The sequence below is a fragment of the Burkholderia sp. FL-7-2-10-S1-D7 genome (genome assembly GCF_001524185.1).
Classification (GTDB): Bacteria; Pseudomonadota; Gammaproteobacteria; order Burkholderiales; family Burkholderiaceae; genus Burkholderia; species Burkholderia diffusa.
The window spans coordinates 114,541-205,931 of the sequence record NZ_LOWY01000008.1; the positions used below are offsets into that span (position 1 = coordinate 114,541).

81 protein-coding genes, 1 pseudogene and 1 riboswitch (1 of these 83 running past the window's edge) are annotated in these 91,391 nt (G+C 66.5%); of the genes and pseudogenes, 28 read left to right on the top strand and 54 right to left on the bottom strand.

Annotation, left to right across the window (positions count from 1 at the left end; all coding sequences use genetic code 11):
• Positions 1-797, bottom strand: partial view of a UDP-glucose dehydrogenase family protein gene (locus WS75_RS01550; RefSeq protein WP_059678849.1) — the 5' portion only. The gene continues 619 nt to the left of window position 1, outside the view; the window shows 797 of its 1,416 coding nt (coding positions 1-797); the start codon lies at positions 795-797; the stop codon falls past the left edge of the window.
• Positions 798-868: 71 nt separating this feature from the next.
• The gene (locus WS75_RS01555) at positions 869-2,242 is read right to left on the bottom strand and encodes an undecaprenyl-phosphate glucose phosphotransferase (RefSeq protein ID WP_059678923.1); all 1,374 of its coding nucleotides are present in this window, start codon (positions 2,240-2,242) and stop codon (positions 869-871) included.
• Positions 2,243-2,669: 427 nt separating this feature from the next.
• Here WS75_RS01555 and WS75_RS01560 point away from each other — a divergent pair, with 427 nt between their 5' ends.
• Positions 2,670-4,196: a mannose-1-phosphate guanylyltransferase/mannose-6-phosphate isomerase gene (locus WS75_RS01560; protein WP_059678850.1), complete on the top strand. Its 1,527-nt coding sequence runs from the start codon at positions 2,670-2,672 to the stop codon at positions 4,194-4,196.
• A gap of 123 nt (positions 4,197-4,319) precedes the next feature.
• Here the strand turns inward: WS75_RS01560 and WS75_RS01565 are convergent, their stop codons facing one another.
• The 8 genes from WS75_RS01565 to WS75_RS01600 form a co-directional block, all read right to left on the bottom strand.
• On the bottom strand, positions 4,320-5,261 hold the full coding sequence (locus WS75_RS01565; protein WP_059678851.1) for a transposase: 942 nt from the start codon (positions 5,259-5,261) through the stop codon (positions 4,320-4,322).
• A 731-nt stretch (positions 5,262-5,992) separates the two neighbouring features.
• Complete coding sequence (locus tag WS75_RS01570; protein ID WP_059678852.1) at positions 5,993-6,574, bottom strand: DUF3501 family protein; 582 nt, start codon at positions 6,572-6,574, stop codon at positions 5,993-5,995.
• 44 nt (positions 6,575-6,618) lie between these two features.
• On the bottom strand, positions 6,619-7,956 hold the full coding sequence (locus WS75_RS01575; RefSeq protein ID WP_059678924.1) for a heterodisulfide reductase-related iron-sulfur binding cluster: 1,338 nt from the start codon (positions 7,954-7,956) through the stop codon (positions 6,619-6,621).
• Between the two features lie 123 nt (positions 7,957-8,079).
• Complete coding sequence (locus tag WS75_RS01580; protein WP_059466550.1) at positions 8,080-8,502, bottom strand: rubrerythrin family protein; 423 nt, start codon at positions 8,500-8,502, stop codon at positions 8,080-8,082.
• A 291-nt stretch (positions 8,503-8,793) separates the two neighbouring features.
• Complete coding sequence (locus WS75_RS01585) at positions 8,794-10,062, bottom strand: RNA polymerase sigma factor (protein ID WP_059678853.1); 1,269 nt, start codon at positions 10,060-10,062, stop codon at positions 8,794-8,796.
• Positions 10,059-10,475, bottom strand: a complete 417-nt coding sequence (locus WS75_RS01590) for a VOC family protein (RefSeq protein ID WP_059678854.1) — start codon at positions 10,473-10,475, stop codon at positions 10,059-10,061. Before WS75_RS01590 ends, WS75_RS01585 begins: the two co-directional genes overlap by 4 nt.
• A 35-nt stretch (positions 10,476-10,510) precedes the next feature.
• Positions 10,511-10,930 (bottom strand): YciI family protein, encoded by a 420-nt coding sequence (locus tag WS75_RS01595; RefSeq protein WP_059466553.1) that lies wholly within the window; start codon positions 10,928-10,930, stop codon positions 10,511-10,513.
• Positions 10,931-11,054: 124 nt separating this feature from the next.
• Positions 11,055-11,408, bottom strand: coding sequence for a YciI family protein (locus WS75_RS01600; RefSeq protein WP_059678855.1), 354 nt, complete (start codon positions 11,406-11,408; stop codon positions 11,055-11,057).
• 253 nt (positions 11,409-11,661) lie between these two features.
• On the opposite strand from WS75_RS01600, the pseudogene WS75_RS31320 reads away from it, so the two are divergent.
• Positions 11,662-11,971 (top strand): annotated as a pseudogene (locus tag WS75_RS31320) (ExeM/NucH family extracellular endonuclease); the annotation flags it as partial.
• 142 nt (positions 11,972-12,113) lie between these two features.
• On the opposite strand, the gene WS75_RS33220 reads toward WS75_RS31320, so the two are convergent.
• The gene (locus tag WS75_RS33220; protein ID WP_156429685.1) at positions 12,114-12,323 is read right to left on the bottom strand and encodes a hypothetical protein; all 210 of its coding nucleotides are present in this window, start codon (positions 12,321-12,323) and stop codon (positions 12,114-12,116) included.
• On the opposite strand from WS75_RS33220, the gene WS75_RS01610 reads away from it, so the two are divergent.
• The 3 genes from WS75_RS01610 (at position 12,322) to WS75_RS01620 (ending at position 14,629) form a co-directional block, all read left to right on the top strand.
• Complete coding sequence (locus WS75_RS01610) at positions 12,322-12,708, top strand: DUF883 family protein (protein WP_059678857.1); 387 nt, start codon at positions 12,322-12,324, stop codon at positions 12,706-12,708. The two genes, WS75_RS33220 and WS75_RS01610, sit on opposite strands and share 2 nt — an antisense overlap.
• 52 nt (positions 12,709-12,760) lie before the next feature.
• A complete protein-coding gene (locus tag WS75_RS01615; protein WP_059678858.1) occupies positions 12,761-13,345 on the top strand; it encodes a BPSL1445 family SYLF domain-containing lipoprotein in 585 nt (194 codons plus the stop codon).
• A gap of 231 nt (positions 13,346-13,576) precedes the next feature.
• Positions 13,577-14,629 (top strand): AI-2E family transporter, encoded by a 1,053-nt coding sequence (locus WS75_RS01620; RefSeq protein ID WP_059678859.1) that lies wholly within the window; start codon positions 13,577-13,579, stop codon positions 14,627-14,629.
• 9 nt (positions 14,630-14,638) lie between these two features.
• Here the strand turns inward: WS75_RS01620 and WS75_RS01625 are convergent, their stop codons facing one another.
• The 7 genes from WS75_RS01625 to WS75_RS01650 form a co-directional block, all read right to left on the bottom strand.
• Positions 14,639-15,142, bottom strand: coding sequence for a thioesterase (locus WS75_RS01625; RefSeq protein WP_082729463.1), 504 nt, complete (start codon positions 15,140-15,142; stop codon positions 14,639-14,641).
• A 166-nt stretch (positions 15,143-15,308) separates the two neighbouring features.
• Positions 15,309-16,325: an NADP-dependent oxidoreductase gene (locus tag WS75_RS01630; protein ID WP_059678860.1), complete on the bottom strand. Its 1,017-nt coding sequence runs from the start codon at positions 16,323-16,325 to the stop codon at positions 15,309-15,311.
• A 34-nt stretch (positions 16,326-16,359) separates the two neighbouring features.
• On the bottom strand, positions 16,360-17,148 hold the full coding sequence (locus WS75_RS01635; RefSeq protein WP_059678861.1) for an SDR family oxidoreductase: 789 nt from the start codon (positions 17,146-17,148) through the stop codon (positions 16,360-16,362).
• An 11-nt stretch (positions 17,149-17,159) separates the two neighbouring features.
• On the bottom strand, positions 17,160-17,378 hold the full coding sequence (locus WS75_RS33225; protein WP_156429686.1) for a hypothetical protein: 219 nt from the start codon (positions 17,376-17,378) through the stop codon (positions 17,160-17,162).
• Between the two features lie 201 nt (positions 17,379-17,579).
• Positions 17,580-18,167, bottom strand: a complete 588-nt coding sequence (locus WS75_RS01640) for a phosphatase PAP2 family protein (RefSeq protein WP_059678862.1) — start codon at positions 18,165-18,167, stop codon at positions 17,580-17,582.
• 80 nt (positions 18,168-18,247) lie between these two features.
• Positions 18,248-19,564: an Nramp family divalent metal transporter gene (locus WS75_RS01645; RefSeq protein ID WP_059678863.1), complete on the bottom strand. Its 1,317-nt coding sequence runs from the start codon at positions 19,562-19,564 to the stop codon at positions 18,248-18,250.
• Positions 19,513-20,574: a helix-turn-helix domain-containing protein gene (locus WS75_RS01650; protein WP_059678864.1), complete on the bottom strand. Its 1,062-nt coding sequence runs from the start codon at positions 20,572-20,574 to the stop codon at positions 19,513-19,515. The genes WS75_RS01645 and WS75_RS01650 overlap by 52 nt, the downstream gene beginning before the upstream one ends.
• Before the next feature lie 469 nt (positions 20,575-21,043).
• On the opposite strand from WS75_RS01650, the gene WS75_RS01655 reads away from it, so the two are divergent.
• Positions 21,044-21,964, top strand: coding sequence for a LysR family transcriptional regulator (locus WS75_RS01655; RefSeq protein WP_059678865.1), 921 nt, complete (start codon positions 21,044-21,046; stop codon positions 21,962-21,964).
• Positions 21,965-22,081: 117 nt separating this feature from the next.
• Positions 22,082-22,483 (top strand): OsmC family protein, encoded by a 402-nt coding sequence (locus tag WS75_RS01660; protein ID WP_059466564.1) that lies wholly within the window; start codon positions 22,082-22,084, stop codon positions 22,481-22,483.
• Positions 22,484-22,584: 101 nt separating this feature from the next.
• Here the strand turns inward: WS75_RS01660 and WS75_RS01665 are convergent, their stop codons facing one another.
• Entirely contained in the window at positions 22,585-23,466 is an 882-nt protein-coding gene (locus WS75_RS01665) for a Dyp-type peroxidase (RefSeq protein WP_059678866.1), read from the bottom strand.
• A gap of 484 nt (positions 23,467-23,950) precedes the next feature.
• Between WS75_RS01665 and WS75_RS01670 the strand changes: the two genes are divergently transcribed.
• Both WS75_RS01670 and WS75_RS01675 read left to right on the top strand, forming a co-directional pair.
• Positions 23,951-25,813 (top strand): ABC transporter ATP-binding protein, encoded by a 1,863-nt coding sequence (locus tag WS75_RS01670; RefSeq protein ID WP_059678867.1) that lies wholly within the window; start codon positions 23,951-23,953, stop codon positions 25,811-25,813.
• 116 nt (positions 25,814-25,929) lie between these two features.
• The gene (locus WS75_RS01675; protein ID WP_059678868.1) at positions 25,930-26,643 is read left to right on the top strand and encodes a riboflavin synthase; all 714 of its coding nucleotides are present in this window, start codon (positions 25,930-25,932) and stop codon (positions 26,641-26,643) included.
• An 87-nt stretch (positions 26,644-26,730) separates the two neighbouring features.
• On the opposite strand, the gene WS75_RS01680 is transcribed toward WS75_RS01675, so the two are convergent.
• The 16 genes from WS75_RS01680 to andAc all read right to left on the bottom strand — a co-directional run bounded on the left by WS75_RS01680 (position 26,731) and on the right by andAc (position 47,780).
• Positions 26,731-27,972 (bottom strand): voltage-gated chloride channel family protein, encoded by a 1,242-nt coding sequence (locus WS75_RS01680; protein ID WP_059678869.1) that lies wholly within the window; start codon positions 27,970-27,972, stop codon positions 26,731-26,733.
• Positions 27,973-28,051: 79 nt separating this feature from the next.
• Positions 28,052-28,154, bottom strand: a riboswitch (Fluoride riboswitch).
• A gap of 60 nt (positions 28,155-28,214) precedes the next feature.
• Positions 28,215-29,234, bottom strand: a complete 1,020-nt coding sequence (locus WS75_RS01685; RefSeq protein WP_059678870.1) for a chemotaxis response regulator protein-glutamate methylesterase — start codon at positions 29,232-29,234, stop codon at positions 28,215-28,217.
• Entirely contained in the window at positions 29,231-31,552 is a 2,322-nt protein-coding gene (locus tag WS75_RS01690) for a hybrid sensor histidine kinase/response regulator (RefSeq protein WP_059678871.1), read from the bottom strand. Before WS75_RS01690 ends, WS75_RS01685 begins: the two co-directional genes overlap by 4 nt.
• Positions 31,549-32,253: a chemotaxis protein CheW gene (locus tag WS75_RS01695; RefSeq protein WP_059678872.1), complete on the bottom strand. Its 705-nt coding sequence runs from the start codon at positions 32,251-32,253 to the stop codon at positions 31,549-31,551. Before WS75_RS01695 ends, WS75_RS01690 begins: the two co-directional genes overlap by 4 nt.
• A gap of 45 nt (positions 32,254-32,298) precedes the next feature.
• Positions 32,299-33,714, bottom strand: a complete 1,416-nt coding sequence (locus WS75_RS01700) for a CheR family methyltransferase (protein WP_059678873.1) — start codon at positions 33,712-33,714, stop codon at positions 32,299-32,301.
• Positions 33,711-34,220, bottom strand: coding sequence for a chemotaxis protein CheW (locus tag WS75_RS01705; RefSeq protein WP_373558493.1), 510 nt, complete (start codon positions 34,218-34,220; stop codon positions 33,711-33,713). The genes WS75_RS01700 and WS75_RS01705 overlap by 4 nt, the downstream gene beginning before the upstream one ends.
• Entirely contained in the window at positions 34,220-35,896 is a 1,677-nt protein-coding gene (locus WS75_RS01710) for a methyl-accepting chemotaxis protein (protein ID WP_059678875.1), read from the bottom strand. Before WS75_RS01710 ends, WS75_RS01705 begins: the two co-directional genes overlap by 1 nt.
• Positions 35,897-36,020: 124 nt before the next feature.
• Positions 36,021-37,154 (bottom strand): hybrid sensor histidine kinase/response regulator, encoded by a 1,134-nt coding sequence (locus WS75_RS01715; protein ID WP_059678876.1) that lies wholly within the window; start codon positions 37,152-37,154, stop codon positions 36,021-36,023.
• A gap of 470 nt (positions 37,155-37,624) precedes the next feature.
• Entirely contained in the window at positions 37,625-39,208 is a 1,584-nt protein-coding gene (locus tag WS75_RS01720) for a Na+/H+ antiporter (RefSeq protein ID WP_059678877.1), read from the bottom strand.
• 245 nt (positions 39,209-39,453) lie between these two features.
• Positions 39,454-40,887 (bottom strand): aldehyde dehydrogenase family protein, encoded by a 1,434-nt coding sequence (locus tag WS75_RS01725; protein ID WP_059678878.1) that lies wholly within the window; start codon positions 40,885-40,887, stop codon positions 39,454-39,456.
• 29 nt (positions 40,888-40,916) lie between these two features.
• Positions 40,917-42,557, bottom strand: coding sequence for an acetolactate synthase large subunit (locus WS75_RS01730; RefSeq protein ID WP_059678879.1), 1,641 nt, complete (start codon positions 42,555-42,557; stop codon positions 40,917-40,919).
• A 441-nt stretch (positions 42,558-42,998) separates the two neighbouring features.
• Positions 42,999-44,285, bottom strand: coding sequence for a DUF445 domain-containing protein (locus tag WS75_RS01735; RefSeq protein WP_059678880.1), 1,287 nt, complete (start codon positions 44,283-44,285; stop codon positions 42,999-43,001).
• A gap of 167 nt (positions 44,286-44,452) precedes the next feature.
• Positions 44,453-45,673 carry an anthranilate 1,2-dioxygenase system ferredoxin--NAD(+) reductase gene (gene andAa, locus WS75_RS01740; protein WP_059678881.1) on the bottom strand — a complete coding sequence of 407 codons (1,221 nt, stop codon included), beginning with the start codon at positions 45,671-45,673 and terminating at the stop codon, positions 44,453-44,455.
• Positions 45,663-45,989, bottom strand: a complete 327-nt coding sequence (gene andAb / locus WS75_RS01745; protein ID WP_039344765.1) for an anthranilate 1,2-dioxygenase ferredoxin subunit AndAb — start codon at positions 45,987-45,989, stop codon at positions 45,663-45,665. The genes andAa and andAb overlap by 11 nt, the downstream gene beginning before the upstream one ends.
• 16 nt (positions 45,990-46,005) lie before the next feature.
• Positions 46,006-46,494 carry an anthranilate 1,2-dioxygenase small subunit AndAd gene (gene andAd, locus WS75_RS01750; protein WP_059601577.1) on the bottom strand — a complete coding sequence of 163 codons (489 nt, stop codon included), beginning with the start codon at positions 46,492-46,494 and terminating at the stop codon, positions 46,006-46,008.
• 14 nt (positions 46,495-46,508) lie between these two features.
• Positions 46,509-47,780 carry an anthranilate 1,2-dioxygenase large subunit AndAc gene (andAc, locus tag WS75_RS01755; RefSeq protein WP_059678882.1) on the bottom strand — a complete coding sequence of 424 codons (1,272 nt, stop codon included), beginning with the start codon at positions 47,778-47,780 and terminating at the stop codon, positions 46,509-46,511.
• Positions 47,781-47,992: 212 nt separating this feature from the next.
• Between andAc and andR the strand changes: the two genes are divergently transcribed.
• Positions 47,993-48,949 carry an anthranilate 1,2-dioxygenase regulatory protein AndR gene (andR, locus tag WS75_RS01760; RefSeq protein WP_059678926.1) on the top strand — a complete coding sequence of 319 codons (957 nt, stop codon included), beginning with the start codon at positions 47,993-47,995 and terminating at the stop codon, positions 48,947-48,949.
• Positions 48,950-49,122: 173 nt separating this feature from the next.
• On the opposite strand, the gene WS75_RS01765 is transcribed toward andR, so the two are convergent.
• A complete protein-coding gene (locus tag WS75_RS01765) occupies positions 49,123-50,013 on the bottom strand; it encodes a LysR family transcriptional regulator (RefSeq protein WP_059601570.1) in 891 nt (296 codons plus the stop codon).
• A gap of 91 nt (positions 50,014-50,104) precedes the next feature.
• On the opposite strand from WS75_RS01765, the gene WS75_RS01770 reads away from it, so the two are divergent.
• The 3 genes from WS75_RS01770 to catC are packed head-to-tail and all read left to right on the top strand — an operon-like array spanning position 50,105 to position 52,511.
• Entirely contained in the window at positions 50,105-51,238 is a 1,134-nt protein-coding gene (locus WS75_RS01770; protein ID WP_059678883.1) for a muconate/chloromuconate family cycloisomerase, read from the top strand.
• Between the two features lie 36 nt (positions 51,239-51,274).
• A complete protein-coding gene (gene catA / locus WS75_RS01775) occupies positions 51,275-52,177 on the top strand; it encodes a catechol 1,2-dioxygenase (protein ID WP_059678884.1) in 903 nt (300 codons plus the stop codon).
• 43 nt (positions 52,178-52,220) lie between these two features.
• Positions 52,221-52,511, top strand: coding sequence for a muconolactone Delta-isomerase (gene catC, locus WS75_RS01780; protein ID WP_059678885.1), 291 nt, complete (start codon positions 52,221-52,223; stop codon positions 52,509-52,511).
• Between the two features lie 288 nt (positions 52,512-52,799).
• Here catC and WS75_RS01785 read toward each other — a convergent pair whose 3' ends face one another.
• Entirely contained in the window at positions 52,800-53,585 is a 786-nt protein-coding gene (locus WS75_RS01785; RefSeq protein ID WP_059678886.1) for an NAD(P)H-dependent oxidoreductase, read from the bottom strand.
• A gap of 86 nt (positions 53,586-53,671) precedes the next feature.
• Here WS75_RS01785 and WS75_RS01790 point away from each other — a divergent pair, with 86 nt between their 5' ends.
• Together WS75_RS01790 and WS75_RS01795 are read left to right on the top strand one after the other, a co-directional pair.
• A complete protein-coding gene (locus WS75_RS01790; protein ID WP_059678887.1) occupies positions 53,672-54,565 on the top strand; it encodes a LysR family transcriptional regulator in 894 nt (297 codons plus the stop codon).
• A 187-nt stretch (positions 54,566-54,752) separates the two neighbouring features.
• On the top strand, positions 54,753-55,157 hold the full coding sequence (locus WS75_RS01795; RefSeq protein ID WP_059678888.1) for a DUF2471 family protein: 405 nt from the start codon (positions 54,753-54,755) through the stop codon (positions 55,155-55,157).
• A gap of 199 nt (positions 55,158-55,356) precedes the next feature.
• Here WS75_RS01795 and WS75_RS01800 read toward each other — a convergent pair whose 3' ends face one another.
• Positions 55,357-57,390, bottom strand: coding sequence for an NADPH-dependent 2,4-dienoyl-CoA reductase (locus WS75_RS01800; RefSeq protein ID WP_059678889.1), 2,034 nt, complete (start codon positions 57,388-57,390; stop codon positions 55,357-55,359).
• Positions 57,391-57,466: 76 nt separating this feature from the next.
• Between WS75_RS01800 and WS75_RS01805 the strand changes: the two genes are divergently transcribed.
• Positions 57,467-58,549 carry an AraC family transcriptional regulator gene (locus tag WS75_RS01805; RefSeq protein ID WP_059678890.1) on the top strand — a complete coding sequence of 361 codons (1,083 nt, stop codon included), beginning with the start codon at positions 57,467-57,469 and terminating at the stop codon, positions 58,547-58,549.
• A gap of 243 nt (positions 58,550-58,792) precedes the next feature.
• Here the strand turns inward: WS75_RS01805 and WS75_RS01810 are convergent, their stop codons facing one another.
• From WS75_RS01810 to WS75_RS01820, 3 genes are all read right to left on the bottom strand, one after another.
• Entirely contained in the window at positions 58,793-59,242 is a 450-nt protein-coding gene (locus tag WS75_RS01810) for an aconitase X swivel domain-containing protein (protein WP_059678891.1), read from the bottom strand.
• Positions 59,235-60,482: an aconitase X gene (locus tag WS75_RS01815; protein WP_059678892.1), complete on the bottom strand. Its 1,248-nt coding sequence runs from the start codon at positions 60,480-60,482 to the stop codon at positions 59,235-59,237. Before WS75_RS01815 ends, WS75_RS01810 begins: the two co-directional genes overlap by 8 nt.
• Positions 60,483-60,548: 66 nt before the next feature.
• On the bottom strand, positions 60,549-60,977 hold the full coding sequence (locus WS75_RS01820) for a MarR family winged helix-turn-helix transcriptional regulator (protein WP_059678893.1): 429 nt from the start codon (positions 60,975-60,977) through the stop codon (positions 60,549-60,551).
• Between the two features lie 110 nt (positions 60,978-61,087).
• On the opposite strand from WS75_RS01820, the gene WS75_RS01825 reads away from it, so the two are divergent.
• The 5 genes from WS75_RS01825 (at position 61,088) to WS75_RS01845 (ending at position 66,750) form a co-directional block, all read left to right on the top strand.
• Positions 61,088-62,008, top strand: a complete 921-nt coding sequence (locus WS75_RS01825; protein WP_059678894.1) for a LysR family transcriptional regulator — start codon at positions 61,088-61,090, stop codon at positions 62,006-62,008.
• Between the two features lie 107 nt (positions 62,009-62,115).
• Positions 62,116-62,547: a MarR family winged helix-turn-helix transcriptional regulator gene (locus tag WS75_RS01830; RefSeq protein ID WP_059678895.1), complete on the top strand. Its 432-nt coding sequence runs from the start codon at positions 62,116-62,118 to the stop codon at positions 62,545-62,547.
• A gap of 64 nt (positions 62,548-62,611) precedes the next feature.
• Positions 62,612-63,703 (top strand): HlyD family secretion protein, encoded by a 1,092-nt coding sequence (locus tag WS75_RS01835; protein ID WP_059678896.1) that lies wholly within the window; start codon positions 62,612-62,614, stop codon positions 63,701-63,703.
• Positions 63,704-63,716: 13 nt separating this feature from the next.
• Positions 63,717-65,291, top strand: coding sequence for a DHA2 family efflux MFS transporter permease subunit (locus tag WS75_RS01840; protein ID WP_059678897.1), 1,575 nt, complete (start codon positions 63,717-63,719; stop codon positions 65,289-65,291).
• Positions 65,292-65,307: 16 nt separating this feature from the next.
• Positions 65,308-66,750: an efflux transporter outer membrane subunit gene (locus WS75_RS01845; protein ID WP_059678898.1), complete on the top strand. Its 1,443-nt coding sequence runs from the start codon at positions 65,308-65,310 to the stop codon at positions 66,748-66,750.
• Between the two features lie 63 nt (positions 66,751-66,813).
• Here WS75_RS01845 and WS75_RS01850 read toward each other — a convergent pair whose 3' ends face one another.
• From WS75_RS01850 to WS75_RS01860, 3 genes are all read right to left on the bottom strand, one after another.
• Positions 66,814-67,224: a TIGR02594 family protein gene (locus tag WS75_RS01850; protein WP_059678927.1), complete on the bottom strand. Its 411-nt coding sequence runs from the start codon at positions 67,222-67,224 to the stop codon at positions 66,814-66,816.
• A 191-nt stretch (positions 67,225-67,415) separates the two neighbouring features.
• On the bottom strand, positions 67,416-69,233 hold the full coding sequence (gene glmS, locus WS75_RS01855; protein WP_059678899.1) for a glutamine--fructose-6-phosphate transaminase (isomerizing): 1,818 nt from the start codon (positions 69,231-69,233) through the stop codon (positions 67,416-67,418).
• A gap of 47 nt (positions 69,234-69,280) precedes the next feature.
• The gene (locus WS75_RS01860; RefSeq protein WP_059678900.1) at positions 69,281-70,369 is read right to left on the bottom strand and encodes a hypothetical protein; all 1,089 of its coding nucleotides are present in this window, start codon (positions 70,367-70,369) and stop codon (positions 69,281-69,283) included.
• 1,408 nt (positions 70,370-71,777) lie between these two features.
• On the opposite strand from WS75_RS01860, the gene wecB reads away from it, so the two are divergent.
• Positions 71,778-72,995 carry a non-hydrolyzing UDP-N-acetylglucosamine 2-epimerase gene (wecB, locus tag WS75_RS01870; protein ID WP_059678902.1) on the top strand — a complete coding sequence of 406 codons (1,218 nt, stop codon included), beginning with the start codon at positions 71,778-71,780 and terminating at the stop codon, positions 72,993-72,995.
• A gap of 126 nt (positions 72,996-73,121) precedes the next feature.
• Here the strand turns inward: wecB and WS75_RS01875 are convergent, their stop codons facing one another.
• From WS75_RS01875 to WS75_RS01895, 5 genes are all read right to left on the bottom strand, one after another.
• Entirely contained in the window at positions 73,122-73,910 is a 789-nt protein-coding gene (locus tag WS75_RS01875) for a hypothetical protein (protein ID WP_059678903.1), read from the bottom strand.
• A gap of 100 nt (positions 73,911-74,010) precedes the next feature.
• Entirely contained in the window at positions 74,011-75,873 is a 1,863-nt protein-coding gene (locus WS75_RS01880) for a methyl-accepting chemotaxis protein (RefSeq protein WP_059678904.1), read from the bottom strand.
• 147 nt (positions 75,874-76,020) lie between these two features.
• The gene (locus tag WS75_RS01885) at positions 76,021-76,698 is read right to left on the bottom strand and encodes an OmpA/MotB family protein (RefSeq protein ID WP_059678905.1); all 678 of its coding nucleotides are present in this window, start codon (positions 76,696-76,698) and stop codon (positions 76,021-76,023) included.
• 18 nt (positions 76,699-76,716) lie between these two features.
• Positions 76,717-77,481: a flagellar motor protein gene (locus WS75_RS01890; protein ID WP_059678906.1), complete on the bottom strand. Its 765-nt coding sequence runs from the start codon at positions 77,479-77,481 to the stop codon at positions 76,717-76,719.
• Between the two features lie 23 nt (positions 77,482-77,504).
• Entirely contained in the window at positions 77,505-78,743 is a 1,239-nt protein-coding gene (locus WS75_RS01895) for a Crp/Fnr family transcriptional regulator (RefSeq protein WP_059678928.1), read from the bottom strand.
• Positions 78,744-78,793: 50 nt separating this feature from the next.
• Here WS75_RS01895 and WS75_RS33235 point away from each other — a divergent pair, with 50 nt between their 5' ends.
• Entirely contained in the window at positions 78,794-79,165 is a 372-nt protein-coding gene (locus tag WS75_RS33235) for a hypothetical protein (protein ID WP_156429688.1), read from the top strand.
• A gap of 124 nt (positions 79,166-79,289) precedes the next feature.
• Entirely contained in the window at positions 79,290-80,192 is a 903-nt protein-coding gene (locus tag WS75_RS01900; protein WP_059678907.1) for a hypothetical protein, read from the top strand.
• Between the two features lie 41 nt (positions 80,193-80,233).
• Here WS75_RS01900 and WS75_RS01905 read toward each other — a convergent pair whose 3' ends face one another.
• Together WS75_RS01905 and WS75_RS01910 are read right to left on the bottom strand one after the other, a co-directional pair.
• Positions 80,234-81,928 carry an NfrA family protein gene (locus WS75_RS01905; RefSeq protein ID WP_059678908.1) on the bottom strand — a complete coding sequence of 565 codons (1,695 nt, stop codon included), beginning with the start codon at positions 81,926-81,928 and terminating at the stop codon, positions 80,234-80,236.
• Positions 81,925-83,883 (bottom strand): glycosyl transferase family protein, encoded by a 1,959-nt coding sequence (locus tag WS75_RS01910; RefSeq protein ID WP_059678909.1) that lies wholly within the window; start codon positions 83,881-83,883, stop codon positions 81,925-81,927. Before WS75_RS01910 ends, WS75_RS01905 begins: the two co-directional genes overlap by 4 nt.
• Positions 83,884-84,894: 1,011 nt before the next feature.
• On the opposite strand from WS75_RS01910, the gene WS75_RS01915 reads away from it, so the two are divergent.
• From WS75_RS01915 to WS75_RS01925, 3 genes are all read left to right on the top strand, one after another.
• Entirely contained in the window at positions 84,895-85,155 is a 261-nt protein-coding gene (locus WS75_RS01915; RefSeq protein ID WP_257129308.1) for a hypothetical protein, read from the top strand.
• Between the two features lie 12 nt (positions 85,156-85,167).
• The gene (locus WS75_RS01920; RefSeq protein WP_059678910.1) at positions 85,168-86,811 is read left to right on the top strand and encodes a DUF2334 domain-containing protein; all 1,644 of its coding nucleotides are present in this window, start codon (positions 85,168-85,170) and stop codon (positions 86,809-86,811) included.
• Positions 86,812-86,917: 106 nt separating this feature from the next.
• Positions 86,918-87,886 (top strand): hypothetical protein, encoded by a 969-nt coding sequence (locus tag WS75_RS01925; RefSeq protein ID WP_059678911.1) that lies wholly within the window; start codon positions 86,918-86,920, stop codon positions 87,884-87,886.
• Positions 87,887-87,930: 44 nt separating this feature from the next.
• Here the strand turns inward: WS75_RS01925 and WS75_RS01930 are convergent, their stop codons facing one another.
• On the bottom strand, positions 87,931-88,593 hold the full coding sequence (locus WS75_RS01930) for a glutathione S-transferase family protein (protein ID WP_059678930.1): 663 nt from the start codon (positions 88,591-88,593) through the stop codon (positions 87,931-87,933).
• Between the two features lie 300 nt (positions 88,594-88,893).
• On the opposite strand from WS75_RS01930, the gene WS75_RS01935 reads away from it, so the two are divergent.
• Complete coding sequence (locus WS75_RS01935; RefSeq protein ID WP_059678912.1) at positions 88,894-90,252, top strand: polyhydroxyalkanoate depolymerase; 1,359 nt, start codon at positions 88,894-88,896, stop codon at positions 90,250-90,252.
• 123 nt (positions 90,253-90,375) lie between these two features.
• Here WS75_RS01935 and WS75_RS01940 read toward each other — a convergent pair whose 3' ends face one another.
• Together WS75_RS01940 and WS75_RS34000 are read right to left on the bottom strand one after the other, a co-directional pair.
• Positions 90,376-90,843, bottom strand: a complete 468-nt coding sequence (locus tag WS75_RS01940) for a DUF3761 domain-containing protein (RefSeq protein WP_059678913.1) — start codon at positions 90,841-90,843, stop codon at positions 90,376-90,378.
• Between the two features lie 68 nt (positions 90,844-90,911).
• Positions 90,912-91,049 (bottom strand): HHHH-motif protein, encoded by a 138-nt coding sequence (locus WS75_RS34000; protein ID WP_167359252.1) that lies wholly within the window; start codon positions 91,047-91,049, stop codon positions 90,912-90,914.
• Positions 91,050-91,391: the final 342 nt, after the last annotated feature.

The following is a 91,391-nucleotide window of genomic DNA, read 5'->3' on the forward strand; positions in this document are numbered from 1 at the left end:
CCGCAGCCCGCATACAGGAAGTGATAGCCGATGCGCGGATCGGAACCGATCCCGCGACGCACGGCCTCGATGTCCGCGCCGAAGCGATCGGCCAGGTTCGCCAGTTCGTTCATGAACGAGATGCGCGTCGCGAGCATCGCGTTCGCCGCGTATTTCGTGAATTCCGCCGAGCGCACGTCCATGTACAGCGTGCGTTCGTGGTTGCGGTTGAACGGCGCGTAGAGCTTCTTCATCAGCTCGCGCGCACGCTCGCCCGGCACGTCGTCGTCGCAGCCGATCACGATGCGGTCCGGCCGCGTGAAATCGTCGACCGCCGCGCCTTCCTTCAGGAATTCCGGATTCGACACGACGGAGAACATCGGTGCGTCGCCGCCGCGCTTCGAAAGTTCTTCGGCCACCGCCGCGCGCACGCGCTCGGCCGTTCCGACCGGCACCGTCGACTTGTCGACGATCACCTTGAAGCCCTTCATGTAGCGGCCGATGTTGCGCGCCGCCGCGAGCACGTACTGCAGGTCGGCCGAGCCGTCCTCGTCGGGCGGGGTGCCGACCGCGATGAACTGCACGTCGCCGTGCGCGACCGCGGCCTCGATGTCGGTCGAGAAGCGCAGGCGGCCGGCCGAGCGGTTGCGCGCGATGACTTCCTTGAGGCCCGGCTCGTGGATCGGCACGCCGCCGTTGTTCAGGATGTCGATCTTTGCCTGATCGACGTCGAGACAGAACACGTCGTGCCCGATGTCGGCAAGACAGGCGCCGGTGACAAGACCTACGTAACCGCTGCCGATGATAGTCAGATTCATGATGTGTCGGACCTCGTGACCAATGATTCGAAATTCGTGAAACCGGAGTGTCTGCGCGGGACGAAACCGCGTCAGTAAGCGTTGCTGCCGGTGAAGCCTTTCCAGAGCGTCAGCACGACGATCTTGATGTCGAGCCAGAACGACCAGTTCTGCATGTAGTACAGATCGAGCTTCACGCGTCCCATCATCTTCTCGATCTGGTCGGTCTCGCCGCGAAAGCCGTTGATCTGCGCCCACCCGGTGATGCCCGGTTTGATCCGGTAGCGGAACATGTAGCCCTTCACCAGATCCTTGTAGATGTCGTCGTGGGCGAGCGCGTGAGGGCGCGGGCCGACGACCGACATCTCGCCCTTCAGCACGTTGATGAACTGCGGCAGTTCGTCGAGGCTCGTGCGGCGCAGGAAGCGGCCGACCGGCGTCACGCGCGTGTCGTTCTTGGTGGCCTGCGTCACCTGTCCCGCGACTTCCTGATGCACCTTCATCGAGCGGAACTTGTAGATCTCGAACTCGTGGCCGTCGATGCCCTTGCGCTTCTGGCGGAAGAACACCGGCCCGCGCGACGTGAGCTTGATCAGACATGCGATCAGCAGCATCACCGGCGCGAGCGCCGTGAGCGCCGCCAGCGCGAACAGCCGGTCGAACACGAACTTCGGCAGGATCCGCACGTCGGTGATCGGCGACGCCGCGAGGTTGATCGCCGGCACGCCGAGCACCTCGACCACTTCCTGGTTGAAGAACGACAGCGTGCGCACGTCCGGAATGAAGCGGATATTCACGAAGTCGTGGCGGAACACCGTCACGATCTGGTGAATCCGGCGCTCCTCCGTGATCGGCAGCGTGAGCCACAGCTCGCTGATCGCGCGGCTGCGCACCAGCCACACCAGCGATTCGAACTGCCGCTCGATGCGCACGTCGTCGAGCGCGACTTCGCCCGGCGCTTCGCTTTCGTCGTACACGCATACCGGGTTGAAGCCTGCTTCCGGACGCGCCCGCATCTGTGCAATCAGCCGCCGCGCCGCCGGCGTGCCGCCGACGATCGCCACCGCCTTCAGGTTGTAGCCGCCGCGGCGCAGTTGCCGGAGCACGACGTGCACGCAAGCCTTGGAGCCGACGAGCAGCGCCATCGTCACGAGCGCCCAGTAACCGAGCCACAGTCGCGACAGGTCGCCCGACTGGTGGAAGCTGAAGCTCATCAGGATGCCCGCGAGTTCGACCACCAGCCACGCGAACGCGACGCGCCCCACCAGACCGACGAGACGCTTGCCGCGCCACGACTGGTAAATGCCGATGGCCGGAAAGAACACGACGACCAGCAGGCAGTCGAACAGCACCGTCGTGCGCTGCAGGTCGTTGAGCCAGATGCTGCCGCCGTGCAGCGCGGCGGCGATCAACGCCCCCAACACGACCATCGCGATATCGATGACTCTCGCCAGCACGCTCAACATGTCCGCTTCCTCTTTGAACAGGCGTTTGCCGAACAGCGCCTCGTGCAGCCCGTGCCGCACCTTCGATTCAAACGTTGCATGACGCTATTGAAGCGACAAGAAAATCGCTCCTCAAGCGCTCAAGTATTTCGAAAAATAATCGGAAATTCTTGCCGCGACATTTCCGAATTAAATCGGCACGTTTTCCCGAATCGATCGCGAATCGGGATTTTTTCGAGAACTTTACGGTTCCCGCGAACCCTTTGCGGGACTTGGATCCAGCCCGATTCGTCGAATTATTTTTTATTTTTTTTATTTGCATCGCATGCTATCGACGAAAAATTTACCTGACACGTGCGCGCCGAATATCGCGCAAATCGCCCGGTTTTATTGTCGATTTACTTCATGCTACAAACAGGCACTGACTTCAATCGAGGAGAGTGTCATCATGAATGCTCCGGCCGTGGCAGCCGATACGCGCCCTTCTTCTTCCGCCGCAACCGACACCGCGACGCGGGTCGCGGTGCAGCCGGTGATCCTTGCAGGCGGTTCGGGCACGCGTCTGTGGCCGATGTCGCGCGAACACTATCCGAAACAACTGATCGGCCTGCTCGGCGATCATTCGCTGCTGCAATCCACCGCGCTGAGGCTCGACGGCCTCGCGACCGGTCATCCGCTGAACGACGACGTGCTGATCGTGTGCGGTGAGGATCACCGCTTCACGACCGCCGAGCAACTGCGCCTGACCGGCAAGCGTGCATCGATCATGCTCGAGCCGCTCGGCCGCGACACCGCGCCCGCGCTGACGCTCGCCGCGCTGCGGATCGTCGCCGGCGGCGGCGATGCCGTGATGACCGTGATGCCGGCCGACCACGCGGTGGCCGACCAGCCGCGCTTTCATGCGGCCGTCGCGGCCGGCGTGCACTGCGCCGCCCAGGGCAAGATCGCGACGATGGGCATCGTGCCGGGCCGTGCCGAAACGGGCTACGGCTACATCCGCGTCGGCGCGCCGCTCGGCGACGCCGCGACCGGCAACCTCGACGTGCGCCGTCTCGAGCGCTTCGTCGAGAAGCCGCATCTCGAACTCGCTCAGCAGTACGTCGCATCCGGTGAATACTGGTGGAACAGCGGGATCTTCATCGTGCGCGCGTCGGTGTGGCTGAACGCGATCCGCCAGCTCGAACCCGAGATCCTCGCGGCGTGCGAGCAGGCCGTCGCACGCGGCAAGGACGACGGCGACTTCTTCCGCGTCGACCGCGACGCGTTCGCCGCATCGCCGTCGAACTCGATCGACTACGCGGTGATGGAGCGGCTCGTGAACCTGCCGCAGCTGTGCGAAGGCGTCGTCGTGCCGCTCGACGCGGGTTGGTCGGACGTCGGTTCGTGGGACGCGATCTGGCAGATCCTGCCGAAGGACGAAGCCGAGAACGTCGGCCGCGGCCACGTGCTGTTCGAAAACGCCGAATCGACTTTCGCGCATTCGGAACACCGGCTCGTCGCGTGTGTCGGCACGCGCAATCTCGTCGTCGTCGAAACGCCCGACGCCGTGCTCGTCGCCGACAAATCCTGCGTGCAGGACGTGAAGAAGATCGTCGGGCGCATCAAGGCCGAACGCGGCGCGGAAGCGACCGATCACCGCAAGGTCCATCGCCCGTGGGGTCATTACGACTCGGTCGACATGGGCGAGCGCTTCCAGGTGAAACGCATCGTCGTGAAGCCGGGCGCACGACTGTCACTGCAGATGCACCATCACCGCGCCGAACACTGGATCGTCGTGCGCGGCACCGCGCGCATCACGCGCGGCGACGAAACCTTCCTGCTGTCGGAAAACGAATCGACGTACATCCCGCTCGGCGTGTCGCACCGTCTCGAGAACCCGGGCAAGATGCCGCTCGAGCTGATCGAAGTGCAGTCTGGCGCGTATCTCGGCGAGGACGACATCGTCCGCTTCGACGATACCTACGGCCGCCAGTGATGCCACGCCTGCCGGGCGCGCCGTCTCGACGGTGCGCCCGGCACCGCAGACATGCCGAAGACAAAAAAAAACGCGCGGGCGTCGTGACGGACGACGACCCGCGCGTTTTCGTTCGGACGACGATCAACCTACGCGATACGCGTATTCGCGGCGGTCCGCCTGCACGGGATCGTTGCGGCTCTCGGACAACGTGCCCGCACGACGCTCGGCGATGAAGCGCTGGATGTCCGACTCGGCACGTGCCAGCTCGGACAGGCCGGCCAGCACCTCGCTTTGCGGCGCACGCACCGGTTCGTCGCTCGCCCCGTGGCGATCGATCCACTGACGCGCCCAGTCGAGCGCGTACTGCTCCGCTTCCTCGGCATCGGTGAAGCGCGGGCCGATCAGGCCCGAGCGCTCGACGCGCCGGTCGTCCTGCGTGATCTCGGCCCACGCGCGGTACATCAGGTTCTGCACCGGTTGCGCGCTGCCGCAGATCGTATAGCCACGGTATTCGTCGACTTGCGGCTCGGCCGCGGCGAAGCTCGCGGCGGACGGACGCCCGTGACGCAGCCCTGCGGGCTGCGCGCCGGGCACCGCGAACGACGCACCGCGCGACGTGTCGGCGGCGGCGTTCGGCATCGCGGTCAGCGTCGCGCCCTCGCGCTCCCAAACGTTTGCCTGAGCGACCGGCAGTTGCCACGACTCGGGGTTCTGCCAGAACACGCCGCGCAGACGGTCGTTGTCGGGCACGGGCTCCGCGCGGCATGCCGGTGCGGCCGGCGCCGGCGGCGGCGGCACGTACGCGAACGTGCGCCCGCTGAACTGGGTCAGCACGTCGATCATCTGCAGCAGCGTGCCGTTCGCGAGCCACTCCTCGTAGCGGCGGCGGCACGTCGGCCCGGACGGATAGCGCCCGGGCAGTTTGGACCACGCTTCACCGGTCGTCAGGATCCAGAGAACCGCGTTGGCGACAACGCGCGGTTCGGCTCGCGGACGGCCTCGACGGTTCAGCCGAATGGGTTCATCGGCGATCAGCGTTGAAAGTCGAAACCACTCTTCATCGTTAAGCTCATCGAAGAACATAGTCGATTTCTCCACGCAGCCAGGCCGGGGCTGCGATTGTCGGCGCCGTCGTCACGCATCGCGTCACGGGGCGGCCCGGTTGCACATTATGGTTATCCGGTCGTTGTGCATGCCGGTGCGACACCGCACTTTCACGGTGCCGCCATTCACGGCAATGGCGCACAAACTACGGTCTCACTCCAATGTGGGAATTTTTGTGCACGAAGCATACCATCCTCAGGGTTTATCTCAATATGACAATGACTTAATGTTACGCACTGAAACAACCTGCCATGGATGCGCAATCAATTTACGCTTGAATTTTTTTACGCGATCGTTATGCGAGGCGCTGGGAAGCCCCGTCTGGCGGGGCTTTGCGGGGTGCGGATGCGGACGTCCGGCAGGCCACCAGACTTGTTCCGACCCTTGTCGGAAACCATTCCTGGAATTTCCCCGGAAAATCGGTAAATCAGGGAAAAATTCGTAACAAGATATTCACGGATCGGTAAATCGTTCAAAGTCCATTGAGCTTAATTTCCCCGTGCACAATCTTTTTATTGTTTCTCTGCGAGTGGTGAAAACGATCGCAGGCCGATGCACATTGTTTCCCGGCATGCAAGTGTCGACGCGTCTGTTACATCCTTGGCATAGCAGACAGCCGACAGCGGCGCGCGCAACGATCGGGCGCCGCGTTGCGGGTCGGGAGGATGGGGAATCCGCGCGATATGGAAAGCGGCGCACGGCCGCACGCATCAGCGCAGATCGCCGGCCAGCGACGCGGCGACGTCCGCGTCCACCCGTTGCGGCGGCACCGTGTAGGCCGGGTGATCGCAGCCGATCGACAGCGTCGCGCCGCCCTTGAGCGCCGCGCGCATCGCCTCGCCCAGTTCGAAGCGTACGAAATGCACGGCCGAGGTCTTCTCCGCGTTGTCGCGGTCGAGATCCTCGTCGGCGATCGCATAGACGTCGGGGTGCCCGTCGACCCGCAGGTACACGCGATCCTCGACGCCGATCAGCCGCGCGAGCGCCGCCCGCCGTTCGGCCTCGTGCTCGTATTCGATCTGCAGCGTTGCCTTCAGGTTGGTGCCGTCGGGCACGAGCGGCAGATAGGCTTCCAGTTCACCCTCGATGCCGGCCTCGTCGAAGATCTTCTCGATGTGCAGCATTTCCTGGATCTGGTAGCGGATCGTGGTCTCGTCCTCGAACAGCAGGCGCAGATGGTTGCCCAGCGCCACCGCGCGGCGGCGCTTGTACGCGACGAGCCGCGCGTGTTCGGTCTTGCGGATCTTCGCGTACGCTTCGAGCGTCAGCAGCGAGTCGCGGGTCAGCGTCATGGCGTGTCCTTGGATAGCGTCGATGTCTTCGTGGCGCGGCCGGTTCAGATACCGTACGCGCGGCGCAGAAGCGTCAGCGGATGCGCGAGCGGCGCGGCGGGCAACCCGTTCTCGTCGATGCCCTGCATGATGTGATGCCCGGCGAGCGCGCAGTCCGACGACACGACATCCGGCTTCGGCTCGGCCATCGCCTTGAACACCGGCGCACCGATCCGCATCGCGTCCGCATGGAAGGCCTTTTTCACGCCGAACGTGCCCGCATGCCCCGAGCAGCGCTCGACGACGTTCACGCGCGTATCGGGCACGAGCGACAGCGTGTCGGCCGTCTTGCGGCCGATGTTCTGCACACGCGCGTGGCACGGCACGTGATACGACACGGTGCCGAGGCCCTGCTTGAAGTCGGTCTTGAGCAAACCGTCGCGATGCCGCGCGATCACGTATTCGAACGGATCCCAGAATGCATCGGCCACCGCGCGCACGGCGTCGTCGCCGGGAAACATCAGCGGCAGTTCGCTTTTGTACATCAGCACGCAGCTCGGGATGGCGCCGATCAGCGCATAGCCTTCGCGCGCATAACGCTCCAGCACCGGAATGTTCACAGCCTTCTTCGCGGCGACGCCCGCCAGGTTGCCCTGCTCGAGGAGCGGCATCCCGCAGCACGCTTCGCGCGTGACGAGTTCGTACGGGATCTCGTTGTGCGCGAGGATCGCGAGCAGGTCGTGGCCGATTCCCGGCTCGTTGAAGTTCACGTAGCACGTCGCGTAGATCGCGACCTTGCCGGGCGTGCGCTCGCCGTCACGTACCGGCAGGCCGTCCGAGCGCTTCGCGGCACGCCGAAACTTGCGCGGCGCGAACTCCGGCAGCCATGCGTTGCGATCGACGCCGAGCGCCGCTTCGAGCGCGCGACGCGCGGGCGGCGTGCGATTCACCGCGTTCACCGTCTGCGTGACGATCGGAATACCCGCGAAATGGCCGAGCGCGTCGGTGTTCGACAGCACCTTGTCGCGCAGCGGCGCCTCCCCGCGCTTGTAGCGCGCTGCCTTGCCGCGCAGCATCAGGTGCGGGAAGTCGACGTTCCATGCGTGCGGCGGCACGTACGGGCATTTCGTCATGTAGCAGAGGTCGCACAGATAGCACTGATCGACGACCTTGCCGAACGCGTCCTTCGGCACTTCCTCGATGTCGCCCATCGGCGTTTCGTCGACGAGATCGAACAGCGTGGGAAACGCGCCGCACAACGACACGCAGCGCCGGCACCCGGCGCAGATGTCGAACACGCGCGTCATTTCCGCATCGATCGCGGCCTGGTCGTAGAACGCTTCGGACTGCCAGTCGAGCGGATGCCGCGTCGGGGCTTCGAGACTGCCTTCCTTGTGTGGCATGGGGCGCTCCAGCGTGGCGCGCATGCGCGCGGGCTCGCCGCCCGCGTGATGCGGGCAGCGATCGACGCACGGCCGGCCGCAGGATGTCCGGCCGGGCCGTGCTGCCTTGCTGCCGGACCCGCGTCAGTCGACGAGTGCGTCGAGCGCCTTCGTGTAGCGGTTGGCGTGGCTGCGTTCCGCCTTCGCGAGCGTCTCGAACCAGTTCGCGATTTCGTCGAAGCCTTCGTCGCGCGCCGTCTTCGCCATGCCCGGATACATGTCGGTGTATTCGTGCGTCTCGCCGGCGATCGCCGATTCGAGGTTCAGCCGCGACGAGCCGAACGGCAGCCCCGTCGCCGGATCGCCAACGGCCTCCAGATATTCGAGGTGGCCGTGCGCGTGGCCCGTTTCGCCTTCGGCAGTCGAGCGGAACAGCGCGGCGACGTCGTTCTGGCCTTCGACGTCGGCCTTCGAAGCGAAATACAGATAGCGCCGGTTCGCTTGCGATTCGCCCGCGAATGCGGCCTTCAGATTCTCTTCGGTCTTGCTGCCCTTGAGTTGAGCCATGTGTGCCTCCGTTCGAGCCGGCGCGGCCGCGTGCGAAGCCTGGCCGATGATGTATGTGGGGCACGAAGCGTATGCCGAACGCGCACGCTTCGTGCCTTTTAATCTAGGCGCTGGCGTTCGCATCCCCCAATAGGCTTTTTCAATCCGCGCGATAGCGGAGGGCGGGAATAAGGGACAAGTTGGCGGGCGCGTCGCCGGATGGGTCGGCGTTTCGCTCCAGATTCGGCTTGCGGGCTTCCGGGCTTCCGGCGCGACGCCCGGTGCACCCGCACCGGCGTCGCGCGTCATGCGTCACGCGTCCGTCGCACGCTTCAGCAGCAATTCCCTTTCGCGTTCGTTCCGGGTCAACTCCGCCGCACGACGGAACTCGACCTTCGCTTCGTCGGCGCGGCCGAGCTTCGCGAGCAGGTCGCCGCGCACGCTCGGCAGCCAGTGATAGCGGGCGAGCGCCGGATCGTCGCGCAGCACGTCGACGATTTCCAGTGCCGCGGCCGGCCCGAACGCCATCCCCACCGCCACCGCGCGGTTCAGCTCGACGACCGGCGACGGCGCGACTTCGGCAAGCGCGTCGTACAGCGCGACGATTTGCGCCCAGTCCGTTTCCGACGCGTGCCGCGCGCGCGCATGGCACGCCGCCAGCGCGGCCTGCAGCGCATACGGGCCACGCATGCCCCCGAGCTTCGTCGCCCGCTCGAGCGCGGCGAGGCCGCGCCGGATCAGCAGCGGATCCCAGCGGCTGCGGTCCTGGTCGAGCAGCAGCACGGGCCGCCCCTGCGCATCGGTCCGCGCGTGCATGCGCGACGCCTGCAGTTCCATCAGCGCGACGAGCCCGAGCACTTCACTTTCGTCCGGCACGAGCCCCGCCAGCACACGGCCGAGACGCAGCGCCTCGTCGCACAGCGCCGGGCGCGTCCAGTCGTCGCCCGCGGTCGCCGCATGGCCTTCGTTGAACACCAGATAGATCACTTCGAGCACCGACGCGAGCCGCGCGGGCCGCGCATCGGCGGCCGGTACCTCGAACGGCACGCGCGCCGCAGCGAGCGTGCGCTTCGCGCGCACGATGCGCTGCGCGATCGTCGGCTCGGGCGACAGGAACGCGCGCGCGATCTCGCTCGTGGTCAACCCGCCGAGCAGCCGCAACGTCAGCGCAACGCGCGCATCGGTCGACAGCACCGGATGGCACGACGTGAAGATCAGCCGCAGCAGGTCGTCGCCGATATCGTCGGCGCTCGCATCGGCGAGTGCGTCCGCGATGTCGGGGACGACATGCGCTTCGAGCGCGTCCATTTCGTGCCCGAGCTGGTCGCGCTTCGCCGCATGCAGCGACTCCTGCCGGACCCGGTCGAGCGCGCGCCGCTTCACGGCCGTCATCAGCCACGCGGCCGGGTTGTCGGGCACACCGTCGACGGGCCAGTGCTCGAGCGCCGCGACGAGCGTGTCCTGCGCGAGCTCCTCGGCCACGCCGACGTCGCGCACCACGCGCGCGGCGCGGGCAATGATCTTCGGCGCCTCGATCCGCCAGACCGCTTCGATCGCACGGTGAGTCGCCTCAAGCGTCACGACGCCTGCTCCTGGGCGGACGCATCCAGCGGCATGGCCATCAGCTCCCATGCGTGACCGTCCGGATCGTCGAATCCGTGGCCGTACATGTTCGGATACTCGCGCGGCGCCTGCGGCGCGGACCCGCCGGCCGCGAGCGCCTTCGCGACGATCGCGTCGACTTCGGCGCGGCTGTCGCACGACAGGCACGACAGCACCTGCACCTGCGTCGCCGGATCGACGATGGTCTTGCCGGTGAAGGTCTGGAAAAACGGCCGCACGAGCAGCATCGCGAAAATCGTGTCGCTGATCTTGATGCAGGCGGCCTGTTCGTTGGTATAGGCGGGCACGACCTCGAAGCCGAGTGCCTGGTAGAACGTCTTCGAGCGCGGCAGGTCGGCCACGGGCAAGTTGATGAAAACCATCTTGTGCATGACGGATGCTCCGGTGAGATTGGATTCGCGCAGAATCAGGCGTGGGTGCGGCCGACGTGGAGATCGCGAAACCGCTCGACCGCATCGCTCGGTGTGAGGTCGTCGAGCTCGAACAACGGCCGCACCTCGATCTCGCAGTCCATTTCAGCACCGAACGGCGCGGGAAACCGGCGCGTCCATTCGAGCGCCTCGTCGCGCGAGCGCACCTGGATCAACGTGTAGCCGGCAATCAATTCCTTCGTCTCCGCGAACGGGCCGTCGACTACCGTGCCCTTGCCGCCGGTGTACCGCACACGCCAGCCGCGCGCGCTCGGCCGCAAGCCGTTCGCATCGAGCAGCACGCCGGCCCTGGCCAGTTCCTCGTGGTAGACCGTCATCGCCTCGACCAGCCGGTTGTCCGGCAACGCATCGGATTCGCTGACGGCGTTCGCCCGGATCATGATCATGAATCGCATCGCTCACTCCTTGTCATCGGTGAAAAGGGCGTCCGCTCATCGGCGCCTTATACGGGCGACGGGCGGCAGACCGTCGGATCGACGTGCCGCGCGACGAATCAGGGTAAATACTGAGACGCAGCGGTCACAGGAAGCACGGGCCGACCGCGCGCACTTCGACCGTGCACCATTGCGCGGCCGGACACTGGCGCGCAATCTCGATCGCTTCGTCGCGCGTGTCGACGTCGACGATGAAGAAGCCGCCGACCATTTCCTTCGCCTCGGCAAACGGGCCGTCGACGAGGCGCGTCTCGCCTTCGCACACCTGCACGCGCGTCGCGCGTTCGGAGCGCTCCAGCGACTCGACGCCGCGCAGCACGCCACGCGCTTTCAGCGTCTCCGCGAAATCGACCATTCGCGCGTACAGCGCCTGCCCGTCTTCGAGCGTGCGTTCGGCGCGCTGGCCGGTCGGTTCGACGATCAACAGCATGTAGGACATGGAATTCTCCTGTGGGGGCCGTGCGCGGAAGCGTTTGGATCGCAGGCCGGAACGACGTGTCAGATGCGAAGCGTAGCAGCCTTGGCCGGCGCTGCCGTCATCGTTGGCCGTTCGGCACTGGCCTGATGGCCAATTCGATCACGACACGCGATGTTGCCGTCAGGATGCTTGCCGGAACCTTCGAATTTTCTTCCCGTGGAGCGCTCCTTGTCATGCCTGCCGCCGCTCATGCTCGCCGCCTCGCGCGTCCTTCCCGCTGCGCGCGCTCGAATCGCGCGGCTACACGAACCTCGTCGCCCGCTTCGCCGGCACCGCCGGATACAGCCATCGATTCCGCGGTGAAGCGGGCAACCTCGGCCACGCACTCGCCACGTCGCCGCTCGCCGCGCGGGAAGGCCGTGCATGCCTGGCACATCGACGCCGAGGCGCCGATCGCGCTGCAATCCGTGCCCGATTACAAAACCCCGGCGCAACGGGCCGCCTGTTACGCACCCGACGCCTGTCGCTCGTCGGACCACGATGCAGTCGTCATCGACCTGGCGCTGGACGACAGCGCCGCCTGAGCCGTCGCGGGCACAAACCCTGCTCCATGGAGAAACGGACGACTAGTGCAATTGCATGGGTTCGGCAGATGCAACGGCACTATTTACCTGACGCATCGCGCGACGCCATATTTACCGGACTTTCATGTCGCGCAGCGGCTCGCTACGGCGTTTCGCCCGATGCGCGAAATTTTTTCAACCGCCGCCGCGCCCCGTCGCGCGGGGCTTCCCGGGAAACTTGCCGACGAATTGAAAATTTGTCTCGAAACTCAATTGGCTGATGTGAATCACATTGGTTGCTGGGATTGGTCTTATCTTCAAATTGGCCTGCAAGTCCGGCCTGCAAATCAAATCCAAGGAGGATAAACATCATGGCGCTCACTGACTCGATCGAACACAAGCTGGACCGCGGCCTGTCCGATATCCGCCGTACCGGCCGGCGCGTGGGACGCTCGGCGCGCTCGGCCGCCCGCGATCTGCATGCGGACGTGTCGGACGATCTGCGCGGGCTGGTCGATGAACTCGAAGACCTGCTGAAGAACGACGGCGACGGCGATATCGCCGCGCTGCGCAAGCGCGTGCAGTCACGGCTCGACGAAGCGCGCAGCTCGCTCGACTACGCGTCGGGCACGGCGGCCGCCCGGCTGCGCGAATCCGCCGAGCGCGTGTCGCAAGCCGTGCACGAAAATCCATGGCAGACCGCGGGTGTCGTCGCGGGCCTCGCGTTCGTCGCGGGCCTGCTGCTTGCCCGCCGTTGAACGGGGCCGGCCGCCCCGTCCGCCCTCAACCCGACAACGAAGGAGAAACGCCATGCAGAAGTCTCTCGCCCTGAAAGCCGCCGCCGCCGTCATGCTCGGCAGTCTCGCCCTTGCCGGTTGCACCACCACGCCCGACAAACCCGACAACGCATCGGCCAGCGCGTCGAAACGCGAGTCGATCGACGCGAGCGTGAACGCGACGCTGTCGCGCCTCTATTCGACGGTGCCGGGCTCGCGTGAGCTCGTTGCGAAATCGCGCGGCGTGCTCGTGTTCCCGAACGTGCTGCAGGCCGGCTTCATCGTCGGCGGCCAGTCCGGCAACGGTGCGCTGCGTGTCGGCGGCAGCACCGTCGGCTACTACAACACGTCGTCGCTGTCGGTGGGCCTGCAGGCCGGCGCGCAATCGAAGGCCATCGTGTTCCTGTTCATGACGCAGGATGCGCTCGACTCGTTCCGCAAGTCCGAAGGCTGGTCGGCCGGCGCCGACGCCTCCGTCGCGGTCGTGAAGGTCGGCGCGAACGGTGCGGTCGACTCCAATACGGCCACCGCTCCAGTCGAGGTGCTTATCCTGACCAACGCGGGCCTGATGGGCGACCTGTCGGTCAACGGCACCAAGGTCACCCGGCTCCACATCTGACGCGTCGACACGGCCCCAGGGCCGATTTGCTTCCCGGCAACGCCGCGACTCCGGTCGCGGCGTTTTCGCGTACGCCGCGCACGGCGGCTATGATGGCGGCACCTTTGCGGGCATACTGCCGATCGGGCCGCCCTGCGCGCGCTTCACCGCGAACCCGTGACGTTCGCGAGCCGATCGCGCCCGGGGCAACGAGATTCAATCAAACGAGGCATCAATCTGCGCGAACCATCCATGGAAAGCGGACACGATCACCAAAAATTCTTCTATTTCCTGCTGTTCGCGGTCACCGTCGGACTGTGCTGGATACTCGCGCCGTTCTCCGGCGCCGTCTTCTGGGGCACCATTCTCGCGATCCTGTTCCAGCCGGTGCAGCGCTGGCTTGCCGCGCGCTTCGGCAAGCGGCGGAACCTCGCCGCGCTCGTGACGATGTCGCTGATCATCCTGATCGTGATCCTGCCGCTCGTGTTCGTCGCGGCGACGCTCGTGCAGGAAATCGCGTACGTGTACCAGGAGCTGAAGAGCGCGCAACCGAATTATTCGCAGTACTTCCATGACATCATTCACGCGCTGCCGACGTCGATTCAGAACCTGCTGCAGAAATACGGGCTGACCAACATCCCCGGCATCCAGAAGAAGCTGACCGACGGTGCCGCGCAGATCAGCCAGTTCGCGGCAACCCAGGCGCTCAGCATCGGCCAGAACACGTTCCAGTTCGTCGTCAGCTTCGGCGTGATGCTGTACATGGTGTTCTTCCTGCTGCGCGACGGCGGCGAGATCGGCCGCCGCGTGCGCCGCGCGATGCCGCTCGACGAAGAGCACAAGAACCTGTTGCTCGCGAAGTTCACGACGGTGGTACGCGCAACCGTGAAGGGCAACATCGCGGTCGCGCTCGTGCAGGGCGCGCTCGGCGGCCTGATTTTCTGGATCCTCGGGATCGAGGGCGTCGTGCTGTGGGGCGCGCTGATGGCGTTCCTGTCGCTGCTGCCGGCGATCGGCGCGAGCCTCGTGTGGGTGCCCGCCGCGCTCTACTTCCTCGCGATCGGCGCGATCTGGAAATGCGTGATCCTCGTCGCGTTCTGCGTCGGCGTGATCGGCCTCGTCGACAACCTGCTGCGCCCGATCCTCGTCGGCAAGGACACGAAGATGCCCGACTGGGTCGTGCTGATCTCGACGCTCGGCGGGATGGCGCTGTTCGGCATCAACGGCTTCGTGATCGGGCCGCTCGTCGCCGCGCTGTTCATGGCGAGCTGGGATATTTACGCGCGAGCCGAACAGGGCGAATGACGCAACGCGTCACGGATGTCGAATCCTGATCACGACGGGCGCCACGGCGCCCGTTTCCATGTCCGGCCCCGCGACCGTCAGCACGCCGCCATACGGGCCGACACGATGCGCGTGCCCGGAATCCAGCGGCACGATTCGATCGTCGCGCGCATCGCGCCATGTCGCGCGAACCTCCGCTCCCGCGGGCCGCGAAAGCGGCTGGCCATCGAGTTCCACGAGCGCCACATGCGCGCCGGGCAGGCGCCGGCCATGCGCATCGAACCGCAGTGTCGCCGTGGTCGCGCTGCTTGACGCCCCGATCGACGGCGCATCGAATCTCACGTCGTACAGATCGACGAGCGCACCGCTGAATCGCACGATGCCATTCGCGTGCACCTGCTCGGCCGCACCCGCGCCCGACATCGCGAACGCAATGGCGAACCCGGCTGCGACGATCCGCAGCCTGGCATCGATGCGCCGCTTCGTTCGAGCGCGCACCGCCGCCGGTGCGGCCTGCCCCGTCTTCGTTTGCATGTTTCGCCTCCCGTTTTGCCGTGCAAATGAAAAACGGCGGCGTGACGCGCATGTCACGCCGCCGTTTGCTGGCAATTACTTTAAGGAGAGCGGCCGGAACAATATATGGGATACGTCCTAAATTGATGCCGGACTGAGCGGACTCAACCCGCGCGAGCGCGGCAGCTCATGCGTCCGGATCGACGCGCAGCACGAGCTTGCCGCGATGGTCGCCGTCGAACAGGCGATTCAGCACGTCGGGCGCATTCTCGAGCCCGTCGGCGACGGTTTCCTCGGCCTTGAGCCGCCCGTCGCGCAGCCATCCGGCGAGCGTCTGCACGGCTTCGCGGCTCTTGCGGTAGTCGAGGATCAGGAAGCCGCGCATCGTGATCCGCTTCGAGATCAGCACGCCGACGTCGTCCGCTGCGCGGCCGCTGTTGTAGTTCGAAATCACGCCGCACAGCGCCACGCGCCCGCCGATCACCATCCGCGACAGCACCGCGCGCATCACCTCGCCGCCGACGTTCTCGAAGTTCACGTGCACGCCGTCCGGCGTCGCTGCCTTCAGCTGCTGACGAAAATCGTCGGCCTTGTAGTCGACGGCCACGTCGAAGCCGAGCGTCTCGGTCAGGTAGCGGCACTTGTCCGCGCCGCCGGCGATCCCCACCACGCGCGCGCCGTGGATCTTGCCGATCTGGCCGGCGATCGAACCGACCGAGCCGGCCGCCGCCGACACGACGAGCGTCTCGCCCGGCTGCACCGGCGCGATGTCGGTCAGCCCGTAATACGCGGTCAGGCCGCTCATCCCGCACGCGCCGAGCAGCGTCGGCAGCGGCAGACCCGACTGCGCGGGCAGCTTCACGAGCTGCGCGGCCTGGTCGGCCGGCACGACCGCATAGTCCTGCCAGCCGACCAGCCCCTGGACGAGATCGCCTTGCGCGAAACCCGCATGGCGCGACGCGACCACGCGCCCGATGCCGAGCGCGCGCATCACTTCGCCGATCGCGACGGGCGGCAGGTATTGCGGCACGTCGCTCATCCATACGCGGTTGGTCGGATCCATCGACAGATACAGCACACGCACGAGCACTTCGCCGTCGGCGAGCGCCGGCACCGGTGTTTCGACGAGCGAAAAGTGTTCGCGGCCGACCCGCCCTTCCGGGCGCGTCTTCAGAAGCAGCTGGCGGTTCACGGGTGTCGACATGATGTCCTCCTCCGGTTGTTGTCGTCGATGCGCGTCAGACCGCGCACATGCCGCCGTCGATCAAGAGTTCGGCGGCCGTCACGAAGCGGCTTTCGTCGGATGCCAGATAGACGGCCGCATGCGCGACGTCGTCCGGATCGCCGAGCCGGCGCAGTGGAATGCCGCGTGCGAGCTTGCGCGTCGCATCGCGTTCGCCGAGCGACTGGAACAGCGGCTCGACGATGCCCGTGCGAATGAATGCCGGGTGAATCGAGTTGCAGCGCACGTCGAGCTCGCGGCGCGCGCAGTCGATCGCGACCGACTTCGTCAGCGACGCGACCGCCGCTTTCGACGCGTTGTACGCGGTGAAATCCGGCTCGACCTTGAACGCGGCCACCGACGAGATGTTGATGATCGACGCCGGGTGGCTTGCGCCCAGGTACGGCAGCGCATGCTTGCAGCCGAGCACGATGCTCTCGACGTTGATCGCCATCACGCGCCGCCATTCGTCGAGCTGGATCTGCGCGGGCGCGCCGATCGACCCGACGCCGGCATTGTTGACGAGCACCGACACCCCGCCCATCGCCTCGTTCGCCTGCGCGAGCAGCGCCTGCCAGCGCGCCTCGTCGCGCACGTCCTGCGTGGCCGCGAACGCCACCGGCGCTGCGTGCCCCGCGTTGAGTTCATGCGCGAACGCGTCGAGCACCGCCGCGTCGGCGATGTCGGTCAGGAACACGCGCGCGCCCTGCTCGACCATCCGGCGCGCGATCGCGCGGCCAAGGCCACCGGCGGCGCCAGTGATGTACGCGCACTTGCCTGCGAGGCGCGGGGAAACGACTGTCATGGGACCTGCTCCTATCGTGAATCGTCGAGGCGGACCGGTGCAGCGACGGCGGTTGCCGTGCGCCGGCCGACCGCCGCATGGTTTGCGCGAGTATAGCGAGCCGGCCGCACCGCGCCGGACAAATCGGGCAAGCCGCCGCTGCGGCCACGATCGAACGAACGCCAGCGTACGCGATTGCCGGCGATCGATGAAATGAATATTCGTAATGCCCGGTCATAGACGTGGTTCATGACCTGCGTATCGCCGGGCGACGGGACGAGCCTGTCGAGCGCGCCGGATCACCGCGAATATCGATTCAATGACGGCAGAACGCCGGATTTTGACAATGACGAGGAAAGAACGGGATGAGCGTCGCAGGGGCCGCCACCGCGGGAGACCACCTCACCTGACACCGTGACACCGGGGCACTGACGCCCCGGAAAGAACGGCCATCAGGCCCCGTTGCCGGACGTGCGCATGAATGCGCAGAACTGCGGGGAATGCGTATCGATCATCTGCTGGAACGGTGCGCGATTCCCGTACGCGATGCCGGACACGAGGAGCAGGCAGACGGCTGCGATGCGCGGCGAGACCGAGCGCTTGTGCGCCCGGTCGTAGGTCCGCAGGAACACCAGCGCGACCAGCGCGCCGAGCAGCCAGCCGACGACGACTTCAGGAATCGTGTGCGAATGGTCGAACACGCGCGCGACGGCCGTCACCGCGCCGACTGCGAGGCCCGCCGCCACCCCCGGCACCTTGCCGGCACGGAAGGCCTGCCACAGCATCGACAACGCGACGGTCCACACGGACGTCGACAGCATCGTATGGCCGCTGATCACGCGGAAGTCGAACTGCGGGATTTCGACACCGCAGCCCGCGTAGAGAATCTTGGTCGCCCCGACCAGGCTCATGCCGGCCGCGAGCAGCACGATCCAGCGCACGGCGAGCCGCCAGTCGGACAGGGCGAGCCAGACCGCGCAGGTCAGCGCGACCGGCAGGGTCAGCGCGGCGTCGCCGATGTTGCTGATTTCACTCCACATAACGGACGTCGAACGGCTGGCAAAACGCGCAGTTTACCGCACGCGCGCCACGCGCCTGTTTCAGCCTGTGACAGGCTGTATCAACCCGCGACACCCGTAATCAGCAACAGGTTCGTGCCGGTGATGACGGCGAACAGCACCCACGCGGCGACCTGCATCCTGCGCCCGATCGCATGCTCGCCCATCATGTCGCGATCGCTCACCGAGCGGATCAGCGGCCACATCGCGAACGGCAACTGCAGGCTCAACAGCACCTGGCTCCACACGAGCAGTTGCCCGACCGAGTTCTCGCCGAGCCACAGCACGCCGATCAGCGCGGGCATCAGCGCGAGCCCGCGCGTGATCAGCCGGCGCTGGTAGCACGGGATTTTCGTGTGCAGGAAGCCGTCCATGATCACCTGGCCGGCAATCGTGCCGGTCAGCGTCGAGCTTTGCCCCGACGCGAGCAACGCGATGCCGAACAGCAGCGCGGCAGCGCCGCCCGCGATCGGCGTGATCAGCCGGTACGCCTGTTCGATGTCGGTCACGTCGTGCCGGCCGGCCGCATGGAACGCCGCGCCCGCGACGACCAGGATCGCCGCATTGACGAGCATCGCGACGAACAGCGACACGAAGGTGTCGATCCGCACCAGCGCGAGCGTGTCGCGGATCAGGCCGCGCGTGCCGCCGACGACATGGCGCGTCTGCACGACCGACGAATGCAGATACAGGTTGTGCGGCATGATCGTCGCGCCGACGATGCCGAGCGCGAGCACGATCGCGTCCTTGCGGTCATGGCCCGGATCGCCCGGCACGAGTCCCGCCGCGACCGCATGCCAGTCGGGAGGCGTGATCGCGACCTGCGCGACGAAGCAGAACGCCATCGTCGCGATCAGCCCGAGCACGATCGCCTCGATCTGCCGGACGCCCTTGCCCTGCAGCCCGAGGACGATCACCGTGTCGAGCGCGGTGAGCACGATTCCCCACGCGAGCGGCACGCCGAGCAGCAGCTTGAACGCGAGCGCGCAGCCGAGCACTTCGGCGATGTCGCACGCGATGATCGACACCTCGGCGGTCACCCACTGCACGATGCGGCCGAAGCGGCCATAGCGGTCGTAGCTGGCCTGCGCGAGATCCTTGCCCGCGACGAGGCCGAGCCGCGCGGCGAGCATCTGCAGAAAGATCGCGGCGAGGCTCGAGAACGCGACGACCCACAGCAGCGAATAGCCGAATTGCGAGCCGGCCTGAATGTCGGTGGCCCAGTTGCCGGGATCCATGTAGCCGATCGCGACCAGCAGGCCCGGGCCGAAGAAGCGCTTGAGCTTCATCCACCGCGACGCGCCGGCGTCGATCGTGATGCTGCCCTTTACTTCCGACGGGCAGAAGGGGGCGGTGGCGGTAGTGGGGAGCAAGGGCATGGAAACCGGGGATCGTGATCGCGACACGGTGATTTTACGGTCATCCGCACCGTTTTCTCCCGCGCATCGACGCGCGCGCCCCGGCTCGCCCGCTCGCCGCCTGCTTTCGCGGGCCGCGGCACGAGTTGCGGATCGGCCGCGCCGGCGCCGTCCGTCAGGATCCGCTCGCGCTCGGCGACGCGAAATTCGGTCGGCGACACCCGCAGGCGCTGGCGAAACAGCTTCGCCAGACGCTCGCCGCTGCCGAAGCCCGTGCGTCGCGCGACCTTGTCGGCCGGCAGCGTCGTGTGGATCAGCATGTGGCATGCGCGCTCGAGCCGCACATGCTGCACGAACTCGGTCGGCGTCACGCCGATTTCCTTCTTGAAGCGCCGCAGGAAATTGCGCTCGCTCATCGCGGCCGTCTCGGCGACTTCCGCGATCGAAATGCGGTTCGCGCTCTGCGCGCGCAGCCGTTGCACCGACATCCTGATCGACGGGCTCGCGCTCAGCTCGCGAAACGCCCACATCGACTGCGTGTAGCGCTGCTCGACCGGCCGCATCAGGTTGCTGGCGATCTCCTGCGCGGCGCTGTCGCCGAGATCGGCGCGGAACATGTCGAGCACGGCCGCGAACACGTCGGCCTCGCCTGCCTGCCGTTCGATCGTGGCCGCCGCGCAGCGCGCGCGACCGCTTCGCGCGTGACCGGCATCCGTCTGCCGGTGCGACGCCGCGAGCGTCGACAGGTCCATCGCATCGACGATCCATCGCGCATGCCGGTGGATATCGCTCAGGCGACGCCGCAATGCATCGCTCCAGTTGACCGACGCGCGGTCGCCATGAAGATGAATGAACGCGAGTGCACGAGGGCCGTGCTCATCGCCGAGCGGATCGGCGGCGATCTGCACGCCCGACGACGACTGCAGCAGCCCCCCGCTTTCCGATACGTACTTCAACTCGTAATCCGCACTGAACGCGTGCAGGCGATTCGCCAGGTTGAAGGCCTCGCCAAGGCGCGCGGCCTGCGCCAAGGAAAACCCCGTACTCAAATAGATTACGACCCACCTCTGATCTGCTGCTTCCAATGCCAAGCCCCCGGACTGTTTCGACTTCTTGTAATACCGTCGAACTGTCAGGCTTATATTTGGTTTGAACGCGTGCGACAGGGACGGCTATCTCGAAATATGAAGCGACGGCATCTTAGCCGAACGGGTCGTGTCTTTGGCATGAAATGGCAGACCGGGACAGTATGATGGCGGATTTCAACAGGCTGTCGCCGACCGCTGGTGCGGCCGTGCGGAAATGCGCATGCCGATGGGCAGGCTCGCATCGTTCGCATGATTCGCGTCGCGCATCGGCTGCGCACACGCTCGCGTATCGGCTCGATCGTCATCGACACGCATCGAACGGCATCGATCGTCTCTCCGATGCACGCACCCGCATTCCGTGGTTCGCGCATCCCTTAGAATCGCTCCACCGTCCACCCCGCCGACTTCGTCCGTGCCCGCCGATCATCGTCTCGACCTGAACCTGTTCCGCGTGCTCGATGCCGTCTACGTGCACGGCGGCATCGGCGCGGCCGCCCGTGCGCTGCATCTGACGCAGCCGGCAGTCACGCATGCGCTCAACCGTCTGCGCGCGCATTTCGACGATCCGCTGTTCGTCCGCCAGGGCAACCGCGTCGTGCCGACCGAGCGCACGCGCACGATCATCGCGGACGTGCAGCTTCACCTCGCCGGCCTGCAGCGCGCCGCGCGCGACCCGTCGGCATTCGACCCGGCAACGCTCGACCTGAGCATCGCGGTCGGTATTCGCGACGTGCTCGAATCGATCGCGCTGCCGCAGATCGTCGCCGCGTTCGCCGACGAAGCGCCGGGCCTGCGATTCGTGAGCCGCCGCATCGCGGTGCACGACATCGAACGCGAACTCGCGTCAGGCAATCTCGATCTGGTCGTCGATCGACGCGTGCAGACCGGTCCGCGCATCGCGACCGAACACCTGCTCGACGATTCGCTCGTCGTCGCGATGCGGCACGATCATCCGTTGACCGGCGGTCCGCTGCGGCGCGGCGACTATTTCGCCGCAGGGCATGTCGCGGTGTCGTCGCTCGGCGAACCGCAATCGCTCGACGTGCTGCTCGGCAACGACGGGCGCTTCCGTCACATCCAGCTCGTTTGCCAGCATTACTTCGCTGCCTGCCAGATCGCCGCGACGGGCGACCTGCTGCTGACGCTGCCGCGCACGTATGCGCTGCGCATGGCGGCGATGCTGCCGATCGCCGTGCAGCCGCTGCCGCTGCGGCTCAAGCCGTTTCCGCTGCTCGCTTACTGGCACGAGTCGCGCGAAACCGACCGCGCGCACCAGTGGGTGCGCGAACGCATCGCCACGCTCGTGCGCCGGAGTGCCGGCGTCGCCGGCTGATCCTGGCGAGCCCCGCCGACGCGCGCAGCGCCCACGATTTTCCGCGAGACGGTATGCTGGCGGCTCGTACGCCGCATCGTCGCGGCCGCCTCTTTCCTCGCTTGCCGGAGTCTTGCCATGCCGCTCATCCATGCTGCCGCCACCCTCGCCGCCGACGCACCCGACTACGTCGTCCAGCTGCAGGCCGGCACGCACGCACTGACCGGCGACGAAGCGCCGCGCGAAGGCGGACAGGGCCTCGGGCCGGCGCCGTTCGAGTTCGTGCTGGCCGGCCTCGCGCAATGCACGGCCGCGACGCTGCGCATGTACATGCAGCGCAAGACGTGGCCGGCCGTCCGCATCGACGTGCGCACCGAACTGCACGCCGATCGCGAAGGGCAGCAATACGTGCGCCGCGTCGTGACGCTCGATGGCCCGCTCGACGATGCGCAGCGCCAGCGGCTCGCGGAAATCTGCGAGAAGACGCCGGTGACGCTGTTCATCAAGCGCGGGACGCGCATCGAAACGACGCTGAACTGACGGGACGACGCACCGCGCCGCACACGATCGATACGCAACAAGTAAAACGGGCGGGCCGCGCACGATGCGCGGCCCGCCCGTTTGCGGATGTCGCCCGGCGTTTACAGTCCGAGCGCGGACAGATCCAGCTTGCCGTCCTTCACCGGCGGGCACCAGAAATACGCGCCCGTCAGCGGTCGCGTGAAACGGAACAGGCCGTCGACGATGCCGTCGTCCGCGCCGCTCATCCGGCGCATCTGCACGTCGAACGCGCGGAACGAACAGCCGAACGCGACGAAGTAGAGCCCCGCGCGGCGCGCGTCGGACCACGGCGACGAACGGCGCAGCATGAACGCCTCCGGCTCGAAGCTCTCCTGCGCGGTGCGCTTCACGTGCGCGAACTCGGGCGCGTCGTCGAGTTCCTCGTTGTCCGAGCGGCGGCGACCGACGATGTGATCCATGTCCCCGGACGCAATGCGCTCCATCCGGTCGAAGTCGTGCAGCCATTGCTGAACCGCGACGAAGCTCGAACCGTCGAGACCCGCGCCCTGCCCCGTGACGATCGCCGCGGCCAGCGCGTCATCGCCGGTCGGGTTCTCGGTGCCGTCCTCGTAACCCGACAGGTCGCGATCGTTCGAATAGCGGAACCCGTCGACCGCGTCCTGCAACGCGAACGCCGGCGCAAGCGCCCGCTCGATCGTCCGCGCACGCAGCACCAGTTCGCCGCGATCGTCGCCGCGCAGCCAGACCCAGACGTCGGCCGGCGTGATCGGCAGCGTGCGGTCGTTGACCGCGAACGCCGGATAGTCGGTGAGGCCCGGGACCGGACGCCCGAGATGTGCGGCCAGCGCCTGTCCGAAGCCCACGACCGTGTCGCGCCCGTCGACGAGCTCGCGCAAAGCCGTCAGCGCCGCTGCCACGTTGCCGTTGTTCGAAATCGTGAAAGTGAGGTATCGGGCCGCCGTGTCGATCGGAGCCAGGATGCCTTGCTGAACGTCGCTCATCGTTTCCTCAGGAATGTATCGGGGTGAATCCGCGGGGCCGCAGCGGCCGGCGCGCAACGGCAAAGTGTAATCGATGCGGCCCGCCGGCCCGTGCGGCACCGCACCACGGAACCCGCACGCAAAAGGGCCGAAACCCCGAATACTAACCGTATCGACGCTGCAACGCCGCATTCGTCAGACGTTGCGGCGACGCCGGCACTGCTGATAAAATCCCTTCACGTCTTTTCGGCGTCCTTTCAACCGTTCACTTCAGGGAGGTGCAGATGTTCCGAATGCCAGCAGCCTTCCCGAACGTGGTCCCACGGCGCGGCTGATCCAGCCCGTCGTCCGCGCCGGCTCCCGAGTGCTCCGCTAACTCGCCGCCCGCGCATTTTCCCGACAGTCCGTTTCGTTTCGCCCGCGTCGTCCGCGCGGCCGGACTGTTGCGTTTTCGACGTTCTCCGAACCGGAAAGTCCCGTCGCGCGATGCGCCGGGCAACGATACATGACCAGAAAAACCACCCATCTGGGCGGCCAGGCATTCCAGGCCGTCTTCGGCTTCACGTTCCGCTACTGGCGCAAGCAGCCGGTGCGCATCGCGACGATCACGACCCTGGCGCTGCTCGGCGCGCTTGCCGACGTGCTCACACCGCTGTTCGCCGGGCGCCTCGTCGACGCGCTGTCGATCGGCCTGACCGACCGCGCCGCCGCGTGGCATTCGGCCGTCGTCGCGTTCGGCACGCTCGCCGCGCTCGGCATCGGCGCGACGCTGCTGCGGCAGGGCGTCTATCTGAACATCATTACCCTTACGCTGAAGATGATGAGCGAGATCGCCGCCGCGTCATTCCATCGCGTGCAGCGTTTCTCGACCGACTGGCACGCGAACAGCTTCGCGGGGTCGACCGTGCGCAAGATCACGCGCGGGATCTGGGCGCTCGACCTGTTGAACGACACCGTGCTGATCGCACTGCTGCCGTCGGTCACAATGCTCGTCGGGGCGACGGTGCTGCTCGGCACGCACTGGCCGGTGATGGGGTTCGTCGTCGGCGTGGGTTCGCTGCTGTACATCTCGGTGACGGTCACCGTGTCGCTCGCCATCGTCGCGCCGGCCGCGCGGCTCGGCAACATGTGGGACACGCGCATGGGCGGCGCACTCGCGGACGCGGTGAGCTGCAACGCGGTCGTCAAGGCGTTCGGCGCGGAAACGCGCGAGGAAGCGCGGCTCGCACGCGTGATCGGCAAGTGGCGCCAGCGCACGCGCCGCACGTGGGTGCGCGGCACGCTCAACGGCGGGCTGCAGGGTGCGATGCTCGTCGCGATGCAGGCGGCGATGATCGGCGTCGCGCTGCGGCTGTGGGCGAACGACGAAGCGAGCGTCGGCGACATCGCGTTCTCGCTGACGATGTTCTTCATGCTTCAGGGCTACCTGCGCGACGTCGGCATGCACATCCGCAACCTGCAGCGCTCGGTCAACGACATGGAAGAGCTCGTCGCGCTCGAGCGCCAGCCGCTCGGCATCGACGATCGTCCCGGCGCGCCGGCGATCCGGATCGGGCAAGGCGAGATCCGCTTCGAGCACGTGACGTTCCGTTATGGCAACCATCCCGTGCCGCTGTACGACGACTTCTCGATGCGCATCGCGCCCGGCGAGCGGGTCGGCCTCGTCGGCCATTCCGGGTCGGGCAAGACGACGTTCATCAAGCTGATCCAGCGTCTGTACGACGTGTCGGGCGGCCGCATCACGATCGACGGCCAGGATATCGCGCAGGTGCGGCAGGATTCGCTGCGCAGCCAGATCGCGATCGTCCAGCAGGAACCCGTGCTGTTCCACCGCACGCTGGCGGAGAACATCGCGTATGCGCGCCCCGACGCGAGCCGTGCGGAGATCGAGCGCGCCGCGCGTCTCGCCAGCGCGCACGACTTCATCGCCGCGCTGCCGGACGGCTATGACACGCTCGTCGGCGAGCGCGGCATCAAGCTGTCCGGCGGCGAACGCCAGCGCGTCGCGATCGCGCGCGCGTTCCTCGCGGATGCACCGATCCTGATCCTCGACGAAGCGACGTCGAGCCTCGACAGCGAAAGCGAGGTGCTGATCCAGCAGGCGATGGAGCGGCTGATGGTCGGCCGCACGACGCTCGTCGTCGCGCACCGGCTGTCGACGGTGCGCTCGCTCGACCGCCTGCTCGTGCTCGATCGCGGCAAGGTGATCGAGGAAGGCAACCACGACGCGCTGATCCGCATCGACGGCGGCATGTATCGCCGGCTGTTCGAGCGGCAGGCGCTGGAGCTGGCGAAGGGCCTGATCGATTCGCCGCCGCGCGCGGTCAACGGCGATGCCGGCCCGCGGGGGCAGCCGGCGGAGGCGTGATGGCAACCCGGTTGCGGCCGGACGCGCGGCGCACTGCCACTGCGCGTCCGGCCCCGACGCCACCCTCCGCGATCACTTATCATACCGGCCAGGCAATTTGCGACGAAAGGCGGATCATGTTTACAGGCATTGTTCAGGGTGTTGGCGTCATCAAGGCCATCAAGGATCACGGCGAACTGAGAACGTTCAGCATCGAATTCCCCGAGCGGTTCACCACCGACATCGAGATCGGCGCGAGCGTCTCGGTCGACGGCGTCTGCCTGACGGTGACGACCATCCACTCGCCGCTGCTGATCGACTTCGACGTGATGTTGCCGAGCCTGAGAATCACCACGCTGGCCGACCTGACGACCGGCGCCCGGGTCAACGTGGAACGGGCCGCGAAGGACGGCGCGGAAATCGGCGGGCATCCGCTGTCCGGTCACGTCGACTTCATGGGGACGATCCTGCATATCGCGTCGTCCGAACACAACCGGATGATCCGCATCGGCGTGCCGGCCGATTTCAAGCGCTATGTGTTCGCGAAGGGTTATATCGCGATCAACGGCTGCAGCCTCACCGTGTCGGACGTCGATCGCGACGAAGGCTGGTTCGACGTCTGGCTGATTCCCGAAACGCGACGCGCGACCACCTTCGACGCCAAAGGCGTCAACGACAAGGTCAATATCGAGATCGAGCGCAGCACCCAGGTCGTCGTGGATACGATCCGGGAGTCGGTCAAGGAAACGCTCGGGGAACTGACCGGTGTCGTGACGACCTTGCTCGCAGAGAAAGGCATCGACATCGAGGAACTGCTCGCGCGCAACGTCGCGAAACTGCCGAAGGCGTGACGGACGCCCCCCGCTCCCGGTGATCGGCGCGATCACCGGGTGCCGGTTTCCGTCGACACCCCGCGGTCGGGCGCCCCGCCCGCGGCGTCAGTCCGCCTCCACCCGCGCCCCCTTCCCCACCGCCACCCGCTGCGATCGATAAATCCCCGCGTGTCCGGAAAACAGATAGGCGACCACGCAGGCGACGATCGCATAGACGCCGATATCCGCGCCGAACAGTTCGATCGCCATGATCGTCGACGCGACCGGCGTGTTGGCCGCGCCCGCGAACACCGCGACGAAGCCGAGCCCCGCGAGCACCGGCACCGGCAGCGCGAGCACCTGGCCGAGCGCGTTGCCGAGCGTCGCGCCGATATAGAACAGCGGCGTCACCTCGCCGCCCTTGAATCCCGACGCGAGCGTGACGACGGTAAACGCGAACTTGCCCGCGAAATCGTAGGCCGGCAGCGGCCCGTGAAACGCGGCCTCGATCGTCGGGATCCCGAGCCCGAGATACTGCGGCACCGTCAGCACGGTGGCGGCCACCGCCACCAGCGCGCCGCCGAGCACCGGCTGCAGCGGCGCGTAGCGCACGACGCGGCGAAACCATGCGGTCAGCGCATGCGTCGCGAACGCGAACAGCCGGCCGACGACGCCGAACGCGACACCCGCGACGACCGTCGCGATCAACCCCGAGGCCGACACGGCCGGCACGAACGGAATCGCATAAACGGTGTGATGCACGCCCCACGCGCGGCACACGATGTCCGCGACGATCGCCGACGCGACGCAGGTCAGCAGCGCGTCGTACCGCACGCGGCCGATCGCGAGCACCTCGAGCCCGAACACGGCGCCCGCGAGCGGCGTGCCGAAGACCGACGAGAACCCGGCCGCGATGCCGCCCATCAGCAGCACGCGCCGATGCTCGCGATCGAGCCGGAACAGGTGCGTGACGCGATCGGCGAGCGCGCCGCCCATCTGCACGGCCGTGCCCTCGCGGCCCGCCGACCCGCCGAACAGGTGCGTGACGACGGTCGCGACGAGCACGAGCGGCGCCATCCGCTTCGGCACGAGCGCCTTCGGGTCGTGAATTTCGTCGATCAGCAGATTGTTGCCGCGCGCGACCGACTGGCCGAACCGGTGGTAGACCCAGCCGGTCGCGAAACCGGCTGCCGGCAGTCCCCACAACAGCCCCGGATGCGCGACACGCGTGCCGGTCGCCCACTCGAGCGCGATCAGGAACAACGCGGAAGCCGTGCCGGCCAGCGCACCAAGCAGGGCGGAGAGCGCGAGCCAGCGGCACACGTAGCGCACGGTCGCGAAAAAATCGGCAGAAGTCGAGAAAAACATGATTTCCAGATTCGACGGGACATCGAAACCTGGGTGGCAGAACACCGCATGGACGGCCTGCGACCTCCTGACGACCCAGGAACACGCAGGCATCATCAGCCGGGTAACCGGCGGTTGAGGGCCGAGCCGCGCGCGACGCGCCGGGATCGACCGCAGGGAGGCATGCCATCTCCGCAGGCGGCAATTGTACGCGACGCCGCGCGGCGCGCGCAATGCAGCCCCGCCGGGGCCGCCGCGCGCCGTCAGTCGAGCGCCAAGCGCGTCACGCGCGAGATCAGCTGCGGCGCGATTCGCTCGAGCGGCAGGATCGCCGACGCGGCGCCGATCGCCGCGGCCGCCTTCGGCATCCCGTAGACGGCGCTCGTCGCCTCGTCCTGCGCGATCGTGTAGCAACCCTTCGCGCGCATCGCCTTCAGCCCCAGCGCCCCGTCGCGCCCCATTCCGGTCAGCAGCACGCCGAGCGCATCGCCCTGCCAGCCGTCGGCGACGCTGTTGAAAAACACGTCGATCGACGGCCGGTACGGCGTCTCGGCCGGATGCCGCGTATAGCCGAGCACGCCGCGCGGCGACATGTACAGGTGATCGTTGGTCGCCGCGAGCAGCACCTCGCCCGCCTGCGGCACAGTGCCCTCCGCCGCGACACGCACGGGCAGCTGCGTATAGCCGTCGAGCCATTCCGCCATGCCGACCGCGAACGCCTGGTCGACGTGCTGCACGATCACGAGTGCAGCCGGAAAATCCGCCGGCAGCGCGCGCAGCAGCGCGGTGAGCGCGGTCGGCCCGCCCGCCGACGCGCCGATCGCGACGAGCGTCGGCAGGCCGCGCGCGGGGGCCGGGCCGGGCGGCACGAGCGTCAGGGTCCGGCTTTCGAGCAGCCGGCCGATCTGGTCGATCTTCGCGAGCAGCGCCTGCGGCGACGCGTCGGTCGACAGCCCGAGCGCGAGCGTCGGCGTGTCGACCGCATCGAGCGCGCCGGCACCCATCGCCTCGTAGACCGACGACGTGTTCGCGCTGACGCTGACCGTCACGATCAGGATCGCGCACGGCGCGCGCGCCATGATCTGCCGCGTCGCCTCCACGCCGTCGACCTTCGGCATCACGAGATCCATCAGCACGAGGTCGGGCGGATGGGCGATGCAGAAATCCACGGCCTCGTCGCCGTCGGTCGCGACCCACAGCACGCGGTGGTCCGTGCGCAGCGCGAGCACGCGGCGCAGCGCCTCGACGGCCAGTGGCAGATCGTTGACGATGCCGATGTTCATCCGCGTGCGTCCCCGATCAGGTCGTGCACCGCATCGAGCAGCGCCTCGTCGTGAAAACTGCTCTTCGCGAGGTAGTAGTCGGCGCCGGCATCGAGCCCGCGCCGTCGATCCTCGTCGCGGTCCTTGTACGACACGATCATCACCGGCACACGCTTGAGCATCGGGTCGTTCTTGATCAGCGTGACGAGTTCGATGCCATCCATGCGCGGCATGTCGACGTCGGTGACGACGAGATCGAACGCGTCGCTGCGCACCGCGTTCCAGCCCTCCATCCCGTCGACCGCGACCGTCACATCGTAGCCGCGCTTTTCCAGCAGCTTGCGCTCGAGCTCGCGCACCGTCAGCGAATCGTCGACGACGAGCACGCGGCGGCGGCGATCGACGAGCGCGAGTTGCGGATCACGCGTGAGCCGCGCGAGCTGCCCGCCACGCACGAGCTTGTCGACCGAGCGGATCAGGTCCTCGACGTCGACGATCAGCACCGGGTCGCCGTTCTCGAGCAGCGCGCCGGCCGCGATGTTCTGGATCTTGTGCAGGCGGCTGTCGAGCGGCTGCACGACGAGCATCCGCTCCCCGAGGAAGCGGTCGACCGCGACGCCATACAGCTCGGGTTCCCCGCCGACGACCACGACCGCCGTGCTCGTGCGCGCGACGTCGGGCTCGCCCGCGTCGAGCAACTGGTGTGCGGCGACGAGGCCTGCGCGCCGGCCGTCGAACGGGAAATGCGGCTGCCCTTCGAGCACGTCGATATCGTCGTGCGCGAGCTCGAGCGTGCGGCGCACGTGCGCGAGCGGAAACGCGTACGGCTCGCCGCCGACCTCGACCAGCAGGCTGCGGATCACCGACAGCGTGAGCGGCAGCTGCAGCACGAAGCGCATGCCCGCGCCGGGCTCGTTGAAGATGCGCACCGCGCCGCGCACGCCGCGCACCATTTCCTGCACGGCGTCGAGGCCGACGCCGCGCCCCGACACGTCGGTCACCGCATCGCGCATCGAGAAGCCCGGCAGCAGCAGGAATTCGAGCAGTTCGGGATCGGACAGCCGCGCGGCCGTCTCGTCGTCGGTCAGGCGCTGGCGCACGACCGACGCGCGCAACGCATCCATGTCCACGCCCGGCCCGTCGTCGATCACGCTGACGAGCAGCGAGCCGGCGCTGTGGCGCGCCTCCAGGGTGACGCTCGCCTCGGCCGCCTTGCCGCGCGCCCGACGCACGTCGGGCGATTCGACGCCGTGATCGATCGCGTTGCGCAGCAGATGGCCGAGCGGCGCGTCGAGCAGGTCGAGGATGTCGCGGTCGACCTGCGTGCCTTCGCCGACGATCGAGAAGCGTACCTGCTTGCCGAGCGAGCGCGCGAGATCGCGGACGATGCGCGGATACGCGCGCGTCGCGTCGCCGAACGGCCGCATCCGGCACTGCAGCGCCTCGTCGTACAGCTGCTCGGCGATGTGCGTGCTGCGCCGCTCGAAGCGATCGAATTCGTCCATGCGCTCGGCGAGCGAGCGCTGCAGGTCGTTGAGCATGTGCCGCACTTCGTTCACCGACGCGAGCACGCCCGCGTCGAGATCGTCGGCAAACTGTTCGTACAACAGATCGAGCGACCGGGCCGCATCGCGCTGCGCACGCTTCACGCGCAGCATCGACTCCGCGAACGGCTTGAGCCAGCGCGATTCGACGAGCGACTCGCCGGACAGGCTCAGCAGCCGGTTCAGCGTATCGGCCCGCACGCGGCGCATCGCGCCCGCGCCGGCCGCGCGGCCCGCCTGGACCGGATCGGGCACGGCCGCCGACACGGCGAGCGGCGGCACCGCGGCGCCGGCCCCCACGGATTCGTTCGCGGCGCCGTCGTGCTCGCGAAGCGGCACGACGAACGGCGGTGCCGGCGGCGGCGCGAACGCCGGGGCCGAGGCCGCGACCGGCATCGCGTGCGCGCCGTCGGCACCTGTCAGCGCCAGCGCGAACGCCTCGATCTCGGTCGGCGACACCTGCGCCGCCTCCGGATCGGCGACGCGCACCAGCAGGTCGACGCCGGCCAGCAGCACATCGACGTGCGTGGCCGTCAGCGCGATCGTGCCGGCCTGCGCGGCGACGAAGCATTCTTCCATGCGCCCCGCGATGTCGACACCCTGCGGCACGCCGACGATGCGTGCGGCGCCCTTCAGCGAATGCGCGGCACGCATGCACGCCTCTAGCGCGACAGAGTCGGGCTCGCCCGATTCGAGCGCGAGCAGGCATTCCGACAGCGCCTGGGTCTGCGTGCGCGTCTCCTCGCGATACAGCTCGAGCAACGACAGGTGGCTCAGATCGTCATCGCCGCTCATCGCATGCTCCGTGTCACGGCGTCGAACAGCCGATCGTCGTCGAGCAGGCCGACCGACTTGCCACGCCACGACAGCACACCGCGCGACAGGCCGGCGCTCGCGCGCCCGACCGTCGCCGGCACCGGCACCCATTCGGATGCGCCGAAGCGCAGCACGCCCTCGACTTCGTCGACCGGAAACACGACCGGCTCGCCCTGATGCGCGGCGACCAGCAGCCGCGTGAAACGGCCGTCGCCACCGCCGTTGCCCCCGTTGCCCGCGTCGAGGCCGAGCAGCGCGCCGATCGAGATCGCGATGCGCAGCGTGCCGCGAATGTTGACCACGCCGCGCACGGCCGAATGCCGGCGATACGGCAGCGAATGGATCGGGCGCGTGCCGGCGATCTCGCGCAGCACACCGATCGGCAGCGCGAGCCATTCGTCGGCGACGCGAAACACCAGCGCCGCCTGGCATGTATCGTCTTTGCCGTGCGCGCGGGTCGCGTCGAACGCGCTGATCCGCTGCGTGGCGTCGGCCATCTCGGCGATGGCGAGCGGGCGTTCGAGCAGCTTCGCCGCGTGATACGCGTAGACCGGACAGTTCAGGCAGCGCAGGCAGCCCGCCAGCCGCTCGCACGAGCGATCGCCGCGTGTGCCAATCCGGTTCCAGCAATCGTCGACGCCGATCGTCGTGTCGTCAGTGGCAACGGCGTCGCGGTTCATTCTTTCCTCGGTCATCCCGATGTCGGCTCCCAACCCGTATTCTCATTATCCGGCCGAGCGCCGCGCACGCTCGAGCAGCCATCGCGCGCCGGCGCCGTCGCCGCCGACGTCGAGCAAGGTCGCGAGATGCGTCAGCGCTTCGTGATGCGTCGGCCGCAGATACAGCGCCTTCCGATAGAAGTCGCCCGCTTCCGCGACGCGCCCGCGCGCATCCGCGATCAGCCCGTTCAGGTAGAACGCGTCGGCGTGCGGCCCGGCGTGCGCGGAGAACTGCGCGAGCACGCGCTCGGCCTCGTCGAATGCGCCCGCATTGGCCAGCGCCTGCGCTTCCTCGAGCGTCGGCGCGGCGCTGTCGGCGACCGGCGCCCCCATCGCGGGCATGTCGGCCACGTTGGCCACGTGCGCCGGCGAGTCGACGCGCAAGTCGGCCCGCGGCTCGAGCGCCGTCGGGCGCTCGGCCGGCGCGAACGCGGCGTGCGTCGGCGCGGCATTGCTCCACGTCGGCGGCACGACGGCCAGCAGCGGGCGCGTCGCGGCCGGCGGCGCCACCGCGACGCGCTCGGCGCGCCGGTACGAAGCGATCGCGGGCATCGGTGTCGCATAGCCGTCCGCCGCGGCGCCGCCGCGCGCGCGATGAAACGCGAACGCCAGCGGCACGCGCGCCGAGCGCATCCCGTGCCGCATCGCGACACCTGTTTCGGCAGGGCCGACGAACAGCATCCCGTCGTCGGTGAGCGAGCTTTCGAGCGAATCGATCACGCGATCCTGCGCGTCGCGGTCGAAATAGATCAGCACGTTGCGACAGAACACGAAGTCGTAGCGGATGCCCGCGTCGATGCCCGGCTCGACCAGGTTCGCCTGGCGAAACTGCACGCACGCGCGCACGCGCTCGTCGAGCAGCCAGCCGTCGGCGACCGGCGTGAAGTAGCGGCTGCGGAACTCGGTCGTCGTGCCGCGAAACGCATTGCGCCCGTAGCAGCCGAGCCGCGCCTGTTCGATCGCGCGCGCGCTCAGGTCGATCGCGTCGATCGCGAAGCTGGCCGGATCGAGCCCGGCGTCGAGCAGCGCCATCGCCGCCGAATACGGCTCCTCGCCGGTCGAGCACGGCGCGCTCAGCACGCGGATCACGCGCCCTGGCATCGCGGCAAGCCGCTCGGCCGCGAACCGCGCGAGCGTCGCGAATGCCTCGCGATCGCGGAAGAACCACGTCTCCGGCACGATGAACAGTTCGATCAGCGCGCGCCGTTCGTCGGCCGACGCGTTGAGCTGCTGCCAGTAGGCGTCGAGCGCTTCCGGCGTGACGGGCGGCCGCGCCGCCGACGGCAGCCGCTCGCCGTCGCCCTGCAGCGCCTGCACGCGCTCCGTCAGCGCGCGGCTCAGGAAATCGTTGCCGAGCGAATCGGGGTCGATGCCGGTCTCGCGCAGCAGCCAGCCGCGAAATCGCGAATCGGACTCTTTCATGCGGATTCCCCCCCGTGGCCCGGCAGGTCGTCGAACAGATACAGGCGCGCAACGTCGTCGATCAGCTCGGACACCGAGACCTGCTGCACGATCCCGTCGGGCGTGTTCGCGACGCGCCCGAGCCAGCGCGTGCGCGCGGTCGATACGCCGCTGGCGCGGAACGCAGTGCGGTCGATCCGCAGCGTCTGCGTCGCGCGCTCGACGATCAGGCCGATCACGCGATCGCGGTCGAGCTGCCCGGCGCGATAGCGCGCCATCACCAGCCGCGTCGAACGCAGCGCATGCGCGTGCCGTCCGAGCGCCAGCATCGGCACATCGATCACGGGCACGGGCTGACCGCCGCGCATCAGCAACCCGGCAATCCAGTCCGGCGCGCCGGGTACGGCCTTGGTGGTCGCCAGCGGCAGCACCTCGTCGATGTCGGCCGCATCGAGTGCATAGCGCTCGCCGTCGAGCTCGAACATCAGGAACAGCGCGTGCGCGCCGCCGTGCGCCTCGGCGCGCATCACGCGTCGACCTTGAAGCGCGACACGCTGGTGCGCAACTGGTTCGCGACGAGCGTCAGGTCGTCGATCGCCTGCGACGACTGGCGCAGCGATTCGGCCGTCTGCTGCGCGGCTTCCGACAGTTGCGACAGCGCCTGCGTGATCTGCTCGGCACCGTTCGCCTGGGTCTGCATCCCTTCGTTGACCATCTGGAAGCGCGGTGCGAGCGTCTGCACCTCGGCGATGATCTGCGACAGCTGCCCGCCGACCTGCTGCACGTCGAGCATCCCGCGGCGCACTTCCTCCGAGAACTTGTCCATCCCCATCACGCCCGCCGACACGGCCGACTGGATCTCCTTCACCGTCTGCTCGATGTCGTACGTCGCCACCGCCGTCTGGTCGGCGAGGCGGCGGATCTCGGTCGCGACGACCGCGAAGCCGCGGCCGTACTCGCCGGCCTTCTCGGCCTCGATCGCCGCGTTCAGCGACAGCAGGTTGGTCTGGTCGGCCACCTTGGTGATCGTCGCGACGACCTGGTTGATGTTCAGCGCCTTCTCGTTGAGGATCGCGAGCTTCGCGTTCACCGAACCGGCCGCGTCCATCACGCTGCGCATCGTCTCGCCCATCCGCGTGAGGCCGCTCTGGCTCACGCCCGCGAGCGTCGCCGACTGCTCGGCCACGCCGGCCACCTCGTTCATCGTGCGCAGCAGGTCGCGCGACGTCGCGAAGATCTCGCGCGAGGTCGCACCGATCTCGGTCGTCGTCGCCGCGGTTTCGTTCGCGGTCGCCTGCTGCTCGCGCGACGTCGCCGCGATTTCGGCAACCGACGTCGTCACCTGAAGCGACGACTGCTGCGCGCGCGAGACCAGCTCGGTCAGCTCGTCGGCCATCCGGTTGAAGCCCGACTCGAGCGTACCGAACTCATCGCGGCGACGCAGGTCGAGGCGGCGCGTCAGGTTGCCGGTGCGCATCACGTCGTGCACCTCGACGAGCCGCGCCATCGGCACGGTGACGGAACGGTACAGCCCGTAGCCCAGCCCCAGCGCGGACAGCAGCACGATCGCCAGCGCGGTCGCGAGCACGATCTCGGTGTCCTGCCCGGATTCGCGGATCAATTTTGCGGACTGGTCGGCGAACTTGCGGTTTTCCTGCACCAGGATGTTCGCGTTGCGCACGACCTCGGCCCACGCAGGCTGCGCCTTCGCATAAGCGGCGACGGCCTCCTCGTGCGACACGCGGCTCTTCTGCACCGCGTCGTTCAGCAGCGGCAGATAGCGGTCGAAGGCGCCGCGAAACGCCGCGAAGCGCTGGCGGTCGTCATCGCGGAATATCGCGTTCTGGTAATCGACCGACAACGACTCGACCTCCTTGAGCGTCTCGCCGATTCTCGCGAAGTCACGCTGCACGAGTTCGGGGTCGGTATCGACGAACGTCGCCTGCTGCAGCATCGCGAACGATTCATTGACCGTCCCGCGCAGCGACGCCGCCAGATACACGCCCGGCAGCGAGTCGCGTTCGATGCTGACGGCCTCGGCGTTGATCGCGCGCAGGCGCTCGTAGGACACGCCGGCCATCACCAGCATCAGCACGAACAGCACGCCGAAGCTGAACAGGATACGGTTGCCGAGCGTCAGCCGGGTGGCGCCGATCGTCGGGTGCAGGCTTTCATTGGTCGCGCGGGGCGTCACGGTGGCCATGTTCGTTATGGGCTTTCTAAAATCAGCGTTGAAAAAAACCGCGCCCGCCGGCGCGCCGGACGGCGCGCCACGAGCGCATCGGGGTCTCTCGGGCGGCACGGCACAGGCCGGCCGCGCCGCGAAATCATCGGTCCGCTTGCGCCGGCAGCCGAAGCGCGACCATGAAGCCGCGCACCGTATTGCGCATCAGGATCTGGCCGCGATGCCGCGCGGCCGTCGCGCGGACGAACGCAAGCCCGAGGCCGAAGCCGCCGCGCGCCGCGCCATGCACGGATTCGAGCCGCACGAACGACTCGGTCGCGGCAGTGTGCTGCTCGGGCGCGATGCCGGAGCCTGCGTCCTCGACGCCGATCAGCCACGCACCGTCGTCGTCGCTCAGCGTGCAGTGCACGTCCGTGCCGGCCGGGCCGTACTTCAGCGCGTTGTCGATCAGGTTTGCGACCGCGCGCGTGAGCATCATGCGGTCGCCCATCGTCACGCACTCGGTGTCGGGCACGTGGGCAACGACCCGGCTGCCGAATCCGGCCGCCTTCTCCCACAGCTGGTCGACGGCGTCGAGCACGATCTCGTTGAGACTCAGGACCTCGTGCGCGCGGCGTTCCGACTGCGCGCGGGTCAGGTGGATGAAGCCGTCGGCGAGCGCGAGCGCGCGCCGGGCGTGGCCGGCAATGCGCTCCATGATCGGCGGCATGTCGCCGTGCTCGGTCCGGTAGACCTCGAGCAGCGCGAGGATCGACGTCTGCGGCGAACGCATGTCGTGCGACAGGAAATCCAGCGCTTCGTCGCGCTGGCGCGACATCAGGTACGAATTCGAGTGATAGCGGATGCGCGCGGTCAGCTCCATCGCGTCCGGGAGCTTCACGAGGTAGTCGTTCGCGCCGGCGATGAAAGCCTCGCGCTTGACGATCGGCTCCTCCTTCGCCGACAGCACGATGATCGGCACGCGTGCGGTATCGGTGTCCGCGCGCCATGCGCGAACGAGATCGAGGCCGTCGATTTCCGGCATCACGAGATCCTGCAGGATGACCGTCGGCTTCACGTCGCGCGCGACCGCCATCGCCCGATGTGCGTCGGTACACACATGCAGGTCGATATCGTGCTCGCTGCGCAGCGCGCGGCGGATCACCTCGCCGACGAACGGCTGATCGTCGACGAGCAGAACCGATAGCCCGGATTCGAGACAATCCAGCGCATTTTCACCGCCGGATTCTTTCATAAATACCGTTTCAAACGCCAAATCTCCAATTGATTCTTTCATAGGAGTTGTTTATCCGACTTGGACGCCATCTTAAATATGGCGGCAGAGAAATCCGCCTATTGCTGCCGATCTGGCCTGTCGGCATTGCCTCGCGGGGATCCGACCGCCGATTTCACCCCGACGACGGTCGCATTACCTCCGCGCGCTTTCTCTCAATAAAGATAACCGGCTGATTCTAAATGAAATTAGAACACAGCATCTATCTCCTTCCGGTTTAGTTTTGCCAAATATGGTGAAAGAGCGGGATTCAGTTAAATCAGATCATTTCCGGACGCGAAAGACGATAACGTTTGCGCAGCCGGCGCCGCGAGGCTTGCATGCGCTGCAAGCCGTCGTGTCGAACGTTTTGGGGCCGGATTCGGATGCGATGGAATCGGCAGAGATGGGCGGGAACAATCGCGCGCCGCGACCGGAACGGCGCGACGCGAAGGCGCGCGGCACCGCGCGCCGAACCCGATTTGCGCGGCGAGTTACCCGCGCGCGTGCTGCGCGGACACTTCCTGCAGGTCGAGATCGCGCTCGAGCAGGTGCAGCATCTCGTCGTGGATATGGCCAGAACGATGCAGGCGCAACAATTCCGCACGCCCAGCCTTGATCGCGGCCAGCACGACGTCGTAGTGCGCGACGCGCACCTCCGCCGGATAAGCAGGCTCGTTCTTCGCCCGCTCGGTCAGTTCCGCGCGATACGTGTATTGCTCCAGCAGGCGCGGGTGAATCACCTTGCCGCTCTCGTCGCGCACCAGCGGCTGGATCGCCGCGAGCTGCGCAGCCTCGATATGCGCCCACGCCTGCGGCTCGGTCAGGTGATGCGCGGCGCGCGCTTCGCGCTGCGGCAGGCGCAGCAGCCGGATCAGCGGCCCGATGGTCGTGCCCTGCATAAGCACGGTGACGAGGATCACCGCGAACGACGCGACCAGGATCACGTCGCGGCCCGGCATCGCTTCCGGCAATGACAGCGCGATCGCCAGCGTCACGACCCCGCGCATCCCGGCCCAGCTCATGATCGTCGCGGCCTTCCAGTCGGGTGCGACACCACGCCGAATGATCCCGCGCACCGGCATCTTCAGCGCCTCGACCGCATAGATCCACACGAAGCGCGACACGACCACCGCCACCAGCACCGCGAGCACCGGCGGAACCATCGTCGCGAGCACCTGCTCGAAACCGCCGAGCCGGTGGATCGCACCGCGCAGCGACAACCCGATCAGCACGAACACCAGCGCTTCGAGCAGGAACACGATGACCTGCCAGAACGCGGTGCCGCGCGTGCGCACGGCCGCCGAGAACACCTCGTGCTGATGCCAGCCGACGATCATGCCGGTCGTGACCGTCGCGATCACGCCCGACACCTCGACCATCTCGCCCGCGATGTACGCGATCCAGCCGGCGATCGCCGCGACGGTGATCACCAGATAGTCGTCATCGAGCAGCTTCAGGAACCACACGACGAGCTTTCCGACCAGGAAGCCGACCACGACGCCGCCGAGCCCGAGTTCCGCGAAGCGCACGACCGCGTGCTCGAGGCTGAACGCACCCGTCAGCGCGGCGGCGACCGCGAAGCGGAACAGCACCAGGCCCGCCGCGTCGTTCAACAGGCTTTCCCCTTCGAGCAGCACCATGAGCCTGCGCGGCAGCGCGACGCGTTCGAGCACCGCCTTCGCGGCCACCGCGTCGGGCGGCGACACGATCGCGCCGAGCGCGAAGCACGCGGCCCACGGCAGCGACGGCACGACCCAGTGCACGGCGAAACCGACCGCGAACGTCGTGAACACCACGGCGCCGATCGCGAGCATCAGGATGCCGCCGACGTTCTGCTTGAACTCCTCCCACACCGAGAAATACGCGCCGTCCATCAGCAGCGGAGGCAGGAACACGAGCAGCACGAGTTCCGGATCGAGGTTGATCGGCGGCAGGCCGGGAATGAACGCGATGCCGATGCCGCCGATTAGCAGCGCGGCCGCGGGCGGCAATCGCAACCGCTTGGCGATGCATTCGAGCGCGACGATCGCGAGGAATGACAACAGAACCAGTTTGAATGCCGAGACGGGGGACATGAATCGACCTCGTGAAGAATGAATGCGCACGCCAGCCGATGCCATACCCCGGTTGGCCAATTCGCGCGATTACATCACGATGCGATGCGCGCAGTCGAGCGCGTTCGCCATGCACGGCACGCGGTGCCGCCACGATGGTGCAACGCGCGGGCGGCGCCGCGCCCGTCGGGGTGCGCCGAAACGAAAACGGCACGCGGGCCTGCGTGATCGCGTGCCCGCGTGCCGTCATGCCGCGCCTCTTCGCGCTAGCGGCGCCTCACGACCATCAGGCGCGGCTCGGTCATGTCCTCGATCGCGTAGCGGATCCCTTCGCGGCCGAGCCCCGAATCCTTCACGCCGCCATACGGCATGTTGTCGACACGGAACGACGGCACGTCGTTGATCACGACGCCGCCCACCTCCAGCTCGTCCCACGCGCGCTGCGCATGCGTGAGCGAATCGGTGAACACGCCGGCCTGCAGCCCGAAGTCGCTGTCGTTGACGCGCGCGAGCGCATCGTCGAAGCGCTCGAACTTCTCGAGGATCGCGACGGGACCGAATGCCTCCTTGCGGTACAGGTCCTGTTCGCGACCGACGTTTTCGAGCAGCGTCGCCTCGAACATCGCGCCGTCGACCTTGCCGCCCGCGACGATCTTCGCGCCCGCCGCAACGGCCGCGTCCATCCAGCCGGACAGCCGGCGCGATTCGGATTCGGAGATCATCGGGCCGACGAACGTCGACGGATCCTTCGGATCGCCCATCTTCAGCGAACGCGTCTTCGCGATCAGCTTGTCGCGCAGCGCATCGTACAGATCCGCATGCACGAGGATCCGCTGCACGCCGATACAGCTCTGGCCCGACTGGTAATACGCGCCGAACGCGAGACGCTCGACCACGTAGTCGAGCTGCTCGCGCTGGTCCGCGTCGACGATCGCCGCCGCGTTGCCGCCGAGCTCCAGCACGACCTTCTTCTTCCCGGCCTTCTCCTTCAGCGCCCAGCCCACGGCCGGCGAACCCGTGAACGACAGCAGCTTGAAGCGCTCGTCGGTCGTAAACAGGTCAGCGCCGTCGCGATGGGCGGGCAGCACCGAGAATGCCCCCTTCGGCAGGTCGGTTTCGGCGAGCACCTCGCCGATGATCAGCGCGCCGATCGGCGTGCGGCTCGCGGGTTTCAGCACGAACGGACAGCCTGCGGCCAGCGCGGGTGCGACCTTGTGCGCGGCGAGGTTCAGCGGGAAGTTGAACGGCGAGATGAACGAGCACGGGCCGATCGGCACGCGTCGAATATAGCCGGTGTAGCCTTGCGCGCGTGCCGAGATCTCGAGGTTGATGACCTCGCCGTCGATGCGCACGGACTCCTCGGACGCGACGCGGAATGTATCGATCAGCCGCGTCACCTCGCCCTTCGAATCGTTGATCGGCTTGCCGGCTTCGATGCACAGCGCCTCCGCCAGCTCGTCGAAGCGCTCGCGAAAGCGCGCGACGCAGTGGTCGAGCACCGCCTGACGTTTATAGGCCGGCAACTCGCGCATCGGCTTCGCGGCGCTGACTGCCGCACCGATGGCCGCATCGATCGCCTTCGCGTCGGCCAACGCGACGCGCGTCGCGACCTTGCCGCTGAACTTGTCGGTCACCTCCAGATCGGTGTTCGCGTAGACGGCTTCGTTGGCCAGATAGTACGGATAGGTATCCTTCAGCATGGAACGACTCCTTCCTGTGAACGGGGAATTCAGAGTTGCGCGGACAGCCGCTTGATCTCGCGGTTCAGCACGCGCTCGTTGTCCGAATAGTCGATCGGCACGTCGATCACGTGCACGCCCGGCGACGAGAAGCACTCGCGCAGCAGCGGCTCGAGATCGTCGGCCGCTTCGACGCGATGCCCGTGCGCGCCGTAGCTTTGCGCATACGACACGAAATCGGGGTTCTGCAGCGTCATCGCGAAATCGGGGAAGTTCATGTTCTCCTGCTTCCAGCGGATCATCCCGAAAGCATCGTCGCGCAGAATCATCACGACGATGTCGAGCTTCAGCCGCACGGCGGTTTCGAGTTCCTGCGAATTCATCATGAAGCCGCCGTCGCCGCACACGGCGATCACCTTGCGCTGCGGATGCACGATCTTCGTTGCGATCGCCGAAGGCAGGCCCGCGCCCATCGACGCGAGCGCGTTGTCGAGCAGCAGCGAGTTCGGCTCGTGCGCACGCCAGTAGCGCGCGAACCAGATCTTGTACATCCCGTTGTCGAGACAGACGATCCCGTCGGCCGGCAGCGCGTTGTACAAGTCGTTCACGATCCGCACCGGGTACATCGGGAAGCGCGGGTCGTGCTGGCCCTTCGCCAGATGCGCGTCGAAATGCTCCTTGATCATCGCGAAGCGGGCGAAATCCCAATGCGGCTGCGGCGCGATCGCCTCCTTCATCTGCCACACCGCGTTCGCGATGTCGCCGACCACCTCGATCTGCGGGAAGTAGACGGGATCGACCTGCGCACCGAGGAAGTTCACGTGGATCACGGTCTTGTCGTCCGTGCGCATGAAGAACGGCGGCTTCTCGATCACGTCGTGGCCGACGTTGATGATGCAGTCCGCATGCTCGATCGCGCGGTGCACGAAGTCGCCGTCGGACAGCGTCGCGTTGCCGAGCCACAGCGGATGCGTTTCGTCGATCACGCCCTTGCCCATCTGGGTCGTGAAGAACGGGATGCCCGTCTTGTCGACGAATTCGAGCAGCATCTTGCAGGTGGTCTTGCGATTGCCGCCCGCGCCGATCATCAACAGCGGGTGGCGCGCGGCCTGGATCGCGTCGATCGCGTGCGCGACCGCCTTCTCCTCGGCCACCGGCCGCCGGCTGAAGCTGCGCGGAATCGGCTTGCCGTCGCCCTCCTCGTGCGCGATGTCCTCCGGGAGTTCGAGGTGCGCGGCGCCCGGGCGCTCCTCCTCCGCGCGACGGAACGCCTCGCGCACCGCCGACGGAATGTTGCCGATCGACACGATCTGCCGCGTGAACTTCGTGAGCGGCTGCATCATGCCGACGACGTCGACGATCTGGAAGTGACCCTGCTTGCTGGACTTGATCGGCTTCTGCCCGGTGATCATCAGCATCGGCATGCCGCCGAGCTGCGCATAGGCGGCAGCCGTCACGAAGTTGGTCGCGCCCGGCCCGAGCGTCGCGAGACACACGCCGGTGCGGCCCGTCAGGCGGCCGTAGGTGGCGGCCATGAACCCGGCCGCCTGCTCGTGCCGGGTCAGCACGAGCTTGATCTTCGATCGTCGCAGCGATTCGAGCAGATCGAGGTTTTCCTCGCCGGGGATGCCGAACACGTACTCGACACCTTCGGCTTCCAGCGCCTTCACGAACAGATCCGATGCTTTCATGGGGGACTCTCGGTTGATGCCGCCTGCCCGGCTTACGGGCGCGCGACGTTCAGAACGCGCGCCGGCCTACGGCACGCGGACGCTTTACCTACTGGACACTGACCACGGCACTGCCCGCCGCGCAACGCACGGCGGCGCCTCCCTGTGCAGGAGGACAAACGGATTCGCCCGCGCGCGGCAAGCACGCACGGGCGGCAAGGACGTTTTTGATTGTAGACGGATTCGCGGAATTCCGACTTCGGCCGAATGGCCGGGTCCGGCCGCGCGAGAGGATCGGCCTGACGGCCAATTCGGCGTCAAACGGCGCGCGCGGCCGTACCGTATTGCCGGAGGCACCCCGATTTCATTCACCCGACATGTAAACCATGGCTTACATACTGCGATCCATGCCCTGCCGTGCGCCACGTTCAGTATCCGGACAACCGACTGGCCGCGCCCGCATCAATGCAGCCACGCCGCCGCCCAGCGCGGCACCAGCGAGACCAGATACAGCCCGAGCCCGATCAGCCCGCCGACCAGCGTGCCGTTGATGCGGATGTACTGCAGGTCCTTGCCGATGTTCAACTCGATCTGCCGCGACATCTCGCGCGCATCCCAGTTGCGCACCGTATCGCGGATGTGACGCATCAGGAAATCCGCGAAATCCGGCGCCATCTCGTGCACGGCCTTCTCGATGTGCTCGTTCAGCGACGCACGCAGCGCCGGGCTTTGCGCGAGCCGCGCGCCGAGCCAGCCGCCGAGCGTCGCGGCCTGCCGGTGCAGCGTCGAATCGGGCCGCGCGAGATCGGCCTTCAGCCATGCGCGCAACTGGTCCCACAGATCGCGCACATAGTCATTGAACGCGTCGCCATCGCGAATGTAGCGCTTGATCTCGTCACCTTTCGCGATGAACGCAGGGTCATGCTTCAGCCGCTCGGTGAGCCGCACGACCGTGCGGTCGAAGCGTTGCCGCAACTCGTGCTCCGGATCGGCCGCCACGCCCTCGAGCACGCGGCTCACCGCGCTCGCCAGCATGCGCGCGCCGTTCTCGCCGAACCACTGCGTCGGCATGATCTTCTCGACCTTCGGGTATTGCGTCTTCAGCCATTCGACGATGAAGCCCGCAATCACCTCACGGTTCTCCTCCTTGTCGAGCACGTCGACCACCTGCTCGATCGCATCGTCGAGCAACGCCTGGTGGCGGCCGTCCTTCGTCAGCGTGTCGAGGATCGCGCCCAGCGATTGCGACAGGTCGATCCGGTCGATCACCGCGCGGAACGCGTCGTGGACGAACGACTGGATCCGCGCATCGTCGGTCATGTCGAGCGCGAAGCTCATCAGCTTCGTCACGTAGCCGCCGAGCGCGTCGGTATTCGCGGGCTCGCCGAGCCATGCGCCGAGTCTCCGCGCGGGATCGTGCTGGCGGATCTGCGCGACGAGTGCGTCGGGACCGAGGAATTTCTCGCGCACGAACACCGCGAGGTTGTCGGCGATCTTGTCCTTGTTCTTCGGGATGATTTCGGTGTGGCGCGACACGAACGGAATCGGCACGCGGCGAAACAGCGCGACGACCGCGAACCAGTCGGCGAGCGCGCCAACCATCGCGGCCTCGGCCACCGCCTTGAAACCGTCGACCCACGGGCCGCGCGGCAGCAGGATCGTCGTGACGAATACCGCGACTGCGGCCAGCAGCAGCCATAGCGCGCGGCGCTTGCTGCGTTTCAGTTCGAGGGCTTTGTCTGGCGTCATGGGCGACCGGTGAAACGGCAATGCCCCTAATATGCACCGATCGCCGGCCCGCGACAAACCCGCGCGCGTTGCTCGAGCCAGAAAGGTTGTCCGGAACAGGTTGCGCTCGACGTTTCAGCTACCCGGCGCGAACACGGCCGCGCGGGCCGCGTTCGCGCGCTGCTGCGTCAGAGAAAGGTCTTCAGGTTCACCGCCGGATCGGCGAGCTTCACCGGATCGGGCACGGCGCCCGCCGCGATCAGGCGTCGCGATGCACCGATGTCGCGCCCCAGGTTCGCCGCCGCCACCGCAGCGATCTTCCCGTTTTCGTCGAGCCCGAACACCGTGAACGGCCCGCTCGCGGGATCGCCACGCACGACGATCGTTCGCTCGCCGCCGAACAGCCCGAGCATCTGCAGGTTGCAATCGTACTGATCGGACCACAGCCAGGGCAGCTCGGCATACGTTTCGTCCGCCCCCAGCAGGTTCGCGGCCGCGACCGCCGGCTGATTCTCCGCGACCTGCCACGACTCGATCCGCACGTGACGCCCGAGCAGCGGATTGAAGTGCATCGTCACCTCGCCCGCCGCGAAGATCGCGGGATCGGCCGTCCGGCATCCCGCGTCGACACGGATACCATTGTCGACCTCGAGGCCGGCCGCCTGCGCGAGTTCGACGTTGGGCACGACGCCGATGCCGACCACGACGATATCGGCCTGCACGTCGCCGCGATCGGTCTCGACGATCGCGCCGCCGCCCGGTGCGCGGCGAATCGCGCGCGGCAGCGTCGCCATCTGGAAGATCACGCCGCGCGCGTCATGCAGTTGCCGCGCATACGCGCCGACGACTTCCGGCAACGCACGCTGCAGCAAGCGCGCAGCCGGGTCGATCACCGTCACGTCGCACCCGAGCTGGCGTGCCGCGGCCGCCACTTCGAGGCCGATGAAGCCGCCGCCGAGCACCGCCACGCGACGCCCCGGCGCGAGCTGCGCGCGCAACGCACGCGCGTCGGCAACGGTGCGCACGTAATGCGGGACGATGCCTTCGTCGACCGGCCCGCCGAACGCACGCACGCGCGAACCCGTCGCGAGCACGAGGCGGGCGAACGGCAACGTCGCGCCGTCGTCGAGCCGCACACGCTGCGCATCGCGCTCGATCTCATCGACGCGCGTGCCGAGCCGCAGCTCGATGCGCTGCGCGTCGTACCATGCCGCATCGCGGATGAACGCACGCTGCTCGCCGCCGTCGCCCAGCAGCGCGTCCTTCGACAGCGCGGGCCGGTCGTACGGCAGTTCGCGCTCCGCGCCGATCATCACGATGCGTGCGTCGGCGTCGCGCGCGCGCAGCGCCTCGGCCGTGCGCCGCGCCGCATGGCCGGCACCGACGATCACGAACGGGTCAGCCGACATTGACTTCCACCTGACCGTCGACGATCCGGATCGGATAAGTCCGTACCGGCTCGGTGATCGGCGCGCATTTCGGCGCACCCGTGCGAATGTCGATCAGCCCCTGGTGCAGCGGGCATTCGACGCAACCGTCTTCCACATAGCCTTCGGACAGCCGCGCGTGGCCATGCGAACAGAGGTCGTGCATCGCGAACAGTTCGTCGCCGATCCGGAACACCGCGATCGGCTTCTGGCCGGCGACGCGCGCCGCCGGTTCGTCTTCGGAGAATTCGTCGAATGCGCCCAGCGGATGCCATTCGGCGAGCGTTGCTTCGGTCATGTCGTTTCCTTGGCTGTCAGATCGGGGTGGCGAGCAGCGTCTGCACGCGCGACGTGTCGTAGATCACGCGCTTGGTCTTGTAGCGCAGCCCGTCGGGCGTGCGCACGACCGTGTCGTAGTACTTGCCGGCCTGGTACACGTTCGATTCGCCGTTGCTGCGCGTCTGCACGACCACGTAGTTGCTTTCCGTGTCGATCTCGCCGTCGCGCTCCGCAACGATCGTGAGCCCCGACGTCATGTGCCGGTACGTGTGCTCTTCAAAGATGTTCGCGTGCCGCAGCGACACCACGCGGTCGCGCAGCATCCGCTGGTTCGTGCAGTGGACGATCCCGACCGGCAGCCCGAGATCCGCGTTCTCCTTCGGCACGATCTCGTACGTGCAGTCCTCGGTGAACATTTCCGGCCAGTGTTCGAGCCGGTCGTTGTCGAGGTGGCCGATGTAGCGGTTCTGGAGCATGTAAATCTCGAACCACGTCTTCATGTCTTCCGTCAGGTTTTCCATCATTGCACGCTCCCGCTTCAATAGCCCATCAGCTTCTGGTACCCGACCCAGAACTTGCGGATCAGGCTTTCGGTGATCACCGTGTCCTGCTGATCCGGGTTGCCGCGCGACATCTCGATCACCGACGTCGCGTCGGCGTCGCGCACCGTGCCGCGCTGCACGAGCTCGGTCGCTTCCGTGTCTTCCATCGAGATGTAGCCGGCCGGCCCGACCAGGTTCGCCTGCTTGATGCGCAGCGCGCGCAGTTCGGGCGTGTCGTCCGCGTAGCCGAAGAAGTGGAAGATCAGCTCGAAGTTGTCCGGCCCCTTCGGCAGGATCTGGCGCGCGACCAGCGTGTTGTGGATCTGCTGGATCACGAGCTGCGGAAAGATCGGCTGGATATGGTTCGTGCAGTCCTCGTCGTATTCCGACACGAGATCGAGGATCGATTCGTCTTCCAGATGGAAGCCTTCGTCGAACGAGCGGATGTTCTGCTGCTTGTACGCGGCGGACGTGTCGTCGCCCGTCTTCGTCACCGTGATGATGCTGTGCAGCCCGTGGTTCGCATCCGGAATCGAGCGCGCCTTCATCCCGACGCGGAAGATGTTGAAGGTCGTATGGAACAGGTGCAGCATGCTCGCGTGATACGGATCCTTCACGTTCTCCATGTACAGCTTCCAGTTCGACTTCGAATACTGGCGCGTGCAGCCGAGATACTCGATCGGCTTGTGGAAGATCCGGTCGATCCACGGACGCATCTGCTCGCCGAGGTAGTCGGGCAGCGGCGCCACGTCATCGCTGAACGTCGCGAACACGAGCCCGCGATAGCTGTCGACGCGCAGCTTGCGCAGCCCGTGCTGCTTCGGGTCGAAGTCGGCCGGCATCCCGGTCATCCCCTTCTGGCCGCGCCGGAACGGCACGCCGAGCAGGTTGCCCTGGTTGTCGAAGCTCCACTGGTGATAGACGCACGTGTGCGAGCTCGCGTTGCCGCGCGACTTGCGGCACACCTGCGCGCCGCGGTGCGCGCAGCGGTTCACCCATGCGGACAGCGTGCCGTCCTCGGTGCGCGTGACGACGACCGGCGTGTCGCCGACGAACGTGCTCTTGAAGTCGCCGGCGTTCGGGATTTCCGCTTCCAGCGCGACGAAGTTCCATGTCGGCCCGCGGTAGATGCGTTCCTGCTCACGTTCGTAGACGGCCTGCGAGCTGAACACCTTGTACGGCACGCGCGAGCCGTCGTCGTGCGGAAAGCGCACATCGGACGCGTCGTCGCGCGCGGCGAATACGACGGGCGATTCTGTCTGCTCCATGTCGGACTCCTTCTGGTTCCGTTTCGTTGATTGCATGGAGCCGATTTTTGAAAAGCTAAAATTCGGCGTCTATCCGGAAAGTGCGATTGCGGCGGCGCAATATCCACTTTCGGCGGATTTCTGCGCTAGCATGGCGACACACGCGACCCGAGCATGATCCCGACCCATTCGTCGGATCGAAGCGCCCGTCGTTCATACCAAGGCCGATGCCCATGTCCCCAACGTCGTTCGAGCCGCTTGCGCTGCGTGCGCACCGGCTGTTCGAATCCCGCGATCTCGACGAGACGCGCGAGCGGATCTCGCGCGTGATGCAGCCGCACGCGCTGCTGCCGAGCGGCCGCGTGCAAGGCGCATCGCATATGGATTTCGTGCGGCTCGGCGGGCTCGGCATCGGCACCATCGCGTTCGGCGACGCGATGCGCGTGCAGGTCGACGCCGTCGACGGTTATTACCTGCTGATGTTCTGCCTGTCCGGGCAGGCGGAAGTCCACGCGATGGGGCGCCGGCTCGGCGTCGACGGGCAGACCGGCGTGCTGTGCGCGCCCGGCGAGCGCTTCGACGCGGTACTGTCCGCCGATTGCGAGCAGTTCGTGCTGCGCATCGATGCGGCGACCGTCGGTTCGCTGACCGGCGACCCGCGCGCGATGCTCGACCCCGTGCTGCACATCAGCGATGCCGCGCTCACCGCGTGGCGCCAGCAGCTGATGCTCGTCGCCCGCTCGCCGGCGCTGCTCGAACGGGCGAACGCGAACCCGCGCGTCGCGTCGCAGCTCGAGCATCTGCTGATCGATTTGCTGATCGAAGGCCACCCGCCGTCGGTACCGAGCGCGCGCCAGGATCCCGCGCCGGGCTTCGTGCGGCGCGCGCAGGAGTTCGTGAACGCACACTACGCGCAGCCGCTGCAGCTCAACGATATCGTCCAGGCCGCCAACGTGCCGGAGCGGACGCTGCGCGACGCCTTCCTGCAGTTCCGCGGAATGAGCCCGATGCAATACCTGCGCGCGACGCGACTCGAGCATGCGCGGGAGTTGCTGCGCGGATCGATGTCCGAGCGACGGATCGCCGACATCGCGCTCGATTGCGGGTTCACGCACCTCGGGCGATTCGCGATCGCGTACCGGGAGAAGTTCGGCGAATCGCCTTCGGAGACGCTCGACGCGAAGCGGTAAGTGGTGAGTGGTCGCGGGAACGCTGGCTTGCCGGTTGCCGGCCGGGTCGGCTTGCCGGCTCGCTGTCCGCCGGCATCAGCGGCCGATGTCATCGCATCGCGACGCCCGGTCCGCATTCGGCCCGGCACGCCGAATTTGACCGTTAGTTGCAGTCAATGCGGAAACGACCGTCCCTACGCTGCCGGCGCGATCATCTCCCGCGCGATCGCGCAGAACGCGGTCGTCGCGGCGCTTTCGCCGTGCAGCCGGCGGCTCATGATGATCGGCGACGTCGCCGTGGGTTCCGGCAGCCGCCGATAGACGACACCCTTCACGCGCACGCCTTCCACGCTTTCCGGCACCAGCGACACGCCCACCTGCGCGGCGACGAGCCCGAGCGCCGTCTGCAGTTCGCGCACCTCGTGCACGGCCGCCGGCACGAGCGCGCCGTCGCGCAGCGCGGACAGCTGCTGGTCCGCGAAGCTCGGCCGCGGCGTGCTCGGATAGACGATCAGCGTCTCGTTCGCGATGTCCGCGAGCGTCAGCGGCCGGCCCGGATCGGCGAGCGGATGCCCGACCGGCAGCGCCGCGATCAGCTTTTCCTCGATCAGCGCCTCGCGCACGAGCTGGTCGTCGTCGAAGCGCAGGCGGCCGAACCCGACGTCGATCCGCCCGCCCTTCAGTGCCCCGAGCTGCTCGAGCGTGAACATTTCGATCAGCGACAGCTCGACGCCCGGGTGCGCCTCGCGAAACGCGCGGATCACGTCCGGCAGCGCGCCGTAAAGCGTCGACGGCACGAAGCCGATCACGATCCGCTCCGACAACTGCGCGAGCCGCCGCGTCAGCGGGCCGAGCTCGTCGGCCTGTTCGACGACGCGCGTCGCCTGCGCATAGAACACGCGGCCCGCGTCGGTCAGCTTCAGCGGCCGCGCGCCGCGCTCGAACAGCGGCAGCCCGACCTCGTCCTCGATCGCCTGGAGCTGGCGGCTCAGCGGCGGCTGCGTCATGTGCAGGCGCTCCGCCGCCCGCGTGATGTTCATTTCCTCCGCGACGGCGATGAAATACCGGAGCTGGCGCAATTCCATTTCATGCCTCAAAGGTATGGAAGTAGTCGGAAAGAGTGTTGGACGCCGCGTGGCGGACATTCCTACCATGTGCACCAACAGGAGGAATCGCATGATAGCAACTACCGCCACCATCGAGCGCATCGAGACGCTGCTCGTCGACGTGCCGACGATCAGGCCCCACAAACTGTCGGTCGCCACGATGAATTGCCAGACCCTCGTGCTGGTCCGCGTTCGATGCACGGACGGTATCGAAGGCGTTGGCGAGGCGACCACGATCGGCGGTCTCGCGTATGGCGAGGAAAGCCCCGAGAGCATCAAGGTCAACATCGACACCTACTTCGCGCCGCTGCTGCAAGGCATGGACGCGACTCGCCCGGGCGCCGCGATGGCACGTGCGCGCAAGCTGTTCCAGGGCAACCGGTTCGCGAAATGCGCGCTCGAGACCGCGCTGTTCGACGCGCAGGCGCGCCGCCTCGGCGTGCCGCTGTCCGAGCTGTTCGGCGGCCGCACGACCGATGCGGTCGACGTTGCGTGGACGCTCGCGAGCGGCGACACGCAGCGCGACATCGCGGAAGCCGAGGCGATGCTCGACGCGCGCCGCCATCGCGCGTTCAAGCTGAAGATCGGCTCGAACGTGGTCGACGACGACGTCGCGCACGTGATCGCGATCAAGCGTGCGCTCGGCGAGCGCGGCGACGTGCGCGTCGACGTGAACCAGGCATGGACCGAAACCGACGCGATCCGCGCGGGCGCCCGACTCGCGGAGGCCGGCGTGAGCCTCGTCGAACAACCGATCGCGGCGACCAACCGTGCGGGGCTGAAACGCCTCACGCAGCTCGCGCAGATTCCGATCATGGCCGACGAGGCGCTGCACGGCCCCGTCGATGCATTCGCGCTCGCGCAGGACCGCGCGGCCGACGTGTTCGCGGTGAAGATCGCGCAGTCGGGCGGCCTGCTCGGTGCGGCGAGCGTCGCATCGATCGCGTCGGCCGCCGGCATCGACCTGTACGGCGGCACGATGCTCGAAGGCGCGGCCGGCACGATGGCGTCCGCGCAACTGTTCAGCACGTTCGGCTCGCTGAAATGGGGCACCGAGCTGTTCGGCCCGCTGCTGCTCACCGAGGAAATCCTCGTCGAGCCGCTGCGCTACCAGGATTTCAAGCTGCACCTGCCGGCGACGCCCGGCCTCGGCATCACCTTCGACTGGGCCCGCATCGAACGGATGCGACGCGGCGCCCGCTGATCCCGCATGACACGACAACCGAAACCGGAGACACAGATGAACAAGCAAGCCATCGACGCCCTGCTGAAAACCTTCGACGACGCCGCGGAAAAGCCCGGCAACCCGCGCGTGCGCGCGATCGTCAACCGGATGGTGAGGGACATCTGCTACACGATCGAGGACTTCGACGTGCAGCCGAGCGAGTTCTGGACCGCGCTCAACTTCCTGAACGAAGCCGGCCGTGAATTCGGGCTGATCGCCGCGGGCCTCGGCCTCGAGCGCTTCCTCGACGTGCGCATGGACGAGGCCGAGGAGAAGGCCGGCTTCCAGGGCGGCACGCCGCGCACGATCGAAGGGCCGCTGTACGTCGCGGGCGCGCCGGAATCGGTCGGCCATGCGCGTCTCGACGACGGCACCGATCCGGGCCAGACGCTGATCATGCGCGGTCAGGTACTCGGTCAGGACGGCGCGCCGATCGCGAATGCGCTCGTCGAGGTGTGGCACGCGAACCATCTGGGCAACTATTCGTACTTCGATCAGTCGCAGCCGGCGTTCAACCTGCGCCGCTCGATCCGCACCGATGCCGAGGGCCGCTACAGCTTCCGCAGCGTGCTGCCGGTCGGCTACAGCGTGCCGCCGGGCAGCAAGACCGAACAGTTGCTCGACCAGCTCGGCCGCCACGGCCATCGTCCGGCGCACATCCACTTCTTCGTTTCCGCGGACGGATATCGTAAGCTGACGACGCAGATCAACATCGAAGGCGATCCGCACATCTGGGACGACTTCGCATTCGCGACCCGCGAAGGTTTGATTCCGAAGGTCAAGCAGGCCGAGGGCGCGGAAGGCAAGCCGTATGGCATCGACGGGCCGTTCGCGCTGATCGATTTCGATTTCTCGCTGCTCAAGGACAAGCAGGACGTGCCGGCGAGCGAAGTCGCGCGGGCACGGGCGCAGGCCTGAGCGGCCGTCCCGTTCGACGAATCGACAACGCAAGGAGCACAGGATGCTGTTTCATGTGGAAATGACCGTCCGTCTGCCGACGGACATGGATCCGGTCAAGGCGGCCACGCTGAAGGCCGAAGAGAAGGCGATGTGCCAGCGGCTCATGAACGAAGGGACCTGGCGGCATCTGTGGCGTATCGCGGGGCAGTATGCGAACGTGAGTATTTTCGATGTGGAAAGCGCGCAGCAGCTGCATGACCTGTTGAGCCAGCTGCCGTTGTTTCCGTATATGGAGATGGAGGTGCGGGCGCTGTGCCGGCATCCTTCTTCAGTGCGGGAGGATGATCGGTAACCCGGCGGTCGAGCACGGAAAAAACGGGCGGCCTGCGATCGCATTGCGGGCCGCCCGTTTCATTTCGACATCCGCAGCGTCGGATCAGGTTGCCGCACGGCTACTTCTGCGCCCCCATCTTGTCGGCGACATCGTCGCCATACATCCTCCGTCGCGATGGATTCGCTGCGCGGTCCGTGCGGGCCTATTGTGCAGACGCGCTGCGTCGATCTCCGGAAACGACTCGATTTGACTGCAGGTGTCGATATGCCCACACCGCACGTTCCCGCGACGGCCGCACACGCGCAATCAATACGCGTGCGCAAGATGAGCAGCAAATCCCTCTTTGCCCGGCGCGATCTCCGCCTTCAGCGTCAGCGCCGGAATCTCGTAATCGCCCGCATTCTGGCGCCGGAACGGAATCGGCTGCGCGGTCCACAGTTCGTCCAGCCGCTTGCCGAGCGCAGCACGCGTTTCGTCGAAGCGCACGTCGTTCATCCGCCCCGTCCGGTAGATCACGAACGGCGGCAACACGTCGAACCCCGGGTAATACAGGATCCCGTGCTGGATCGGAAACAGCACGTCGTCGATCGGCCCGTTGATGCCGCGTGCGCTGTAGTGCGACTCCCAGCCGCCCGTCGTGACGATCACCATCGCCCGCTTGCCCGCCAGCGAGCCCTCGCCGTAACGGTCGCCCCAATGCTGGTCGGAGTGTTCGCCGACGCCGTACGCGAAGCCATACGCATACACGCGCTCGACCCAGCCCTTCATGATCGCCGGCATCGAGAACCACCACAGCGGAAACTGCAGGATCACCGCGTCGGCCCACTTCAGCTTGGCCTGTTCGCGCGCGATGTCGTCGCGCTGCGTGCCCGTTTCGAACGCGCGCTTCGAATCGAGCGCGGGATCGAAGCGTGCGTCGGGCGCACGGTCGGTCACGTCATGCGCATCGAACGCAGCCTTCCAGTTCATCGCGTACAGATCGGTCACCTGCACGGCATGGCCCGCGGCTTCGAGATGCTCGACCGCGAAGTCGCGCAACGCGCCGTTCAGCGAACGCGGTTCCGGATGGGCATAAACGATCAGCACATTCATGTTTGTCACTCCGTTGATTGAATGACTGCAGGATGCCGTCGCCGACGGTATATTGGAAATGAATTCCCGATATTCCAGGTATAGCCATGAACAATCTCAGACGACTGGATCTGAACCTGCTGGTCACGCTCGACGTGCTGCTCGCCGAGCACAACGTCACGCGGGCGGCCGAGAAACTGAACATGTCGCAGCCGTCGGTGAGCGTGCAATTGCAGAAACTGCGCGATCTGTTCGGCGATCCGCTGCTGCTGCCGGGGCCGCGCGGGATGCGGCCGACCGCGCGTGCGGAAACGCTGCGCGAGCCGCTGCGGGATGCACTCGAAGCAGTCGAGCGCGCGGTGCTGACGGCCACGCCGTTCGATCCGGCAACCGCGACGAACACATGGCGTGTGGCCGCGACCGACTATGGCGAATCGACGATCGTCCTGCCCGCGCTGAACACGCTGCGATCGGCCGCCCCCGCGACGCGACTCGCCGTCGTCGAGCTCGTGCCGCCGCGCATCGAGCAGGACGCAGAGCGAAACGGCATCGACCTGGCTTTCCACACGACAGAAGGTTCGCCGGAGGGGATGCGGCGCCTGCCGCTGTTCGTCGAGCGCTACGTGCTCGTCGGCCGCGCCGGTCATCCGAAGCTGAAGCGGCGCCCCACGCTCGCGCAGTTCGGCGCGCTGGAACACGTGATCGTGTCGCCCGACGGCGGCGGCTTCTTCGGCGTGACCGACGAAGCGCTCGCGAAAGCGGGCGCCGCACGGCGTGTCGTGCTGTCGGTTCCGCATTTCCTGTTCGTGATGTCGGCCGTCGCCAGCACGGATCTCGTCGCGATGCTGCCCGAGCGGCTGGTGCGCGACGTGCCCGCGCTGCGCGTGGTGGAAGCGCCGGTCGAGGTGCCCGGCTACGAAATGTCGATGTTGTGGCACGAGCGCGTGCATCGCGATCCCGCGCATCGGTGGTTGCGGGAAACGATCGCGGCGTCGGTGTAAATCGTTCGCGAAAGCCGCGCGGTGCGCGCGTCGGCCATCGTCGCCGCCGCGCTCGCTCCCCGTGCCGGCAAACAGACATGCATTCAGGACTTGAAACCGCCCCGAACACTGTATATATTCACAGTGCTTTTGCACCATTTGACCCGAATTCCGTCATCCATGACGGACGGACTTTTGTGAGGCGACCATGTTCCAGTCATCCGCATTCGATCCCGAGCAACCCGGCTTCAACCCCGCGCACTTCGAGCGTGCCGCGCAGCGGGCAGTCGTCGACCTGCAGCGTGTCGTCGGCGGCCCCGCGCAACGCGCGCTCGGCCTGCGACGCCGCACTCATCCGGCCGCCGTCCGCACGATGAGCTGGCAGGCGCTGCTGAACGTCGAGGAACTCGCGTTCTCGAATGCCGGTTTCCTGAGCCGCAACGATCCGGCCGTCGTCGATGCGTTCATCCGCCTGCGCGATAGCCGGCTGGTCGCGGCGGATGTCGAGGAACCGGTCGACTGGCGTCGCGACGACGACGACCTGCCGGCCGTCTACCTGATCGTCAAGGCGATGCTGGAAGCGGAAGAGGAAGAGCGGGCCGAAGCGGCCTGACGTCCGGCGGCCGGTGGCGAATGGCGTTTTGCCAGAATCGCGTCGCCACGTTGCATGGCGACGCGGTGCATCCCTTCCAGGTTGTCCGCATGCCCCGGCACGTCGAATGAGTCACCGCGCGGGAAGTCGCGAGGCGTCGCGCAGGCAGGCCATCGCCGCGTGACGCACTCCGCCGCTTCGCAACCCGGAACGACGCCCGTTACAACCGCGCCGCGAGCCGCGATCCCTGATCGATCGCACGCTTCGCATCGAGCTCGGCCGCCAGTTCCGCGCCACCGATCAGATGCACCGAGCGTCCGGCCGCCTGCAACGGCGCGAGCAGCGCGCGCTGCGGTTCCTGCCCCGTGCACAGCACGATCGTGTCGGCTTCGATCAGTTCATGATCGGTGCGCTGCTCGCCGTACGATACGTGCAACCCGCGCGCATCGATCAGTTCGTAGTTCACGCCGCCGATCATCTTCACCTGCTTCATCTTCAGCGTCGCGCGGTGAATCCAGCCGGTCGTCTTGCCGAGCCCCTTGCCGAGCGGCGCGGCCTTGCGCTGCAGCAGCGTCACTTCGCGAGCCGGCGCCGCGACCTGCGCGCGCGTCACGCCACCGCGCGTCGCCGCCGGATCGGTCACGCCCCACTCCGCTTTCCACTCTTCCAGATCGAGCGTCGGCGACTCGCCGCCCTGCACCAGATATTCGGCGACGTCGAAGCCGATGCCGCCGGCACCGACCACCGCGACACGCCGGCCGACCGGCTGCCCGCCGGCCAGCACGTCGATGTAGCTGAGCACGTTCGGCCCATCCTGGCCGGGAATCTTCGGGTCGCGCGGCGCCACGCCGGTCGCGAGCACGATCTCGTCGTAGCCGCCGGCGATCAGGTCGCTCGCGTCGACGCGACGATTCAGGTGCAGGTTCACGCCGGTCAGCTCGACCTGACGACCAAAATAACGCAGCGCTTCATCGAACTCCTCCTTGCCCGGAATCCGCTTCGCCATGTTGAACTGGCCGCCGATCTCCGGCGCCGCGTCGAACAGGTCGACGTGGTGGCCGCGCTGCGCGAGCACGGTCGAGCACGCGAGCCCGGCCGGCCCGGCGCCGACCACCGCGATACGCTTGGGCTGCTGCACGCGCGTATAAACCAGCTCGGTCTCGTGGCACGCGCGCGGGTTCAGCAGGCATGACGCGATCTTGTTCTTGAACGCGTGATCGAGACACGCCTGGTTGCAGCCGATGCAGGTGTTGATCTCGTCTGCCCGGCCTTGCGCGGCCTTGACGACGAACTCGGCATCGGCGAGCAGCGGGCGTGCCATCGACACCATGTCCGCGCAACCGTCCGCGAGAATCTGCTCGGCCACCTCGGGCCGGTTGATCCGGTTGGTCGTCACGAGCGGAATGCCGACCTCGCCCTTCATCTTCTTCGTCACCCACGCGAATGCGCCGCGCGGCACGGAGGTCGCGATCGTCGGCACGCGCGCCTCGTGCCAGCCGATCCCCGTATTGATGATGGTCGCGCCCGCGCGCTCGACGGCCTTCGCGAGCTGCACGGTCTCGCTCCAGTCGCTGCCGTCCGGAATCAGGTCGAGCATCGACAGCCGGTAGATCAGGATGAAGTCGCGGCCGACCGCCTCGCGCGTGCGCTCGATGATCTCGATCGGCAGCCGGATCCGGTTCTCGTACGAACCGCCCCACTGGTCGCTGCGCTTGTTCGTATGCATCGAGATGAACTGGTTGATCAGGTAGCCCTCGGAGCCCATGATCTCGACGCCGTCGTAGCCGGCCTCGCGCGCAAGCTGCGCGCAGCGGACGAACGCGCGGATCTGCCGCTCGACGCCGCGCGCGCTGAGTTCGTGCGGCGCGAACGGCGAGATCGGCGACTTGATCTTCGACGGCGCGACCGCGAACGGGTGGTAGCCGTAGCGGCCGGTATGCAGGATCTGCAGCGCGATCTTGCCGTCGTCCGCATGCACGGCATCGGTGATCACGCGATGGCGCCGCGCGCCGGCCGACGTCATCAGCGTGCCGCCGAACGGCTTGGTCCAGCCGGCCACGTTCGGTGCGAAGCCGCCGGTCACGATCAGGCCGACGCCGCCGCGCGCGCGTTCCGCGAAATAGTCGGCGAGCCGCGGCAGCGTCTTGCGGCTGTCCTCGAGGCCCGTGTGCATCGAGCCCATCAGCACCCGATTCTTCAGCGTGGTGAAGCCGAGGTCGAGCGGCGCGAGCAGGTGGGGAAAGGAAGTCGTCATGGTGGGTCTGCCGATAATCGATACGTGCCATCGTAGGCCGCGCGCCGCCTTGAACGTGAGGGGGCAAACAGCCATAATGCTTGTCATTTCCGGCCAAATCGACATGACCTCCCCGTCACGCAAGGACCACCTCGGGCTACGCCGGCCGACGATTCCGGTCGCCTATACGCGCCTGCTGCTGCAGGCGCTCGCCGAGCGCGGCGTCGATCCGGCCGCCGTGCGCGCGGGAACCGGGCTGCGCGACGCCGTGCTGGCCGAGCCGGACGCGCGCGTCGCGCCGTCGCAATGGGGCCGGCTCGTGCTCAACGCGATCGAGATCGGCGGCGATCCGGGCATCGGGCTCGCGTTCGGGCTGCTGCTGAAGCCGACCGTGCACGGCTTCCTCGGTTATGCGACGCTGACCGCGCGGGACATCCGCGAAGCACTGGTCGTCACGCAGCGCTACTTCCGGATGCGCAACCGCCAGTATCGGCTGACCTATGCGGAGGACGAACACGGCGCGACGCTCGAACTGCACGGCGTGCAGGCAAGCCCCGTGCTGCAACATCACGTGATGTTCGAGTTCGTGCTGACGGGGCTCGCGCAGAACATCTCGCAGTGGTCCGGGCGCGCATCGCCGCCGATCGCGCTGCGCTTCGCATGGCCGCAGCCCGATTACTTCGCACGCTATCGCGACCAGCTGCCGCCGGTCGAATTCGGCTGTGCGGCGAACGCGCTGTGGATCGCCCGCGACGTACTCGACTGGCCGCTGCCGCTCGCCGACGAAGTCGCGCACCGGCAAGCGCTCGTGCAGGTCGAACGCGAGTATGCGCAGGTGCGTCAGGAGGAAGGCGATCTCGTCGAGCGCGTGCGCGCGGAACTGGCGCGAACGGCCGGCAACTATTCAAGTCCGGAGGCGCTCGCCGACGCGCTGCTCGTGTCGACGCGCACATTGCGGCGCCGGCTCGAGGAAGCCGGGTCGAGCTACCGGCAACTGCTCGACGAAGCGCGGTTTCGCGACGCGAAGCAGTTGTTGTCCGCGTCGGATCTCGACCTGAAGACGATCGCCGAGCGGTTGCAGTTCACCGATCCGGCGAATTTCACGCGCGCATTCCGGCGCTGGGCCGGGCAGACGCCGAGAGCCTATCGGGAAGCGGCCGCCGCAACCACGCGCGAATGACCGGCGAACGCAGGCGGCACCACGCGCCCCGTCGGGATTTCATCGGTCGGTCGAACGGCAATCGGCCGCTGCGTGCCGAGCACGATCCTGCGTTCGGCGTTCGGCCTGATTGCGTGGTCCGACATCCGGCGGGCCGCACGACCGGGCCGCAAGCGCGAGATGGCCGGCAAGAAATGCGCGGTCGTTCGTGCGGGAAGATCCGCCGCACACCGGCTTCCTCCAAGCCGGCGAGCGCGTGACGCGTCAGCCGCGGACGTCGATCCGCGCACAGCCGTCGCCCTCGCCTGCCTCGATCCGCACGTCGCCCGTCGCGGCGACGATCGCGTCGTACACCGCATCGTTCACGCACACCACCGGCACCGCGATCGCATACAGTTCGGCGGCGACGATCGCGCCGATCGAGATGATCAGGTCGCGCTCCTTCAGCACGATCCCGACCGGCCCCGTGCCGTTGCGCACCGCTTCCGCGAGCACGCTGCTGCTCGAACTCGATCCCTTCGCGTGCGGCATCACCATGATCCGGCCGGCCAGGCTGGCGCCCGCCTGCGGATGCCCGCGATCGACGATCCGCCCCGCGCCCGAGTCGTAGCCGCCCCAGAAGCTGAGCGGCTTGTCGAGCACGATCGTCTTCGCGCATGCGCTGCCCGGCACGAGCGTATCGCCCGTCAGTTTCCGAACGATTGCCTCAGTCATCGAATCGCACCTTTCCCTCGAACGCGGAGCGCACGCACTCGCGCATGCTGCCGTACGCCACCGTGACGCCAATGTTCGCGGGCGCGTACGACGCCCACTTCCCCGAGTTCGTCATCACCAGGCCCGACAGCTGTTTCATCACCGGCGTGATGTACGTGCAGGTGTCGACGACGATCTGGATGCCGCGCGCGTCGAACTTGGGGGCAAGCCCGAGCTCGTCCAGTTCCCACAGGATGAAGCGGCTCGTGTTCACGTAGAAATCGCACTTCGGCTTGCCGTCGAACGAGTCGAGCAGCGCGTCGAGCGTGCGGAATTCGGCCAGCGAGAAGTGCGGCGTGCCGAGCGCGACCGCGACGAGCGCATCGCCGGCCGCACCATGGTTCAGCGTGCGGCGGATCTCGTCGAGATCGGCCATCGCGACATCGACGGTTCGCTGCGGCGCCTGCCCGTGCAGCGCGGCGTCGAGCGTCGGCGCCTCGGGCGTGACGCCCACCGCATGGAACAGCGCGACCGCGCCGCTCGATGCGGCGGCCGCGCCGAGCGCCTTGAGTTCGTCTTCGGTGGTGTCGGCCGGCAGCCCGACGATCGCCGGCACGGTTGCGCCGGCGATCCGGCCGATCAGCAATCCGAGCGCCGCGAAGTAGATGTCGCGCGACGGCCGGTTGCCGAAGTCCGGCGCGTTGAACACGATCCGTGCCGCGCGATTCGATTCGACGTGCAATCCCGCATACGGCGCGCGCCCGGTGATCGCGGCGGCCAGATCGAGAAAGTCGCCGTAGCGGCTGGTGCGCGCGCCGAGCACCGAGTTGGCGAACACGATCGCATTGGATTCGGCCCACGCGATCTGCTCGCCCAGGCGCGGACGATTCTTCAGTTGATACGGCGCGCACGTGAAGCTGGACTCGCAGCCGAGCTGGAGATGCGCGTCCATCAGGCGTTGCGCGTCGCGCTGGATCGTGCGGTCGCCGTGATACAGCTCGGGATGGATCAGGTCGAGCGACCCGACGTTCAGCGTGGTCGGCACCGCGACCTGCGCGCCGGTGTCGACGAAATATTCGACGAAGTCGAGGCTGGTCTGGCCATGGTAAAGACAGCCGTCGATATGCGCGGACGTGATGTCGATCAGGTGCGGCGCCGACATGACTTCGGCCGTGCGCGCGACGATCCGCATCGCGCGCGCGACGCCGTCGCCGAATGCACCGCGCAACATCGCGTCGTCGCGCTCGCTTAACTGCAGCATGGGGAGGCTCCTCGTGTCTCGTCCGGTGGATCCGGATCGCTTTTGTCATACTACCGCGCGTTGCGCCTATCGCTGCGCGGTCAGGCTGAACAGCTCGTCGCGCAGCGCCTTGGCGCGGCCGTGGCCGAACTGCGCCTCGAACTCGTCCTGCGCGGCCTGCCACGCGACTTTCGCCTGCGCGAAGGTGCGCTCGCCGAGCTTCGTCAGGCTGAGCGCATGCGCGCGCGCGTCATGCTCGGATGCGGCCGCGGCGACGAAGCCGTCGCGCTGCAGCGGCTTCAGCGCGCGCAACAGCGTCGTGCGATCCATCACCAGCGTGTCGGCGAGTTCGCTCATCACCAGGCCGGGCCGGTGCGACAGATTCGCCATGATCGAGAACTGCGCGGGCGTGACGCCGACCGGGGCCAGATGTCGCTCGTAAAGTTGCGTGACGAAGCGCGCCGCCTGACGCAGCGCGAGGCAATTGCAAGCCTGGGCGATCTGGATATCGTTCATGAACGGCAATTTATATGTGCATATGCATAAAGTCAATGTACACTCCGCCGTAACATGGCCGGGCCGGCCGCGTGCATCAGGCGCCCCGCCATCACCTCGAGGAGACGGACATGGACTACATCGACAAGCTGCGGATCTTCCGGTCGGTGGTGGAAATGCGCAGCTTCACGCGCGCCGCCGACATGCACGGCCTCGCGCGGCCGGTCGTGTCGCGGGCGGTCGCGGATCTGGAGGCGCGCTTCGGCAGTCGTCTGCTGCACCGGACCACACGCCAGGTCTCGCTGACCGAGACCGCCGAGCGCATCTACGAACGCTGCGCGGCCGTGCTCGACGAACTCGATTCGCTGGAAGCGCAGGCGCAGTCGCACACGCGCGAGCCCGAGGGGCTGCTGCGCCTCGTCGCGCACACGACGGCCGCGCTCAACCGGCTCGTGCCGCTGATCGCCGGCTTCAAGGCCGCGCATCCGAAGGTGCGCCTCGACGTCACGCTGACCGAGCGCCCGGTCGACCTCGTCGGCGAAGGCTACGACATAGGCATCGTCGTGCCGTACATGCTGACGAGCGAGACGACCGTCGTGCGGCTGGTCGAACGCATCCCCGTCGTGATCGTCGCGACGCCCGCGTATCTGCGCACGCATCCGCGTCCCGAAACGCCGACCGACCTCGCCGGTCATGCGTTCGTCCCGATGTCGCCGTCGCTGCGCCGGCCCGCGCTGTCGTTCCGCGTCGACGGTGACACGCTGATCGTGCCGTTGAGCTTCGACATCTCGTCGAACAGCCCCGTCTTCAACCGCGAAATGGTGATGCACGACTTCGGTATCGGCGCCGTGCCGAGAACGCTCGTCGAAGCAGAGCTCGCGTCGGGCGCGCTCGTGCAGTTGCTCGACGATGCCGACCTCGTCGACGCGTTCGTCGACATCAAGCTCGCTTACGCGAACCGCGCGCTGCTGCCGGCGAAGGTCAAGGCGTTCATCGACTACACGGCCGCGTACTGCGACCGCGAAGGCGGGATTGTTCCGGCCGCCGCCTGATCCGGCGCGAAAACGCGCCGTTCCATCGTCGATTGGTACAGCCACGGCACCAATCTGATCCCGCACCGCCACTCGCTTCAGGCCGGTCCGCGACCTAACATGTGCACATGCACAAGACCACGCTTACCGATGATGATTGCTTCGCGGTCCGTCAAGCCGCCCGGCGGATCTCGCAGTTCTACGAGCGCTACCTGTCGCGGGCGGGCGTCACGCCGTCGCAGTACAGCATTCTCGCGCTGCTGCGGGAGCGCCCGGGTGTGACGATGGCGATGCTGTCGGCAGCGCTGGTGATCGAGCGCACCGCGCTGTTGCGCGCGCTCAAGCCGCTGGTCGGCGCGGCGCTGGTCATGGGCAGGATCGAGCCACGTTGCCGCCGCCAGACGTTCGCGCTGACCGCGCAAGGCGAAACGAAGATCGCCGAAGCGCAGGTGCACTGGCTCGCCGCGCAGGAGGCGTTCGAGCAGCGGTTCGGGTCGGCGCAGGCCGCCCGCCTCAGAGACGAATTGTTCCGGATCACGCACAACCTCCCGGAACGCTAACCCCCTCCCCGATCGGCGACGCGTCGTCGGTCGCTTCAGTAAGTGCATATACATAGGTGATTCGATGGAAACGACCCAAGCCGCCGCCTCCCGCGAGGCAGCCACAACCGACCGGCCGGCAAGGCAGCAACGCCGCGTACCGTGGATGCGTATCGCGGTGGCCGCCGTCGTCGTCGCGGTCGCGGCCGCGGCGCTCGACTGGCTGTTCGTGCTGCGCTTCCAGGAAAGCACCGACGACGCATACGTCGGCGGCGACGTCACGGTGCTCGCGCCGAAGGTAAACGGCTTCGTCGACAAGATTCTCGTGACCGACAACCAGCGCGTGAAGGCCGGCGACGTGCTCGTGCAGCTCGATGCGCGCGACTACGATGCAAAGCTCGCGCAGGCGAGCGCCGAAGTCGACAGCGCGCGCGCCGCGGTGGCCGAACTCGAAGCGAAGCAGCAACTTCAATACGCGGTGATCGGCCAGCATGCCGCGGACAAGAATGCGTCGTCCGCCGAGCTCACGCGCGCGTCGTCCGACCGTGTGCGCTACCGCGAGCTCGTGAAATCCGATGCGGTGTCGAACCAGATCGTCGAACGCGCGGACGCCGATTATTCGAAAGCGGATGCGGCCGTCGCGCGCAGCGACGCCGCGCTGCTCGCATCGAAGCGGCAGCTGGACGTGCTCGGTGCGCAGCTCGTCGATGCGCGGGCCCGCGTGAACACGGCACTCGCCGCGCAACGCGTCGCGGCGCTCAACGTCGAGTACACGACGATCCGCTCGCCCGTCGACGGTTACGTCGGCAACCGCACGGGCCGCGTCGGGATGCTCGCGAACGTCGGCGTGCCGCTGCTGACGGTGGTGCCCGTGTCCGGGCTGTGGATCGACGCGAACTTCAAGGAAGACCAGCTGCGCAAGATGCGCGCCGGCGATCGCGTCGACGTCGCGCTCGACGCGTCGAGCACGCGCCTGCACGGCCGCGTCGACAGCCTGGCGCCCGCGACCGGTGCGACCTTCAGCGTGCTGCCGCCCGAGAACGCGACCGGCAACTTCACGAAGATCGTCCAGCGCGTGCCGGTGCGCGTGCATCTCGATCCGCAGCCGGGCATCGAGCACGTGCTGCGTCCAGGCCTCTCCGCGGTCGTGACCGTGCATACCGACCACGCGAACTGAACGGGAGCCTGCGATGACCACCGCCTTTTCCGGCGACCCCGCGTCGCAACCGACGAAGCAGCGCGTCTTCGCGTTCGCGCTGATGTGCGTCGGCTTCTTCATGGCGACGCTCGACATCCAGATCGTCGCGTCGTCGCTGCGCGACATCGGCGGCGGCCTGTCCGCGAGCCAGGACGAGTTGTCCTGGGTGCAGACGGCCTACCTGATCGCCGAGATCATCGTGATCCCGATGTCGGGCTGGCTGTCGAAAGTGATGTCGACGCGCTGGCTGTTCGTCGCGTCGGCCGTCGGCTTCACGATCACGAGCATGCTGTGCGGACTCGCGTGGGACATCAACTCGATGATCCTGTTCCGCGGGCTGCAGGGCGCGCTCGGCGCCGCGATGATCCCGACCGTGTTCACGACCGCGTTCGTGCTGTTTCCGGGCAAGCAGCGGCTGATCGCGTCGACGACGATCGGTGCGCTCGCGTCGCTCGCGCCGGCGATCGGGCCGGTGATCGGCGGCTGGATCACCGATCAATGGTCGTGGCACTGGCTGTTCTACCTGAATCTCGTGCCGGGCATCGCAGTGGCCGCGCTCGTGCCGCGCTACGTGCACATCGACGAACCCGATCTCAGCCTCATCAAGCGCGGCGACTATCTCGGCATCGCGCTGATGTCGGGCTTCCTCGGCTGCCTCGAGTACGTGCTGGAAGAAGGCCCGCGCAAGAACTGGTTCAGCGACGATGCGATCGTCATCTGCGCGTGGATCTCCGGCATCTGCGGCTTCCTCTTCATCGTGCACGCACTGACCGCGGAAGACCCGGTCGTCGACCTGCGCGCGCTCGCCGTGCGCAACTTCGGGATCGGCAGCCTGCTGTCGTTCGTGACGGGCATCGGGATCTTCGTCACGGTGTTCCTGACACCGCTGTTTCTCGCGCAGGTGCGCGCGTTCAGTTCGTTGCAGATCGGCATCGCGCTGCTGTCGGTCGGTGCGTTCCAGCTGATCGCGCTCTGCGCGTATGCGTTCGCCGCACGCTACCTCAGCTTGCGCGTGCTGCTCGTGTTCGGGCTGATCTGCTTCGGCCTCGGCTGCTATCTCTACACGCCGATCACGCATGACTGGGGCTGGCGGGAGCTGCTGCTGCCGCAGGCGCTGCGCGGCATCGGTCAGCAATTCAGCGTGCCGCCGATCGTCACGATGGCACTGGGCTCGCTGCCGCAGTCGCGGCTGAAGTCGGCGAGCGGCCTGTTCAACCTGATGCGCAACCTCGGCGGTGCGATCGGCATCGCGGTGAGCGCGACGATGCTCAACGACCGGCTCAACTTCCACTACCTGCGCCTGAACGAACACGTGAGCGCCGGCGAGCCGCAGGTCGCGTCGCTGCTCGACCGCCAGGCCGCGTACTGGACCTCGGTGGCCGGCAACACGCTCGATACCGCGCAGGCCGGCCTCGCGAACCTGCATCGCCTGATCTATCGCGAAGCGCTGACGCTCACCTACGCGGATGCGTACTACGCGCTGTCGCTGTGCTTCGTGGTCGCGCTGGTTGCCGTCGCGTTTTCCCGTCCCATCACCCTGAACGCGCCGCCGCCGGACGCGCACTGAAGCCAAGGTCGTCATCATGAAAAAGCTACTCGTCGCGCTGGCCGTCAGCGCATTCGCCGCCGGGTGTGCGGTGCAGCCCGCGCAGCACCCGGCGCTGCACGATTCCGTGCAATCGCTCGCGCCCGCCGCGTGGGACACCGACGTGCCGCGTGCGGACATCGACGCCGCCGCATGGTGGGCGCAGTTCAACGATCCCGTGCTCGACCGGCTGATCGCGACCGTGCTCGACGGCAACCTCGATCTGCAGGCCGCGGCCGAACGCGTGAAGCAGGCGCAGGCGCTGACCGTGCAGAAGCGCGCGGTGCTGCTGCCCGAACTCGACGCGACCGCGCATGCGGCCGACGCGCGCCAGAATACGCCGCCGCCGCTCGGCTACGTGCGGCAGGCCGGCGCGGGACTCGCGCTGAGCTGGTCGCCGGACGTGTTCGGCGGCGAGCGGCTCGACCTGCTGGCCGCGCAGGCCGAGCTGGTCGGGCAAAAGCACGCGGAAGACGCGATGCGGCTCGCGCTCGCGGCCGATACGGCCTCGGCCTATGTCGACCTGCGCTGGGCGCAGCAGGAGCTGCAGATTCTCCTGGACAACGCGGCGATCCGCCGGCATGCGCTCGAACTCACGCGCAAGCGGCAGGCGTTCGGGCTGTCGACGGAACTCGACGTCACGCGCGCGCAGAACCAGCTCGATGCGCTCGAAGCGCGGATTCCGCCGACGCGCGCGCAGATCGCGCATCAGCTCAACCTGATCGCCGTGTATTCGGGCCGCACGCCCGAGTCGAACGACCGGATCATGCTCGCGCAGGCCGGCGCGATTCCGGCGCCGCCTGCCGGGTCGCCCGCCACGCTGCCATCGCAGGCGCTGCTGCGCCGGCCGGACGTGCTCACCGCCTACGCCCAGGTCGAGCGGCGCGCGGCGCAGGTCGGTGTCGCGAAGGCCGAGCGGTATCCGAAGTTCTCGCTGAACCTGACGGACGGGATTCTGGCCGCGTCGTACCTCGGGTTGCCGACGCTGACCGACAACCTGTTCAGCGCGGCGTTGAGCGCGACGAGCCCGATCTTCAACGCGGGGCGAATCACCGCCGACATCACGCAAAGCGAAAGCCGGATGCGCGAGTCCGAGCTCGGGTTGCGGCAGACGATGCTGCAGGCGCTGCGGGAAGTCGAGGATGCGCGTGCGAACCTCGTCAGCAGCGATGAAGCGACGCGGCGCCTCGACAGCGCGCTCTCGGCCTCGGACAAGGCGCTCGGGCTGGCGAACCAGCTCTACAAGGGCGGCGCGACGGATTTTCTGGACGTGCTGTCGGCGCAGGAAGTCTATCTGCGGGATTCGGATGCGCTCAATCAGGTCCGGCGAGAGCATGCGCTGGCGGCGGTCGCGTTGTATCGATCGCTCGGCGGCGGGTGGAGCAGGAACGAGGCGGCGGGTGAAGCGCAGGCCGTGGCCGCCACCGCCGCGCACGATTGACCGCGGCCGCCGTGCGAGGCCGGCGCCGTCGTCCGTGCGCGGAAGGCCGGGCGTGCGGCGCGATCAGCCCACGTCCGGCCACCGGTATCCGATCACCTCGCTCACCGGATACGCAAGTTCGCGCACCTCTTCCAGCTGATTGCCGCCGAACAGGTGTACACGCTCGTCGTCGTGACGCAGATAGAACCCGACGTGCCCCTTCCAGCTCACGGGGTCGTCGCGCGTCAGAATCGCGATGCAACCGTACACCGGGCGCTCCAGCGGCCGCCCCCATTCGAGCCACGAACGCGCGAGCGCCGACCCCGTACCGCGGATGCCGGCATGCGTCATGCACCAGTTGACGAACGACGAGCACCACGAAATCTTGTCGTCGTAGCCGACGAGGTTCGTGTGGTTGTTGTACTCGACGATGCGCGGATTGATGCTGCCGGGCGGGAAGCGGCGAATGCCCAGCTCGGCCAGTGCGATGGCCATCCACGGCGGATGGCCGGCTTGCGGGTTGCCCTCGGGGTTCGATCGGATCACGACGGCCTCGGATTCGGTTGTCGGAACGGATCGTGAATCTTCTCACGAATGCGTCGGTATGACAGCGTCGGCTCGGGCCGCCCCGGTTGCGAGGTCGGACGGAATTCGTGATTGCTACACGCGTTTTCGATATCCTTGCGCTACTCCACCGTCACCGATTTCGCCAGGTTCCTCGGCTTGTCGATATCCGCGCCGCGCAGGCAAGCGGCGTGATACGCGAGCAGTTGAAGCGGCACGACGTGCAGGATTGGCGACAGCAGCCCGTAGTAATCCGGCATTCGCAGCACCGACACGCCTTCGCTGTTGTCGATCCGCGTATCGGCATCGGCGAATACGTAAAGCTGCCCGCCCCGCGCCCGCACTTCCTGCATGTTCGACTTGAGTTTCTCGAGCAGCGTGTCGTTCGGCGCAATCGTCGCGACCGGCATTGCGTGCGTCACGAGCGCGAGCGGCCCGTGCTTCAGTTCGCCGGCCGGATACGCTTCCGCGTGGATGTACGAAATCTCCTTCAGCTTCAGCGCCCCTTCGAGCGCGATCGGGTAATGCAGCCCGCGCCCGAGGAACAGCGCGTTCTCGTGCATCGAGAATTCCGCGGCCCAGCGCTCGATCTGCTGTTCGAGCGCGAGGACGTCCTCGAGCGCGCTCGGCAGCCGTCGCAACTGCGTCGTATAACGCGCGAGCTGCGCATCGTCGACGTAGCCGCGCAGCCGGCCGAGCGTCACCGCGAGTATGAACAGCGCGACGAGCTGCGTCGTGAACGCCTTGGTCGACGCGACGCCGATTTCCGGGCCCGCGCGCGTCAGGAACCGCAGGCCGGTCTGACGCATCATCGCGCTGGTCGGCACGTTGCAGATCGCCAGCGTATCGATGTGGCCGAGCGCCTGCGCATACTTGAGCGCGGCGAGCGTGTCGGCAGTCTCGCCGGATTGCGACACGCTGACCACCAGCGTATTCGGCAGCGCGAGCGCGTCGCTGTAACGGTATTCGCTCGCGATCTCGACCTGCGCGGGCAGGCGCGCGATCGTCTCGAGCCAGCGGCGCGCGGTCAGGCCGGAATAGTGACTCGTGCCGCACGCGAGAATCAGCACGTTGTCGATCTGTTCGAACGCGCGCGCGGCATCCGGGCCGAATATCGCCGGATCGAACAGCCCCGCATCGGGAATCGTCGCGGCCACGGCCTGAGGTTGCTCGAAAATTTCCTTCTGCATGAAATGCCGGTACGGCCCGAGCTCGACCGCGGCCTGCGCCGACGAGACGGTCTGGATCGGGCGATCGACCGGCGTGCCGCCGCGTTCGAGGATTCTCACACCGCCCGGCGTCAGTTCGACGATGTCGCCTTCCTCGAGAAAGATGAAGCGATCGGTGATGCCCGCGAGCGCGAGCGCGTCGGACGCGAGAAAGCATTCGTCATCCTTCAGGCCGACGACGAGCGGCGAACCCACCCGCGCGCCGATCAGCCGTTGCGGCTCATGCTTGCTGAACACCGCGATCGCATAGGCGCCGTGCAGCTGCGACGTCGCATCGCGCACGGCGGCGAGCAGATCGCCGCGATACTTGCTGTGGATCAGATGGGCGACGACCTCCGTATCGGTCTGGCCATCGAACTGGTAGTTTTCGTCAGACAGTTGCCTGCGCAACGTTTCGTGATTCTCGATGATGCCGTTGTGCACGAGCGCGATTTCGTCGCGCGAGAAGATCGGATGCGCATTGCAGGTCGCAGGCGCGCCATGCGTCGCCCACCGCGTATGCGCGATGCCGGTGCTGCCGGACAGCCCGGCGCTGCGCACGTGTGCGTCGAGATCGGCGACGCGCGACACACTGCGTTCTCGGCGCGCCTGCCCGTCGACGACGGTCGCCACGCCGCATGAATCGTAGCCGCGATATTCGAGGCGGCGCAAACCTTCAATCAGAATCGGAACGATGTTCCGTTGCGCGACCGCGCCGACGATGCCACACATGACACGTCTCCTTCCCGTTGTTCAATCATGAACCGTGCGCCATTGCGTCAGCGCGATCCGGTCACCGTTGCCGACGCCGTCGTGAAACCGCATTGAGCGTGTGCGAGCGGCTCGGCCGTCCGGCCTTCGAATGCCAGGTAAAGCGCTTCCTCCATTACATTCCAGTGCGTGCCGTGTCGATACGGGCCCGATCGCGCATACCAGCAGGCGACTGTGCTCCAGTCGTTCATCTTGAATGCGACCAGCGCGATCAGCCCCCACGGAAAATCGGAGCCGGCGAGTTGCGTCCAGGTCTTGCCGTACTTCTGCATCCATTGCGCGTAGATCGTCTCGCTCGACTGGTCGGGCACCTGGATGCCGGACAGGATAGGAACGATCTGCGCGACTTTCGCCGGATAGAAGCGCGTGTCGCCGATCTTCTGCGTGCTCGCGCGAAAGCCGGATTGCGTACCGCGCCAGAACACCTTGAGGATCGCCGCCGAAAGCCGGTCGGCGCGCTGGCTCCAAGGGGCCGCGTGCGCGTACTCGGCACGGCGCACGTAATACGCGGCAAGTGCCTGGAACGCGCTGTGCACCTCGACGTTGTCCATCAGCAGCGCGACGTGCAGCGACGACGAGATCTCGTAGACGCCGCTCGTCTTGTCGAGCAGCGTATCGAGATGCACGCCGGCCCGGCTCAGGCTGAGCTCCCACGCGGCCGGCATCCCGTCGGGAGGCGCAAAGCGCGCGAGCAGCTCGATCCATGTCGCCATCATCGCGTCGTCCGCGTCGGCTTCCGCGCACCGGCTGACCTGTCCGGCCTTCACGCAATAGCGATCGAAGCCGCCGTCCAGACGCTGGCGCGGCAACACCCATGCGATCCATGCGAGCGCCGCCTGACGGGCATCCATGCGGGTGTCGGCAGCGGCAAGCAGTGCCTTGGCCGCGAAATAAGGATCGATGCCGGCGCCGTTCAGGCGCACGGTGATCGCGCCGTCCGGGCGTTGATACAGCCCGTCGAGCTGGAGTTCGGCAGCGCCCGCGTGCAGCACGGCGCAACACGCGGCGACGCAACAGGCAACGTGCCACGCGCGGCACAGCCTGACGGCGGCCGCCAGGCACACGCGTGCAGCCGGAAAAAGCGCGGGCCATTTCATGATCGGGGGCTCCTGCGCGGCAGTCCTGCGCAATCGTCGCCGAACGCGACGTTGGCCGCGTCGCGCCCGGCGAATGTGTCGACGGTGTGGCTCCGCTCACCCTGGCGCCGGTGAACCCGAGTCAGAATCGGAACGATGTCCCGTTGCGCGGCCGCGCCGACGATCCCACACATGACACGCCTTCCTCCCTTTTCCCGTTCAAGGACCGTGCGCCGTGGTGTCAGTGCGATCCGGTCACCGCAATGCCCGCCGTCGCGAACCCTCGTTCGGCAGACCCGAGCGCGTCGGCTACCGGCCGCGATGTGCGATCAAGCGCGACATGCACGCCGACCAGCTCGGCGCATGCCGCCTTGCCCGCAGAATTCGTCGTATTGATCTTCCCGTCCTTTCGTCGCCGCTCGAACGCGTTGGGGGCACGCCCGTCCTCTTGAAACAAGCAAGCGGTGAGCCATGAATCGCCCCGCCGCGTGGTGCAAGGGCCTGCGCATACTCGATCGACACACACCAGACACGGATCGTGAGTTTTTGATTCACCGGCGAATCAGCGTTCGCGTCCTTCGCAAGCGGGAATCTTCCGCCTGCCGAACACGAATGCCTTGCGCGACACCATTTCGGTAAACCCACCGCTGCGGGAAGTCGTTGCATGGCCTCTGTTCGGCAAGTACCTGCTCGTCGATCTGTCATCGTGCGGGTCGAGACGACCCGTCCCGGGCTTGCGTTACAGATGCGCAACGTTTCTCGCCGGCCGGGTCGGGCGATGCGCGCGACCCGATGCGCCGGGAGAAGCATTCGCACAGAGACAGTGCCGGAAATCCGCAGACGTCCCGCATATTTTCCATACAAGATTCGCATATCGAAATGATTCAAGGCGCCTGGAACGGCGCGTGCGGTTCTATCGGCAGCTGCTGCGCGACGCAAGTCGCCATGCTTCGAATCGCATGACCGGAGCGATGCAGCGAACGGTCAGATGTTTGTCCGCGTCGTGGCAGAGCGCCGCGACTGCTCGCGTAGCAATTGTGAAACGTTCCGCGGCGATCCACGTGTGCGAAGCGACTCTGGCCCGCTCACCGGGCCGCTGGTTTGAATATTGCTCTATCGGTAGCAGCAACAGGTACAAGTGCGCCGCGACGCGATGATGTGCGCAACCTGACGGACAGACGTGGCGATCTGCGCAGCGAGGAACACACATGACGTGATTGACCGAACAACGGACGGCCGTAGTCCGACGATTGCGTGGCGGAGACCGCGCGGACAAAAAGCGGCGCGCTCGTCCGGCAACACCGCTGCATGTCGCGCGGCCGGCGCCGGCCGGTGCGGCCGCATGCGGGGGGCGGGACGGGTCGCCTGCATCGATGCTTGGTGCCATGTGCCGGGACTTCCGGCGCGAAGAAGCTCAACGAGGACAACGATGAAAAAGATCTTGCTTGTGTTCGGGACTCGACCGGAAGCCATCAAGATGGCGCCGCTCGTCCGCGCGCTGAAGGCGCGAAGGGATGTAGACGCCAGGGTATGCGTCACCGCCCAGCATCGGGAAATGCTGGATCAGGTGCTCACCTTGTTCGACATCAAGCCAGACTACGATCTCAATCTGATGCGCCAGAGCCAGACGCTGACCGACGTGACGACGGGCATTCTTCAGGCGATCGGAATCGTCTTCGACGACTCGCGCCCCGACGTTGTCCTGGTGCATGGCGACACGACCACGACCCTGGCCGTCAGTCTCGCGGCGTTCTACCGTTATCTGCCGATCGGACACGTGGAAGCGGGCCTGCGCAGCGGCGACATCTGGTCGCCGTGGCCGGAGGAATTGAATCGCCGCGTGACCGATGCGGTGTCGTCATGGCATTTCGCGCCGACCGGCCGGGCGCGCGACAACCTGTTCAGCGAAGGTGTGCCGGTCGGCGCGGTCGTAATGACGGGCAACACCGTGATCGATGCGCTGCACGACGTCAAACGCATGCTCGACCACGACACGGTGCTCAACGACAAGGTCGCCGCGCACTTTCCCTTTCTCGATCCGTCCCGCCGCGTCGTGCTGATCACCGGCCATCGCCGCGAGAGCTTCGGCGAGCCGTTCCGGCATTTCTGCGAGGCACTCTGCACGCTCGCGAACCGCTATCGCGATGCGCAGTTCGTCTATCCGATGCACCTGAATCCGCACGTGCGCGAGCCGGCGCGTGCGCTGCTCGGCAGCGTGCCGAACATTTACCTGATCGAGCCGCAGGAATATCTTTCGTTCGTATTCCTGATGTCGCGCTCGCATTTCATCATCACCGATTCAGGCGGCATCCAGGAGGAAGGGCCCGCGCTCGGCAAGCCGGTGCTCGTCACGCGCGAGACGACCGAGCGGCCCGAAGCGATCCAGGCCGGTACCGCGCGGCTCGTCGGCACGGACCAGGACCGAATCGTCTGGGAGGCGTCGCGGCTGTTCGACAGCGAAAGCGCATACGAGGAAATGGCGCGCGCGAGCAATCCGTATGGCGACGGCCATGCGAGCGAGCGGATCGTTCACGCGCTGATGCATTCGCCGGGGGCGAGTGCGAATGCGACGAGCTTTTCGCTGGGGGCCGCCGAGATGCCGTTCAACGCGCTCGCGCTGGGGTTGCAGGCGTTGCGGTCGCCTTGAATGCGGTCATCGGGCGATATGCCGACGGGCGGCGACGCGCGATGTCGCCGCCCGTCGTTGGTCGGATGCGAACCGCCGTCCCTCGTCGTCGAATCGCGCCGTGCGAACACAGACCGCCGGCGTCCGCTACCGGACCACGGCATCGGCCATCGATTGCGCCTGCGCGACGAGCCGCAGGTAGATCCGCTGTGACACCACCTGCCTGGCGAAACATGCCTGCCGCGCGTCCTCGGGCACGCGCCCCGCGCTGCACGCCACGATCGGGCGCAGCGTCACGCTCTTCCACTGGATATAAACCCGTTCGCCCTGCCGGACCGACACGGCCAGCGTGTTCGGCCCGTCCGGCACGCCGTCCTGGCTTTCACCCAGCAGCCACGCCTTCACCACGCCGTCGGCCGGCTGCCGCTTGACGGGCAACTCGGCGAAGCGAAACGCAGCGGCGTCGTCGCTGAATATGTCCGTGTAAAGCGTTTCATTGTCGAGAATCGCGGCCACGTCGTCCGTCGGCTTGATGCCCGCATCCGCCGTGCTCGCCCACGCCTTCAGCAACGGAACCGTCGTCACGACGAGATTCGTCTTGCCGTCGGCCGACTTGAAGGCCAGCCCGTCCGGCCCCGGCGGCACCCCGTCGACGGGGCCGACGCTCTGCACCGTGCCCGCCGCCGTCGCGGCAAACCCTTTCGCCCGGACCGTGCCGATGAGCCGGGCGAGCCGTGCATTCACGTCGGCCGTGTACTGCCGGTCGACACTCGGCCGATCTTCCGTTCGTGCCGCCACCACGGCCGCCGCAGCCTTCTTCCGATAAGCAAGATACGAATCCGCCGGCGACGCAATCACCTTCGCCCCGACTGCGGCGAGCGCCGCCGCGACCACCACCGCCCCTACCCCGACCTTCAGTCTTGAAATGCGCTTCATTTTTATGACGTACCGAATCCCGCGCCAACAGCGAAAACGTCCGCCGAGATCCCGCGGCCGACGTCCCTGAGAAGCGCATCATTCTAACGTCGCGCGCGCTTCATTCATCAACCTTGAATGCCGATACCAGCCGCGTCAGTTCCGCCGCCTGCTGCTTCAGGCTTTCCGCCGCCGCGGCGCTTTGCTCCACCAGCGCCGCATTCTGCTGCGTCATCTGATCGAGCGACTGCACCGCGTCGCCGATCTGGTCGATGCCGGCGCTCTGTTCAAGGCTCGCCTCGGCGATCTCGCGCATCATCGCGCTGACGCCCTGCACCTGCGATACGACGTCGCTCATCACCTTCCCGGCCTCGCTGACGAGCCGCGACCCGGTGTTCACGGTCCCCGCGCTGTGCTCGATCAGCGCCTTGATCTCCTTCGCCGCCTGCGCGCTGCGCTGCGCGAGGTTGCGCACTTCCGACGCAACGACCGCGAACCCGCGTCCCTGCTCGCCGGCGCGCGCGGCCTCGACCGCCGCATTCAGCGCGAGGATGTTCGTCTGGAACGAGATACTGTCGATCATCACGATGATCTCGGAGATGCGCTGCGACGCATCGCTGATCTGCTCCATCGTCGTCACGACTTCACCCACGACGTGCCCGCCGCGCGTCGCCGTATCGGATGCGCCGGTGATCAGCTTCGCGGCCGTCGTCGCGGTTTCGGTGTTGTTGCGCACGACCGCCGTGATTTCCTCCATCGACGAAGCCGTCCGCTCGAGGTTGCTCGACTGCCCTTCGGTCCGCTCGCTGAGGTCCGCATTGCCCGACGCGATCTGCGCGGATCCGGTCGCGATCGACGCGGACGCAGCGCGAATCCGGTGAACGAGCGTCGACAACGACGACACGAAGCGGTTGAACGCGTCCGACAGCTGGCCGATCTCGTCCTCGCTCTCGACCGTCATCCGGCGCGTCAGGTCGCCCTGGCCGCTCGCGATCTCCGACAGCAGCGTCGCCGCGCGGCGGATCGGCGCGGCGATCGCGCGTCCGACCAGCCAGATCACGACCAGCGCGACGCCGAGGCCCGCGACCGCGGCGACCAGCGCCGCGCTGCGAATCGCACGCGTCACCGGGCCGAGCAGTTCGGCCTGCGGCACTTCGACGACCACATACGCATTCAGCTCCGGAATGAACGACGTCGCGATGAAGCGCGCACCGCTGTCGCCGTCGTAGCTCAGGTACGCATACGGCTTGCCGGCCAGCAGCGTCGACGACGCATCACCGGGCAGCCCCGGTTCGTCCTTCAGGAAGTGCTTGCCGTCGATCAGCGACGTATCGCGATGCATCATGATCGCGCCGTCGGGGCGCACGAGGAACGCGAACCCGGTATCGCCGATCCGGTACGCGGCGATCCCCTTCGCGAGCGCATCGACGGACAGGCTCATGCCGGTCGCGCCGACGGGCGTGCCGCCGAGTTCCACACGGCTGTTGATGAACAGCATGTAGCCGCCGGCCGTGACCTCGCGATCCAGGTTCACTTCGTAGGGCTTGCCCGACGCGAGGAAGGTCGCGAGCCAACGATCCTCGTCGGTGACCTTCCGCTGCAGGCCGGCCTCGTTGTAGTAGTTGCCGCTCTTCTTCGACGCCCACTGCACGGACGCCGCCTTCTGCTCGTCCTTCACGTTCCTCGCCAGCTCGGTCCAGCTGCGCGTGCCGGCGTCGGGCTCGCCGTCGGCTTCCCATTGCAGCAGGAACGCATCGCGCGCGAGGACACGCGATGCGGCGATCGGCCCGGCCATCTGACGCTGCACGTCGGCGCGGATGCCGCTCACGGCCGTCGGCAGCGCTTCGCGGACGACGCGATCGCGCACGGCGTTGCCGATCAGGCGGACACTCAACCCGCTCGAGATCGCGACGAACACGAGCAGGCAGCTCGTCATGCTGAGAATCAGCTTGTTCTGAATGGACAGCGTGCGCCAGAAATGCATGGGGAACCCTCGATAACCGCTCGGTCTGAGCCAGCTTGGGTTATCGGCAGGCGCGCGCGGAATCGCATCGCCGGGTTCAGATGTTTGCCATGCGGGATCCGATATGTCGTTGACGGATGACCGTCGCGCCGGTCGAGGCTCGCACGCTCAATACGCGACGAAGATCGTCACGCGCCGGTTGCGCGCCCGCGCGGCCGCATCGTCGCCCGCGACGAGCGGCTGCGTATCGGCCCGCCCGATTGCGGCGAGCCGGTGAGGTGCAACGCCGCGATCGGCCAGATAGCGCACCACGCTGCCTGCCCGTGCGGAGGACAGCTCCCAGTTCGATTCGTATTTCGCATTCGCGATCGGCACGCTGTCGGTGTGCCCCTCGACGAGAATGTCGCCGGTCGCATGCTCGGTCAGCGCCTGCGCGATCTGGCTCAGCACCGGCGTCGCATCGGGCAGCAAACGTGCATCGCCGACGTTGAACAGGACCTTCGCGTCGATGCCGATCTCGATGCCGTGCGGCGCGCGCAGAAGCGAGATGCGGCCGTTCGACTTCAGCGCGTCGAGCGATGTCAGCCATGCGGGGGCACGCCCGGGCGTCGCTGCGTCCGGCGCGCTCGCGGTCCCGCTGTCCTGCCGCGCGAGCGTCTGATAGCGCGCGTCGAGCGCGTTGTATTTCGCGAGCTGCAGCACGTACAGCGCGAGAAACAGCACCATCAGCGTCGTGATGAGATCCGCGTAGGAAAGCAGCCAGCGTCCGGACTGCGTGCCTTCGGCTTCGTCGTCGCGATCGGCGGCGGCCGAGGCCGCCCGTGCGCCGTCAGTTCGAGCGGTCATGTCGAAACTCCCGGAGCGTCATGCGAGGGACTCAGCCGCGCGGCCGCGCACGTCGCCGGTCAGCCGCGTCTCGATCGTATGCGGCGACTCCTTGCGCGAGATCGCAAGCAGCCCGTCGAGATAGAGCTTGCGGAAACGCAACTCGCTGTCGATCTGCGCGCGCAGCTTGCCGTAGAGCGGCAGAAACACGAGGTTCGCAAACGCGAGGCCGTAGAGCGTCGCGATGAACGCGACCGCGATGCCCGGCCCGAGCTGCGCCGGTTCGAGAATGTGGCTTGTCACCTGGACCAGCCCGAGCACCGAGCCGAGAATGCCGAATGTCGGCGCATAGCCGCCGGCCTGCTGCCACACGCGCGCGGCCGCGAGCCGGCTGCGCTCGTATGCGTCGAGTTCGCGGTGCAGCGCGTCCTCGAGCACGGCGGTCGACACGCCGTTCGCGAGCAGTTCAAGCCCGCGCCGCGCGAACGGATGGATGCCGCTCACGTCCATCGATTCGAAGGCGAGCAACCCGTCGAGCTTCGCGCGATCGCCCCACTCCAGCAGGTCGGTCAGGTGCTTGCGGTCGACTTCCTGCGCACGCACGAACGCGAGTCGCAACTGTTTCACCGCATCGAAAAACCGCGCCCACGTGTTCTGGATCATCACCGCGCCGAGCGTACCGCCGAGCACGATCACGAGCGCCTCGAACTGGAACAGCGTCGAAAAATGTCCGCCTTCCTGTGCGAAGCCGAATACGATCGCCGCGCCGCCGAGCAGCACGCCGGCCAGGGTCAACAAGTCCATAGATGTCTCCGTCGGGTTGCGCGTCACGCGTCGGATGAAGCCAGCGGCACCGGTGCCGCAGGCGCCTTGGCCGCGCGCACGGCATCGAGCACGCGTCGTTCGATCTCCTCGACCTCGATCGGGTCGAGCTTCAGCTCACGGCGCATCACCCACGACACCTCGTTGCGCCGCGCTTCCGTCATCACGGAGAACAACTTGTCGGCCACCGCGCGATCGTCGAGGCTCGCGATCAGCTTTGCGAGATCGTACGTATCGAATGCGCTGATCACGTCGAACAGCGTTCGCTGATCGACCCACACGACATCCTCGAGCGCACGCACGTCGCCGCCGGCGCGCGGGCTGCGCCGCGAGAAATACGCGACGCCTTTCTGCTCGACGTAACCGAGCACTTTCGACTTGCGGAACGCGAACACCTCGTCGGCGATCTCGCCGTGCGACAGCTTGTTGAGCAGCAACTTCCGGTCGACGCCGATCAGCGCTTCGAGATCGGCCAGTTCGATCAGTTCAAGCTCGCTGTTGATGGACAGGTCGAGATCGTGATCGGCGACCTGCTGCGCGCGATCGACCACGCGCGCGGCATCGAACGTGACGACCTGGCGCGCATCCGACGACGCCGAGTAATCGACCGCGCCGCCGGCATGGTCGGGCTGCGCGGCTTCGATCGTGACGAGATTGAGCTTCTCCATGCGGCGCAGCATCGCAAGCACGTGCGGGCGCGAATGGCCGGCGATCGCGCGACAGCGGCGAATCACGTCCGCGAGCGGCACCGATGCCTCGGCCGCTTGCGCCTGCATCGGCCGCCGCGACCACGCGTCGTCCGATCCGCGCGTGTCGGCACTCGCCATCAGCGACAGCACATGCGCATACGACAGCACGCCCGGCATGAAGTCCGCGTGCGTATAGGTCGCGAGCTGGTCGTCCTTGCGCTTCACGCGCCGGATCATCGTGCGCACGACATGACGGAGCAGCGCGGACACGTGCTCGATTTCCTCGTCGAGCAGCGCGGCCGGCACGACCGTGAGCTGACAGAACGACAGCGCCTTCGCCGTATGCGCGCGCGGCTCGGATGAGAGCAGCGCGGATTCGCCGAAGAACTCGCCGCGCCCGAGCGTCGCGACGACGACACGCTTGTCCTCGCAGCGCGTCGACAGCTCGACCTTGCCGTCGGCGATCAGAAAGATGACGGGCTCGCCGGCGAAGCCCTCCGAGTAGATGATCTCGCCGGGCGCGGCCGTACGCGTCCAAGATTGCTGACGGTTCAAGTTGGTTCCCCTGCTGCGCTGGTTGTTGCGGACTGCGCGTCGCATCTCGCATGCATGCGATCGACAGTCATCCCCGTGCCCGCTTAACGTCATCGGCATCGCCATCCTTTAGGGAATTCGTGCGCGTTTTCATCGAAAATCACGGTGAAACGTTTGCGAGCGGACACGCGTCGTCGCAAGTATCCATTCGATGCTTCCGCAAGCGTGCGCCGCCGATCGACAGCTCGACGATGGGCGTGCGGCGCGCGAGGCGCGCAAAGCGCAACAGCGCAGCGACGGCGTTTCCCGTTCAGTCGGCCAAACCGGCCGGACCGATGTCGCCGGCATTCGTTTCGGGATGCTGTCTTTATCTTGCGGAAGCGCCGCGGGCGCGACTTTCCCTGCGCATTATCCGGCCCCTTTACACCTATATCGTCCGATAATTACCTTTTATTTTCGTCTAAAATCACGCTTCTTCTTACTTTAGGATGGAATGAAGTTTTGATTAAACTGACGAAAACTATCTCGCGCACGGCCATTGCCGCATGCGTTGCTTATGCCGGGCTGATGCCCCTGTCCCAATCCGCCAGCGCCCAGGTCGAACCGCTGAAGAATCCGGTCTACGGCGTTACGCTCGACGACCTGACGAAGCTGGATGCGATCGTCGCGTCGCTGCAGAACCTGCCGTACCGGCCAACCGTGCGCGTCGTGTTCGATCCGGGCACGTCGGCCGCCGACTACTACGCGCCGCTGCTACGTCTGCACGCCGTCGCGTACGTGATGGGCGAGGTCTACGATTCTTACTATTTCCCGACGAATCTCGCGACGTACAAGGCGCGAACGCAGGAACTCGTGTCGCAGTTGAAGAACACGGTCGACGTGTGGGAGATCGCAAACGAAATCAACGGCGAATGGCTGCGCCCCGATCCGAGCGGCACGAATACCACGGTCAATTCGGAGGAGCAGCAGATCGGCCAGATGGTCGCCGCGGCCAACACGATCGTCAAATCGAACGGCGGCAAGACCGCGATCACGCTGTACTACAACGACGACAGCAAGGGCAACAACTGCTGGGAGAAGCCGCAGGATTACTGGAAGACCTGGCCGACGGCTTTCCTGCCGGCCACGGTGCGCCAGCAGGCCGACTACGCGCTGTTCAGCTACTACCCGTATCAGGATTGCCCGGGGCTCAATCCGTCGTGGAATAGCGATTTCGCGGCACTGGAAAGCATCTTCCCGAACGCGAAGGTCGGTTTCGGCGAAATTGGCACATCGGAAACTTCCGCGCCGGCGTCCGTGCAGCAGAATCTGATCAAAACCTATTACCCGATGGTCAACAGCATGAACGATCCGCGTTTCATCGGTGGATTCTTCTGGTGGAACTACGCCGAGCAGATGGTCCCGTATTCCACGAGCTCGTACTTCCAGCTGTTGCGTCAAACCATCATCACGCTGAAGTCGCCCAACTGATCGGGCTCATCCGCGAGTCGTTCCTGCGTCAGCGTAGCCGCTCAGAACCACAATGTCGCGCGTACCACGAGACCACGTGCGCGTGCCGCTGACGTCAATGGAAAACGATATTGCACCGTCACGTCGAGATAGCTCGCCGGCGCGGTATACCTGCCTTCGCGAAACCAGTACCTGAACTGGACGCCGGGCCCCGCACCGATCGCCGTCTCGTCCGGCTGACGATTGTCGTGATCGCCTGCCACCGCGACGTGCGGGTAGACGGTCAGCCGGTCGCTGAGCGCCGGCAGACGCCACGTATGCCCGTAGCGCAGCTCCGAATAGATGATGTAGCGGCCCGCCTTGATGAAATACGCCCCCTCGACATAAGCCTGCCAGCTCCGCCAGCTCGGTTCGGTCACCCGCAGATCGGTGCCCGCCTCCGACGAATAGCCCAGGCGCATCAGCCAGTCCGTCATCGACAGGCTGCCGACATGGAACAGCCGCTCGGCGGTCACCACCACGTTCTGGTCAGGTATCGGCTTGTAGCGCGCACCCACCGACCCTTGCACGGTCGGCATGCCGGTCACGTTGCCGCTGCCGTCGTAGGCCGTGCCATATCCGCGCACGAAGAACTGGAAAATACGGCCGTTCTGATAGCCGATCTTCGGCGGCTGCCAGTACACCTCCACACCCGGCTGGAGCACGTTGACGGTGCCTTGCGGGCCGAATGCGGCCGACTGGTATGGCGCACTCAGCACGAAGCCCCAGGTGCGCTCCAGCTGTTCGACTTCCCGCCGATAGCCGAACTTGCGCTGCGTGTCGAACGCGTGTTCGTTTTCATCGGCATCGAGACTGCGTTCAAACAGCTGGACGGATTGCTCATTCAATCCGATCCGCTTGGCGGTATAGCCGGCGTCCGCGTAGTTCATCGCGTTGCCGGCGCCGCCGGCGAAACCCGCCTGGAATGCGTCGAGCGCCTCACGATCCTTGTGTTCGCGCACGAGGTCATAGGCGTGCTGCAGTTCCTGCTGGGCGCTATCGTCGACCGGCGTCTGCGGCGGCGGATCGACTTGCCGCGCCTGCGCCGCGATCGACGCAGCCATGTTGCGCTCCGCATCCGTCGATGCATCGCTCGCCGCCAGCTCCGCCATGCGGATGGCGCTTTCGCGATCGCCGGCCTGCAGGCTCAGTTGCGCGATGCGCACCTGGATCACGGCCGATTTTTCATCGGCCAGCGGCGCCAGTGCAACGCCCGCTTCATGCGGGCGATTGGCCGCGAGCGCGCTGTCCGACCATGCGAGACGCAAGTTGCGCTGCTGCTCGAGGCTCCATTTTCCGGTCGCGACGGCGGCCGAGAAATCGCGGCACGCAACGTCGTAGCGCATCTGCCGCTGCGCCAGGTAGCCATGCTGCGCCAGCACCTCCGGGCTCTTCGGAAAACGGACGCTCAGCGATTCCAGCATCGCGTCCGCTTCGTCGACTTTTCCTTCGCGCCGGTACACATCCGCGAGCAGCAGCCCGAGCTGCTCGCTCCCCGGCTGAATCTTGACGGCGCGCGACGCATACGCTTCCGCGCGCGGCAGGTCGCCGGCATTGATCGCCTTGTAGGCGCCGTCGGCGAGCCGGTAGGCCTTGGCGGTAAGGTGCTGGGCGGCGGATGCCGGCACCTGCCAGGCGAGCGATATGGCGAGGGCCAGGGCACTCAACCGTGCGCAGCGCGTGAGGCCGGCCGGGATCGGACGTGTCGAGCGCTTCATGCCTGTTCTCCCGACGGCCTTTTTGCCGGAGATGCCGGCGGCGTCGCGTCGTCGCCGTCGCGCAGCCGGGCGATGTCGACGAAGCGCGAGTGCCGCGCGAGTTCGGCGGCAATCTCGGCATCGCAAGCGATGAAATAGGCAACGTTCGATCTGGCACCGCGCCGCACGACGTCCTGTTCGTCCTGCGTGAGCGGGCGACCGACCGCAACATTGAGTGTCCCGTCGTCCGCGGTCGAAAACGGGACGGCGCGATACGCATACTGCAGCTCGAAGGCCAGCGAATCCGCGAAATGGCCTACCGCGACGTTGCCCAGGCTCACGCGCGGCAGGTCCGCCTGCTCGGCGATCGCGTCGGCCAGCGATTCGGTGGAAAGCGCGCCGCATTCGAGCAACAGTTCGCCCAGCCGCTTGCCGCATGTCAGTTGTTTCTCGAGCCCTGCTTGCAACTGCTCCAGAGAAACCACGCCCCAGCCGACCAGGATCTCGCCGATCTTGCGCCGCGCCTTCCCGAGTTCTTCGTTCGACAGATAGGTATGACTGGTCTTGTCCCACGCGATCGGCCTGCCGCTCACGAGGTGGCCGACATAGATGCGCCACGCGCGACTCACCGCGCAGAAATTGATCAGGTTGTTGACGAACATCCTGGGGATCGACAGCAGCCCCTGGAGCGGCCCGTTCAGCTTGCTGACGAAGTGGAAGCGCTGACCGGCGCGGGCGAACAGCATGACGGTGTTGATCCAAAGCAGCGGCGTCACCCATGCACCGGCCATCAACACGTGGGTGCCGGCCGGAATGATGTGGCCGCTTTTCTGAAGGACGGCAAGCAACACGAAATTGAGCAGCACGCCGTAGGCAACCACTGAAAACAGCGACGTCAAGATGCCTTTGCGATCGTGGAAGAACATGTAGCGGGTGAGGAGGTCGCCCTTCCAGCCGAGCTGCTCCCAGCCCTGGAAGGCGATGCCGAGGATCCAGCGCGCTCGCTGCCGGTAGGCGGTGCGAAACGTCTTCGGGAAATACTCGCGCGTGGCCAGCAGGTTTCGATTGTCCGCGTCGGACCCCGCGCGCTCACCGCCATCATCGCGCACGAGGCCCGAGAGCGGAAAGCAGGCAAACACTTCCTTCATGCCGAGATCTCTCAACCGGAAGCTGAAGTCGTAGTCCTCGGTCAGCGAACTCGTGTTGAACGGGCAACCGTCGCGCTCCTTCATCGCCGCTTCGATCGAACGCCGGCTATAGCACGATGCCACGCCCGCGCCCGGCACCACGCCGGTCAGGCGGGCGCGCACCGGCACGTCCTTCTGGTGCGTTTCACTGAAATCGTCGAGGTAGCAGCCGGCGACGAACTCGTTCCATTTTCGCGGCAAGGACAGAACCGGGAGCTGGACCAGATCGCTTTCCGCTACCGCATGATTGAGGTACTTGAGTTCGACCGGATGAATGACGTCTTCGCAGTCGTGCATGACGACGCCCGCGAACCGGACGTGATGGACTTCTTCGTAGCGCAGGATGGTTTCGATGATCCAGTTCAGGCAATCGGCCTTGCAGGTCGGCCCATCGTTCATGACCGTTGCGCGCGTCACCCTGCCCGGATACCGGCGCACCATCCGTTCGACTTCCGCCGTGGTTTCAGCGTCGTTGTGGTAGGTGCCGACGAAGATGACGTAGCGCTCGTACTCGAGGGTCGCCAGCGTGTTTTCGATCATCTTGGCGATCACGTCATACTCTTTCCACGCCGGCACCATGAGTGCCAGATGGCGCTCGTCCAGCGCGCGCAGCATGCCGATATCGACAGTCTGCGATTTCTCGCGTCGCAAGATTCGCCCGAGTTCAAACGACCAGTAGCAGGCATCCAGCGTGAGGTCATCCAGCGTGCTGACCAGGATGACGATGGCGGTCACAATGGCGACAATGTTGAGCGCATATAAATACGCACTCCATATCATATTATCCATCACTTTTCCGCGCTCGTCTCTTGTTCGTGCTTCTTCTCCGCCGCACCAACGTAAGACGGAATCGCGCCCGTCCCCGTCGACCCCATCACGTCCACTTCGTGGCCAGCGCCACGTCGATTCCTTTCGCCCCCAAAAGACTCGATGACGCATCGAGCGTTATTGATACGACCACGTACCATCAGTAAACATGCAACGTGTTCAGTGGATGACTTTTGACAGCCGGTTTCCCTCGCTTGCTTGCCTGCGCCCCTGCATTCGCCGACGCTTGCAGCCGTTTCCGATCCGGCGCCGCGCAGTGCGTCCCGTGCGCCGCCTTCTCCACGCACAGCTCTTCAAGCAAGTCGTGCGCCATCGTCGCGCCACCCTTGGCCTTCGGAGGCCTGGCGCGGGCGTCGCGCGATTGCCGAATCGAATCCGGTCCAAACGTTTCAGTGCTGAAACACGCTGTCGAGCCACCCGATGAACGCAACATGGCCGGTCGAACACCGCGCTCCGGTTGCCGAGATCGGCGCGGCATCGCGCTGTGCGGCAGCCAGTGACTGCAATGAGCGTCGTCTGACGAAACGATCCGGTGTCCGAATCTCTGTTGCATGTGCAAGACGACCGGCCCGATTTCCGCGTTGCAGTATGCGGCGCGCGGCGCGCAACTGGTTTTCCCTGAATCGTCCGAACAAGCTCGACGAATGCGCTGGATGGAATACGCGAAGGCGGCCGCGTTGCATGCGTGAAACGTTTATCGAAACAAATCTCAGACTGTCTCGACGTGCCGATTTCGGCGTGTCGGCCTGGTGCTCATTTGCGGCGGATGGTACGGATTTAGCTTGAAGGCAGGACTATCCGGTTGCGTATTTTCATCCGGTATCAAGCGCGCAAAAGAAACGACATAACGCCCCGATTTTGAATGCTGAATGGCACTTCGCCAGGCTCGTTTCGTAAACGAGATGAACTTAATTTGCATATCAAAGGATGAACATCATGCCTTCGCATCGCCATCAATCTTTTCGAAACGGGTTGAGCGCCGTCGGGCTAATCGTCGCGTTGGCCTCCGCGCTCGTCGTCATCGGCGCGACGCAGGAAGCGAGTGCGCAGCAGACGAACCAGTCGTCGACCGGCAAGATCAAGCCGCCGCCGCTGCCGATCGGCTCCGCCCAGGTCAATCTGAAGGCCGGCATGTCCGACGAGGATTGGGACAAGGCATACAAAGAGACGGGGCGCCCCAAGTTCAACAGGAAGCTCGTCAAGAAGAACAACGGCAACGTTGAACGTGACTAGGGAGAAACGGCCATGAAGAAGATCTTGATCGTCATAGCACTGCTTGCCGGACTCGCGCAAATGACATTGCCGGGCACGGCGCACGCGCAGGCCACCACCGCCCATACGCTTGTGCTGTACGACAACCCGCCGAACGACCCGTATTCGAAGCTCGGCCTGATGTACAGCATCATGTTGAGGAACCTGCTCGGCCACTTCAATACGACGGTCGACATGGTGCCGATACAGAACTACACGGCCGGCATGATCGGCAGCCACGATGCGACGTTCTACGTCGGCGACTACTACAACAATCCGATTCCGGCGGCGTTCATGAGCGACGTGATGACCGCCACGAAGACCGTCGTCTGGTTCAAGTACAACCTGTGGCAGCTCGCCTGGAACACGGCCTACACGTTCAACCAGACCTACGGGTTCAGCTTCCTGGGCCTTGCCGGGATGAACGCGACGCCTTCGTCGAGCAATCCGAACCCCGGCTTCTACGACACGGTCACGTACAAGAACCTGTCGATGGTCAAGTACTACGCGTATAACGCATCGACCGGCGTCATCAGCGCGGACCCGGATGTCGGCCTGACCCAGGTGCTCGACACCACGAAGGCGCAGACGCTCGTCACCATCAAGAACAGCACGAGCGGCGCCACCACGCCGTACGTCGTTCGCTCGGGCAAGCTCTGGTACTTCGCGGACGTGCCGTTCTCGTACATCGGCCCGACGGATCGCTACCTGGTGATCTGCGACATCCTGCACGACATCTTGCAGACCAATGCACCGGTGAATCATCGTGCACTCGTCCGTCTCGAGGATCTCGACGCGTTCACGACGACGGCTTCGATGAAACAGCTGACGGATTACCTGTACTCGAAGAAGATCAAGTTCACGATGGCGACCATCCCGCTGTATACCGATCCGAACGGGTATTACAACGGCGGCGTCCCGGAAACGATCCATCTTGCGCAAGCAACGGGCCTGAAGAGTGCGTTGAACTATGCGATCGCGCGCGGCGGCTCGATCGTGATGCACGGCTATACGCACCAGTACGATTCGACGCCGAACGTTCAGAACGCGGTCAGCGGCAGCGACTACGAGTTCTGGTTCGCGGTGCAGAATCGTCCGGTCGACGAGGACTCCGTGCAATGGGCGGAAGGCAGAATGGCCGACGGCATCGCCGAGTTCACGAACAACGGCTACAAGATCGTCGGCTGGGCCGCGCCGCAGTACCAGATGTCGCCGAATGCAGCGGCGGCCACCGCCGTCACGTTCCCGACCACGTTCCAGCGGGCCGTCTACTACACGTCGACCAATCCGCAACTCGGAACGGGAGCAGCCAACCAGGACTTTTCTGCCGGGCAGTTCTTCCCGTACATCATCAATTCCGATTACTACGGAGAGCGGATCATTCCGGAGAACCTGGGCAGCATCCAGTACAACATCTGCAATATCGACCAGTTCTCGTGCATCTCGTACACATGGCAGCAACTCGTCACCAACGCACAATACGGTCTGGCGGTGCGGGACGGCTTCGCGTCGTTCTTCTTCCACCCGTACTGGCTGGAGCCCGATCTCAAATTGCCGGCCTTCAAGGACTTCCAGAGTCTGATCACCGGCATCACGAATCTCGGCTATACGTGGGCGGACGGCACGACGGCCAAGTGACACGCGCCGGCGAAAGCCTCGTGCGACCCGCTGCGGGAATGCGGGTCGCACATTTGCATGGGGTCGGCTACGATGACGCGCGGGAACGCTTCCGGGGGAGGCAGCGATGATCACGTACGCCATCCGGACCTTGCGCGGCATTCGACAGCGTATGGGCCGGTTCCGGCGCACAAGCCGGGCTCCCCGGCGCTCGCCCGCGCCGCATTCGTCGCGAACGGCGACGCTCGTGACCATCGGCGCGTCGCTCGTCATGGCCGCGTGTAGCTGGACGCCGCACGACGTGCAGGCCGACGGCATCGTCTGGCAGGTGGACAATGCGACGACCCGTCCGGTCGGGAACTGGCAGATGCTCGGCGTACACGATCTGTTGATCCAGTGGAGCGTCGTCGACGACACCGCGTACGTACCCGGCACCGGCATCCGCTCCGCGGCGCAGCTTCCGGACTGGGCCCGCATCGGCCGCGAGCCGTGGGCCGAAAACGTCATTCTGGGCCTGGCCGGCTATCAGGACGAAAAGCGTGCGCGCACCCATCTGTCGACGCTGGCGGACCAGTCAGCGCAAGTGGCACGCGCGCACGTTCCGCTGCATGTCACCGGCTACTACTTCCCGGTCGAAATCGATCCGACCTGGCAGGATGCGCCCAGGCTCGTCGAGATCCTGAAGCGGCTGCCGCGGCCGCTGTGGGTGAGCGTGTACGACCAGACCAATATCGGCGGGAAAGCGCTGGCCGACTGGCTCTCATCCTGGCTTCCTCCGGACGTCGGCGTATTCTTCCAGGACGGTTGCGGCGTCTATGCGCGCGAACCGTACGTCGCGCGCACCTACGCCGACGAGCTGGCCTCGCGCCTGGGGAAACGACATGTACGGATGATCGCGGAGGCCTTCCGGCCCGGCGAGCACGGTGGATTCAGGCCGGCCACCGCCGAGGAACTGGGCAAGCAGCTGGCGGCTTACCGGGGCTATCAGGTCTATCTGTTCGACGGTCCGCACTATGTGTCGGACAATCTCACCCGAGCACTCGTCACCGGCACGCCCAGGCCGCCCGCATCCGGGCCCGCCGCAACGACGCCCTGACGATCCTGCCGCGCCTGGCTCGGGGCACGAAAGTGCGCCGCGCGTCAGAACTCCATGTCCAGTTCGTCGATGTCTTCCTGCTCTGCTTTCGCGGCATCGATCCACTCCGCGACGAACGGATGCGCGAGGATGCGCATGCAGTACTCGGCGATATCGGGTTCGAGTTTCACGTCGTAGGTCAGGAATCGCGTGACGACCGGCGCGTACATCGCATCGGCGACACCGATCCGCTCGCCGAACAGCCACGGGCCGCCGTATGCGGCCAGACAATCGCGCCAGATCGTCACGATGCGTTCGATGTCGTGCTGCGCACGCGACCAGATCCGGAAACCGGGAAAATGCGCGCGCAGGTTCATCGGCAGCGCGGAGCGCAGCGCGCTGAAACCGGAATGCATCTCGCCGCAGATCGACCGGCAATGCGCGCGCGCATGCCGGTCGTCGGGCAACAACTGCGCCTGCGGCTGGATCTCGTTCAGATATTCGGCGATCGCGAGCGTGTCCCACACCCTGTTGCCGTCGTGCGTCAGGCACGGCACGAGGATCGACGGCGACAGCAGCAGCAGTTCCGCGCGCGATGCCGCGTCGATCGGCGCGCTGACGGTCTCGAACGCGAGCCCGCTCAATCTTGCGAGCAGCCAGCCGCGCATCGACCACGACGAGTAGTTGCGGCTGCTGATGGTCAACGTCGTCGGTCCGGTAGATCCCATGTCACTCTCCCGCTGATTGCCGTTCGTGCCCCTGCACCGAAAGCGCGCCGCGCCACGCGAACCGCACCACGCCGGTGCGGCGCGTTCGCCGAACTGGCGCATTGCCGCACAGTGGGGCGACACGGCCGTTACCCCGAACCGCTGCAGTTGCGCGTGGCGTTCGGCCGTCCGGCTGCAGCGAGCCACATGTGTCGCCGTGTCCGTCGCCGTATTCGCAAACCGCGTGCAACGCGCGTGCCAGCCGCATGCTGGCATACGGCTTGCCTCGTTCCATGCAACGTGACGCAACGAGCGAAGACCATGAACCTGCTTGCCTATCCGTTCTACCAATGGTCTGCCGAATGCCTGCGCCCGGCGCGTGCATGGGCGGCCGCCACACGCGCGACGATGTCGATGTGGCCGCCCGCCACGTCGACGCCGACGGGCCGCACGGTCGACGCGCTGTGCGAACTGCTCGAATGCTGCGCGTTCTCGCACCGGCGCCCGCCGTTCGGCATCGCGTCGGTCGTCGTCGACGGCGAATCGGTGCCGATCGTCGAGGAAGCCGCGGCGGCCACGCCGTTCGGCACGCTGCTGCATTTCCGCAAGGCGCGGCCGGTTGCGCGCCAGCCGCGCGTGCTGATCGTCGCGCCGATGTCCGGGCATTTCGCGACGCTGCTGCGCGGCACCGTCGGCACGATGCTCGCCGATCACGACGTGTACATCACCGACTGGCACAACCCGCGAGACATCCCGCTTTCGGCCGGGCGTTTCGGCTTCGACGAATACGTCGGGCACGTCATCGATTTCATTCACCATATCGGCCCGGACGCACACGTGCTCGCGATCTGCCAGCCGACCGTCGCCGCGCTGTCGGCAGTCGCGCTGATGGCCGCCGGCGGAGATCCGACCCAACCCGCGAGCCTGACGCTGATGGCGGGGCCGATCGACTGCCGCGTGAATCCGACGAAAGTCAACGCACTCGCCACGAGCAGGCCGATCGAATGGTTCGCGCGCAACCTGATCAGTGTCGTGCCGGCCGGCTTCGTCGGCGCGCAGCGTTGCGTGTATCCGGGCTTCGTGCAGGTCGGCGCGTTCATGTCGATGAATCCCGACCGCCATGCCGCTTCGTTTGCCGACCTCTACTACGAGCGTGCGAAAGGCGACGTGGCGAAAGCCGACACGCTGCGCCATTTCTACGATGAATACTTCGCGACGGCCGATCTCACCGCGGAGTTCTATCTGGAAACGGTCGAGAAAGTATTCCAGCAATACGCGCTCGCGCGCGGCGAGCTGATGGTCGGCGACCGGTTGGTGGAACCGGCGGCGATCCACCGCACCGCGCTGCTGACGATCGAGGGCGAGAAGGACGACATCTGCGCCGTGGGCCAGACGGTGGCCGCGCAGGAGCTGTGTTCGGGATTGCCGCCTTACCTGAAAACGCACCACGTGCAGACGGGCGTGGGTCACTATGGCGTGTTCAACGGCAGCCGTTGGGAAACGCAGATCTATCCGATCGTACGTGCGACGATCCACGACAACGAACCTTACGATCGCAGCGCCGATACGGACGGCGGAGCGAGCGGCGTGCACTACGTGACGCTGCGGTCATTGCTCGACGCGCGCGCGGCCGGTCACGATACGGCGGCGGCCGCGACGCAATCCGATCGCGTGCACTGAACCCGCGCGGTACGGCAGCGCTCCGCGCGGCACATCGGCGCTACAAACGAATCGCCCCGCACGGATGGCGGGGCGCGATGCCGGTCAGTGCGCGAGCGGCAACGCTCGCGCATGCCGTCGATATTACGAACAGGCCTTGCCGTGCGATGCGTGGTAGCCCTTCGTCTTCGCATCGGCTTCCGACATGTAGCTGCCGTGCTTCGTCTTGCCGTAGTACTTGTCGGTCGAGCAGTGGTAGACCTTCGTGCTGTCGTTGGCCCACACCTTGCCCGCGCCGCCGCCGGGCGCCGCTGCCGCGGTCGTCGCGGGCGCGCTCTTCGCCGGTGCCGCGCCCGATGCGGCGGAAGCGGAAGCCGCGGTCGCGGGGGTTGCGGCCGGTGCGCTGGCCGCGGCTGCCGACGAGGCGCCGTACCACGTCTTCACGCCCTTGTGACCGGCGCATGCGCCCTTCTTCGACGCGCCCGAGTAGAACGAACCGTCCTTGCACAGCCCGGTCGTGCCGGCCGGCGCGCTGGCCGGAACCTGTGCGAACGCACCGATCGACATGCCCATGCCCGCGACGAGCGCGGCGATCAACATCGTCTTTTTCATAGTCCTCTCCTGATTTGCCTGAATGGGAAAAACACCCCGACGCGATGCGGGGAATACCGCGCCGCGGGTCAACGAACCCAGCGGCACACGCGGTGATGGTGGTGATCGAAATGGCACACTCGGTGCGAATGGGCTTCGGCCAGCGCCGGCACGAGCGCGGCGCAGGCGACGGCCGTCACGGTCAGGATCTTCGCGATGCGGGTCATGACATTCTCCTGGGTAAGGCAGCCGGCGCTCCGGCTGTTATCCCCTTAACGCCGGCCACCGATGCGCCGTGCACCGCACCCGCGTCGAATTGACGATCTTTGACAGCGTGTAACGAAACGTCACGCGTGGCTGACAAACAACCGTCAGTTCTTTCCATTTCATTACGCGGCGAACGCTTTGGATATCGAATGACCGAAGCAGGACGAGGTGTCGGGACACGATCAATAAAAAAACCGCCCGAAGGCGGTAATGCCGTTCAGTTAAGCAGCTGAACGGCATTTTTTATTTTAGGGAAGGATTGGTTGTAAACGCTGCGCTGAGATGTTAACTTTTGGCGTGAT

Coding starts and splice junctions, on each gene's coding strand:
- WS75_RS01610 (WP_059678857.1), top strand. CDS start 12,322: ATGGCGCTCACTGACTCGATCGAACACAAGCTGGACCGCGGCCTGTCC.
- WS75_RS01660 (WP_059466564.1), top strand. CDS start 22,082: ATGCCGCTCATCCATGCTGCCGCCACCCTCGCCGCCGACGCACCCGAC.
- WS75_RS01615 (WP_059678858.1), top strand. CDS start 12,761: ATGCAGAAGTCTCTCGCCCTGAAAGCCGCCGCCGCCGTCATGCTCGGC.
- WS75_RS01910 (WP_059678909.1), bottom strand. CDS start 83,883: ATGGATAATATGATATGGAGTGCGTATTTATATGCGCTCAACATTGTC.
- WS75_RS01765 (WP_059601570.1), bottom strand. CDS start 50,013: ATGGAATTGCGCCAGCTCCGGTATTTCATCGCCGTCGCGGAGGAAATG.
- WS75_RS01645 (WP_059678863.1), bottom strand. CDS start 19,564: ATGCCCTTGCTCCCCACTACCGCCACCGCCCCCTTCTGCCCGTCGGAA.
- WS75_RS01735 (WP_059678880.1), bottom strand. CDS start 44,285: ATGACGCCAGACAAAGCCCTCGAACTGAAACGCAGCAAGCGCCGCGCG.
- glmS (WP_059678899.1), bottom strand. CDS start 69,233: ATGTGTGGCATCGTCGGCGCGGTCGCGCAACGGAACATCGTTCCGATT.
- WS75_RS01890 (WP_059678906.1), bottom strand. CDS start 77,481: ATGGACTTGTTGACCCTGGCCGGCGTGCTGCTCGGCGGCGCGGCGATC.
- WS75_RS33220 (WP_156429685.1), bottom strand. CDS start 12,323: ATGATGTTTATCCTCCTTGGATTTGATTTGCAGGCCGGACTTGCAGGC.
- WS75_RS33225 (WP_156429686.1), bottom strand. CDS start 17,378: ATGAACCACGTCTATGACCGGGCATTACGAATATTCATTTCATCGATC.
- WS75_RS01695 (WP_059678872.1), bottom strand. CDS start 32,253: ATGAACCGCGACGCCGTTGCCACTGACGACACGACGATCGGCGTCGAC.
- catA (WP_059678884.1), top strand. CDS start 51,275: ATGAACAAGCAAGCCATCGACGCCCTGCTGAAAACCTTCGACGACGCC.
- WS75_RS01710 (WP_059678875.1), bottom strand. CDS start 35,896: ATGGCCACCGTGACGCCCCGCGCGACCAATGAAAGCCTGCACCCGACG.
- WS75_RS01815 (WP_059678892.1), bottom strand. CDS start 60,482: ATGCTGCAGTTAAGCGAGCGCGACGACGCGATGTTGCGCGGTGCATTC.
- andAd (WP_059601577.1), bottom strand. CDS start 46,494: ATGATGGAAAACCTGACGGAAGACATGAAGACGTGGTTCGAGATTTAC.
- WS75_RS01665 (WP_059678866.1), bottom strand. CDS start 23,466: ATGAGCGACGTTCAGCAAGGCATCCTGGCTCCGATCGACACGGCGGCC.
- catC (WP_059678885.1), top strand. CDS start 52,221: ATGCTGTTTCATGTGGAAATGACCGTCCGTCTGCCGACGGACATGGAT.
- WS75_RS01925 (WP_059678911.1), top strand. CDS start 86,918: ATGATCACGTACGCCATCCGGACCTTGCGCGGCATTCGACAGCGTATG.
- WS75_RS01575 (WP_059678924.1), bottom strand. CDS start 7,956: ATGCCACACAAGGAAGGCAGTCTCGAAGCCCCGACGCGGCATCCGCTC.
- WS75_RS01685 (WP_059678870.1), bottom strand. CDS start 29,234: ATGAACATCGGCATCGTCAACGATCTGCCACTGGCCGTCGAGGCGCTG.
- WS75_RS01800 (WP_059678889.1), bottom strand. CDS start 57,390: ATGACGACTTCCTTTCCCCACCTGCTCGCGCCGCTCGACCTCGGCTTC.
- WS75_RS01845 (WP_059678898.1), top strand. CDS start 65,308: ATGAAAAAGCTACTCGTCGCGCTGGCCGTCAGCGCATTCGCCGCCGGG.
- WS75_RS33235 (WP_156429688.1), top strand. CDS start 78,794: ATGCATGCGATCGACAGTCATCCCCGTGCCCGCTTAACGTCATCGGCA.
- WS75_RS01700 (WP_059678873.1), bottom strand. CDS start 33,714: ATGAAAGAGTCCGATTCGCGATTTCGCGGCTGGCTGCTGCGCGAGACC.
- WS75_RS01885 (WP_059678905.1), bottom strand. CDS start 76,698: ATGACCGCTCGAACTGACGGCGCACGGGCGGCCTCGGCCGCCGCCGAT.
- WS75_RS01935 (WP_059678912.1), top strand. CDS start 88,894: ATGAACCTGCTTGCCTATCCGTTCTACCAATGGTCTGCCGAATGCCTG.
- WS75_RS01920 (WP_059678910.1), top strand. CDS start 85,168: ATGAAGAAGATCTTGATCGTCATAGCACTGCTTGCCGGACTCGCGCAA.
- WS75_RS01860 (WP_059678900.1), bottom strand. CDS start 70,369: ATGAAATGGCCCGCGCTTTTTCCGGCTGCACGCGTGTGCCTGGCGGCC.
- WS75_RS01570 (WP_059678852.1), bottom strand. CDS start 6,574: ATGACGCTGACCCGCGACTCGCTGCTGACGCTCGAAGCGTACGCGAAG.
- WS75_RS01905 (WP_059678908.1), bottom strand. CDS start 81,928: ATGAAGCGCTCGACACGTCCGATCCCGGCCGGCCTCACGCGCTGCGCA.
- WS75_RS01830 (WP_059678895.1), top strand. CDS start 62,116: ATGCACAAGACCACGCTTACCGATGATGATTGCTTCGCGGTCCGTCAA.
- WS75_RS01565 (WP_059678851.1), bottom strand. CDS start 5,261: ATGTTCTTCGATGAGCTTAACGATGAAGAGTGGTTTCGACTTTCAACG.
- WS75_RS01555 (WP_059678923.1), bottom strand. CDS start 2,242: ATGTTGAGCGTGCTGGCGAGAGTCATCGATATCGCGATGGTCGTGTTG.
- WS75_RS01730 (WP_059678879.1), bottom strand. CDS start 42,557: ATGAAAGCATCGGATCTGTTCGTGAAGGCGCTGGAAGCCGAAGGTGTC.
- WS75_RS01900 (WP_059678907.1), top strand. CDS start 79,290: ATGCCCCTGTCCCAATCCGCCAGCGCCCAGGTCGAACCGCTGAAGAAT.
- WS75_RS01850 (WP_059678927.1), bottom strand. CDS start 67,224: ATGGCCATCGCACTGGCCGAGCTGGGCATTCGCCGCTTCCCGCCCGGC.
- WS75_RS01590 (WP_059678854.1), bottom strand. CDS start 10,475: ATGCACAAGATGGTTTTCATCAACTTGCCCGTGGCCGACCTGCCGCGC.
- WS75_RS01720 (WP_059678877.1), bottom strand. CDS start 39,208: ATGTCCCCCGTCTCGGCATTCAAACTGGTTCTGTTGTCATTCCTCGCG.
- WS75_RS01690 (WP_059678871.1), bottom strand. CDS start 31,552: ATGAGCGGCGATGACGATCTGAGCCACCTGTCGTTGCTCGAGCTGTAT.
- WS75_RS01810 (WP_059678891.1), bottom strand. CDS start 59,242: ATGACTGAGGCAATCGTTCGGAAACTGACGGGCGATACGCTCGTGCCG.
- wecB (WP_059678902.1), top strand. CDS start 71,778: ATGAAAAAGATCTTGCTTGTGTTCGGGACTCGACCGGAAGCCATCAAG.
- WS75_RS01640 (WP_059678862.1), bottom strand. CDS start 18,167: ATGTGGAGTGAAATCAGCAACATCGGCGACGCCGCGCTGACCCTGCCG.
- andAb (WP_039344765.1), bottom strand. CDS start 45,989: ATGACCGAAGCAACGCTCGCCGAATGGCATCCGCTGGGCGCATTCGAC.
- WS75_RS01770 (WP_059678883.1), top strand. CDS start 50,105: ATGATAGCAACTACCGCCACCATCGAGCGCATCGAGACGCTGCTCGTC.
- WS75_RS01595 (WP_059466553.1), bottom strand. CDS start 10,930: ATGCGATTCATGATCATGATCCGGGCGAACGCCGTCAGCGAATCCGAT.
- WS75_RS34000 (WP_167359252.1), bottom strand. CDS start 91,049: ATGACCCGCATCGCGAAGATCCTGACCGTGACGGCCGTCGCCTGCGCC.
- WS75_RS01670 (WP_059678867.1), top strand. CDS start 23,951: ATGACCAGAAAAACCACCCATCTGGGCGGCCAGGCATTCCAGGCCGTC.
- WS75_RS01880 (WP_059678904.1), bottom strand. CDS start 75,873: ATGCATTTCTGGCGCACGCTGTCCATTCAGAACAAGCTGATTCTCAGC.
- WS75_RS01825 (WP_059678894.1), top strand. CDS start 61,088: ATGGACTACATCGACAAGCTGCGGATCTTCCGGTCGGTGGTGGAAATG.
- WS75_RS01930 (WP_059678930.1), bottom strand. CDS start 88,593: ATGGGATCTACCGGACCGACGACGTTGACCATCAGCAGCCGCAACTAC.
- WS75_RS01795 (WP_059678888.1), top strand. CDS start 54,753: ATGTTCCAGTCATCCGCATTCGATCCCGAGCAACCCGGCTTCAACCCC.
- WS75_RS01600 (WP_059678855.1), bottom strand. CDS start 11,408: ATGTCCTACATGCTGTTGATCGTCGAACCGACCGGCCAGCGCGCCGAA.
- WS75_RS01675 (WP_059678868.1), top strand. CDS start 25,930: ATGTTTACAGGCATTGTTCAGGGTGTTGGCGTCATCAAGGCCATCAAG.
- andAc (WP_059678882.1), bottom strand. CDS start 47,780: ATGGAGCAGACAGAATCGCCCGTCGTATTCGCCGCGCGCGACGACGCG.
- WS75_RS01805 (WP_059678890.1), top strand. CDS start 57,467: ATGCTTGTCATTTCCGGCCAAATCGACATGACCTCCCCGTCACGCAAG.
- andR (WP_059678926.1), top strand. CDS start 47,993: ATGTCCCCAACGTCGTTCGAGCCGCTTGCGCTGCGTGCGCACCGGCTG.
- WS75_RS01625 (WP_082729463.1), bottom strand. CDS start 15,142: ATGCAAACGAAGACGGGGCAGGCCGCACCGGCGGCGGTGCGCGCTCGA.
- WS75_RS01875 (WP_059678903.1), bottom strand. CDS start 73,910: ATGAAGCGCATTTCAAGACTGAAGGTCGGGGTAGGGGCGGTGGTGGTC.
- WS75_RS01680 (WP_059678869.1), bottom strand. CDS start 27,972: ATGTTTTTCTCGACTTCTGCCGATTTTTTCGCGACCGTGCGCTACGTG.
- WS75_RS01715 (WP_059678876.1), bottom strand. CDS start 37,154: ATGAAAGAATCAATTGGAGATTTGGCGTTTGAAACGGTATTTATGAAA.
- WS75_RS01835 (WP_059678896.1), top strand. CDS start 62,612: ATGGAAACGACCCAAGCCGCCGCCTCCCGCGAGGCAGCCACAACCGAC.
- WS75_RS01725 (WP_059678878.1), bottom strand. CDS start 40,887: ATGCTGAAGGATACCTATCCGTACTATCTGGCCAACGAAGCCGTCTAC.
- WS75_RS01630 (WP_059678860.1), bottom strand. CDS start 16,325: ATGTCGACACCCGTGAACCGCCAGCTGCTTCTGAAGACGCGCCCGGAA.
- WS75_RS01940 (WP_059678913.1), bottom strand. CDS start 90,843: ATGAAAAAGACGATGTTGATCGCCGCGCTCGTCGCGGGCATGGGCATG.
- WS75_RS01705 (WP_373558493.1), bottom strand. CDS start 34,220: ATGCGCGCCGAGGCGCACGGCGGCGCGCACGCGCTGTTCCTGATGTTC.
- WS75_RS01635 (WP_059678861.1), bottom strand. CDS start 17,148: ATGACAGTCGTTTCCCCGCGCCTCGCAGGCAAGTGCGCGTACATCACT.
- WS75_RS01840 (WP_059678897.1), top strand. CDS start 63,717: ATGACCACCGCCTTTTCCGGCGACCCCGCGTCGCAACCGACGAAGCAG.
- WS75_RS01820 (WP_059678893.1), bottom strand. CDS start 60,977: ATGAACGATATCCAGATCGCCCAGGCTTGCAATTGCCTCGCGCTGCGT.
- WS75_RS01790 (WP_059678887.1), top strand. CDS start 53,672: ATGAACAATCTCAGACGACTGGATCTGAACCTGCTGGTCACGCTCGAC.
- WS75_RS01620 (WP_059678859.1), top strand. CDS start 13,577: ATGGAAAGCGGACACGATCACCAAAAATTCTTCTATTTCCTGCTGTTC.
- andAa (WP_059678881.1), bottom strand. CDS start 45,673: ATGTCGGCTGACCCGTTCGTGATCGTCGGTGCCGGCCATGCGGCGCGG.
- WS75_RS01580 (WP_059466550.1), bottom strand. CDS start 8,502: ATGGCTCAACTCAAGGGCAGCAAGACCGAAGAGAATCTGAAGGCCGCA.
- WS75_RS01560 (WP_059678850.1), top strand. CDS start 2,670: ATGAATGCTCCGGCCGTGGCAGCCGATACGCGCCCTTCTTCTTCCGCC.
- WS75_RS01785 (WP_059678886.1), bottom strand. CDS start 53,585: ATGAATGTGCTGATCGTTTATGCCCATCCGGAACCGCGTTCGCTGAAC.